This window comes from bacterium, assembly GCA_021372615.1.
Classification (GTDB): domain Bacteria; phylum Armatimonadota; class Zipacnadia; order Zipacnadales; family UBA11051; genus JAJFUB01.
This window is the reverse complement of sequence record JAJFUB010000026.1, coordinates 1-93,713: the sequence shown is the minus strand read 5'-3', so window position 1 is coordinate 93,713 and position 93,713 is coordinate 1. Positions and strand designations below refer to the sequence as shown.

Annotated in this window: 92 protein-coding genes and 2 pseudogenes; 47 read left to right on the top strand and 47 right to left on the bottom strand. The window is 67.0% G+C overall.

Annotation, left to right across the window (positions count from 1 at the left end; all coding sequences use genetic code 11):
- The 4 genes from LLH23_04415 to LLH23_04400 form a co-directional block, all read left to right on the top strand.
- Nucleotides 1–324: hypothetical protein (locus LLH23_04415; GenBank protein ID MCE5237717.1), on the top strand; the 324-nt coding region annotated here is incomplete at its 5' end.
- Nucleotides 325–517: 193 nt separating this feature from the next.
- Complete coding sequence (locus LLH23_04410; GenBank protein ID MCE5237716.1) at nt 518–1,546, top strand: dipeptidase; 1,029 nt, start codon at nt 518–520, stop codon at nt 1,544–1,546.
- A complete protein-coding gene (locus LLH23_04405; GenBank protein ID MCE5237715.1) occupies nt 1,543–2,721 on the top strand; it encodes a hypothetical protein in 1,179 nt (392 codons plus the stop codon). Before LLH23_04410 ends, LLH23_04405 begins: the two co-directional genes overlap by 4 nt.
- Before the next feature lie 71 nt (nt 2,722–2,792).
- Nucleotides 2,793–4,295 carry a hypothetical protein gene (locus LLH23_04400; protein ID MCE5237714.1) on the top strand — a complete coding sequence of 501 codons (1,503 nt, stop codon included), beginning with the start codon at nt 2,793–2,795 and terminating at the stop codon, nt 4,293–4,295.
- On the opposite strand, the gene LLH23_04395 is transcribed toward LLH23_04400, so the two are convergent.
- From LLH23_04395 to LLH23_04345, 11 genes and pseudogenes are all read right to left on the bottom strand, one after another.
- Complete coding sequence (locus LLH23_04395) at nt 4,292–5,776, bottom strand: sodium:solute symporter (protein MCE5237713.1); 1,485 nt, start codon at nt 5,774–5,776, stop codon at nt 4,292–4,294. The genes LLH23_04400 and LLH23_04395 overlap by 4 nt on opposite strands.
- A 55-nt stretch (nt 5,777–5,831) precedes the next feature.
- Nucleotides 5,832–7,715 carry a hypothetical protein gene (locus tag LLH23_04390; GenBank protein ID MCE5237712.1) on the bottom strand — a complete coding sequence of 628 codons (1,884 nt, stop codon included), beginning with the start codon at nt 7,713–7,715 and terminating at the stop codon, nt 5,832–5,834.
- A gap of 10 nt (nt 7,716–7,725) precedes the next feature.
- Complete coding sequence (locus LLH23_04385; GenBank protein MCE5237711.1) at nt 7,726–8,829, bottom strand: DegT/DnrJ/EryC1/StrS family aminotransferase; 1,104 nt, start codon at nt 8,827–8,829, stop codon at nt 7,726–7,728.
- A gap of 3 nt (nt 8,830–8,832) precedes the next feature.
- Nucleotides 8,833–9,852, bottom strand: coding sequence for a Gfo/Idh/MocA family oxidoreductase (locus tag LLH23_04380; protein ID MCE5237710.1), 1,020 nt, complete (start codon nt 9,850–9,852; stop codon nt 8,833–8,835).
- Between the two features lie 185 nt (nt 9,853–10,037).
- On the bottom strand, nt 10,038–11,198 hold the full coding sequence (locus LLH23_04375) for a replication protein (GenBank protein MCE5237709.1): 1,161 nt from the start codon (nt 11,196–11,198) through the stop codon (nt 10,038–10,040).
- 108 nt (nt 11,199–11,306) lie between these two features.
- Nucleotides 11,307–11,660, bottom strand: coding sequence for a hypothetical protein (locus tag LLH23_04370; protein ID MCE5237708.1), 354 nt, complete (start codon nt 11,658–11,660; stop codon nt 11,307–11,309).
- Nucleotides 11,661–11,701: 41 nt separating this feature from the next.
- A complete protein-coding gene (locus LLH23_04365; GenBank protein ID MCE5237707.1) occupies nt 11,702–11,917 on the bottom strand; it encodes a helix-turn-helix domain-containing protein in 216 nt (71 codons plus the stop codon).
- Nucleotides 11,918–12,206: 289 nt separating this feature from the next.
- Complete coding sequence (gene hcp / locus LLH23_04360; GenBank protein MCE5237706.1) at nt 12,207–13,874, bottom strand: hydroxylamine reductase; 1,668 nt, start codon at nt 13,872–13,874, stop codon at nt 12,207–12,209.
- A 64-nt stretch (nt 13,875–13,938) separates the two neighbouring features.
- Entirely contained in the window at nt 13,939–14,265 is a 327-nt protein-coding gene (locus tag LLH23_04355; protein ID MCE5237705.1) for a DsrE family protein, read from the bottom strand.
- Between the two features lie 30 nt (nt 14,266–14,295).
- A complete protein-coding gene (locus tag LLH23_04350) occupies nt 14,296–14,679 on the bottom strand; it encodes a 4Fe-4S binding protein (protein MCE5237704.1) in 384 nt (127 codons plus the stop codon).
- Between the two features lie 452 nt (nt 14,680–15,131).
- A pseudogene (locus tag LLH23_04345) lies at nt 15,132–15,278 on the bottom strand (TetR/AcrR family transcriptional regulator).
- Nucleotides 15,279–15,516: 238 nt separating this feature from the next.
- Between LLH23_04345 and LLH23_04340 the strand changes: the two are divergent.
- Both LLH23_04340 and LLH23_04335 read left to right on the top strand, forming a co-directional pair.
- On the top strand, nt 15,517–16,263 hold the full coding sequence (locus LLH23_04340; protein MCE5237703.1) for an NTP transferase domain-containing protein: 747 nt from the start codon (nt 15,517–15,519) through the stop codon (nt 16,261–16,263).
- Nucleotides 16,264–16,313: 50 nt separating this feature from the next.
- On the top strand, nt 16,314–16,910 hold the full coding sequence (locus LLH23_04335; protein ID MCE5237702.1) for a hypothetical protein: 597 nt from the start codon (nt 16,314–16,316) through the stop codon (nt 16,908–16,910).
- Nucleotides 16,911–16,991: 81 nt separating this feature from the next.
- Here the strand turns inward: LLH23_04335 and LLH23_04330 are convergent, their stop codons facing one another.
- From LLH23_04330 to LLH23_04285, 10 genes are all read right to left on the bottom strand, one after another.
- On the bottom strand, nt 16,992–17,690 hold the full coding sequence (locus LLH23_04330; GenBank protein ID MCE5237701.1) for a response regulator transcription factor: 699 nt from the start codon (nt 17,688–17,690) through the stop codon (nt 16,992–16,994).
- A gap of 103 nt (nt 17,691–17,793) precedes the next feature.
- Entirely contained in the window at nt 17,794–18,744 is a 951-nt protein-coding gene (locus tag LLH23_04325; protein MCE5237700.1) for a type II secretion system F family protein, read from the bottom strand.
- A gap of 18 nt (nt 18,745–18,762) precedes the next feature.
- Nucleotides 18,763–19,734 carry a type II secretion system F family protein gene (locus LLH23_04320; GenBank protein MCE5237699.1) on the bottom strand — a complete coding sequence of 324 codons (972 nt, stop codon included), beginning with the start codon at nt 19,732–19,734 and terminating at the stop codon, nt 18,763–18,765.
- Between the two features lie 54 nt (nt 19,735–19,788).
- Entirely contained in the window at nt 19,789–21,120 is a 1,332-nt protein-coding gene (locus LLH23_04315; GenBank protein MCE5237698.1) for a CpaF family protein, read from the bottom strand.
- 71 nt (nt 21,121–21,191) lie between these two features.
- Nucleotides 21,192–22,361 (bottom strand): AAA family ATPase, encoded by a 1,170-nt coding sequence (locus LLH23_04310; GenBank protein MCE5237697.1) that lies wholly within the window; start codon nt 22,359–22,361, stop codon nt 21,192–21,194.
- 82 nt (nt 22,362–22,443) lie between these two features.
- Nucleotides 22,444–24,363, bottom strand: coding sequence for a pilus assembly protein N-terminal domain-containing protein (locus tag LLH23_04305; protein ID MCE5237696.1), 1,920 nt, complete (start codon nt 24,361–24,363; stop codon nt 22,444–22,446).
- 135 nt (nt 24,364–24,498) lie between these two features.
- Entirely contained in the window at nt 24,499–25,458 is a 960-nt protein-coding gene (gene cpaB, locus LLH23_04300) for a Flp pilus assembly protein CpaB (GenBank protein MCE5237695.1), read from the bottom strand.
- Between the two features lie 120 nt (nt 25,459–25,578).
- Nucleotides 25,579–26,670: a pilus assembly protein TadG-related protein gene (locus tag LLH23_04295; protein ID MCE5237694.1), complete on the bottom strand. Its 1,092-nt coding sequence runs from the start codon at nt 26,668–26,670 to the stop codon at nt 25,579–25,581.
- Nucleotides 26,671–26,683: 13 nt separating this feature from the next.
- Complete coding sequence (locus tag LLH23_04290; GenBank protein ID MCE5237693.1) at nt 26,684–27,166, bottom strand: pilus assembly protein; 483 nt, start codon at nt 27,164–27,166, stop codon at nt 26,684–26,686.
- 287 nt (nt 27,167–27,453) lie between these two features.
- Entirely contained in the window at nt 27,454–27,987 is a 534-nt protein-coding gene (locus LLH23_04285; GenBank protein MCE5237692.1) for an A24 family peptidase, read from the bottom strand.
- 221 nt (nt 27,988–28,208) lie between these two features.
- On the opposite strand from LLH23_04285, the gene LLH23_04280 reads away from it, so the two are divergent.
- The 4 genes from LLH23_04280 (at nt 28,209) to LLH23_04265 (ending at nt 30,911) form a co-directional block, all read left to right on the top strand.
- The gene (locus tag LLH23_04280) at nt 28,209–29,555 is read left to right on the top strand and encodes an MFS transporter (protein ID MCE5237691.1); all 1,347 of its coding nucleotides are present in this window, start codon (nt 28,209–28,211) and stop codon (nt 29,553–29,555) included.
- A 42-nt stretch (nt 29,556–29,597) separates the two neighbouring features.
- Nucleotides 29,598–30,263 carry a diphthine--ammonia ligase gene (locus tag LLH23_04275; protein MCE5237690.1) on the top strand — a complete coding sequence of 222 codons (666 nt, stop codon included), beginning with the start codon at nt 29,598–29,600 and terminating at the stop codon, nt 30,261–30,263.
- Between the two features lie 61 nt (nt 30,264–30,324).
- A complete protein-coding gene (locus LLH23_04270) occupies nt 30,325–30,546 on the top strand; it encodes an AbrB/MazE/SpoVT family DNA-binding domain-containing protein (GenBank protein MCE5237689.1) in 222 nt (73 codons plus the stop codon).
- Nucleotides 30,534–30,911, top strand: a complete 378-nt coding sequence (locus tag LLH23_04265; GenBank protein ID MCE5237688.1) for a type II toxin-antitoxin system VapC family toxin — start codon at nt 30,534–30,536, stop codon at nt 30,909–30,911. Before LLH23_04270 ends, LLH23_04265 begins: the two co-directional genes overlap by 13 nt.
- A gap of 35 nt (nt 30,912–30,946) precedes the next feature.
- On the opposite strand, the gene LLH23_04260 is transcribed toward LLH23_04265, so the two are convergent.
- On the bottom strand, nt 30,947–31,945 hold the full coding sequence (locus tag LLH23_04260; protein ID MCE5237687.1) for a hypothetical protein: 999 nt from the start codon (nt 31,943–31,945) through the stop codon (nt 30,947–30,949).
- A 351-nt stretch (nt 31,946–32,296) separates the two neighbouring features.
- On the opposite strand from LLH23_04260, the gene LLH23_04255 reads away from it, so the two are divergent.
- Together LLH23_04255 and LLH23_04250 are read left to right on the top strand one after the other, a co-directional pair.
- A complete protein-coding gene (locus tag LLH23_04255) occupies nt 32,297–32,743 on the top strand; it encodes a HEPN domain-containing protein (GenBank protein MCE5237686.1) in 447 nt (148 codons plus the stop codon).
- Entirely contained in the window at nt 32,695–33,006 is a 312-nt protein-coding gene (locus LLH23_04250; protein MCE5237685.1) for a nucleotidyltransferase domain-containing protein, read from the top strand. Before LLH23_04255 ends, LLH23_04250 begins: the two co-directional genes overlap by 49 nt.
- Nucleotides 33,007–33,032: 26 nt before the next feature.
- Here LLH23_04250 and LLH23_04245 read toward each other — a convergent pair whose 3' ends face one another.
- Together LLH23_04245 and LLH23_04240 are read right to left on the bottom strand one after the other, a co-directional pair.
- Entirely contained in the window at nt 33,033–34,262 is a 1,230-nt protein-coding gene (locus tag LLH23_04245) for an ATP-binding protein (GenBank protein ID MCE5237684.1), read from the bottom strand.
- Between the two features lie 879 nt (nt 34,263–35,141).
- Complete coding sequence (locus LLH23_04240; protein ID MCE5237683.1) at nt 35,142–35,618, bottom strand: hypothetical protein; 477 nt, start codon at nt 35,616–35,618, stop codon at nt 35,142–35,144.
- Nucleotides 35,619–35,792: 174 nt separating this feature from the next.
- On the opposite strand from LLH23_04240, the gene LLH23_04235 reads away from it, so the two are divergent.
- The 4 genes from LLH23_04235 to LLH23_04220 all read left to right on the top strand — a co-directional run bounded on the left by LLH23_04235 (nt 35,793) and on the right by LLH23_04220 (nt 41,497).
- On the top strand, nt 35,793–37,505 hold the full coding sequence (locus tag LLH23_04235; protein MCE5237682.1) for a hypothetical protein: 1,713 nt from the start codon (nt 35,793–35,795) through the stop codon (nt 37,503–37,505).
- Between the two features lie 112 nt (nt 37,506–37,617).
- A complete protein-coding gene (locus LLH23_04230; GenBank protein MCE5237681.1) occupies nt 37,618–37,929 on the top strand; it encodes a type II toxin-antitoxin system prevent-host-death family antitoxin in 312 nt (103 codons plus the stop codon).
- Nucleotides 37,926–38,333, top strand: coding sequence for a PIN domain-containing protein (locus tag LLH23_04225; protein MCE5237680.1), 408 nt, complete (start codon nt 37,926–37,928; stop codon nt 38,331–38,333). The genes LLH23_04230 and LLH23_04225 overlap by 4 nt, the downstream gene beginning before the upstream one ends.
- A gap of 68 nt (nt 38,334–38,401) precedes the next feature.
- Nucleotides 38,402–41,497 (top strand): LamG domain-containing protein, encoded by a 3,096-nt coding sequence (locus LLH23_04220; GenBank protein ID MCE5237679.1) that lies wholly within the window; start codon nt 38,402–38,404, stop codon nt 41,495–41,497.
- Between the two features lie 4 nt (nt 41,498–41,501).
- On the opposite strand, the gene LLH23_04215 is transcribed toward LLH23_04220, so the two are convergent.
- Genes LLH23_04215 through LLH23_04195 form a run of 5 tightly spaced genes read right to left on the bottom strand, consistent with a single transcriptional unit; the run spans nt 41,502 to nt 47,600 of the window.
- A complete protein-coding gene (locus LLH23_04215; protein ID MCE5237678.1) occupies nt 41,502–41,900 on the bottom strand; it encodes a HEPN domain-containing protein in 399 nt (132 codons plus the stop codon).
- Nucleotides 41,881–42,240 carry a nucleotidyltransferase domain-containing protein gene (locus LLH23_04210; GenBank protein MCE5237677.1) on the bottom strand — a complete coding sequence of 120 codons (360 nt, stop codon included), beginning with the start codon at nt 42,238–42,240 and terminating at the stop codon, nt 41,881–41,883. Before LLH23_04210 ends, LLH23_04215 begins: the two co-directional genes overlap by 20 nt.
- Nucleotides 42,241–42,272: 32 nt before the next feature.
- Entirely contained in the window at nt 42,273–43,385 is a 1,113-nt protein-coding gene (locus LLH23_04205; GenBank protein MCE5237676.1) for a hypothetical protein, read from the bottom strand.
- Nucleotide 43,386: 1 nt separating this feature from the next.
- Nucleotides 43,387–45,567, bottom strand: coding sequence for a DUF6259 domain-containing protein (locus tag LLH23_04200; GenBank protein ID MCE5237675.1), 2,181 nt, complete (start codon nt 45,565–45,567; stop codon nt 43,387–43,389).
- 14 nt (nt 45,568–45,581) lie between these two features.
- Complete coding sequence (locus tag LLH23_04195) at nt 45,582–47,600, bottom strand: hypothetical protein (GenBank protein MCE5237674.1); 2,019 nt, start codon at nt 47,598–47,600, stop codon at nt 45,582–45,584.
- Nucleotides 47,601–47,795: 195 nt separating this feature from the next.
- Here LLH23_04195 and LLH23_04190 point away from each other — a divergent pair, with 195 nt between their 5' ends.
- The 4 genes and pseudogenes from LLH23_04190 to LLH23_04175 all read left to right on the top strand — a co-directional run bounded on the left by LLH23_04190 (nt 47,796) and on the right by LLH23_04175 (nt 49,045).
- The gene (locus LLH23_04190) at nt 47,796–47,999 is read left to right on the top strand and encodes a hypothetical protein (GenBank protein MCE5237673.1); all 204 of its coding nucleotides are present in this window, start codon (nt 47,796–47,798) and stop codon (nt 47,997–47,999) included.
- Nucleotides 48,000–48,004: 5 nt separating this feature from the next.
- Complete coding sequence (locus tag LLH23_04185) at nt 48,005–48,274, top strand: BrnA antitoxin family protein (GenBank protein ID MCE5237672.1); 270 nt, start codon at nt 48,005–48,007, stop codon at nt 48,272–48,274.
- A gap of 91 nt (nt 48,275–48,365) precedes the next feature.
- On the top strand, nt 48,366–48,584 hold the full coding sequence (locus tag LLH23_04180; GenBank protein ID MCE5237671.1) for a carboxylesterase family protein: 219 nt from the start codon (nt 48,366–48,368) through the stop codon (nt 48,582–48,584).
- Nucleotides 48,539–49,045 (top strand): annotated as a pseudogene (locus LLH23_04175) (carboxylesterase family protein). The gene LLH23_04180 and the pseudogene LLH23_04175 overlap by 46 nt, the downstream one beginning before the upstream one ends.
- 164 nt (nt 49,046–49,209) lie before the next feature.
- Here the strand turns inward: LLH23_04175 and tadA are convergent.
- The 6 genes from tadA to LLH23_04145 form a co-directional block, all read right to left on the bottom strand.
- Entirely contained in the window at nt 49,210–50,577 is a 1,368-nt protein-coding gene (gene tadA, locus LLH23_04170; GenBank protein ID MCE5237670.1) for a Flp pilus assembly complex ATPase component TadA, read from the bottom strand.
- Nucleotides 50,574–51,143 carry an RNA polymerase sigma factor gene (locus LLH23_04165; GenBank protein ID MCE5237669.1) on the bottom strand — a complete coding sequence of 190 codons (570 nt, stop codon included), beginning with the start codon at nt 51,141–51,143 and terminating at the stop codon, nt 50,574–50,576. The genes tadA and LLH23_04165 overlap by 4 nt, the downstream gene beginning before the upstream one ends.
- A gap of 159 nt (nt 51,144–51,302) precedes the next feature.
- Nucleotides 51,303–52,841 (bottom strand): hypothetical protein, encoded by a 1,539-nt coding sequence (locus LLH23_04160; GenBank protein MCE5237668.1) that lies wholly within the window; start codon nt 52,839–52,841, stop codon nt 51,303–51,305.
- Between the two features lie 86 nt (nt 52,842–52,927).
- Entirely contained in the window at nt 52,928–54,796 is a 1,869-nt protein-coding gene (locus LLH23_04155; GenBank protein ID MCE5237667.1) for a hypothetical protein, read from the bottom strand.
- A 45-nt stretch (nt 54,797–54,841) separates the two neighbouring features.
- Complete coding sequence (locus tag LLH23_04150) at nt 54,842–55,525, bottom strand: DUF1559 domain-containing protein (protein MCE5237666.1); 684 nt, start codon at nt 55,523–55,525, stop codon at nt 54,842–54,844.
- Between the two features lies 1 nt (nt 55,526).
- Complete coding sequence (locus tag LLH23_04145; protein ID MCE5237665.1) at nt 55,527–56,552, bottom strand: LacI family transcriptional regulator; 1,026 nt, start codon at nt 56,550–56,552, stop codon at nt 55,527–55,529.
- Between the two features lie 151 nt (nt 56,553–56,703).
- On the opposite strand from LLH23_04145, the gene LLH23_04140 reads away from it, so the two are divergent.
- From LLH23_04140 to LLH23_04110, 7 genes are all read left to right on the top strand, one after another.
- Nucleotides 56,704–57,690: an aldo/keto reductase gene (locus LLH23_04140; protein ID MCE5237664.1), complete on the top strand. Its 987-nt coding sequence runs from the start codon at nt 56,704–56,706 to the stop codon at nt 57,688–57,690.
- Nucleotides 57,690–58,529 (top strand): hypothetical protein, encoded by an 840-nt coding sequence (locus tag LLH23_04135; GenBank protein MCE5237663.1) that lies wholly within the window; start codon nt 57,690–57,692, stop codon nt 58,527–58,529. The genes LLH23_04140 and LLH23_04135 overlap by 1 nt, the downstream gene beginning before the upstream one ends.
- 127 nt (nt 58,530–58,656) lie before the next feature.
- Nucleotides 58,657–59,613, top strand: coding sequence for an aldo/keto reductase (locus tag LLH23_04130; protein MCE5237662.1), 957 nt, complete (start codon nt 58,657–58,659; stop codon nt 59,611–59,613).
- A 205-nt stretch (nt 59,614–59,818) separates the two neighbouring features.
- Nucleotides 59,819–60,754 (top strand): aldo/keto reductase, encoded by a 936-nt coding sequence (locus tag LLH23_04125; GenBank protein ID MCE5237661.1) that lies wholly within the window; start codon nt 59,819–59,821, stop codon nt 60,752–60,754.
- Nucleotides 60,755–60,846: 92 nt separating this feature from the next.
- Nucleotides 60,847–63,918, top strand: coding sequence for a carbohydrate-binding family 9-like protein (locus LLH23_04120; protein MCE5237660.1), 3,072 nt, complete (start codon nt 60,847–60,849; stop codon nt 63,916–63,918).
- Nucleotides 63,919–63,928: 10 nt separating this feature from the next.
- Nucleotides 63,929–65,788, top strand: coding sequence for a DNA helicase RecQ (gene recQ / locus LLH23_04115; protein ID MCE5237659.1), 1,860 nt, complete (start codon nt 63,929–63,931; stop codon nt 65,786–65,788).
- A complete protein-coding gene (locus LLH23_04110) occupies nt 65,785–66,819 on the top strand; it encodes a zinc-binding dehydrogenase (GenBank protein ID MCE5237658.1) in 1,035 nt (344 codons plus the stop codon). Before recQ ends, LLH23_04110 begins: the two co-directional genes overlap by 4 nt.
- Before the next feature lie 57 nt (nt 66,820–66,876).
- Here LLH23_04110 and LLH23_04105 read toward each other — a convergent pair whose 3' ends face one another.
- The gene (locus LLH23_04105; protein ID MCE5237657.1) at nt 66,877–67,431 is read right to left on the bottom strand and encodes a flavodoxin family protein; all 555 of its coding nucleotides are present in this window, start codon (nt 67,429–67,431) and stop codon (nt 66,877–66,879) included.
- Between the two features lie 516 nt (nt 67,432–67,947).
- On the opposite strand from LLH23_04105, the gene LLH23_04100 reads away from it, so the two are divergent.
- The 8 genes from LLH23_04100 (at nt 67,948) to LLH23_04065 (ending at nt 73,367) form a co-directional block, all read left to right on the top strand.
- Nucleotides 67,948–68,706, top strand: coding sequence for a ParA family protein (locus tag LLH23_04100; protein ID MCE5237656.1), 759 nt, complete (start codon nt 67,948–67,950; stop codon nt 68,704–68,706).
- The gene (locus LLH23_04095; GenBank protein MCE5237655.1) at nt 68,699–68,992 is read left to right on the top strand and encodes a hypothetical protein; all 294 of its coding nucleotides are present in this window, start codon (nt 68,699–68,701) and stop codon (nt 68,990–68,992) included. The genes LLH23_04100 and LLH23_04095 overlap by 8 nt, the downstream gene beginning before the upstream one ends.
- Nucleotides 68,992–69,663 carry a glycerophosphoryl diester phosphodiesterase membrane domain-containing protein gene (locus LLH23_04090; protein MCE5237654.1) on the top strand — a complete coding sequence of 224 codons (672 nt, stop codon included), beginning with the start codon at nt 68,992–68,994 and terminating at the stop codon, nt 69,661–69,663. The genes LLH23_04095 and LLH23_04090 overlap by 1 nt, the downstream gene beginning before the upstream one ends.
- Entirely contained in the window at nt 69,650–70,027 is a 378-nt protein-coding gene (locus tag LLH23_04085; GenBank protein MCE5237653.1) for a copper amine oxidase N-terminal domain-containing protein, read from the top strand. Before LLH23_04090 ends, LLH23_04085 begins: the two co-directional genes overlap by 14 nt.
- 202 nt (nt 70,028–70,229) lie before the next feature.
- On the top strand, nt 70,230–70,466 hold the full coding sequence (locus LLH23_04080) for a hypothetical protein (GenBank protein MCE5237652.1): 237 nt from the start codon (nt 70,230–70,232) through the stop codon (nt 70,464–70,466).
- A 42-nt stretch (nt 70,467–70,508) separates the two neighbouring features.
- Nucleotides 70,509–72,248, top strand: a complete 1,740-nt coding sequence (locus LLH23_04075) for a family 10 glycosylhydrolase (GenBank protein MCE5237651.1) — start codon at nt 70,509–70,511, stop codon at nt 72,246–72,248.
- 116 nt (nt 72,249–72,364) lie between these two features.
- Nucleotides 72,365–72,997 (top strand): nucleotidyltransferase domain-containing protein, encoded by a 633-nt coding sequence (locus LLH23_04070; GenBank protein ID MCE5237650.1) that lies wholly within the window; start codon nt 72,365–72,367, stop codon nt 72,995–72,997.
- On the top strand, nt 72,969–73,367 hold the full coding sequence (locus LLH23_04065; protein MCE5237649.1) for a hypothetical protein: 399 nt from the start codon (nt 72,969–72,971) through the stop codon (nt 73,365–73,367). The genes LLH23_04070 and LLH23_04065 overlap by 29 nt, the downstream gene beginning before the upstream one ends.
- Before the next feature lie 68 nt (nt 73,368–73,435).
- Here the strand turns inward: LLH23_04065 and LLH23_04060 are convergent, their stop codons facing one another.
- Together LLH23_04060 and LLH23_04055 are read right to left on the bottom strand one after the other, a co-directional pair.
- Nucleotides 73,436–74,593 (bottom strand): aminotransferase class V-fold PLP-dependent enzyme, encoded by a 1,158-nt coding sequence (locus LLH23_04060; GenBank protein ID MCE5237648.1) that lies wholly within the window; start codon nt 74,591–74,593, stop codon nt 73,436–73,438.
- Nucleotides 74,594–74,746: 153 nt separating this feature from the next.
- On the bottom strand, nt 74,747–75,997 hold the full coding sequence (locus tag LLH23_04055; protein ID MCE5237647.1) for a DUF4910 domain-containing protein: 1,251 nt from the start codon (nt 75,995–75,997) through the stop codon (nt 74,747–74,749).
- On the opposite strand from LLH23_04055, the gene LLH23_04050 reads away from it, so the two are divergent.
- The 3 genes from LLH23_04050 to LLH23_04040 all read left to right on the top strand — a co-directional run bounded on the left by LLH23_04050 (nt 75,996) and on the right by LLH23_04040 (nt 78,372).
- On the top strand, nt 75,996–76,700 hold the full coding sequence (locus LLH23_04050) for a cyclase family protein (GenBank protein MCE5237646.1): 705 nt from the start codon (nt 75,996–75,998) through the stop codon (nt 76,698–76,700). The genes LLH23_04055 and LLH23_04050 overlap by 2 nt on opposite strands.
- A gap of 57 nt (nt 76,701–76,757) precedes the next feature.
- On the top strand, nt 76,758–77,543 hold the full coding sequence (locus LLH23_04045) for a carbohydrate-binding family 9-like protein (protein MCE5237645.1): 786 nt from the start codon (nt 76,758–76,760) through the stop codon (nt 77,541–77,543).
- A gap of 178 nt (nt 77,544–77,721) precedes the next feature.
- Nucleotides 77,722–78,372 carry a DUF1559 domain-containing protein gene (locus LLH23_04040; protein ID MCE5237644.1) on the top strand — a complete coding sequence of 217 codons (651 nt, stop codon included), beginning with the start codon at nt 77,722–77,724 and terminating at the stop codon, nt 78,370–78,372.
- A gap of 88 nt (nt 78,373–78,460) precedes the next feature.
- Here LLH23_04040 and LLH23_04035 read toward each other — a convergent pair whose 3' ends face one another.
- Both LLH23_04035 and LLH23_04030 read right to left on the bottom strand, forming a co-directional pair.
- Nucleotides 78,461–79,804, bottom strand: coding sequence for a glutamine synthetase family protein (locus LLH23_04035; protein ID MCE5237643.1), 1,344 nt, complete (start codon nt 79,802–79,804; stop codon nt 78,461–78,463).
- 334 nt (nt 79,805–80,138) lie between these two features.
- Nucleotides 80,139–81,056, bottom strand: a complete 918-nt coding sequence (locus LLH23_04030; protein ID MCE5237642.1) for an NAD(P)-dependent oxidoreductase — start codon at nt 81,054–81,056, stop codon at nt 80,139–80,141.
- A 134-nt stretch (nt 81,057–81,190) separates the two neighbouring features.
- On the opposite strand from LLH23_04030, the gene LLH23_04025 reads away from it, so the two are divergent.
- Nucleotides 81,191–82,738, top strand: coding sequence for an amidohydrolase family protein (locus LLH23_04025; GenBank protein ID MCE5237641.1), 1,548 nt, complete (start codon nt 81,191–81,193; stop codon nt 82,736–82,738).
- On the opposite strand, the gene LLH23_04020 is transcribed toward LLH23_04025, so the two are convergent.
- Entirely contained in the window at nt 82,735–83,391 is a 657-nt protein-coding gene (locus LLH23_04020; GenBank protein ID MCE5237640.1) for a response regulator transcription factor, read from the bottom strand. The genes LLH23_04025 and LLH23_04020 overlap by 4 nt on opposite strands.
- A gap of 163 nt (nt 83,392–83,554) precedes the next feature.
- Here LLH23_04020 and LLH23_04015 point away from each other — a divergent pair, with 163 nt between their 5' ends.
- Nucleotides 83,555–84,373, top strand: a complete 819-nt coding sequence (locus tag LLH23_04015) for a TatD family hydrolase (protein ID MCE5237639.1) — start codon at nt 83,555–83,557, stop codon at nt 84,371–84,373.
- Complete coding sequence (locus tag LLH23_04010; GenBank protein MCE5237638.1) at nt 84,370–85,110, top strand: tRNA threonylcarbamoyladenosine dehydratase; 741 nt, start codon at nt 84,370–84,372, stop codon at nt 85,108–85,110. Before LLH23_04015 ends, LLH23_04010 begins: the two co-directional genes overlap by 4 nt.
- Here the strand turns inward: LLH23_04010 and LLH23_04005 are convergent.
- The 6 genes from LLH23_04005 to LLH23_03980 form a co-directional block, all read right to left on the bottom strand.
- Nucleotides 85,107–86,114, bottom strand: a complete 1,008-nt coding sequence (locus LLH23_04005) for a succinylglutamate desuccinylase/aspartoacylase family protein (GenBank protein ID MCE5237637.1) — start codon at nt 86,112–86,114, stop codon at nt 85,107–85,109. The genes LLH23_04010 and LLH23_04005 overlap by 4 nt on opposite strands.
- Before the next feature lie 24 nt (nt 86,115–86,138).
- A complete protein-coding gene (locus LLH23_04000; GenBank protein MCE5237636.1) occupies nt 86,139–87,140 on the bottom strand; it encodes a succinylglutamate desuccinylase/aspartoacylase family protein in 1,002 nt (333 codons plus the stop codon).
- 69 nt (nt 87,141–87,209) lie between these two features.
- Nucleotides 87,210–87,566 (bottom strand): type II toxin-antitoxin system PemK/MazF family toxin, encoded by a 357-nt coding sequence (locus tag LLH23_03995; GenBank protein ID MCE5237635.1) that lies wholly within the window; start codon nt 87,564–87,566, stop codon nt 87,210–87,212.
- Nucleotides 87,563–87,811, bottom strand: coding sequence for a hypothetical protein (locus tag LLH23_03990; GenBank protein ID MCE5237634.1), 249 nt, complete (start codon nt 87,809–87,811; stop codon nt 87,563–87,565). The genes LLH23_03995 and LLH23_03990 overlap by 4 nt, the downstream gene beginning before the upstream one ends.
- Before the next feature lie 93 nt (nt 87,812–87,904).
- A complete protein-coding gene (locus LLH23_03985; GenBank protein ID MCE5237633.1) occupies nt 87,905–88,585 on the bottom strand; it encodes an ABC transporter ATP-binding protein in 681 nt (226 codons plus the stop codon).
- 6 nt (nt 88,586–88,591) lie between these two features.
- Nucleotides 88,592–89,851, bottom strand: a complete 1,260-nt coding sequence (locus LLH23_03980) for an ABC transporter permease (GenBank protein ID MCE5237632.1) — start codon at nt 89,849–89,851, stop codon at nt 88,592–88,594.
- 308 nt (nt 89,852–90,159) lie between these two features.
- On the opposite strand from LLH23_03980, the gene LLH23_03975 reads away from it, so the two are divergent.
- The 6 genes from LLH23_03975 to LLH23_03950 form a co-directional block, all read left to right on the top strand.
- A complete protein-coding gene (locus tag LLH23_03975; protein MCE5237631.1) occupies nt 90,160–90,321 on the top strand; it encodes a Flp family type IVb pilin in 162 nt (53 codons plus the stop codon).
- 68 nt (nt 90,322–90,389) lie between these two features.
- A complete protein-coding gene (locus tag LLH23_03970) occupies nt 90,390–90,551 on the top strand; it encodes a Flp family type IVb pilin (protein ID MCE5237630.1) in 162 nt (53 codons plus the stop codon).
- Between the two features lie 68 nt (nt 90,552–90,619).
- The gene (locus tag LLH23_03965; GenBank protein ID MCE5237629.1) at nt 90,620–90,781 is read left to right on the top strand and encodes a Flp family type IVb pilin; all 162 of its coding nucleotides are present in this window, start codon (nt 90,620–90,622) and stop codon (nt 90,779–90,781) included.
- 189 nt (nt 90,782–90,970) lie between these two features.
- Nucleotides 90,971–91,132: a Flp family type IVb pilin gene (locus LLH23_03960; GenBank protein ID MCE5237628.1), complete on the top strand. Its 162-nt coding sequence runs from the start codon at nt 90,971–90,973 to the stop codon at nt 91,130–91,132.
- Between the two features lie 190 nt (nt 91,133–91,322).
- Nucleotides 91,323–91,484: a Flp family type IVb pilin gene (locus LLH23_03955; GenBank protein MCE5237627.1), complete on the top strand. Its 162-nt coding sequence runs from the start codon at nt 91,323–91,325 to the stop codon at nt 91,482–91,484.
- A 234-nt stretch (nt 91,485–91,718) separates the two neighbouring features.
- Nucleotides 91,719–93,713, top strand: a 1,995-nt coding sequence (locus LLH23_03950; protein ID MCE5237626.1) for a TIR domain-containing protein, incomplete at its 3' end; no start/stop codon positions are given.

The following is a 93,713-nucleotide window of genomic DNA, read 5'->3' as shown; positions in this document are numbered from 1 at the left end:
GACCTGTCCGTCAGCCACAACAAGCTGGGGGACGTGCGAGTGGCGCAGGGGGACCTGTCCGGGGCCCTAGAGGAGTATGAAGCCGACCTAGCGATTGCCCAGCGGCTGGCGGCGGCCGACCCGGGCAACGCCGCATGGCAGCGCGACCTAGCGGTGTCGTTCTACAAGCTGGCCGCCTTCCACAACGAGGCCAACCAGGAGGAGCAGGCCGTCGCCCGTTTTCTGGAGTGCCGCGAGATGCTGCGCGGGATGCGGGACCGAGGGATGCACCTCGACCCGCCGATGGTGGGGCTCTTGGAGCAACTGGAGGGGCTGGGCGGCTGAGGCTGGGGCGGAGACTGTGTCACTCGTGTTTCCCCGTCAGGTTTTGACATAACTATGATTCTCGGAACATGCGCCGGTCCCTCCCTTGAAGGCCTTCTGCCCCTCCTCCACGAACCCTCCCCCGTCCTATCCCGGCGGGCTGGAAGCCCGCACTGCGCTCCGTTCGCCATTACACCCTCTCCTGCGAGTTGCCATGACTGCCCACGAACTGCACCAACGCGCCATCATCATTGACGGACATAATGACTCTCTCGTGCTCAAGCGCGCCAATGGCGACCTGATGGACCTTGGGCCCTGGGCCGACGGGCGCGACGGGGGGCGCGCTTACCATGTGGACCTGCCGCGCCTGAAGCAGGCGCACCTGACGGCCTTCATGTGCTATGTCGGCTCCACCGACCTGACCGCCTCGCTCGAACTGTGGGACGCCGTCCACTGGCACGTCGAGACCTATCGCGATGACTTCATGCTGGCCCTGACTGCCGGCGACATCCGCCGGGCCAAGACCGAGGGCAAGGTGGCGTTCATCGGTCAGCTCGAGAGCTGCTCGGCGCTGCACCAGAGCCTGCGGGTGCTGGCGTTGCAGCACCGGCTGGGGCTGCGCGTGGCGAACCTGACCCACGGCGAGGGCCAGGCCCAGCACGAGCACGCCCTGCAGGGGGACAAGAGCCCCTTCGACTACACCGACGCCGCGGCCCGCGAAGCTGCCCGGCACGAGATGAAGGGTCTGACAGGCTTCGGGCGCGACCTGATCGCCGCCTGCAATGACCTGGGCATTATCGTGGACACCGCCCATGCCAATGACGCCACCTTCTACGAGGCCCTGGAGCTGTCGGCCAAGCCCTGCATCTTCTCCCATGGCTGTGTGTTCGCGGTGTGCCCGCACTGGCGCGGGCTGACCGACGACCAGATCAAGGCGCTGGCGGCTCGCGGCGGCGTCATGGGTGTAGCGTTCTACCGCAAGTTCATCCACCCCGAAGACCCGACTCTGGACCGGCTCATGGACCAGGTCGAGCATGTGGTCAACCTCGTCGGGCCGGACCACATCGGCTTCGGGGCGGACTATGACGGTCTGCCCGAGGGGTCTATCCCCATCCCGGCGCACGTGGGCGTGCTGGAGGAGTTCACCGAGGGGCTGATTGGTCGGGGCTTCGATGAAGAGACGATCCTGAAGATCCTGGGGGGCAACTTCCTGCGGGTGATAGCGGAGGTCTGCGGCCCGTGACCCATCGTGAGCGTATCCTCAAGGCCCTGCGCGCCGAGCCGGTAGACCGTCTGCCCTGGGTGCCGCGGCTGGACCTGTGGTACAACGCCCATCGCCACTGCGGCACGCTGCCGGCGCCGTGGCGCGATGCTTCCCTGCTGGACATCGTCGCCGATCTTGGCGTCGGCTTCCACGCCGTTACCCCCAACTTCATGGACACCGACGACCCGGACGAGGCCTGCGACCGCGCCCTCGGCCTGGACCATGTGAAGAACCAGCCCTACCTGCTGCGCTTCCGGCGGACGCAGCGGATTGTGCAGCGTGACGGCGACCGCACGCGCGTGATCTACCGCCACCCGCGCGGGGAGCTGTCGGCCGTGCTGCGCTACGATGAGGCGATGCGCCGGGCGGGGATCACGCTGCAGCATGTGCAGGAGCCGGTGGTCAAGTCGGTGGCTGACTACCCGGTGCTGGCGGCGATCTTCGAGGACCTCGTGGTCGAGGCGGACCAGTCGCGCTATCTGCAGCACCGCACGCACATCGGCGAGGCAGGGGTGGCCGTGGCCCTGGCGACGGTGGCGGCCTCGCCCGTGCACCACCTGCTCAAGGAAGTGGTGCCCTATGACCGGCTGTACTTCGACCTGTACGACCATCCGGACGTGATCGCCGACACGGCGCAAGCCATGGCGCCCTTCCAGGAGCAGGTCATCGCCGCCTGCGCGGTGAGCGACGCCGAAGTCGTGCTGTACGGCGCGAACTACGACCTCATGGTCACCCCTCCCCCCTTCTTCGAGCAGCACCTCGCGCCGTGGCTCAAGCGCGCGGCGGACAGGCTGCATGAGACGGGCAAGCTGCTGCTCACCCACACCGACGGGGAGAACCTGCAGCTCAATCGTTTCTACGTCGAGTGCGGCGTGGATGTGGCGGACTCGGTCTGCCCGGCGCCGATGACGAAGCTGACGCTGGCCGACTATCGGCGCGACTTCGGCACGCGGCCGGCGACCTGGGGCGGGCTATGCTCGGTGTGCGTGCTGCCCGAGAGCATGACGGACGCGCAGTTCGAGGCGCATGTGGATGACGCCATCGCCGCGGTCGGCGACGGCCGCGGGATCGTCTTCAGCCTCGCGGACACGACGCCGCCGGCGGCGTCGCTGGAGCGGATCAGGCGCATCGGGGACAAGCTGGCGGCGCGGTGATCGGCCGGCGGAACCTGCCGCGGGCGCAACTGTTATCTGTACTGGCGCACTGATCTCGGACGGGGGCAGCCATGCGTCGGTACTCGGCCACGGTCGCAACCGACCTGAAGCGCAACCTGCCGTGGGCTGTGGCCTCCGGCGCGGCGTGCGCGCTCCTCTTCTACCCCTTCGACTGTTGGCTCCTGGGGCCGTTGGCGCTAGTGCCGCTGCTGCTGGCGGTGCGGCGCACGGCCGCGGTACGCTCTGCGGCATACCTGGCGCTGGCCTGTGGCTGGGTCTTTGCGCTCATGTCATTGCGGTGGCTCTGGGCCATCTTCGGCACGGGGACGATCGCGGTCGCGGTGCTGATCGCCCTGCCCTGGGCCCTGTTCGGCGCGGCCTATCGTGCTCTCGCCCCCCGCCTCTGTCCGCTGGCCCTGGTGGCGCTGACTCCGGTGCTCTTCGTCGCCATGGAGTGGCTGCGCTGCCAGGGCTGGTACCTCCGCTTCTCATGGCTGCAGATCGGGAGCTGTTATGTCGCCTCGCAGGGCAGCCAGTCCACTTACCCGCTGGTGGGCATCTACGGCATGACCTTCCTGTCGGTCCTGGTCAGCGCGGCGGTAGCGGGGGCCGTCGTGCGGCCCCGACGCGACGCGCGGCTGCGGGGTCTGCTGGGCGCCGCGGGCCTGGTCGCCGCCATTGTGCTGCTGTTCCGTCTGGCCTGGGTCACGGGTCTGCAGCGGCATGTGGAGACCTACGACCGGGCGGTGAAGGTGCTACTGGTGCAGAGCGAGACGGAGGACCTCGAATGGCTCCTGACGACCACGCGGCAGTATGCGCCGACGCGGCCGCAGCTTGTGGTCTGGCCGGAGTTGGCGCTGGCCGACTACGTCGAGGACGACCCGGCGGCCCTGGGGCGGCTCGCGGGTCTCACGCGCACAATGCACACGACGCTCACCTTCGGCTGCAAGTCGCACGTGCCGGCGGGGGTGCGGTGCGACTGGCTGCGGCGGCGGGCGATGTGTCAGACCGATGGCGACATCTACTACAACAGCGCGCTGATCATGTCGCCGGAGGGGCATCTCATCGGGCGCTACCACAAGCGCCACCCGATCCAGTTCTTCGCCGATGGCGTGCCGGGCCCCGGCTACCCGGTCTTCGACACTCCGACCGGCCCGGTGGGCATCGGCATCTGCTATGACCTGGACTTCGCCGACACGGCGCTGAGCCTCACCCGCCACGGGGCGCAGTTGCTGGTGGTGCCGACGTTCGATGCGCGCGACTGGGGGCGAGTCCAGCAGATGCAGCATGCCCGGCTCGCGCAGGCCCGAGCGGCGGAGGTGAGTCGCTGTGTGGTGCGCCCGACGTCCTCGGGCGTCTCGCAGATCATCGCGCCGGGGGGCGAGCAGGTTACCTTCGTGCCAACGAGCGAGGCCAGCCAGATCACGGGGGTAGTGGCGTTGCGCTCGTTCGTCACGCCATACGTGCGTGGGGTGTGGCTATTGCCGTACGTGTGCGTGGGGATCAGCCTGCTGATGCTGGCCTGGGGGGCATGGCGGGCAGGCAGGCAGTCTGGCTCTGCGGCGAGCGGCTAGCCGCCCGGCTCCTCCCCCACCTCGTCGTCCTCCTCCGCCTCCGGCTGCCCCGTCGCCAGGCTGAACAGGTAGCCCAGGACAAACGTGGCGACACAGCCGATGGCGGCGTACCACAGGAAGGAGACCTTCGTCTCGAAGACAACGAAGGCGAGCAGCAGCGAGCCGAAGAAGGCGCCGAGCAGGGCCCCGCGCGAGGTGGTCCGCTTGGTCAGCATCCCCAGCAGGAACACCCCCAGCAGCGGACCGCCGAGCATCCCCATGATCTTGTTGGTGGCCTCGATCAACGTGCCCAGCAGCGGCATCAGGAAGGCCACCGCCGTGGCGAGGACGCCATAGACCAGGGTGAGCCACTTGGAGAGCTGGAGCAGGCGCTCCGGCTCGGGGTTGCGCTGCATGTTCCGCTGGTAGAAGTCCACGATGCTGGCGGTACTCAGGGCATTGATGCCCGAGGAGACGGTGGACATCGTGGCCGCGAAGATGGCGGCTACCAGCAGCCCCGGTAGTCCGTGCGGCAACTCGTTGACCACGAAGTACGGCAGGATGCGGTCCTTCTGCGCCAGGTCCGGCAGCCGGTCGGGATAGGTCTGATAGAAGGCGTACAGAATGGCGCCCATCAGGTAGAAGACGATAACCACCGGCAGGGTGATGATGAGCTTGAACCACAGCGACTTGCCGGCCTCGGCGCGGCTCTTGGCGGTCAGGTAGCGCTGCACGGAGATCTGATCGGTGCCCATCTGCACCAGGTTGTTGAACAGCCCGCCGATCAGCGCCCCCCAGAACGTCACCCGGACCGTCAGGCTCCAGTCGAAGTTCAGCCAGTTGAGCTTGCCAGCCGAGGCGGCGATGTCCCATGTCCCCGACAGGCCGCCGGGGATGCGGCTCATCGCGAACCAGCCGATGGCCACCTGCCCGCCGAAGAGCACGAAGAACTGCATGACATCGGTCCAGATGACGGCCTTCATGCCTCCGAGGGTGGTGTAGACCGTCGTCAGGATACCGATGACCGCAATCGAGAACCACAGGGGCAGGCCGGTCACGCTGGCCAGGGCCAGGGCGGGAGCGTAGATCGCCAGGGCCAGGTAGAAGACGACACGGATGATGAACATGGCCGAGGACCACGTGCGCACCTGCAAGTCGAAGCGGCGCTCGAGATACTCGTAGGCACTATAGAAGTTCGCTCGGTAGAAGCGCGGCAGGAAGACCAGGATGATGAGGGGCGTGGCGACGAAGAACGACAGCACGGTGACCGCGTAGGTCATGTCATAGTTGAAGACTTCGGTGGGGGCCCCCAGGTAGCTGATGCCCGAGAACAGGGCCGCGATGACCGAGATGGCCACCACGAACCAGTTCATGCTCTGCCCGGCCAGGAAGTAGTCCTTGACGGTCCGTTGCTCGCGGACGAACCACACGCCCAGCAAGACCGAAGCGGCCATGTACACGATCAGGACGACATAGTCAATCGGCGCCAGCGTGGCGGTCATGAAGGCTCCCTTGTTGTCCAGGCCGGTCCCGGCGTGTCAGGGCCGGGAAGGTGGCTCAGTCAGTGAAGCGCAGCGAGAACAGGTCCGCGTCCTTGAGGTTCACCCGCAGCCGCACCGTCTTGCCCGCCAGGCTGCTGACATCGCTGCCCTGCGCCCAACTCACCGTGTGGGCCAGTTCATTGCCGAACAGGATCTCGCTGTCACCCAGGCCGAAGCCCGGATAGGCTTCCCCGGCGTCGTCGCACAGTGCGAACTTCAGGCTGCCCGCGGCCGAGGTGGCGTAGTTGATCTCCAGCCGCTTGCCGGTGAACGTGAACGGCCGGGTCAGCATCTGCCCGCCGATCATGTCGGCATAGACGGAGGCGAAGCCATCGGTGCGGATGGTGTTGAGCATCAGCCGGGCCGACTGGTGTCGGTAGTGGTCGGTCGAGTAGATGCCGATCTCGCGCTCACTGAGGGGCACAAGCCCCCAGGCGATGTAGTTGTTGCGGTCGGTCCAGTTCTCCCAGTCGAGACTCGGGTAGATGAATGCCTCGCGCCAGCGCTCGAAGTGGATCATGTCCCGGCTGCTCATCAGCAGGGCGTCGTCCACGCCCGGCCCGGGGTGGCTCGCGACCTTCTTCCGGCTCTCCATGAGGCGGTTCGGGAAACCCAGGTGGAGGTGCGGGGCGCGGAAGTACGGCGTGATGGCGTTGGTATACAGGTGCTCCTTGGGCGCTTCGCCGTAGTCAAGCCACTGCGGCTCGGTCCAGGTGATGAAGTCCGGCGAGGTGGAGGTCATGATGTCTCGCACGCCGTCGCGGAAGCCCCGGTGGTACTCGACATAGAGCTTGCGCTCCGTGTCCCAGAAGGCCAGGTTCTGCGAGTCGAAGGCGCCCTTGGTGATGACAGGCTCCTCGCGCAGCTTCCGCCAACGATAGCCGTCCGCCGAGACGAAGGCGACCAGCGAGGCGTTCGGGCCGGCGCTGGCCAGGGCCTTGAAGCGCTGGTCGGCCGGGGCCTGCGGGTTGGTGTCCAGGAAGGGGGCAAAGTTGTGGGTCCCGGCGCCCATCCACACGATGCTGTTGTCCTTGTTGCCCGCCCACTCGTACAGGCCCAGCTTCGGCCGGGTGAAGTTCAGCCCGTCCTCGCTCTCGGCCACGCACGTCACCTCGTGGGTCCCCTCCTGCCCCGAGCCGCGGAAGTAGATGCGGATCTTGCCATCCACGGGCACAACCGCGAAGTAAGCGGAGGTCGGCCCCTCCCAGGGCTGGTCCAGTTGCAGCGCCACCCCGCGACGCTCCGGGTGATGCAGGCGCCGCACCGCGCTGCCCGACAGACTGTCCACCATGTACCCATCCACGAACAGTTCACGCCGCGACTCCAAGTTGACGACCTCCTTCTTGCCGATCGGCGCCGGGGGGATGCCGGTGCTCCCGGGCGCGGCGCCGCCGCTCACCGCCAGCGTCACGTCATCGGCATCAACCGCGCCCACATCGCCGATGTAGGCGTATAGCAGGACGCTGACGGTGGTCGCGTCAGCCGGTGCGGTGGTCTGCGCTTGCACCTGCACCCAGCCCTGTGTCGGCCCGGTGGCCCGTTGGTACAGATGGTGAACCCGAAAGCCTACGTCATCATAGAAGTTGAGGTACAGGCCGGGGGAACACTTGTCGGTGGTGCGGCACCAGGCAGAGGCCGTATAGACCCCCCCGGGCCGACAGGGCAGTCGGGTGCTCTCTACCGAGATGCCGGTCTTGGCGTCCGGATCGGCGAGACGCACATAGCGCTGCCCGGCGTGCCCGCCGTCGTCGCGAAGCGTGACGAGGGCCGGTGTGGAGATGGTCCAGCCTGTCGGCTGGCCGCCGGCAACGGTCTCGAAGTCAGGGTTAGGCAGCAGGTCCGCGCCGGCGCACCAGCCAGCCAGCAACAGCCCCATAGCGAGCGCAACAGCCCTGCGCATGGTCGCCCTCTCAGCCCTGGGCAACGGCCTGCTTCACCGCTGCGGCCACTGCCTCGATCTCCTCGTCAGTCATGTACGGGAACATCGGCAGCGTCAGGACCTCACGGCAGGCCCGCTCGGCCTCGGGGAAGGCGCCGGCCTGCAGCCCCAGGTAGCGGTAGGCTTCCTGCAGGTGGATCGGCACGGGATAGTGCAAGCCCGTGTCAATGCCTGCCTCCTTGAGTTGCACTGCCACGGCGTCGCGGTTGGGGCAGCGCACGACGTACAGGTGGTAGACGGGCTCGGCGTAGTCGGCCACGGCCGGCGTCTGTACGCTGTCGCGCAGGAGGCTCGCGTACCGCTTCGCCGCCAGGCGGCGCGAGGAGTTCCAGCCGTCCAGATGCGGCAGCTTCACCCCCAGAACGGCCGCCTGCAGTGTGTCCAGCCGGCGGTTGTACGCCAGGAACACATGCTCGTACTTCACACGCTGGCCGTAGTTCCGCAGCATCCGGACCCGCTCGGCCAGCTCGGCGTCATTGGTTGTGAGCGCCCCGCCATCGCCGAAGCAGCCGAGGTTCTTGGCCGGGTAGAAGCTGAAGGCCGCGGCATGACCGAGGCTGCCGCAGCGCTTCCCCTTGTAGCGCGCGCCGTGCGCCTGGCACGAGTCCTCGAGTACCTTCAGGCCGTGCTTGCGGGCCACGGCCATGATCGGGTCCATGTCGGCCGGCTGCCCGTACAGATGCACGGGCACGATGGCCTTCGTCCGCGGCGTAATGGCTGCCTCGAGTTGCGCCGTGTCGAGGGTGTACGTTGCCGGGTCAATGTCCACAAAGACCGGCGTCGCCCCCGTGAAGGCGATGCCGGAAGCGCTGGCAATGAACGAGTTGGGGGCGGTGATGACCTCGTCCCCCTCCCCAATCCCCCAGCCGCGCAGGGCCAGTTCCAGCGCCGAGCTGCCGTTGTCCAGACCGATGCAGTGCTCCGCCTCGCAGTACTCCGCGAAGGCCTGCTCGAACTGCGTGACTTCATCGCCGAGAATGTAGGCATTCCGGCGGATGACCTCCTCCATGGCCTGCCGGAGCTGCGGCAGCAGGGGGTCGTGCATGCGCGATAGATCCATGAAGGGGACTCGCATCGGCTATACCTCCGCCTCGATGTTGACCGGCGCGCCATCTTGCCTGGCCGAGGCCTCCGCCGCTTCAAGGATGGCGCAGATGCGGTAGCCGTCCCGCACGTCCGAGAGCGGCTGCTGCCTGGTCTGGATGGACTTGAGGAACTCCATGCACTGCTCCTTGAGTGGCTCCTTGGGCGGGATGAAGGGGATGACGCTCTCCCCGGCATGGGTGACAAGCTGGAACTCACCGAAGGTGGAGTAGGAGGGCACTTCCAGCAGCGCCCGCTGGACGATCCGCACCGTCTCCCCCACATTCATGTCATCGAACCGCACCAGCGCATTGGTGCCGATGACGTCCACCTCGCGCCGCTTCTGCGGGTCCACCCAGCTCACATGGATGTTGACCAGCTCGCCGCCGGGGAAGGTGAGCGTGATGAAGGCGACATCGCCGGGGGAGTTCTGCAGGTAGTAGCCCATCGTCGCCGAGACGCGCGCCGGCATCCCGTTGAACAGGTGCAGCGCGATGGAGACGTCATGGGGCGCCAGGTCCCAGATGACCGACACGTCCTTGCGGACCGGGCCCAGGTTGGTGCGGACACAGTGCAGATACCGGGTCGTCCCGAGTGTCCCCTCGTACATCAGCTCCCGCACGCGGTTGATCCCTGGATGGAAGCGGAAGATGTGGCCGACCATGAAGATCTGCCCGTCGGCCAGGGGGTACTGGGCCAGCTCCAGTGCCGCTGCCGCGGAGTTCGCGAGGGGCTTCTCGATCAGTACGTGCTTGCCTGCTTGCAGGCAAGCCATCCCGATCTCGTGGTGGGTCGAGGCCGGTGTGGCCACGACGACGCCGTCAATCTCCCCCTCGGCCAGAAGCTCCCGGTAGTCCTCGTACAGCTTCAGGTCGGCGAAGCGCTGCTGCAGCGTCGCCCGGGCGTCCGCGCGCGGGTCGGCCACGGCCACCATCTGCGCTGCGTCCAACTCTCGGAAGTTGCGGACGTAGTTGGGGCCCCAGTGGCCCGCCCCGATGACACCAATGCGTATCATGGTCTGCTCCCTATCCAGTCTGTGGGGCAGCGCGGCCGCTTCCCCTTGGCCCGTACAGCCGCCGACCAGGCATTTCCCCGCGGGTGTGCGCCTGCCCTGCTTGCCGGAGGCAAGGACCCATTTGCGCCAGGAAGCCCCAGGAGCGCGTCTTGGTGTCCCGAGCGGCCCCGGGGCTCAGCCCCGATTCAGCCTATCTCGTGCAGGACGAGCCGGGTGGGCGACCCCGTGACTTCCGCCAGCGCCCCCTCGATCTCCGCCTGCCGGGCGACCAGGCGGTTCCGCAGATGTCCAGGGACCAGCAGCACCGCCAACCCGTTTTCTATATTCTTCAAGTAGCTCATCGCCATGGCCAGCGACCACTGGTCGCGCTCGCGCAGTCGCGCCTGCGCGTCCTGCCATATTCTGTCCACATTTTGTTCGATTCCCAGCGTCTGCAGCTTCGCGTCACGCTGGCGGCGCAACTCCTCGGCACTCCGCTCGCGCTCCCGTTCGCTGACCTCCTCGGCCAGCAGCCGGCGCTGCGCCTGGCGTTCGTCGTCCTGGGCGCCCAGAGGCGCCATTTCCTCCCGGGCTGGCAGCCGATACCGACCGCGGACGGCCGCCACCAGCCAGGCCGCGACGCTCTCATGGGGTGTCCAGCCCTGCTGCAGGCGCTCGGACACATGCTCCATAAGCTGCTCGATCTCCAGATGGTCATGCTCGCGCAGCAGCTTGCTGGCCGTATGGTGGTGGACGCCCAGGTCCTTGAGTTGCTCATACAGGTCGCGACGGCCGTAAGCCGGATCCCGATAGGGAGGAACAACAACAGGGGGCTGTCCCGGCGCAGGCGCAGGAGGGCCGCCCATCGGCTGGCCGGACCCCTGTTGTTGTCTGACTGATTCTTGTAGAACTGAGTCTTGTGGGGTACCCGTGGTAACCGGGGGTAGTGTAGCGGGGTACCTACCGTGGTTACCCGCGGTAACTACCCCCTCGCGGAACCGTAGGGTGTAGACATTGATCTGGTTCTCGCCGCGGTCGTCCAGGCGCCGGTGCACGTTGATGATGCCCTTGCCCAGCAGGCCCTTGATGCCGCCGATGACCCCCTTGCGGCTCATGCCGGTGCCGTGGTCCAGGATTCGGCCGTCGCGGGCAGTGATGCCCTCGGTGAGCTGTTTGAGGGAGATGGCGTCGGCGTGCTTGCCGAAGCCGAAGGTGCGCCGGACGATGTAGAGCAGAACGCGGAGTTCGGCTTCGGAGAGGCGGGGGGCGAGGACGTCGAACACGTCGTCAGGGACGAAGGTGCCGTTGGGGGTGGAGAAGCCCTCGTAGAAGAAGTTCCGGTCGTCGGATCGTGTGCTGCCGGCCAACTGCCGATCTCCCGGAGGGGCGGTATGGGGCCCCCTGAGTGCGTGACAGCCCGCGGATGCGCCATCTCGCGAACCCTTGTCGCAATAATGAGACAAGGGATACTGGCCCTAAAAAAAACCCATGTTCAGGCGGTACCTGGTGGGCTCATTGCCCTGATCTTCGCTGCGCTGGCGCTCGGCGATGATGACGCGCCGCCGCCGCAGGCTCGCCAACGCCCGGCAGAGCGTGGCCTTGCTCATCCCCACTCCCGGCGCCAGGGGATAGCCCTCGGCGTCGGTGACGCCCTCCATCATCTGCCGTAGGGAGATCTCCGCTTCCGGCCGCCGCGAACCGAAGGTGCAGCGGATGAGGAAGAGCAGCACCCGCAGCTCCGCCAGGCCCAACAGGGGCAGCAGTTCATCGAAGAGCTGATCTGGCACCGGGGTCGAAGTGCCCGCCGTAAAGCCACGAAACGGCTCCAAGCAGATCTCTCCTTGCGCGGACGGCCCTCTCCCCTACTCGCCTAGCCGATCCCCGCCGCCGGCACGGCTGCGGCCTCGCTGCTGTCTACATGGCTGTGGCTGGCCATCCAGGCAATGACTTCATCGCGGTCGTAGCGGACCACGCTGCCGATCTTGATGTACGGCAAGCCCCAGAGGCGGCGGAAGTTGTAGACGGTCTGGTGATTGACCCCCAGGAAGTCCTTCAGCTCATCGAGGTTCATGTATTTGCGGTCCATGGGGCCCTCGTCGCAGGAGAATCGTCAGCGGCGCCGAACACGGATTCTATATGGGTCTGCATGAGACGCAAGGGTGCCAGCCGGGAGGGCGCCACTCCGCAAACCGGGTCCACCCCTGTCTAGGTGCTGGCAGCTAAGTCTATACAAGCATAGACTCAAACGACATCCCACGTCAAGGGGTAGAATCCCCTCCCCGCAGCTCCCCGTAACACGGCCCTCGCACACTGCAAACGAAGGCGCCCCTGTCTTGCCGACAAGGGCGCCTTGTGGACCGCTGGCCGTCCCTCCCCTACCCCAGGATCGCCTTGAGATCCTCCTCGGGCGTGCTGATCGGCTTGAGGCCGAAGGTGTCCACGAGGACGTTGAGCACCGGCGGGGTCACGAAGGCCGGCAGGCTGGGGCCGAGCCGTATGTTCTGGATGCCCAGATGGAGCAGTGTCAGCAGGATGCAGACCGCCTTCTGCTCGTACCACGACAGGATGAGCGATAGCGGCAGGTCGTTGACGCCCACCCCAAAGGCCTCGGCCAGCGCCACTGCGATCTTGATGGCCGAGTAGGCGTCATTGCACTGGCCGATGTCCAGCAGCCGCGGCACACCGCCAATGTCGCCGAAGTCGAGCTTGTTGAAGCGGTACTTGCCGCAGGCCAGGGTCAGGATGACGCAGTCATCGGGCACCGCCTGCGCGAACTCGGTGTAGTAGTTCCGGCCCGGCTTGGCGCCGTCACAGCCACCGATGAGGAAGAAGTGGCGGATGGCGCCGCTCTTGACCGCGTCAATGACCACGGGGGCCACGCCCAGGACAGCGTTGTGGCCGAAGCCCACCACGATCGTCTTCTCCTCAGCATCCTCGGTGAAGCCCGGGGCGGCCAGGGCCGCCGCGATCACCGGCGCAAAGTCCTTGCTGCCGTCCGCTGGCGCGGAGATGTGCGTCACGCCGGGCCAGGCCACCAGCCCGGTGGTGAAGATGCGGCCCGCGTAGCCGTCCTTGGGCTTCTGGATGCAGTTGGTCGTCATCAGGATCGCGCCGGGGAACTCGTCGAATTCCCTGCGCTGGTCCTGCCACGCCCCGCCGTAGTTGCCCGCCAGGTGGGCGTACTTCTTCAGACCGGGGTAGCCGTGGGCGGGCAGCATCTCGCCGTGGGTATAGATGTTGATCCCCTTCCCCTCAGTCTGCTGCAGGAGCATCTCGAGGTCCTTCAGGTCATGCCCGGACACGAGGATCGCCTTGCCCCTGATCGGGGTGACGCGGACCGGCGTGGGCTCGGGGTTGCCGTAGGCGCCGGTGTTGGCGGCATCCAGCAGCTCCATGACGCGCAGGTTGACCTCACCGCACTTGAGCGCGGCGCCGACCAGGGCGTCCACATCCGTCGGCCCGTCTGCCAGGAAGCTCAGGGCTTCGTGGAAGTACGCATAGACGGCGTCGTCCTCCTGGCCGAGGAGCTGGGCGTGGTCCGCGTAGGCCGCGGTGCCCTTCAGGCCGAAGGTGAGCAGGAACTGCAAGCCGGTAATGTCCGGCCCGTTCTGGGCGCGGTAGGTCTCGATGCCCACGCCTTCGCCCTGCCGGACGAGGCCGGCGAGATCGGTCGCCGGCTGCCACGCCGCGGCCGCGGCGAGCACCTCGGACTGCTCGGGCTGCTGGCCCGCCTTCTGGCAGGCATCCTCGTAGAGGCGCATGGCCTGGTCGCGTATGTCCGCAGCCTTCTGGAGCAGCTCCTGCAGGCGCTGCGGGTCGAAGTTCACATTTGTGACCGTGCTGAACAGCGCCTCGGTCACGAACACGTCTACGGCATGGTTCTTGGCGCCGAGCTGCCGCGCCCGGTGGGCGAATGCCGAGATGCACTTGGCGGCGTACACCAGCAGGTCCTGGAGCGCCGCGGTCTCGGGATCCTTGCCGCAGACCCCCGACAGCGTGCACCCCGTGCCCTTGGCTGTTTGCTCACACTGATAGCAGAACATGGTCCTAACCCCTTTCGTGGGAGGTGTCTTGAGGCGGCGGCCAGCGCCCCGCCAGGTGTCCCAGCTAGATAGCCACGACATCGGCCTCGCCGGCGGCTTCGTAGAAGTCGGCGAAGTGGCCGATCGTGACCCCATCAATCATCTTGTCGGTCATGTCGCGGGCCTCCTGGGAGCACTCGCAGACCGTCACCTTCACGCCCTGCTCGCGGATCGCCCGCTCAATCTTCGCGGCACTCTCGGTGCCGCGGAGCAGGAAGTAGACCCCGTCTTCGCAGAAGTGCAGGGCCGTGACGTGGCGGCCATGGATGCCGGCGGCGACGGTGTTGAGCAGACACCCACCGACCAGCTCCTGTGTCGCCGTGCCCTTGATGATGTACGCAACTTGCCTCATGGTCATACCCCTTCCTGTTGGCTGCGGCGGTTAGCCGTGGATGAGCGGCGGCAGGCAGCGGACGCAGACCCACTGGCTCCGGCCCTGGTAGCGGCAGGGGAAGAGCACGGCCGAACGCTCGTCGCTGCCGCAGCGAAAGCACTGCTCGTTGATGATCTGCTCGGCACGGGCGGCCATCTGCTCGTGGGCGGCCTGCGGGTCGAACGCCTCGGCCTCGCGCTCCTCGATCTGCAGGGCGCCGGTGGGGCATACGCCCAGGCAGAAGCCGGCACCGTCGCATAGTTGTTCCTTGAGGACCCTCGCCTTGCCGTCCGCCAGCTCGATGGCGCCCTCGGCGCACGGTGTGACGCAGGCGCCGCAGCCGTTGCACTTCTCCTCGTCAATCTTCACGATCTTCCGTGTGATCCTGGCCATCCCAGACTCCCTTCTCCTCTCCCCTACCGGGTGAGGAAGATGCGTTGTACCGCGCCGCAGACCTCGGCCTGGACATCCTCCGCCGGCAGGTCAACGAGCTTCCGCTGCATGAAGAAGACCGTGCGCATCAGGAGCCCGATCATCATGGCGGCGCCCAGGTGGGGATCAAGGCGGCGCAACCGCCCTGCCGCGATCCCCTGCTCAATGACCCGCACGAAGACGTCCTTGGGCAGTGGCTGGTCCGGCGGCAGCTCCCCGACACTCTCGTGATGGCGCGCCATGACGTACTCGTACGCTTCCGGCCGCATCTCGGCGAAGCCCAGGAACCCGCGGACCAGGCCGCAGAGCTGCGCGGCGGGGTCGCTGGCGTCACTCACGGCCGCGTCGAGGTGCTCGTACAACATGCGGGCACACTCGGCGAAGAGCGACTGGGCGAGGGGACCCTTGCCGGGGAAGTGGCGGTACAGCGCGCCCTCGGTGACACCGGCCGCATCGGCGATGTCGCGCACGGAGGTGCCGCGAATCCCCTTCTCCGCGAAGAGACGGAGGGCGGCGGTAGTCAGTTCATCTCGCTTACTGTGGTGTCGGGTGTGTTCCATAGCTGACTCTGGGCACGTGTGAGTAAACGTTTACTTACATAACCATTATATACTTCTGCGGGACCGTGTCAAGACCCCTTGTGCCCGACTGAGGCGATTTCTTTCTGTTGACGACAGGTCCCGGAAAGGGGCACACTTCCCGTGGTAGCTCCGGGCCCTCGACACGGTGCCTGCGGTGGAAACCCGGCCGGGGGCCAGAGCGTTCTTGAGAGCAGCGATTGACCAACGGGAGGATGACATGAAGGGCGTGATACTGGTCGGCGGGCTGGGGACGCGATTGGCCCCGATGACACGGGTGACCAACAAGCACCTGCTTCCCGTGGGCCGCTTCCCGATGGTGTACTACCCGCTGCACGCCCTGTGCGAGGCCGGCATCGCAGAGGTCATCCTGATAACCGGCGGCAACAGCCCGGGAGCTTTCCTGGAGCTGCTGCATGATGGCAGCGAGTTTGGGCTCAAGACGCTATACTATGCCTACCAGTTTGCGCCCCGCGGGATTGCCGATGCCTTACGTCTGGCGCAGGCGTTCGTGGACGACGACGACTGCCTGGTCATGTTGGGCGACAACGTCGTAGACTCGAGCCTGCGACCCTTTGTGGACAACTTCCGGCAGCAGGGCGGCGGCGCGCGCATCCTGCTGACCGAGGTACCTGACCCCGAACGCTTCGGTGTCCCGGCTTTCGACGAACAGGGGAACATCAGTCGGCTGGTGGAGAAGCCCGCCGACCCGCCCTCGCAGTATGCAGTGATGGGTGTGTACACGTACGACCGACGCCTGTGGGAGATACTGCCCACGCTGCAGCTGTCCGAGCGCGGGCAGTACGAGATCACAGATGTGAACAACATCTACCTGCAGGAGGGACGCCTGCGGTACGATGTCTTCGCGGGCAACTGGTCGGACGCCGGCACGCCCGAGAGCCTGCACCGCGCCAGCCAGATCGCCTGGGCCAGCGAGTTCCTGCCCCACCCGGGGCAGAGCGAGTAGGGGCCGTCAGGACAGGCGTCAACACACACCGGAAGATGAGGAGCGTCGCCTTGAGGAAGCTGCAGGTCCCGCTGACAATCGCTGCACTGCTGCTGGTGGTCCTGGGGATGAACACTGTCGCCGACATGCGCCAGCAGCAGGCCAAAGCGCGCGCCAAGGAGGTCGAAAAGGTCCGGCAGCAGGCCGAGATGGCTGCCGCGGCAGCCAAGGGCGACGCCTCCGGGCACTCCGGCCAGGGCGCTCAGAACGAGGCCTTCAAGCTGCCGCCCAGCAGCGGGCCCGCGAAGGCGCCGGTCAAGGTGGAGATCTTCGTCAACAACGCCAACTCGTGCCACCAGGCCAGCATAGCCCTCAAGGAGATCCAGAGCGTCTACGGCAATCTGGTGCGGGTCGAGTGGCTCTCCATGACTGACCCGAAGGTGACCGACCGGTCCGACCGCTTGAACATCGGGTGCGAGGCGGGCCTGGTGATCAACGGGAAGGTGGAGAACGAGGTCATCAAGAACGGCGGGAAGGCACTGGTATCGTTCCGCGGGCCCGTCGGCGACAAGTACAAGCTGAGCGATGTATACCGGGCCGTCAACCAGGCGCTGCAGGAGAAGGGCAAGAAGCCGCCGGTGGCGGCGGTGGCCAAGAGCCAGCTCTAGCGGCCCAGAGCCGTCAAGGGGAAACACTCACGACAGGCCCGGCGGGCCTGTCGTGGCGTTCTACCATGCGCGCCGCCGGCGCTAGACGGCGCAGAGCTTGTAGCCAAAGGCGCGGACGGTCCGGACTCGTTCTGGCCGGCGCGGATCGCGCTCGATCTTGCTCCGCAGGTTCGCCACATGCACCTCGACCAGGTGCGTGTCGTACTGGTCATACCCCCACACCGCGCGCAGCAGCTCCTCGCGGCTGAAGACCTTGCCGGGCCGCTCGGCCAGCGTGCGCAGCAGCGTGAACTCCGTCTTCGTCAGGCTCAGGGGTGTGCCGTCCACAATCACTTCGGCGGCCTCGGAGTTGATCTCCAGTCCGCCCACCTTGAGCTTGCCCTCAGTCTCCGGCAGCCCGACGCCGGGTCCGCTGCGGCGCAGCACGGCCTTCACCCGCGCGACCAGCTCATCGAGGCTGCACGGCTTGGTGATGTAGTCGTCAGCGCCCAGTTCGAGGCCGACGATGCGGTTGACCTCTTCCCCCATGGCCGTCAGCATGATGATGGGCACGCGGGACTTGCGCCGAATCTGCTGGCAGATGGTCATGCCGTCAATGTCCGGCAGGCGCAGGTCGAGGAGGATCAAGTCCGGGCTGGCCTCCTCGATCAGCTTGAACGCCTCCTTGCCGTTGGCGGCGCTGATGGCCTTGAAGCTGTGATGCCCCAGCTTCTCGCAGACTACGTCGCGCACCGCAGGCTCGTCATCAACCACCAACACGAGGGGCTGCTGCATACTCATGCGTCGGCACCCCTTTCTTCGGGACTCGAACTAACAGCGTGGTCCGTGGTGCACACATGGCCATCTCGCCAGCCATGGTCAGTTTCCGGGTAGACAACCGATACTACTTTCCCATCGCGCCGAAGACATCCTTCATGCTCAGGATGCCAGGCCCCATGATGATCACGAAAAGGGCTGGGAAAATGCAGAAGATGAGCGGGAACAGAAGCTTGGTGCCGAGCACGGCGGCCTGCTCCCGGATCTTCATCGAGCGCTTGCTGCGGAGGGCATCGGAATGGGCGCGCAAGGCCTTGGCGATGCTCACGCCCAGCTCCTCCGCCTGGTAGAGGGCGGCCACCAGCGCCGTCAGCTCCTCCACCTGCGCGCGGTCAGCCATGTCCTGCCACGCCTCACGGCGCCGCTTCCCCAGCCGGATCTCGAGCAGAGCGCGCTCGAACTCGTCCACCAGCGGGCCTTCCTTGCGCAAGACGACCTCTGCCAGCGCGCCGTCGAGGCCCATGCCCGCTTCGGCGCTGACGACCAGCAAGTCCAGGGTGTCGGGCAGAGCCTTGCGGATCGCCGTCTGGCGGGTCTTGATGCGGCTCCCGAGCAGGTAGTCCGGCATCATGCTGGCCATGAACAGGAGCAGTAGTGGGATGAGCATGCGCATCATCGGCTGGGCATCGGCCAGGACGCGCGTGTAGAAGAAGACACCTATCCCGACCCCGAAGAGCATCCCGGCGCTCCGCAGCAACAAGAAGAGCGGCTCGCTCATCCCGGGGGGGTTGCCGGCGGCATTGAGGTTCTTACGGACCGTCTCGATCATGCCCTGGGGCGCCACGCTCAGCAGAACCCGATTCGCACTCTTCACGACCGGCTTGAGCACCCGGTCATAGAAGGGCATCTGCAACTGGCGCGACACGACCGACTGCGACATCTCGGACACGGGCCGGGCGGACTGCAGCTCCTCGATGCGCTGGGTGATGCGCTGCTGACGGGTGCTGGTCGTCAGCCCGAAGATGAGCGCCGCAATGCAGACGAAGAGCATGATGACAACGACGATGGCGGTAACCATGGTTTGTCGTCACATTCCCTACAGGTCTATCTCGAGCATCTTCTTGATGATCAGAACGCCGGTGAGCATCATCCCACCAGCCACACCCAAAAGCATCAGCCCCAGGGTGCTATGGAACAGCGGCGAGATGTAGCCGGGGCTGACGACGTTGATGAGGAAGGCCATCCCGAACGGCATCCCGCCCAGAATGCCGGCCGAGAGACGACCCTCCGCCGTCGCCGCGGCAATCTCGCCCGCGAGACGCACGCGCTCGCGGATCATCGAGGAGATGTTGTCCATGATCTCGGCCAGGTTACCACCGATCGAGAGTTGGGTCTGGACGGCGGAGATGACCAGCTCCAGATCGTAGTTGGCCGTGCGCTCCACAATGTGCTGCAAGGCGTTCTCAAGCGTTTGCCCCAGGCGGACCTCGTCAATGGCGCGCTCGAATTCCTCCGTGATCGGTGGCGCCATCTGCGTCACCACGACCTGCAGACCACGCAGGAACGAGTGTCCCGAACGCAGCGACGAAGCGAGCAGGTCCAGCGCATCAGGGAGCTGGTTGCTGATACGGCGCTGGCGCTGGCCCTGCTTGGACTTCATGTGCATGTGCGGCGCGAAGGCCCCCAGGCCGGCCAGGCCGACGCCGAAGGCCCAGTGATTCCCCAACTGCCAGCCCACGACGAAGCCGGTCACGGCGCAGATGGCCGTGATGATGAGGAACTCGGAGGGGCGCAGCAGCAGACCGCCGCGCAACAGTTCGGCCTGCAGCCTCCGCCCTATCTCGCTGCGCTGCAGGATGCCGGTGAGCAGGGGGGCCGGGTCGGGCACCTTCGCCTTCTTGCGCCGTGTGGAGGACCCGGTCGCCATCTGGGGCCGGCCCTCCTTGAGTTCCTGCAACCGGCGCGTACGGGCGTTGCTGGCCGACAGCATGGCGGTGAACAGCACCATCATGCCGCCCGAGACCCCCGCGAAGGCCAGCACAACCATGATGATGGTGGTTACGTTCACGGCCAACACTCCTTGCGGTACCGTGTGGCGATCCGTGCCGCCCGCCGTCCGCGCCTAACGGTTCGGCTCGAAGATCTCGGCCCCCAACTGCAGCCCCTCGGCCTCCAGCTTCTCCATGAAGAGCGGCCGGATGCCGCGCGGTGTGTGCTCACCGATGATGCGGCCTTCCTTGTCAAAGCCGTGCCGCTTGAAGACGAAGATGTCCTGGAGGACGATCTCCTCCATCTCCATGCGCTGCACTTCGGTGACATGCGTGACGCGGCGGGAGCCGTCGCGCAGGCGCTCCTGGTGAACGATCAGGTCCAGGGCCGAGGACACCTGCTCACGGATGGCGTGCGTGGGCAGTGCCATGCCTGCCATGAGCACCATGGTTTCCAGGCGGGATAGGGTATCACGCGGGCTGTTGGAGTGGACGGTGCTAAGCGACCCGTCATGCCCGGTGTTCATCGCCTGCAGCATGTCCAGGGCCTCGGCGCCGCGGCACTCACCGACCACGATCCGTTCCGGGCGCATGCGCAGGGCGTTACGGACCAAGTGCCGGATCGTGATCTCCCCCTTGCCTTCCAGATTGGGCGGCCGACTCTCCAGCGTAATGACATGCTCCTGCTGGAGCCGCAACTCGGCCGCGTCCTCGATCGTCACGATGCGTTCGTCGTGGGGGATGAAGCCGGACAGGACGTTGAGCGTCGTCGTCTTGCCCGAGCCGGTGCCCCCAGAGACCATGATGTTCAGGCGCGCGGTAACGCAGGCTTCCAGGAACCGGGCCATGGACTCGGACATCGTGCCGAAGTTCACCAGGTCGCGGGGCTTGAGGGGCTCCACGGAGAACTTGCGGATCGTGACGCACGGTCCGTTGATCGAGATAGGAGGGATGATGGCGTTAACACGGGAGCCGTCGGGGAGGCGTGCGTCCACCATCGGCATGGACTCATCGAGGCGGCGGCCGAGGGGGGCAATGATCTTCTCGATGATGCGCATGACGTGCGCGTCATCCACGAAGCGCTTGCCCACCCGATGGAGCTTGCCGCTGCGCTCCACGTAGATGCTCTCCGGACCGTTGATCATGACCTCGGAGATGGAGGGGTCGTCCAGGAGGGTCTGGATGGGGCCGTAGCCCATGACCTCATTGAGTACCTCGGCCTGGACCTGCTCCTTGGCTCGGGCGGACAGCGAGAGGTTGCGCTCCTCCCCCACCAGTTGCGTCAGGAAGCGGATCTGCTCGACCAGGTCCTCCTGGCCCATCGTCTGCAGCAGGCGGAAGTCCGTCTCCGTCAGCAGCCGCTGATGGACCAGCAGCTTCAGGTCGTCGAGGATCTCCGCCTCAGTCGCAGAGATGCCCAGGGCGGCGGCCGTTTCGCGAATGACATCGAGTGGCGGTTTGGGCAAGGTAAACACCTACAGCTTGTCGGCAGGATGTACGTCCCCGGATGCCACAGCCGGTGGTACCGGCCCTACGGCTAGACGGCCACACCCTCCAGCAAGCGCGCCATCAGCTTCTGCAGCGCTTGTGTCACCGGCGCGTTCGGGCTGGTGAGCACAAAGGGTTTGCCCTCGTTGTACGATCCCATCGCCGTCTGCGGATCGTCGGGCAGTTGCGACACGACCTGGAAACCTGTCGCCTCCTCAAGGTCCCGCACCGTGAACTGGTTCCCGCGCGACACCCGGTTGGCCAGCAGATGGATCCGCTCCTTGGGAATGTGCGTGGCCATGATGGCCTCCAGCAGCGCCGTCGTGTCGCGTAGAGTCGCCAGGTCGATGGTGTTGCTGACGATCACGATCTCGTTGCAGCGCGACATGATATAGGTGCTGGCGGTCCAGAGCACGGGCGGCATGTCGAAGAATACAAAGCGGTACTTCAGGCGCAACAGGCCGCACAACTCGGCCAGGTGCGGCACATCAATCGAGGTAAGGACCTGTGACTGGCCCTTGCCCACCCCCGCGAGCACCCGCAGGCCCGTCTCGTGCTTGGCCAGATGGGTCTCCACCAGGTCCGGGTCCAGCGCGCCGTAGTTGACCAGGTCGCCGATGTTGTTCTCCGGCCGCAGGTCCAGGGCCAGGGCCACATCGCCGAACTGGCCGTAGAAATCCACCAACACCACCTGACCGGGGAAACGCCTGGCAAAGAGTACGGCCAGGTTCGCAGCGATAGTAGTCTTGCCGACCCCGCCCTTGGCGGAGGTGATGGCCACGGTCACCGGCAGCCGCGCCGGATCGGTCACGATGGCGTACTCGTCTGACTGCTTGACCTTGCGCAGTTGGGCCAACTGCGTGACAAGCTGCCCCAGGCTCGCCGCCGGGGTGTCGCGCTTGATAACCGCGCGCGCCCCCGCCCGCATGCCCTTCTCGGTGGCAGTATGCAGGTCGCCGTCGCATAGGACCACGCAGACCGAGTCCGGGGCGGCAGCCGTAGCCAGCCGACAGGCCTCGTATCCGTCCAGGCCCGGCATGCTCTCGTCGATGAACAGCAGATCGGGGCGGAGCTGTGCAGCTAGCTGCGCGACCTCGAGGCCATCGCGCGCATAGCCTACCACCTCGACCTGCTCCTGGCCGCTGACCTGGTTGATCAGCTCACTGCGCAGGCCTTCCGCCGTCCCCGGGTTCACCTCAGAGATGACTACCTTGATCATCGTTCACAGGCCTGGCTCCGCCCCAGAGCGGAGCGCGGGCGGATCGAGACTCACTCCCTGAACCGAACGGCCGGAGCAGACGCTATTGCGCAGGCTGCGCCGGGGCCGGCGTGCGTTGTGCCGGGGCGATCAATCCGCCTTGCGGCGTGGCCGAGGCCGGGATGGCCACCGGCCCGGTCACAATCTGCGGCGTGACGAGAATGACCAGCTCGCTGTCGCCAGTCTGGAACTCCTTATGCCGGAACAGCTCTCCCAGTATGGGCAGATCGCCCAGAATCGGGATCTTGGTCACGATCTTGGACTCCTCCCGCTGGATCAGCCCGCCCACGACGAGCGTGCCGCCATTCTCGACCGTGACCGTCGTGCTGGCCTTGCGCTGACGCATGGCCGGGAGGGAGAACCCACTGATCGTGACGGCATTCGAGTAGTCCAGCGAGCTAACTTCCGGCGCCACCTTCAGACTGATCTTCTCGCTGCCCTCCAGAATGGTTGGCTGCACCTGCATGAGCACGCCGTAAGGCTTCCACTCGACGGAGATGGCCCCTCCTGCTCCCGAGGTGCCGCCCGTCTGAGAGATCGGAACGGGGATCTCCCCGCCCACGGTGATCATGGCCGACCCCCCATCGTCCACCAGCAGGTTCGGCTCCGACAGCACACGGGCGGCGTTCTTTTCGCGAAGCATGTCCAGTTGGGCCCCGATCGGCACGACATTGCCCGCATCGCCGGTCCCGTTCATGAAGGCGCCCAGGGCCTGCACCACCCACGGCTGATCCACGAACTTGACGGCGTCCTCCTCAACCGACAGCTGGCCCCAGGTGACGCCCAGGCGCTTCAGGTCGCCCTTGTTGATGTCCACCACGCGCACCTGGATCAGGACCTGGCGCTTCTCCTGCAGAGCCACACGCAGTAGGTCAAGAGTCTTGTACCCAACCGGGTACGCCTTCACAATGTCCCGCATGCGCGTTAGCTCAGCTTCATTGCCGACCAGGCCCTCAATGGCAATGGTCTCCGCATCGAGCGACCGGACGGTGACCTTGTTGCCCACGACGCTCTGCAGGCTGGCCACGGCACGGTTGATGTCCGGCTTGCCCACGCGCACGAGGTTGACGATGGTGGCCTGGTCCTTGAAGGCCTCGAGTATCTTGTTAAGGTCCTCTAGCTGCTCGGCGGAGGCGACTGTTCCCTCCACCGCCACCGTCCGCCCAGCCACCTGCCAGACCCGGAAGTCCTTGCCCAGGGCCTGGGTGATGCGCGCCACAGGAGGCTCGGCGGCACCTTCCTGGTATTCGAGCAGATCCACGACCTTGACACGCGGGTCGGAGATGGCCAGCAGCAGCTTGTGCGCCTGCGCCAGCTTCTCCCGGTCGCCCAGACCGCCACGCACGATCAGCGTGGTGTTGTTCCAGACGGTGTACTCGACCGTGTCACCGAGGATCTTGGCCAGCCCGGCCGCCACTGCCGCCGCGGCGCCGGCGGCATCGTCACCCTCCGTGCGAACCAGGTCCACGATCTGCACGTTTTCGCGGCCGGACGCGGAGATGATGTCGTGGGCACGCTGCGCGGCAGCGCCGGACAACACACCCTCGATGACCACCGTCCGCTCCCCGGCCGTCGCATAGCTCAGCCGGTTACCCAGGACCGCCCTGAGGTCCAGGACGAGCGCCTCGGCTGGGCTGCAGCCCGCCACGGTGACGGCGATCTGGTGCATGCCCAGTCGGTCCCACACGTACACGATGGTGTCCCCGGCCTTCTTGCCGTAGATGGACAAGTCATCGAGTGAGCCGACCACGACCTCGACCAGGTCGGGCTCCACCACCTGCACGCGCTTCATGCGCTGGAAGTGCAGCAGCGCGCTGCGACCGGTGGGAACGGTTAGGGCCCGGGTGCTGGTCGGCGACAGGCCGCCGGCCTGAACCACGGCCGTCGCCAGCAGCCAGAGCATCGCCCCCAGGACGACGGCGGACCATACTAAGCGACGATTGTGTGAGGTGCATTGTAGCATCGTGCGGGCTCCCCTCTGCCGTTCGGCCGGCAGGGCGTAGTGCGATGAATGGTGTAGTGACCGAGCCACGTGACGATCCGACTGACTGGACGGCATGTCAAAGAAACGCAACGCCATCGCGCCACCGAATGGTTACTACGGGACAACGATCTCGCGAGCGCTCCCCCGCACCACTTCCACGTACGGCTGCTTGGGCAGCTTCGGGCCGGCTTGTGGAGCCTGCCCGGCTCCCGCAGTGCGCACGGGCGCTGGCGCTGGCGCCGGAGCGGTAGCTGCCGGGGGCTGGGGCGAAGCGGCGGAGGCCGACGGTGCCCCCTGGGTTGTGGTCGGCGTTGCGCCGGGCTTCGGGACCTGCCCTACCATCGACCAACTGTTGGCCGGCGCCAGCGGGAGGACCGAGCGGTCGCCCTTGCCGCGCAGCGTCAAGCGGAGGTCGCCGGCCTGGTCAGCGGTGAGGATCAGTTGGGCCTGGGCGGGTGTGAGTGCGAGCGTGACCGGCGTCTCGGTCTTCCGCGGCGGCGGCGCTTCCTTCGTGGTCTCGCCGGTCTCCTCGGTCGTTGTGGCGGGCGGGGCGGACGTGATCGTCTGGCCGATGGCCAGCACCACCACATCCTGCACCAGCGTCCGCACCACGGCCTGGTTGTCCTGCCGGAAGGCCGTCAGCACATCGACGTGGTCGAGAGGCTTGATGAAGTCACCGACGGTGCCAACCACATCCAGGGACACCGCCATACCCCGCAAGCCCGGGTTAAGAGCCCAGGCCATGCCCAGCCTGACGTCCCGTTCCCGGATCTGCTCGACGCGTACCGGCTGCCCCCCGGGCAGCTCCATCACCGCGACGCGTCCCTGCAGAGTCTGGGCATCGGTGACGATGTTCGGCGTGAGCTGCTCCTTGGGCTGTTCCCCCAATTGGAACATCGCCGCCTGCAGCTCAGTCCCCGCCTTGATGGTGGCGATCGGCACCGGAATCTGGACCGTCTCCGGTGCCTTGGCCTTGGGCTTGTTCTGCTGACCGATGAACATCCAGGCGAAGAGAGCTGCCAATAGCCCAGCGATCAGGGCAATAGCCAAAGCGGCCTGCCTCGTGAGTCGCATCTCCGGTCACGCTCCTTGCTGCGAAGTATGGTGCAATGGTGGAGGGGGATTCCCAGGCAGAAGAGGCGCCAAAGGGTAGACCCGGCCAAGGTCTACCGGCGGCCGTCTTCAGCCGGCTGGTTATCCCGCCAACCGGTAGCTGAACAGTCCTACGTCATCCGAGAGGGGCTCAATGCCCGCCCCGGGCAGCGTGTACCTGATGAAGCGCCCGTCAATGTGCTTCGGGTTGCCGCTGGAGTCCGCAAAATCCAGCCAGAACGCGCCGAACTTCTCAATCTGGAATGTCGCACCGGACCCCGTGCCTGATACGTAGGTCACCAACGGCACGATGACGATACGTGGGTTATTGGCGCTGCAGTTGTCCCAGGTCTCCCCGGCCCAGCCAGCCTGGGCGCGCGTGATGCGCGACTCCAGGCCATTCACCCACTGCCCTACCGATAACCCCGGGTAGCCAGTGACATAGTCGCCTATGTCGCAGAACAGAGCTTCGGTGTCGGCATCCGACAGCGGTATGCCGGATAGGACGTCAACCCACGAGGCCTCTACCTCGGAGGGGAGCGCCAGCCAGCCGAAGTTGCCAGGGATCTCGGCGTAGCACGGCCCATCGGCCATCAGCAGGTTCTGATACTCCCCATACTTGTACTCGGTGGGGTGAGAGACCCAGAGCGGCGCGATGGGGCAACCGCCCACCGGGGCGCGGACAGCCGTCGCCCGACGGGTGATCTGCTTCTCCGTGAGTCCGACGGCCCGGCCAAAGGTGTAGGGCACGGTGACATGGGTCGTGACCCGGATCGCCTTGGCGGCCCAGCCAAGCCACCCATAGTCCGGAACATAGGTGTACGGCGCGAAGTACCGGATGTCAGAGAGCGCGCTGTCCGCCACATACGTACAGGTGATGGCAAAGCCCTGGTTGGACTGGTTATTGGCGGCCACGCACTGCTGGGCCGCCACGATGGCGTCGGCCGGCACGCGCAAGAGCGAACCGCCGGCGAAGGCAGCGGCATCCGCGACATCCTGAGCGCGCTGGGCTGCCATCATCACCCGCCCGACATCCACCGATAGAGCCGCCACGCCCAGGAGGGCCGTCAGCCCCACGGCGACCATGGCGGCGACATAGCCCCGCGCGCGGCGTGCCCCGGAGAACAGCCGCTTCCCACGACCGCGATGGCGGTGGGGTGCGCTCAGGGCGGCGCCTCTGTCTGGCCGATCCATCAGTCCATGGTTCCTACTCACGGCGCATCACCATCTCCGCGTGCAGCGTCATGCTGGTTGCGCCGGGCCTGCCAATCAGGCGGGCGAACAGCGAACCTGTCGCAAACGGATGCACGTAGTTGGTGCGCACGCGGATCTGAGCCCCGACCGGCGCGTCGTTCTGCGAGCCGTCAGCCAGGTCGCCGAGGGTGGTCCAACCGCTCCATACACCGGCGCTATACGTGCGGTACATGATGTCGTAGGTCAGATGGGCCGTGGTCAGCGTCGAGGCTGTAGTGAGAATGCGATTACCGACCTCCGACTGCAGCCGCCCGACCGCCGCCGTCCTGGCACCCTCGCGCGCCGCCTGCTGGATGCTGAGTTGGTCCTTGAAAAGGAACCCGAACTCGATGATCCCGAAAAGCAACGCCAGCAGCAAAGGCAGCACCAACGCAAACTCCACGCTGGCCGTACCTTGGCGATCTGTCTTGCGTCCCGGTATCATCTTGGCATCCATGGTTGGAACCCTCTGGCTTGCACCGACACCTTCCGCTCAGACCGAGCATGGCACCCCGGACAAGGTCTACTAACCCGGGGCTATTATGCCCCGCCCGGTTCTCCCCAGGTTCCAGAAACGCTCAAGAGTTCCGTTGGCCTCCCGCGGGCCGCTTGAGCGGGCCGGCACGCACTGTAGCTCAGCCCAACCCACGCACAGGCCTCACGCGTGGGACCAGCCCGGCCCTGCTCCTGGTCCAACCCAACCGACCCAACAACCGGCTTCTTGAGACTACGCAGACTCCCTCTCTATTGGGGCCGGCCCTGTTGCCACCAGATGGTGAACAGGCAGCCCGCCAGAATGGCGACGGCATACGGCAGTCGAAGCTTCGAGCTCGTCTGGGCAATGTCCATGGGCATCTTCAGACAGATCTTGAAGTAGACCGCCTGCCAGACGCGCTGGAGACTGTGTCGCAGCACCCCGCGCCACAGGGCGACGAGGATACCGAACACCCCGCCAACGATCAGCGAGATGAGGATCGCCCACAGCAGGAACTGCGGCCCCTGCAGCGCTCCCACGGCTGCGAAGAGCTTGCAGTCACCCGCACCGAGGATACGGCCGACCAGTGCACTGAGGAAGAAGAGAGCCAGCCCGAGGGCCAGACCGGCCAGGCTAAGTCCCAGACCGGGTAGACCCTTGGCGATGGTATTGAGGACCAGACCGAGGAGGGCAGCAGGGAGGGTGACGGCATTGTAGATCTTGCCGTCGCGCACATCGGTGAAGACCGAGATCACCAGAACAGCGCAGGTAGCAACAAGTACCGCGACTTGTCCGGGAGCCATGATCACCGCCAGCTTCGCTTGGTGCTGTAGTGTAGAACTGTAGATGGCGAAGACTACCCGACAAAAGTATAGACTGCTTCTCGTGCCGGTTGCAAGAGCAAAATGCCAGAACTCCGGGCGGAGGCCCCGCCGCCGGGGCCCGCAGGTATCACGGGCAGAGGCGCCGAACCACTGCGCGGGCGCTCTCCCGCACCCCGTCTGACCCGTCGAGGAGGCCGTGCATGGAGCCGTCCGTCGCCCCGCTATCTGACGATGCCGACCAGCTTCCTCTCCGTCCCCTGCGCCACCACCTGGCCCTCACCGTCTACTGGCTGAGCAACTCCTTGGTGTGGGGAGCGCTGCTGCACACCGGGCTACAGAGCCGCCTCGGTGACTGGTTCGGCGAGCAGCACATCGGCCTGTACTTCGGGATCCTGGGTGCCGCCGGCGGCGTGATCGGGACCGTCACGCAGATGGTCGTCGGGGCCTTTAGCGACCGCTCGCTGCATCCCTGGGGGCGGCGCCGCCCCTTCCTGGTGGTCGGTGTGCTGTGGGGCACCGGGGCTCTGGTGCTGCTGGGCGGGTCCCACTCCTTCTGGCCGCTCGCCGGCGCGCTGATGCTGGTCCAGATCGGCACCAACGCAGCCCTGGGGCCGTTCTCGGCGCTGCTGCCCGACACTGTCAACCCCCGGGAGCACGGCAAGTCCGCCGGCCTGCTGGGCGTAGCGCGCCTGCTGGGCGATGTCGGCGGTCTCATCCTCGCCGGCTTGCTGCTCGGGGCGGAGAGCCTGTCTGGAGACCAGCGGGCGGTCCTCCATGACCAGCGCTTCCCGCTGATGTGTAACTCGATGGCGGGCTTCATGCTGCTGACGATGGTGGTCAACTGCATCATTGTCCGCGAGAAGCCGCTGCGGCACCGCCCGGCCGCGACCCCCTGGCAGACCATCGCTCGCTCCTTTGATGTGGACGTGCGGGGCTACCCGGACTTCTTCTGGCTGTCGCTCTCCCGCGCTGTCACGAACATTGGCTTCTACATGTTCCTGCAGGTCACAATCCTGTACCTGGAGTTCAGCCTGGGCCAGACCAACCCCGAGGGCGCCAACATGCACTTGATGCTCCCGGCCATCGCGGCGGCCGGGGTCGGCAGTGTCATCTCCGGCACCATGTCGGATCGCTGGGGCCGCAAGCCGCTGATCTTCTCGTCCCAGTTCATCATGGCAGGCGCCTGCGCTGTCTTTGTGATCGCGCCCAACATGACATGGGCGTATGCCGCCGCTGTACCGGCCGGACTGGCCTATGGCATCTTCACCGCCGTCGAGTGGGCCCTGGCCTGCAATCTCCTGCCCCGCGGCGAGGCCGCCCGCTATCTGGGCGTGTGGAACGCCTCGGCGGTCGTGCCCCAGGTACTCGCCTTCGCCACGGCCCCGCCCCTGGGCAGCGCCATCTCGCGGCTGGCGCCGGGTCTGGGCTGGCGGGTGGACTTCGCCCTGACCGTCGTGCTGTGTCTGGCGGGCGCGTGGTTCCTCCGCTTCGTGCACGAGCGGCGGCACGCCGCCGCCGAGGCGTGCCCCGTCGCTGCCGGCCACTGAGGCCCTCTCCCCCACCCATCCCCGCAGATCGAGGTCAATGGCATGTACGCAGCATCCTGGAGTGGCGGCAAGGACGGTTGCCTGGCCACCTACCGCGCCCTCCAGCAGGGCCTTCCGGTCCGCGTCCTGCTGAACACCATCGCCGACACCTACCAGCGCGTCCGCTTCCACGGCACGCCGAAGGACTTCGTCCGCGCCCAGGCCGAGGCCATGGGCCTGCAGCTCCTGCAGTGGCCGACCCCGGACGACACCTATGAGGAGTCGTACCAGGCCGCTCTGCGCGAGCTGAAGGGCCGTGGCGTCGAGGGCATGGTCTTCGGCGACATCTTCCCCGAGGCCAACCGCGATTGGGGCATCCGCATGTGCCGGGCAGCCGGGCTGGACTGGGTACACCCTATATATGGGATGGACACCCAGCAGGTCATGGCCGAGTTCCTGGGTGCGGGCTTCGAGGCCGTCATCGTCTCCGGCCGTCCCGACGTCTTCAGCGGTGCGCAGATGGGGATGCACCTCGGGCCGGAGTTCCTGGCATGGGCGGCCGCGCAGCCGGCCCTCGACGTGTGCGGCGAGAACGGCGAGTACCATACAGCAGTGGTAGACGGTCCGCTCTTCCGCCAACGGATCGAGATCACTGAGAGCGAACCGGTGCAAGTGAACGGCCACTGGTTCCTGGATGTGCGCGGGTGGCAGTTGAGGGGGAAGAGTTGACGGGAGTACCATGGTAAGGTAGACTATGATCGATCACATGCGCGTATAAGGCGGTAAGATCATGCCTGCCGTGACCATCTCACCGAAGTACCAGATCGTCATCCCCAGAGAAGTGCGGGAGCAGCTGCGCCTCAAGCCGGGGCAGAGAGTGAAGCTGCTTGTGCTCGACGGCGTCGCCACTCTGGTTCCGGTGGTCCCGATTGAGGAGTTGCGGGGCATCGGCAAGGGACATACGTACGAGGGCTACCGCGAAGAGGAGGATGAGCAGCGATGGCCGTCGTGATCGATTCCTCAGGCTGGCTGGAGTACTTCCTCGAAGGACCGCTGGCGTCCGCGTACGCCAAGCATGTGAAGGCGCCGGACGTGCTGGTGCCGACGGTTGTGCTCTATGAAGTGTACAAGATCCTGAAGACCAGGCTCGAGCGTGCCCATACCGCAAGAGCCATGGCACAGATGACCGAACGACAAACCGTACCACTCGAGGACAATCTGGCCCTGACTGCGGCGGAGATCAGCCTCGCACACAACCTCCCGATGGCTGACGCCATCATCTATGCCACCGCCCAGCAGCATGAGGCTAGGCTCATCACCAGCGACGCCCACTTCGCGGAGCTACCCGGCGTTGAGTACATCGCAGACAAAGCGTGACCCGGGAGACGCGCCCGCCGATGGCGCGTTTGGCCTCACCGCTTCAGCGTCGTCTGCTCGCGCGCGATGACCCGCTCGTCGTGCCCCAGCAGCTCAGCCACGAAAGTGTACTCGTCCGGGGACACCAGCTCCCCCTCGGGCCGCCGGCTCAGCTTGGTCGTCTCCCACCGCCCCGTGGGCAACACCTCCACCATCCCCTGCCATAGCATCCCCACCCGCTCAGGGAAGCGCTGCTTGTAGACAATGCTGAGGCGCAGGCGAGCGCCGAAGGGCGCCTGGCCGGCGACGACCAGCTCCGGCCAGTCGTCCAGCCACCGCGTGGGCCGCGTGATGCTCAGTTTGGTGTCAGCTTCCGTCTCCACCCGCAGGTCCTGCATCCGCCCCAGCGTTGCCTGGCGCCGCCCGATGACGCGACCATGCTCGCTGAGGGCCTCGACTACGAAGGTGTAGCCGTCCGGGAAGACCACGCCCTCGGCGGGGCGGCCCTTCACCTTCGGTGTCGTCCAGTCGCCGGTGGGCAGGGCTGTCAGCTCCCCCTGCCACAACACCCCGGTCGCCTCGGGGAAGGTCTGGCGGTACATGATCGTCACGCGCAGGTGCGCGTTGGGCGGGGCCTGCCCGGCCACAGTCATGTCCGGCCAGGCGTCGAACCACCGGGCCGGGCGGGTGATGTTAGGGTTGACCCGCTGACCGCGGTGTGGCCCGCCCTGCGGCCCGAGGTCCTCATCCCTGACGGTGACCCACGCCTCGGCCTCGACATTGCCATACTCCCGCACGCACGGCGCGCCCAGCTCGGGCTGGAGCCGGACCGACACGCGCCCACCCTTGCCGACCCACCCAGTCATGCCCAGCGTCCGCTCGCCGGGGGTGAGCTTCACGTACGGTCCACCGTTGAGTGACACCCAGATGACCTGGCCGGACTGGTTGTCGCAGACGCAGGCGCTGCCGAGGGCGGGCACCAGCATTCCCCCTAGCAAGGCCAACGACAACAACTGAACGAGGCTGCGACTGAGGTTGCGGCCGGGTCTCATCATGATCGTTGGTGTTCCTCTCAGACGGAACTCATTCCAGCGCATGGCGGGTCAACGTGGACGCAGTCTCGGCTTCTGCGTCGGCGCGTCGGCGGGTCTGTGCCAGCAGAATGATATGTGTCCGAATATGTGTAGACATCCTGCGGCCGCAGGAGGCTCTGGGCCCCACGCGACGCTCCGGACCACCCGCCTGGCCATAGAATGCCGCCGCCGCGGCGCGGCGTCAAGTGCGACGCCCATTTCGCGAAGCTGTCGGGGGTGAAGTACGCGGCGGCGGAGGGGGAGTGAGGGGAAGCGCAGGGGCGATGGGACTGATGACCCCGGATATCGACGTTTGTGCTACAATGACACCAAATGGCACCCGAAGAGCACCTCGATGGCGAGCAGGTTGCCCGGCAGGTCCGCTACTGGCGTGACCTGGCCCAGTACGACCTCGAGACAGCCAAGATCATGCTGGTCAATGACCGGTACCTCTACGTCGGCTTCATGTGCCACCAGGTCATCGAGAAGGCGCTCAAGGGCCTCATCGTCTGCGCCACGCGAAGCATGCCGCCCTACACACATGCTCTCGTGAGGTTGGCGAAATCGGGCGGTTCGTACGACGAGCTGCCAACCGAGGATCAGGCGCTATTGGATGTACTGGAACCGCTGAACATTGAGGCGCGCTTCCCGGCGCAGAAGGACGCCCTGTTGCGGTCCCTCTCCGCCGAGCGCTGCCGCACGCTGATCGAGAACACGGAACGGTTACTGACATGGATAAGCGACAGGTGCGACGCCGGGTCGCGCAGTACGCCCGAGTAGTCGCTGCGGAATTCCCGGACAGTCAGATCGTCCTGTTCGGCTCGCACGCCACCGGCGAGGCGGGCGCGGACAGTGACATTGACGTGGCCGTGATCTTGCCCGAGATCACGGGGGACTTCCTGACACTGGCCGCACGGTTGTGTCACCTGCGCAACGACATTGACCCGATGATCGAGCCGCACCTGTTGTCCCGCGCGAACGATGACAGTGGGTTCGTCCGCGAGGTCCTGCGCACCGGCGAGGTCATCTACCGGGCGGCGTAGGGGCTCCCGTCTTCCCTGCCCCACCCTCACAACGTCCCCACCGGAATCGCCCGCGCCCTCTTCGTCAGCGGCAGGGCCTGCTGTGCCAGGCAGACGACGCCTCCCTCCCCCACGTCCAGCCCCAACCTCCCCAGCGCCGCGAAGATGCCCACATCATCAACTCGGGGAGAGGCCGTCTTCTTGATCTCGAGCGGATACGCCTTCCCGCCCTGCGTGATGAGCAAGTCAATCTCCCGGCGATCGTGGTCATGGTAGTAGTAGAACGGTGGCTCCTTGCCGTTGTGCCAGTAGCTCTTCAGCAACTCCCCAATGACCCACGTCTCGAGAAGGGCGCCCGACATGGCCCCCGCCTCCAGCACCTCCGGGCTGGGCCACTGCGTCAGGTACGCGCAGAGTCCGGTATCGAGGAAGTAGAGCTTCGGCGCCTTGACCAGACGTTTGCTCAGGTTGGTGTAGTACGGCTGCAGTAGGTAGACGATCCCTGAGGCCTGGAGAATCGAGAGCCAGCTCTTCGCGGTGTTGACGGCAATATCCGTGTCGCGTGCCAACTGCGACAGGTTCAGGAGTTGGCCGGTCCGCGCGGCCGCCATTCTCAGGAAGCGCAAGAAGGCGCTCTCATCCCCCACGCGCGCCAGATCGCGCACGTCGCGCTGCAAGTATGTCTGCACGTACGAGCTGTAGAACAGGTCCCGGTCCACGTCCGGGTGGAGCGCGATGGCGGGCAGCGACCCCCTGAAGATGAGTCGATAGAGCGCCGGTAGGTCCAGCCTCCCGCCGCTGGCCTCGCGCGACTTGATCTGCTGCCCAGTAGGCAGGAACGGCGGCACGGCGGCGCCCTGTCCCAACATTTCCCTGCGCGACACGCCCAGCAGTTGCAAAATCGCCACGCGCCCGGCCAACGATTCTGACACGCCCTTCATCAGGTGGAACTGTTGCGACCCCGTCAGCCAGAATAATCCCGGCTGGCGCACCCGGTCCACTTCCATCTTGATGTACGGCAGCAGTTGCGGAGCGTACTGAATCTCATCAAACAGCAGGGGCGGCCGAAAGCGCTGGAAGAAGAGTGCCGGATCCCGCCGCGCGAGGTCAACGAGGGTCGGATCATCAAGCGACACGTAGGTACGGTCCGGTCTGCTGACGTGCCGCAGCAGGGTCGTCTTGCCGACCTGCCGCGCGCCCGTGAGCAGCAGGACGGGGAACTGCCGGGAGGCGGTCCGGGTGAAGGCTTCGAGGGTGCGGGCGAGGTAGCGTGGCATGTACATGGTACCGGGTATGTTGCAGGATGACTGCAATATACCCGACGGGGCGGGCTGCTGTCAAACGCCAACGACCTCCGCAGCCCTATCTACGGGACGGTACGGCGGAGGGCGAAGGGGTAGGCGGGTAGCCGGTAGCCCAATTGCGTATGGTGTCCGCGGATTGACCAGCGATGGCTGCGGGTTCGTCCGCGAGGTGCTGCGCACCGGCGGGGCCATCTACCGGGCGGCGTAGGTGACGGCCAAGTCCGTCGGGACTGCGGGCGGCACCCGCGGATGGCCGTTGCTTCACGAACTGTCAGGCCCTGGTCTCGCCGGCCCAACTTGACGCTGTGCAAGCTGTCTGAGCAGGTCAGTCTGAGTCTCAAGGAGTGTCAAGGCACGATCTGTCGACATGAGCGCCTCGGCTGCTGCCTGGCTGAACGCGCTGAACCAACTCCAGATGAGCACCCCGGTCACACCACCCGCAACAGCCCCGATCCCAAAGTCATCGTTGCCATTCGCCGCAACCGCCATGCCTGCCACCATAGAGACTACGCCGCCGACAATCCCTATCACGGTCACCACGCTTCCCCAGGCTCCCAGACGGTGAGCCGACCTCTCCAACGGACTGCGCAGGTCGATAGATGGAAGGGAAGGTCCTTCGGGAGCAGACTGAGCAACCTGACCGTGCGGCGGGAGCTGCGACGCGAGTTGCGCAATGGGGTCAGCCGTGCCAGTGGGGCCAGGAGGATTCGCCCTGCGCAACCTCCGCGGATCAACACGTCTAGCCATGGTGAGGTCCCCCTACTGACGGTCGCCAGCAACAGCGATACAGTCAACGTCTGTTGGTTAGCTGCCGATAACAGTTCGGCGACGCGGCGACCCTATCCTGCCGACTCACTCGCGGGAAGCGGCGATGATCGCTCGGACTTCAACACCCGTGAGCCGAGCCTTGTCCTCCCCGTTTGTTCTAGCCTGACCGACCAGGGCGCTGGCCACCGCCTTGATCGCTGGAACACACTTCGGCATGTTCTCATTCACCCAAGCCATGGCCCTCATGTTGAGCCGGCCAGCCGCATCATCGCTGTGCAGCAGGTGAGCGAGAGCAGCCATAGCGTCCTGAATGCACTGCCAGTCATGGTGGCATTCCTCGCCTTGGGCAAGATGATTGAACCTGACCTCAGCCCACACGCCCGCGTGTAGGGACACAAGCCGCTTGTAGTAGCGGGTGGCTTCACCATCCCCATCGCAGTCCGTGGACCTCGTCTCACCAGACCCATGCTCACACTCGACCCACTCCACATGACGGCCGATCTCCTCGTCGGTTACAGCGTGGCCTGCTTCATGGCAGCAGCATATCTCGGACTCGGACATAGGCAATGACCTCCACAATCGTTGGTGGTGACTGTGCCATGGTCGTATCGTGCCGTCAAGCGGGTCAGAATTCCCCAACTCCCTCACGACGAAGGTCTCTCCCCCGTCCCCGGCGAATTCCCTCGCTTCTCCCATCGCGAGACAGCTTTCCTGTGCCAAAGAGGAGCGATTGTGATGCTCAAAGCTCTGCCCGATCTGAAGCAAGCCTCCCCCAAAGTCCCCACCATTGGCGTCTTCGCCACCGGCGATCCGCGCGTGGATGAGGAGTCGCGGCAGCGTTGCCGCAACATCGTCGAGATGGTCGCCAAGACCCTCGCCGCCAAGGTCAAGGCGCCCGGCGGCGAAGTCAATGTCGTCTGGTCCCCCGTGCTCGTAGACGGCGAGCCGCAGGCTGACATCGTCGCCGGTCAGTTCAAGGCCGCCGGCGTGGATGCCCTGGTCTGCGCTCCGGATACGTGGGCCTTCCCGCAGCTCAGCGTGATCTCCCTGCTGTCGCAGTTCCCCCGGGACATCCCCATCAACATCACCTGCGGCAACAGCGGGCCCAAGCCCGGCGTCGTGTTTGCCCATGCCGTGACCGGGGCCATCGCCCAGTATGGCAAGCTGGCCCACCTCAATGTCGGCACGTGGCCCGACACCGGCCAGAAGCCCAAGATGACCGAGGGCACCGCCCAGGCGCTGGTGGACTGGGCCTATGGCGCGCTGACCTACACCGCCCTCAGGGGCCGCCGCGTCGTGGTCTTCGGCCATGACAGCATGGGCATGGAGACGGCGCTGGCGCACATCATCCCGACCCGCAACACCTTCGGCCTGGAGATCACGCGCCTCGACATGAAGCTGCTGGCCGACATGCTGGCGAAGAAGTCGTATGACGAGAAGGAACTCAAGGCGCTACGGGCGTGGATCAAGCGCATGGTGGGCGACCGGGTCGAGATCCGCGACGAGGCCGACGAGGCGCGCTTCCAGCAGTCCCTGGCGATGTACCTGATCGTCCGCGACCTGATGGCTGACCTGAATGCGGTCGGCGGCGGGTTCATGAGCCAGCTCGAGTGGGGCTCCGACCGGCGCGGCCTGCCCCTCCCCGTGGCCGATGTCATGGAGTCTTTGTTCAACTCCACCTTCGACCACAACGGCAAGAAGGCTCCGGCGCCCTTCGCCACCGAGGCGGACGTGCAGGGCCTGCTGACGATGCTGTTCTTCTCCTACCTCACCGCCGGCGCGCCGCCGCTGTTCATGGACTTCCGCAAGGTGTGGGAGCCGTGGGAGATCAACGCCCTGGCCGAGAAGCTGGGCCTGGGCAACGTCGAGCCCGACGCCCTGTGGCGACGCAAGGGGCTCGTGGATGGCGACAACTCCGGCAGTGCGGCCTTCAACTGGGCCGGAACGCCCGGCATGAGCGTCAAGGACATCATGGCCAACGTGTCCTTCCCGCTGGCTGACGAGTTCTACTTCCCCGGCCTGGGCAACTCGGCAGCCTTCTACAGCCCCGGCGGCATCGAGGGCATCGCCGGACGCATGGCCTACAGCGCCCTGACCAACACCTTCAGCATGGTGTGGGACGAGGCGTGCACGGTGGACCTGCCCGATGAGCTGGCGCAGGCTGTGGCAGCCACGAGCACCCCGACCTGGCCACACACCTGGGTGGTGCCCAAGTATGCGACCATGGGCGAGTACAAGCAGTTCGCCCCGGCCAACCACTTCCACATGATCTGGGGTCTCGCCCCCGCGCGGCTGCAGGTCTGGATGGACCTGGCGAACGTGCTGAGCGTCGCCCCGTGGCAGGCGCGCCCGGCGTACCTGGAGGGCGTGGACCGGCCCACGCCGCTGTTCTACCACATGAACGGTGGGGAAAACGCGACGAAGATCAGGACGGCAGGGAACAGGTAACGGGGAACAGGGAACAGGAACGAGCATGGGGCGCGGTCAGTCGTTGGCCGCGCCCCTATTTCTTGACAGGGGACGAGTAGTTGGTCATAATGACCATCAGGAGCTGGTCATAATGACTACTACGTCTGAGGCGGAAACGGCTGAGTACAGTACGGGGAAAGCGAAGGCACACTTCTGTGAACTCGTCCGCCGAACCGAACTCACAGGCGAGGAGATCGTTCTGACGAGACGTGGACGGCCCGTAGCCAAGATCGTGCCGATACAGACAGAGCCAAGAGAGGCAGCGCGGGAGGACTGGGTTCTGCGGGTGGCAGGAATGCTCGACGACGCCCCTGAGGTGCTTGAAGCCATTGATGGGGTCTACCGTTCCCGACAGAACGACACCTTCCGGCCGCTGCACTTCGCGTGGGATGAAGAGGCATGAGAGTACTGCTGGACACCGACGCGATGACTCATCTCATCCGAGCAGACAGGCCACAGCTTTCGTCCCGTGTGATGACAGTGGCGCTGCACGACAGGTTCACCTCCGCAATCAGCCTCGGTGAACTCCTGTACGGATTTGAGCGATCCGCGCGGCACGAGCACCTGCGCGCCATCCTGGACGAGATCGTTCTCCCCGAACTGACGGTCCTGCCCTTCGACGAGGCGGCAGCGTACCAGTATGCTGTGCTGCGTGTCTCTCTGGAGCGCCAGGGACAGACGCTGCATGAGGCCGACTTGCGCATCGCCGCCATCGCCCTCGCCCACAACCTGGCCCTCATCACCGGCAACACCCGCCACTTCCGCCGCATCCCCGGCCTGCGGGTGTATGACTGGCTCAACGCCTGACCCCTCGCAGGCCGCCGCGCCCCCGCCGCCGAACCTCTCCCCCACATCACGACCTCACGGAGGCTCCCATGCGCACCGGCGCGGTCCTGTGCTGCCTCTGTCTCGCCACCGCCCTCGCCTGGCCGCTCGATCAGGGCGATGTGCTCTTCTACGCGCCCTTCGACGGTACGGTCACCCCTGCCTTGGCCGTCGGGGACAAGACCCCGCGCACCGCAGGCCAACCCACGTTCCAGTCCGGCAAGCACGGGCAGGCTGTCGTCTGCCAGGACAAGCAGTTTGGCCTCTCGTACGCCGCACCGGGCAACCTGAACCCACAGCATGGGTCGCTCTCGCTCTGGGTCGCGCCGGTGGCCTGGCGCCATGGCGACGGCCGCAACCACAACTTCATGGTCCTGCGTGGCGAGCCGAGCTACTTGCTGTACACCTACATCTCCCTCCCGACATACTTCCTGCAACTGGAGGGCGGCAACCCGCGCGTGGGCACGGAGGTGGACTGGCAGCCGGGAGAGTGGCACCACCTCGTGGCGACCTGGCAAGACCGCGACTTCCGCCTCTATGTGGATGGCAAGCTGCGCAGCGTGGACAGCGAGACGATGTCGCTGCCACGTCAGACCGGCGACCTGTTCGACGTGGGCTCCCACAACTTCGGCTGTGAAGACGCGACGGCCTTCGATGAGCTGATCCTCTTCCGGCGGGCCCTGGCCGCCGAGGAGATCGCGGCGCTCCATGAGTGGACGCTATCGCCGGAGGGGCAAGCCTCGCAGGCGCCGGTGCCGTCGGTCGCCGATGTGCCCCTCCTGCAGGCCAGCCTGCGCCATTTCCCGATGGCCGGGCGGGTGGAAGTCACGGTGCGCCCCACCGGTGTCGGCCTCGCGGACGGGCAGGCGTTGCCGGTGCAGGCCAGTCTGCTGGATGCAGCGGGCAAGTCGCAGGCCAGCCAGCAGGCGAATGCCTTCCTGGGCAGACCCAGCCTGCTCACCTTCGACGTCGGCAAGCTGGGAGGGGCGACATATCGCGTAGCCGTATCCGCGGGGACGGCCAGGCCGCTGGAGTTGGCCTTTGAGCGCCGCGCACAGCCGGAATGGCTCGGCAACACGATCGGCCTGGATGGCAGCGTGCCCGCCCCGTGGACGCCGGTGGAGGTCGCACAACGGGGCAAGGAGACACGGGTCCGGACATGGGGGCGCGAGATGCTGTTCGCCGGCGGCCTGTGTGATCAGGTCACGACCCAGGGGCAGGCGTTGCTGAGCGCACCCATCGGTCTGCATCTGCAGGAGAAGGGCGCCCCGGCATCTTGCGAGATGGGGCCCGCCGCCGTCACCTCCCGCACGCCTGAAGCCATCGTCCTGTCATCCACGGGCACACTCGCGCCGCTGCAGCTACGGATCCAGACCACCTGTGAGTTCGACGGCTTCACGTGGTTCGAGATCGAGCTGACCCCGCCGGCCACAGGCGCGGCCGTGGACAGCCTCGCCCTCGAGATGCCCTTCGCGAGGGACCAGGCGACGCTGTTGTACTCGGGCACGTACTACCCGTCGCTGGACAACGGCACCGGCGGGATCACCCCGGCCGGCTTCACGGGTGGCTGGCGGCCCTGGTTCTGGGTGGGCAACGAGCGCGGCGGGCTGGAGTGGTGCGCCGAGGACCACCGCGGCTGGGTGCTATCCAAGCCGAAGGAGGCTCTGAGCGTCGTCCCCACGGCTTCCTCCCCCCCGGCCCCCTCCCTGCAGGGCGGGGGAGCCGTGATGGTACGGCTGAACATCGTTGACAAGCCCACGAAGCTGACCCAGCCCCTCAAGCTGGCCTTCGGCCTGCAGGCCACGCCGGTCAAGCCCCAGCGCGCGGACCGACGGCGTTGGCGGGCCATCGGTCAGCAGCCCGGCACCGGCCTGGAGAAGACCTACATGCTCCCCGCCGACCGGCACGTGCGCGGGGTCACGCTGTGGAATGAGGGCTGGACCGACACGTGGATGATCCCCAAGCCGCGCCCCACGGCGAAGGACACCATCGCCAAACGAGAGCAGGAGGGCATCCGGCCCTGCATGTACCTGGCGACCCACACCGTGGACCCGCGCGAGGAGTGGGTGCGGTACTACTGGGACTACTGGCGCACCACGCCCGGTGAGACGTTCGACCCCGCGTGGCTGGCAGACAAGAGCTACTACGTCGAGGCCGGGATCTGCCAGGCCTCCGGCTACCAGGACTACTTCATCTGGCTGCTGGACCGGGCCATCCAGAGCACCGACCTCAAGGGCCTGTACTTCGACAACTCGGTATCACGCGAGTGTGACAACGCGCTGCATGGCTGTGGCGCCGCCGTCCCGGTGGCCCGGCAGGAGCAGGCCGCGCAGCAGGACCCGTCCGGCCCGCGCTATCCCATCCTCGCAGCCCGGCAGTTCTACAAGCGCGTCTACCGCCTCATGCGCGCCCACGCCCCTGACTCGCTCATCGCCATCCACATGAGCGGCTGGCCGCTGATGCCCCTGCAGGCCTTCGCCGACATCATCTGCGACGGCGAGAACTTCACCGGCTACATGCAGGTCGTGAAGAAGGAAAAGGGGTGGGACAACTACTGGCACACGCTGCCGCTGGATGTGATGCGCGCGCAGTACCGGAACCACTGGGGCCCCGAGACGGCCTTCCTGCCCGAGTTCGGCCGGGCGCTGGGCAAGGAGTGGAACGAGAACACCGCCCACACCAGGGAGTCGGTGGAGCACTTGATCGGCCTGTACTTCATCCACGACTCCGGCCTGTGGCCCTGCTGGTCCACGCTGGAGCCGTACGGCCGGTTCTTCCAGGCCCAGGACCGCTTCGGGTGGGATGAACAGGTGGCCTTCGTGCCCTACTGGGATCTGCAGGGCCTCGCCTCGATCAGCACGACGGCCGACCTGAGCCACGCGCAACCGCCCGAGGAGGCCGCCCGCGCCGGCAATCCCCCGCTGGTCATGTCGCTCTTCCGCCGGCCCGGCAAGGTCATGTTCGTGCCCTACAACAACACCGACCAGGACCTGCCGGTCACGATCAGTTGGGAGGCGGCGAAGCTGGGAGTAGGGCCGGCGACGGAGTTGGAGGACATCTTCCGGGGGACAAAGGCCAAGGTGACGGGCCAGCAGGTGACCGTCACGGTGCCCAAGCGGAACTTCGGGATGTGGACGGCGCCGTAGAGGGCTACTTCCGACGTAGCCGCTCCTGGACCCACGTGACGACCTCACGAGCGATGCGCACCGCCGCTTCCCAGTCCTCCCGGGACACCGGGGGTACCGAGGTTGGGTAACGTGTCGCAACGGCATAGGCCGTGAGGTCCGCGGCTTCGTGGAAGCTGTCGGGTAGATCCATTTTCTCGTGCAGCAGCGCGAGCAGCGCCCGAATGTCATGGATGTACGGCGGCTCCTCATCCAGGCTCAGCATGAGCGCCTTCAGAGCCTTCTCCACGGCTTGTTGGGCATGGAACGAGGGCTGCTCGTACATGGCGCCTGCGGGCGGCGCAATCTCGGAGTACAGTAGGTCGGACTGCGCTGAGTGCAGCCACTGGGCGAGTACATCCGGATCAGGTGACGTGGGTGCCATAGATCGCTCTCCCCTCACGCACGACGTTGCGGTAGATGAGACCCTTGGTGTCGCGGTAGCGCACCAGGTCGTCCTCACTCGCGACCAGAACGTCCACCGGCGCCTGCAGATCGCCCAGACTCCTGTAGATGAACCTAGCGGTCCCGAGCCGGTCCACCCCTTCGGGCATCACCACCATGACGTCAATGTCGCTGTGCGGTCCCACCGCCCCGCGCGCCGCGGAGCCGAACAGGATGATGCGCAGCGGGTGTACCGCCTCGACGATGCGCCGCACCAACTCATCGATCACGCTCTGGTCCACCGTCGTCATGCCCATGTCACCATTATAGAAGACGCCCACGCGCCCCACAAGCGCTACCCGGACATGTCAGGTCACCCCAGGTACCGCCGCTTCTCCTCGAGGTAGAACTGCAGGCTGTCATACGAGATATCCGGCGGGAAGGTGTGGTCGAGGAAGGGGATGTAGCCCCCGCTCGCCAGCAGCGGCGGCAGCTTGGCGGCCAGCTCCTGCGTGATGGCCTCTCGCCCCCGCGCGATCTGCAGCTTGTCTATACCCCCGCCCAGGAAGAGATTCTTCCCGTACTCCCGCCGCAGGCGCAGCGGGTCCATGCCCGAGGCCTGTTCCAGTGGCCAGTGGCCCGTAACGCCCGCTTCCAGCCACAGGGGGAGGAGCGGGGAGGAGTCCCCGTCCGAATCCACCCACACATACTTGATCCCGGCCCGGTTCAGCCGCCCGATCACGCGCTTGTAACCCGGCAGCAGGAACTTGCGGAACAGCCCCGGTGAGATCAGCGGTCCGCCCTTGCCGGCCAGGTCCTCAAAGAAGTTGAAGCAGTCGAACTGCACCTCGGAAAGCGCCCGCTCCATCGTCGCGAGGAAGAAGTCGGTCAGGAACTCGACCATCTCCTCGATCAGCGCCGGATCGTCGTAGAACAGGTATGTCAGCGGCAGCGTGCCCACCCACGAACGCAACTGCGAGTAGAAGCCGAAGGCGCCGTTGGTCTGCAGGAAGAGTGGGTAGTCGCGCACGGCCCACTGCGCCTTCAGCTCCTCCCAGTTGGCCGGGTAGCGTTCCGGCGTCGTGGGGTCGTAGCGGCGCTTGAGGTCGCGGAACGAGGCGCGGTCGGTGACGGGGAAGCCAATGTACTCATCCATGCACCAGCGGGTGCCGCGGACCGTCCCCTCCTTGAGCGCCTTCGTCACGATCCCCGTGCCCCCGCGCGCTATAAGGTAACGGTCTGTCTCCTCGAGCACCTGGTACTCGAAGCCCGGCATCATGCTCGTGACGACCGGAGCGAAGCCGCGGGCCAGCAGCCCCAGGCCGGGCGCACCATCGAACCAGTTGCGGACATAGTCGGGGTTGTCGGGCATCCCCTCCCCGATCCAGCGCTCGAAGGCTTGCCCCCATGCGCCCAGCTCGTAGTTGGGGACCCAGTCCACCGGCTCGAAGGCGTTGATCCGCAGGAAGACTTCGCGATGGGTCATGTCAGCTTTCCTCAACCGGTGATGGGCTGGACAGCAGCGCGCAACTCAGCGGCGGCAAGCGGACGGTGGTCGTGCCGTCACGCAGTGCCACCTCCCGCGTCCTGTCCTCCGCTGCGCAGATCGCCAGCTCCGCCCGCGCGCCCAGGCGCGCGTCACACACCGTGATCTCCTGCGCCTCGGTCGTCCAGTTCGCCAGCGCTACGCCGTGCCGTCCATCGGGGGCCTGCCAGGCACAGTGCGCTACCGCCGGCACGGCGTGATGCTTGCCGTTGTGGTCCCACTTGCAGGTCGCCGTCACCACCTCCGCCGGGCGCTGCATGCGGCCGTAGACGAGGAAGTCCCGCCCGGCTCCGCGCCGCAGGGCTGTCGCGACGCGCATCATCTCCAGGGCATTGGCGTTGTTGCCGACCTTCGGCTCCCAGTCCGCCCAGTTCACCGTCTCGCGGTTCAGTAACGTCCCGTCGCCGGTCATGACCGCGCCGACGATCTCACCCCACACGCACTCCCACGCCGTCCGCGCCGCGATGGCCACCGGCTCGGGGCCCCAGCTCATCATGCCGTGCATCAACGTGCATTCGTGGAAGATATAGTGGTAGACAGGCACGAAGGCGGCGTCACCGCTGGTAGGGACGCTGATGCGCACATCGCTCTGCTGGAACAGCGGCAGGCAGAACTCGTTGGTCGGCCACTCGGTCGAGTGGATGACCTCCGCCTCCCCGGCTTCAGCAGCGGCGGCGTGGAAGTCGCCAATCATGTCTGCCATGGCCCGCGCCATCCACTTGCCGGGCAGGCGGGGGTGGCCGTGCGCGTCGGAGAAGCACGGGAAGGTTGAGGCGTTGCAGTTCTGATCGAAGAACTGGATGCTCTCCACGCCCCAGCCGATCAGCCGCCGCACGAAGTCCCGCGCGATCTGTCGCGTCTGCCCCTGGGCCATGCAGGTGATGACACTGGGCCGCCAGGATTGGTCCCAGTTCTCATGCCACCACTCGCCACTGGGCTGGAGGCACAGGCCCTGTTCGCCGTGATGCTCGCGGAAGTACTCCGCGCCGTCATAGCCGTTGAACAGGTGCCTCATCACCCAGCGCGTGCCATTGCAGAACGAGCCGACATGCCAGCCCCGGTCGCGCGCCAGCTGGCAGAAGTTGGTCAACGACTCGTCGCCCCCGACCGGCGGGAAGCAATCGGGATACACCCACGGGCCGCCGCGCTCCCACGACATCAGCACCGCCACCAGCGGCGACTGCACACCCGCCGCGACTTGCTCCAGCAGCGGGATGCACTTCTCGTAGGGCAGGAACTCCTCGACGGGCGGCGCCGGCCCGGCATCCACGTAGCCCTGCAGCCGGATGGTGATATGTGGCGGGGATTCCAGCAGCCAGCCCGGAAGGTCGTCGCGGTCGGTCAGCGGCGTGGCCCAGTGCTGCTGCAGCGTCCACTCCCGATACAGGTCCGCCGCGTCGTACCAGTCGCCCTGGAAGCTGCCGACAAGCACGCTGTACTCCAGCGTCCTCTCCCCCACCTCCGGCCAATCACCCACGTGCGCAAAGCCCAGCCGCAGGCCCTCGGGCCGCTGCAGTGCGCGCAGCAGCTTCACGTTCCCGGCGGTGTCGTCGCAGGCCATGTAGAGCCCGACGCGCGCCGTGTACCAGGCGAGGAACTGTGCGAAGGAGCGTCCGGGGTAGTGCTGCGAGTTGCCGTTCTCAGGCCAGAACTGCCAGCGACGTGGCTCGTCGGGTGGGCGATGCTGACCGCCGGTCAGCACCCCCTGCACCTCCGGCAGGAGCACGGTCGCCTCCGGCTCGTCCGGCACGACCACGAAGGGGAACTGCAGATCGGTAATGAGCAGCCCCGCGCCGTTGCGGACGGTGGCGGTCCAGCGGCTGCAGCGGTCTTCAGGGGCGGCCTGGATGGTCAGGACCACATCGAGATCAAGCCCACCGACGCGGGTGAAGGCCAGTGTCAACGAGTGGTCGCCCGGCGTGGCCGCCGGCTCGGCCTGCCGCGAGTCCAGCGTCACATAGGCCCCGTCGGCGAGATACTGCAGCACGAACGCGGGCTGGTCGTCGTGAACGGCAATCAGGTTGTACTCGGGATCAGCCAGCGGCGAGAACCGCACCAGCCGGCCCGTGTCCAGATCGAGAGTGAGCGCATCCAGCTTCGTCCTCAGTGTAGCCGTGTGCACTGTCTACCTCCGTGCTACTTCCCCTCTATCATGATGAATGTCACTGAGTGCGGCGGGACGTCGTACGTCAGGCCGTCCGGCTTCGTCGGCGGATCGGCCAGGCTCGCGAACGCGGCGTCATCTTCCACCAGCGGCTTGCCGTCCGGGTTGCCGTCGGAGAGCACGTACGCCTCCGAACCCGCGGCGGTGAAGTGGGACCAGCCAATCTTGCACGGGACCGTCTTGTCCCACGAGCCGTTCGCGATGATCACGTACATCGTCTTGCGGTCCTCGCTCAGCGTCACCAGCACAGGCGTGAGCGGGCCCGAGGGAGCGGTGCCCGGCCTGAAGGTCGGGTCGTCGCCCTCGGCCGGCGTGTAGTATGGCGCTGTCCCGACCGTGTTCAGCACTTGCTCGCCCACGTGGCGGTTGAAGTAGTAGTACAGCCAGTACAGCATCGAGCGCTTCTCAGGCGCCTGCTGGAAGAGGATGGCGAAGCCCTGGGCGTTGAGGCGGTTGAGCATCTGCCAGGCACTGGCCCCGCGCAGCATCCCCTCACGGGCCGTGTAGATGAGCCGCACCCCGCGGTGCAGCACACCGAAGATGTTGCCGTTGCGGTCCACGTAGTCGGCGCGCTCGCCGTTGGGCCCCGCGCTGTGAGAGCCCCATTCCGTGTCCAGTTGCACGACCTCGCGGCCGGGGTTGTACTCGCGGATCAGCGCATTGACCCGCAACATGCGCTCCAGTACGCGGAAGTTGTCGGTCAGCGCGATGGCTTCGAACTTGCGGCGATGCACTTGCCCGGCCGCGTAGTAGTGCCCGACTACAAAGTCATAGCTGCCCGCCGCCTGCTTGAGCAGGTAGCTGCCCCAGCTCTGGCTCTCGGTGATCGCGATCCCCACCTGCGCGCCGGGCTGCGCCTGCTTGATGGCGGCCGAGACCTCCCTGACGTGCTGCACGTAGTCATCGGGGGTGGCGAAGGCACTGTCGGCGCGGCGAATGTAGGGCTCGTTGCTGACCTCCCAGTACAGGAAGCGGTAGCCCTTGTCGGTGCATTGCCGGGCCGCCCGCGCCCACACCTCCGGCGGCAGCTTCGTGTTCGCGCTCTGCGTCTCCAGCTCCAGTACCGTCTTCTCCTGTGGGATGCCGACCTTGCCGATCAACGCCACGATACGGTCAATGGCCGCCTCCACTCCGAAGGGCTCGTCCCCGACCGCATAGAACCGCGTCATGGGCAGCTTCAGAGCCTCGATCGCGTCCTGGACCTCGGGGTTCAGCGTGTACTCCCCTGGCTTGTTGTACGGCTCGCCCGTCCAGCCGACGACACGATGGAACGAGATGCCGCCCACGTCCCTGGTCGCCGGACGCAGGGGCTGGCTCGCGTCCACAGTGAACTCCAGTCGGTCGCCGGGCTGCAGGCGATGCTGCAGGGGCTCGAACTGTAGCGACCGTTCATCCACCATGCGCCCGGGCTTCGTGGTCGGCTCCTGGGTCAGCACGACATCGTCAAGCCAGAGCGTCTTCTCGAGCGCCTGGTCGCGTGTGGGGATGAAGCTCAGCAGAATGAGCTTGCTGCGGTCGGCGAAGTAGTCCCAACCCTCGTAGACGGTGAAGCGGAACTGCCGCCACTCGGCGCCGACGTTGATCGTGAAGCCGCCGGGCGACGGCGCGTCCACGAACGGGTTGATCGTCTCGTAGGCGGTGAAGAGGAACTCCGACGCGCCCGGCTTGTCGGTGCGCGCCCAGAAGCTGACTTGCAGCATCCGGCCGGCTTCGGCGTGCAGGGCCTTGTCGGGCGCCGACACAATGTAGCCGGCGGTGTTGGCGGGATGGAAGAGCCGGAAGCAGGCCTGGCCGCCGTGTGGGTTGGTGGTGTCCCGTGTGTAGTTGGCCGGGTTTTTGTAGACCTGGGCCCCCCACATCGCCCATCCCGGCGGCGGGCTCTCGGTCGAGGCCAACTCGAAGTCGCCGTTGAAGCAGAGGTTGTCCGCGGCGTAGGCGAGGCCCACCGACAGGAGGGTGGCCACCAGCGCGAGCACAGGTCGCGTGTTCATGGCCCGCATTTCCCCAGCAGCCCTCCTTGACCTGCGACGGCCCTACGGCACCGCCGATGTTGATGCTTGACAGACAGGACAGAACCGTATATCGTTTGTCTATACACTTCCGGCGCATGGGGGCAGACCCGGATGGTCTTCACCGAGGTCGAGTGTTCGGCGGCTGTGGCCGACAAGTAGTGGCACAAGCATCGCGTGGATCTGACAGAAGTGGATGAGGTCCTCGGCAACAGGCCATACGTTCGGCGCGGCCGGGACGCGCTGTACTACGTGCTGGGGCAGACCGAGGCCGGACGCTACCTGCTCATCGTGCTGCGCGACTTGGGCGCCGGGCGCGCACGGGTCGTAACAGCGCGCGAGATGACGCCGCCGGAACGGCGAGCGTATCAGAGGCGGTGAAGACAATGGCGAAACGACGCGTGCCACCACTGCGCACCGACACGGAGGCGGCCGAGTTCTGGGACAAGCATAGCCTTACCGACTTCATTGACGACACCGAACCGGCCAACGACGTGGCCTTCGCCGCACGCCCACTCAAGCAGGTCTGTCTGCGCCTGTCAGAACGCCAGATCGAGCAAGTCAAGCAGATCGCCGCGACCAAGGGCATTGGCTACCAGACCATGCTGCGGATGTGGATCGCCGAACGCACGAGACTGGAAGCGGCAAGCCAGTAGTGAGGCCCCGGGCCCGCCCACCGGGCGTGCGCGGGAATGATCCGGTGCCGGGCAACGTCAACCTTGGCAGAGCACTGCCAGGGAGTACGACATGCCACGGCCTAGTGCCTATCTGCTGCCCTTGCTGGCCCTGTCCGTCGCCCGCATCGCACCGCTGCAGGACCCGATCCGCCTGACCTCGGGCCCGGTCACCGGCAGCGTGGCAGACGACGTTCGTGTCTACAAGAGCATCCCCTACGCCCGGCCGTCAGTCGGGCCGCTGCGCTGGCGCGAGCCACAGCTCACCAAGGCGAGAATTGCCTGGTCCTGAACGTCTGGGCCCCGCCGCAGGAGACGGAGGCGAAGCTGCCGGTCATGGTCTGAAGCCATGGTGGCGGCCTCGTGCAGGGCTCGGGCAGCAAGCCGTTCTACGGCGGCGCCGCCCTGGAGCGGCGGGGTGTCGTGGTGGTGACGTTCAACTACCGGCTGGGAGCGTTCGAGTTCTTCACGCATCCTGGCCTGGGCCGGCGAGACGCCGGCACTGAGCGATCTTCAATCGGCCAGGCGTCCATCGGCGACGGAGCACCTCCCGGTGACGGGGCGTCTTTGGGCGACGGTGCCCCTCCCGGCGGGGCATGCCTCGGCAACTGGGGCCTGCTCGACCAGATGGGGGTGTACCGGACGGTCTTCGCCCGCACCGGCAAGCCGGAAGCGGCCGGCCTGACGCCCCGGGCCCCCTACGACGCGAGCCGGGACAACGTGCTGGTCTTCGACAAGCAGATCGGCCCGTAGGACCATCTGCGGGCCGAGCAGTGCGACCTGTGGGATAGAGCGATGGTGCGGCAAGCCGGGAAGTAGCACAGCGCACAGGCGTGAATGCTCCCGCTGAGTGGTCGAAAATCGGCCACTCAGTGGTCGATTCTCAGCCACGGGCCGATGCGCCGGCCCCATGTCGTTCAGTACTCCGGCAGGTACATCAGCATCCGCATTGCCTCGGCGACGGGTACGTCGCCGCCCAGGATCTTCCCCAACGCCACCTGCTTGAGCGACTTGACCTTCGTCGCCGCGAGACGCTCGACTTCCTCCAGCGAGGCCCGCTTGACGGCCATCGCCGTTAGGACATCTTGATCCATCGTGAAGACCTCGTAGATGGCCAGCCGCCCGCGGAAGCCCGAGCCATGGCACTCCGGACAGCCCTTGCTTCGCCACAGCTTCCCGGGCAGCTCCGTCAGTCCCGCCTCGCGTAGCCACGCCTCCTCGTTCGCCGCTTGCGCCAGTCCCGGCGCCGAACTCTCCGCCCGCGGGTCGTACTCCTCCTTGCACACCGGGCAGAGCTTGCGCAGCAACCGCTGAGCGGTCGCGCCCAGCAGCGTGGAGGTGATGATGAAGCGCGGCAGGCCGATGTCCAGCAACCGACTGACGGCCTTGATGGCGTCATCGGTGTGCAACGTCGTGAGCACCAGGTGTCCGGTCATGGCTGCCTGGCAACACAGTTCCGCCGTCTCCTGATCCCGGATCTCACCGCACATGATGACATCGGGGTCCTGGCGCATGATCGCCCGCATCGCGGCCCGGAAGTCCATGCCGGCGGCCCGGTTGACGGGGATCTGCGTAACGCCCTCGATCAGGTACTCGATCGGGTCCTCGATGGTCATGCAGTGCACTGCCGGGCGGTTCAACTCGTGCAGGATGGCATACAGGGTCGTAGTCTTGCCGCTGCCGGTCGGGCCCGTGACGACGATGAGGCCGCTGGGGCGATGCAGCAGATCGTCCAGTTGCGCGCGCTGCTCCCCGACGAGGTACACTTCGTCGAGGCTGAGACGGATGCACGAGGAGTCCAGCAGACGAATGACCAGGCTTTCGCCGGTCGCGGTGGGCACCACCGAGACGCGCAGGTCGAGCTTCTTGCCCTGCACCTCCGTCATGATGCGGCCATCCTGCGGCGCGTTGCTGACTGTCAGCTTCATGTCGGCCATGATCTTGAGGCGGTCCACGAGCGGCCGGTGTACGTACTCGGGCAGCAGGATCGCTTCGTGCATCACCCCGTCAATGCGCATGAAGACCTTGCACTTTTCGCCGATGTGGCGGATGTGGATGTCGCTGGCGCGCCGCTCGAAGGCCTTCTCCACGACCGTCGCAGCGATCCGCATGACGGGCTCTTCGCTGGCAGAATCCAGTCGGGCCAGCACCTTCCGCGCCCCTTCGCATTCCTGCGCGCACTCGGCGCACGTCGCCAGGTGTTCCTCTACTTCGGCGACCTGTGCCCCCTCCAGCTCGGCCTTCAGGTACGCCGTCAGCAACTCGCGACACGTATCGCATTTCATCGTTCCTCACCCAATCTCACGCGGAGCGTCGCCACCGCCGTCGCCATGCGCGACTTGACCGTCCCCTCCGGCACCCCCAGCGTCTCCCCTATCTCCCGGTAGCGCATGTCCAGGAAGTGGCTCATCACGAACACCAGCCGCTGCTTCTCCGGCAACGTGTTGACCGCCCGGCGGAGTCGGTGCTGCTCGAGGCGCTGCATCACGATGTGCTCCGGTGTCGGCGACTCGTCCGCCAACTCCTCGATCACCCGCCGGGCATTGGGCCCGAACTGCTCCTCCAGCGTCGCCGCGTGCGTCCGGCGGATCACCCGCGTGCTGCGGTTGTGCCAGTAGTTGCGGGCAATCGTGAACAGAAAGGTGCGCAGGTTCGCCGTCGGCTCATACGTTCGGCGCGCCAGCCACAACCGCAGCAGCACTTCCTGCGCGCCGTCCTCGGCCTCTTCGTGGTTCCAGAACAGATGGTACAGGAGGCGGGTCAGCCAGTCCTTGTGGCGCTGGGCCAGGAGGCCGAAGGCTTCCTGGTCACCCTCACATAGCCTCGCCATCAGGTCCTGGTCACTGCACATGACATCCATCGCGCGAAGCCAGAATGGCCGATGTCAGGGGGTTGAACACCGACGGGGAGCAAAGGGTTCAGAAAAGCTCAGGCGGCGGGTGGCGCGTCGTGTGCGCCAGGCCCCGCCGCCAGCCGTGGGGCCCGGCGCACACGGCGCGCCACCCACGGCCTAGTACCTCACATCCAGCTTGACCTCCCGCAGCTCCACCACACCCAGCAGCGCCGGGTGGCGGTCAGCGAGGGCCACCTCCAGCACATTGACGCCCTGCTGCAGCCACGACTCATCGAGGGTCAGCGTGAACTGCGAGTACGGCTCGAGGGGGACGGAGTGCACCCGCGCGTCCCGACCGCTCGCCGAGTAGAGACGCTCGATCCGCTTCGCAGGCACCGGGCGATCATTGATGCTGAAGGCGAAGCGGTCACGCAGGCTGACGCCCACGACCTTCAGTTCGAGCGTCATCTGCCGCGCCGCCGCGAAGTCCTCATAGCACGTGACGTCCAGCGCCATGCGAGGCGGGTCCGCCAGCCGCTCGACCTGCGCGACCTCCGGCACGTAGTGCCGGTACGGCTTCGGCTCCATGCAGAACAGGAAGCGCTTGTCGGCCCGGCGGAGCTTCTCCGGGTCGCCCAGCTCATGCAGCACCGTGCGCGTTTGCTGCTGGTCGCCATGCCAGGCATACGGTCCAAACTCCGGCGCCGGGAAGGGCCGGCGCTCGGGCGGGACAGCCTGCGTGAAGCTCAGCTCATCGAGACAGGGGAAGTTGAAGAGGTTGAGGCCGTCCGCTCCGGCGTACCAGGCATTGGCGGCCGCCCCACGGTACTCCTCGCGCGACAGGTACTGCCCGGTCTGCGGGCTGCAGTTGATGTAGGCCTGTACCGGGGTGCGGGTGAGAAGCTGCTTCCACTGCGCGATGGGCAGTTGGAAGTCCACGTTGTAGCAGCCCGGCGAGATGCCATCCACGAGCCCCTCGGCCTCCCACGCCGCCACATCCATCCCGGTCTCCAGCGCCAGCTCCGGCGAGCGCGGGACGTTGACCCGCAGGTGGTAGCGGTCCGCGTGGGCCTCGTCCAGGTCCGCCCGAATCTGCCGGATGAGGCCCGTCATGATCGGCGCGCACCTCTCCCCCTCCCCCTCGGGGAAGAAGAAGGGCGACCGCATGCCGTCCAGCTCGATCCCCGCGAGGCCCGGGTACAACCCGATGACCTCGCGCACCAGCCGGCGCAGGTACTCCCGCACCGCCGGCTGCCGGTAGTCCAGGCAGCTCGCGTAGTAGCCGTACGGCTCCCCCAGCCGCCACCGGGGGTGGTTCATCCAGAACCGCCCGGCGACCATGCCCGTGGGGTCCGAACTCATGTGGGCGTCATTCATGCGGAGGCTGGCGACCACCGGCAGCCCCATCTCGCCGAGCGTGTCGAGCACCCCGGTGATGTAGCCGCCGCACTCGCCATCGAGCCGGCGCAGGTTGTCGGCCACCCGCGCCTGCTTGACCTTGTCCGTGACGCCAAAGCCGCTGCCGAGGCGTTCGGCAACCTGGCTGTTGTAGTAAGTGACATAACCGCCGAAGGCCACACAGTAGGCGACCATGTCCACCTGCGTGCCCTCGAGCCGCCGCAGATAGGCGCGCAGATCGTCAGCAGTCACGTCGTCCCAGGAGTACAGGAAGTTGCTGCCGTCGTCGTTGAAGATGAGACGGGGAGCGGCGACCATGTCCAGTCTCCTCCTGGCCAGATGGCAGGAGCATTCGTGACATGGGTCGGACCGGCCTCTTGGCGGAGCGGGGAAAGGTGCCCACTCTATTGCGGCAGTCTCAGCCTCAGCAGATGTGTGTCAGCGAACCCATAGAGGTAGCCACCGGCGAAGGTGATGAACTCGCCCAGATCGGGGTAGCTCGCGAGGGCCTGGCACTGGCCTGTCGCCGGGTCGAAGCGCAGCAGGACGCCCTTGGCGGTCAGGTAGATCCTCCCGTCAGGCCCGGCGGTCAGTCTGCCCCCGCCGCCGGCTCCGGTCTCCACGGTCGCGGTGAGTTGCCGCGTACGCAGATCGAGGGTGCCAACTCGGCCCGTGGTGCGACCGCTCAGGTAGAGCTTGCCATCGAGGGCCAGCAGGCTGCTGAGGCCCACTTCATCCGGCCATGGCGTCACCTCGTGGCTGATCCTGCGCGCCTGCACGTCGTACCAGACCACGCGCGCCGGCGTCTGCTGCACGGCGGTCTGGGTGCCTGAGCCACCCATCATGTCGGTGCCGAGGAGCACTGTGTTGGGCTCCTCCGCCGGTAGCAGCGCCCACGGGCTCTGGTCGCCAACGGGCTTCTCGATGAGTTCGAAGCTCGGCTCCTCCGGCTTCACGAGCACCAGGCCGCCGCCGATGTAGCCGTAGCTGGGCAGGCCCCCGACCAGGACGCGACCGTCGGGGAGACCGAGCATCCCCCCGGCACGCTGAACATGACGCGGCATCCGGCCCAGGACACGGGGGTTGCTGTCGGGTTCGGCCCCGAACTGCCAGGGCCGGGCGGGGTCCCAGACACTATAGGTGCAGCGGCTATAGGCAGTCATGTGGAGCTTGCCCTGCCGCCACAGCCACGAGTAGACCTGCCCCCCGTGCCCGACCGGATCGCCGTATTCGGTGATCTTCCGTGTAGCCGGATCAAGGGCAAAGAGAGTGATGGGCGTGCGCGTGGTGCCGTAGACGCGGCCGTCCGGTCCGCCGAAGACCGCGAAGAGTGATGTCCCCGCACCGTCGTAACTGAACTTCACCTCAGTGCGTTGCCCCTGGTCATCCACGAGGAAGTACACGCGGTCGGGGCCCGACCGGTCCTCGGTCACGACGTACCGCCCGTCCTTGAGGCGCAGGGGCGCCGGGCGGATCTTCCGCTCCGTCGACGTCACCTCCAGCCCTTTGACCTGATAGCGTCCCTCACCCGCGCCGGTCATGTAGACCTCGCCGTCGCCGGCCAGGACCGGCTTCCCCCACCCCGGCCCCCCGCGCGCCTCGTCGGGCAGAATCTGCGTCTTGTGTCCGCTCGGGATGTGGTAGGCCCACACCGACGGCTTCTTGGGCCCACAGCCGCAGTAGACGTAGTCGCCCTGCACCGCGATGGTGCGGACGTACATCTCGTCGGGGTCCATCCGCCCCAGGTCCTCGACCTCCCCGCTCTGCGGGTCAATGCGGGCCAGCTTCGCGGTGGGGTATGTGCCACCGTAGAGCTTACCGTCCGGTCCCTCGTACAGTTCCCAGACCACGGTCTCCCCGGCGGGTGGACGCGCCAGGTCGCGGTAGGCCCCCGTCGTCGGATCCACCTCGAAGACATGCCCGGAGCCCAGGGTGGCATAGACCTTCCCGCTCGAGTGCGCGCACAGGCTCCAGACCTGCGCGCTCACGCCCTGGAAGACCACCTGCTTGCCCTGGCCGGTCAGCGGGTTGAGCAGCAGGACGAAACACTGCGTATCCTTGAAGCCCAGGCAGAGAACCTCTTCCCCGGCAGCGTTGTGGGCGAGCACTTGCGAGTAGAGCCCGCAGCGGCGGACGGGAATGCCCAGGTCCTCCCAGTCGCCCCGCTTCTCGACCACCGGGGCCTCGGGCTCCTGCGCTCCCGCCGCCCCTATGGCCAGCAGCGAGATCAGGGCCAGCGCCACCAGCAACAGACACACGTAACCGTCAGGCATGAGCAGGTCCATCCTGGAGGAAGACTTCATGGGCCACTGAGGCGGCTACGGCACCGACGGCGACCACATGGGGTCGCTGGCCGAATACGCCTTGATGGAGGAGCCCTGTATCCACTTGGCGTGGCAATCGGCGAAAACAGCGTTGCAGCCGTTGTTGTGCCGATCCGCCCACCGGCCGCGGCTGGACTGGCTACCGGTGTCCCACGGCGGCCACTGCAGCAGGTAGAAGCCTCGCCCGGTGGTGTCCCGCGCCTCGCTGTCGCCGATCAGGACCGTCTCCGAGGGCCGCGTGTAGATGCTCAGGGTCAAGTCCCAGTTCGGCGGGTAGCTCAGGTTGTAGGAGATGCAGCCATAGCACGAGCGCGAGGGGTAGCCGCCAAACCAGCCCTGGTCGGTGCCTGTGCCCTGGCTGGGGCAGTGGAACACCTGGAGGTTCTTGACGTACGGGTAGATCAGTTGCGGCCATAGCTGCGACGAGGGGCCGGGAGACCAGGTGCCATTCACATAGTAGTAACCCGCCTGAGCCGTCGTTGCCAGAGGCAACATGACCTCGTCATAGTCCCCGGCATACTGTTGGATCGCCAGGCCGATCTGGCGCATGTTGCTCAGACAACTGGCCTGGCGCGCCTTCTCGCGGGCCTTGGCGAACACCGGGAAGAGGATCGCCGCCAGGATGGCAATGATGGCGATCACCACCAGCAACTCGATGAGCGTGAATCCCCTGCGCATCTCACTGTCTCCTCTTGCGCGGTCTGTCGGCCGGCGAGGCCGTGCTGCTTCGCACAACGAGTGCCGTCTCCAGACGCCGCGCGTACGGCTCGATCGCGGCATCTGTGTCCAGCGACGTCAGAACAGCATCGAGCACCGACGTCACGCACTCCACCAGGGGGGTACGGACGGTCGTCAGCGAAGGGACCGAGAAGGCACTGGCCGGGATGTCGTTGTAGCCGCTGACCGAGATGTCTTCCGGGACGCTCTTGCCGCACTCGTGCAGACCATGCAGCACGCCCAGTGCCACGACGTCGTTCGGACATACGAGCATGGTTGCCTGCGGCGCTTGCGCCACCGCCCGGACCGCCAGGAGATGCCCCTGCCACGGGTCCTCAGCCGGAGACGGGTCCACCGATACCACCTGCAGGTCCTGCCCCCTGGCCGCCGCAGCCTCCGCCGCGAAGCGCCGCTTCCGGCCACCCGTACCAATGGCGAGGTAGGCCAACCGGCGATGGCCCAGACCGGCCACATGCTCGATCAGTGCGTTGATGCCCTCGCGGTCGTCCCAGTATCCGCAGAAGCAGCCGGGAGGGGGACCCGTCTCGACGGGGCCGATGGCTACGACGACCTGTCTGGGCGTGGCACGGGCTTCGACAAAGCGGCTCGCGACATCCACCGGATAGCGCAAACGCACCAGGACATCCGCCCGCCTGCTGAGGAGCAGGCTCTGCAGCTCCTGATCGTCCTCGTCGGGCACCAGCAACAGGTGGTAACCGTGTGCGCGGATCAGGGCCTGCACCGCCGAGAGCATGCGGGCATAGTGTGGATCGTGGAGCTGAGTGGTGGTGAGAGCGACAGTGTGAGTGGTGCCCTCGACGAGGGCGCGAGCGGCGGCGGAGGGCCGGTAGCCTAGCTCCTCAGCGGCGGTGAGCACACGCTGACGCGTGGCCTCCGACACGAGGGCGCTGGCTTTGCCGTTGAGCACGCGCGAAACCGTTGCAGGAGAGACGCGCGCGGCCTGGGCGACATGGCGGATGGTGCTCATCTGCGGTCCAGAAAGGCTTTACCGGCAAACGGTTTCATCCATCTGCCCCGCACTATAGCCGCCGCTCGGCTGGCTGTCAAGAGCCGTGTTCTCCCGGCAGGTCTCCCTCGCTGGTCGCCGAACTGTACCTACCACGGAAAGGGGCTTGCACATGGAATACCGCACCCTCGGCCGCACCGGACTTGAGGTCAGCCTGCTCGCGATGGGCGGGCTGTTCGTCTCGAAAGCAGGCGGCGACGACCGGCCGCGCGCCTATGACGCCATCCACCGCGCCCTGGAACTTGGGGTCAACTACGTCGACACCGCACCCAGCTACCTGGACAGCGAGGAGGTGCTCGGCGAGGGCCTGGAGGGCGTCACCCAACCGTACATCATCTCCACCAAGCTCGGCGGCAAGCCCCAGCCCTTCAACGCCAAGGACCTCGACCAGCTCAAGTTCTCGTTTGCTGAGAGCCTACGCTTGCTGAAGCGCGACCGGGTGGACATCCTGATGGTCCATGAGCCCGACCGCCCCGGCCAGCACGACTGGTGGACCGACTGGGAGAGCTTCACCGGGCCGGTGACAGAGTACCTGGCCGAGCTGAAGCGCGAGGGGCTCGTCCAGTGGACCGGCCTCGGCGGCACGACCCCGTACATCCTGGCCGCCATCTGCGCCACCGGGCAGTACGATGTCGTCCTGACCGCCTTCAACTACAGCCTACTATGGCGCGAGGCCGCTATCGCCGTCATCCCGGAGGCCGTCAAGCAGAACATGGGCGTGGTGTGCGGCTCGCCGCTGCAGCAGGGATGGCTGGCCAAGCGCTTCGACGAGCAGGTCAACAACAAGCCGCCCGCGTGGCTCTCTCCCCCGCGCCGCGCGCAGTTCCAGGCGCTCTACGCGCTCCTGGACGACCTGCAGATGCCGATCACCGATCTCGCCATCCGCTGGGTCATCTCCAACCCGGATGTAGACACGACACTGATGGGCGCGCGGTCAGTGGCCGAGGTCGAGATGAACGTCGCGGCGGTCGAGGCTGGCCCGCTCCCGGCGGACATCATGGCCCGCCTCGAGGAGATCGGCGCGATGGTCCCCTTCCGGCCCTTCAACGAGCCGTTCGGGTGCGGGTTCTACGGGTATCGGGGGCCGGGGGTGGGGTGATGGCCGAGAAGGCCGTGGACTGGTTCCACGCCCCGCCCGGCTGGTCCCCCGACCAGCCGAACCCCTTTTCCCCCGACGGGGCGTACGGCGCCGGGTGGAGCTGCTTCCGCCTCACCGACGACGATGACGACTGGCTGCGCAATGGCTGCGAGCCCTCGGGCCTGTATGTCGTCCGCCTCGGGCGCCGGTGTGAGCACATCACGCGGCGACTGGGGGACTTCCTACGCTATGAGTGTGCCCACGGCCGCCGCGTGATCGTCGCCGGCACGGCCGAGATCAGCCCCGAGGCGCTGGTGGCGCGGGCCCTGGCTGAGACGCCCGAGCCCGACTTGCTGCGCGACGATGACCCGCCGTGGATGGTGCACTCGACGACGCCGGAGGCGTGGGCGGCCATCGAGGCCTGCGGTGAGTTGCGCGCCTTCGCCATCCTGCGCGGCGGCACGGCACAGCGGGCCATCGGCGAGGCCCTCCTCAACGACCCACCCGACTACGCCGAGCATATCGCGCTGGGGGAGATCGAGAAGATCGGCCCGGAGTTCGTCGTCGCCTGCCGCCAGGCCGGGAGGATGCTACCCGATCCCGATACGGAGTATGAGCCCGGCGTACGCCTGTACTTCGACGCGCACCGGATCATCCGTGATGGGCTGGCTGTGCGTGATGGCCTGCACACCCTCAAGGTCCGCGACCGCCTGCCGTTGAACCCCTATCTTGCCGCCGCGATCGGCCCGGCCGACGTGCCGCCGCTGCCGGACGGGGAGCGCTGGACCACCACACGCTTCCGCGACTGCGCGAATGAGGCGTTTGTGCAGCGGCTGGGCGAACGACATGGGAGGGGATGACGAGGATGAAGGCAAGGATGTCGAGGATATGCAGAAGCCGCTGCTGTCATCCTCGCTATCCTTGCCTTCATCCTCTGCATCCTCTCAAGCTCAGCTTCGGTCACCGCCAACCAACAGGATAACCACCATGCAGACTCGCACCCTCGGCCGCACCGGCCTGCAAGTCTCCGCCGTCTCCCTCGGTGCGTGGGAGATCGGCGGGGCTGTGACGCTCAAGTTCGATGGCCTCGGCAAGATCCCCCACGGCTGGGGCGCGACCGATGATGCCGCCTCGCTCGACCTGATCGCGCGTTGCCGCGACGCTGGGGTCAACTTCATTGACACCGCGCCGATCTACGGCAACGGGCACAGCGAGGAGGTCATCGGGCGGGCGCTGCAAGGCTGCCGCGACGAGTGGATCGTCTGCACCAAGGGCGGCCACGGCGCCACCAAGGGCCACGCGTGGAACGACTTCAGCCGAGAGAAGCTGCTGTGGCAGATGGACCGGAGCCTCAAGCGGCTGAAGACGGATCACGTGGATGTCTATCTGCTGCACGGGCCGAAGCCCGAGGACATCGAACGCGGGGATTGCCTCGAGGCGATGGAGACCATGCGCCAGCAGGGCAAGACGCGCTTCGTGGGCGTGTCCATCGGGCCGAACGAGATGGGCGTGGACCTGATGCGGCGCGGCGTGGTGGACGTGCTGCAGCAGTCCATCAGCATCATCGCTCCGCAGGCGGCGGAGGCCCTCCTCCCCACCTCGGTCGAATGCAACGTCGGCATCGTTGCCCGGGGCGTGTTCGGGCAGGGCTTCCTGCCGGGCACCATCGCGGCCGACACGGCGTTCGGCAGAGATGACCGTCGCAGCTGGCAAAGCGCCGAGGCCAAGACCGCCCTGACGGCGAAAGCTGAGGCGTTGCGGGCACTGACCGGGCCGCACCGCTCACTGGCGCAGCTTTGCGTGCAGTATGTGCTGTCGCTACCGGGCGTCTCGACGGTCATCGCCGGGACGAGCCAGTGGTCACACATGCAAGAGAACATCGCGGCGCTGGACTGCCCGCCGCTGACGGATGACGAGCGGGCGCTGATCGCGCGAGTGCAATAGGGAAACGGCAACAGCTCCTCACCCCTCCCCCTCTCCCGCGCCAATACGACCGGCGCCGGAGAGGGGTGCTCCATACGGCCACTTCATGGCGTAGCAGTCACTGAGCGCCATGCGATGTACCCTTCTTCGGCACGCAGCCTCACGCGCGCGGGAGAGGGGCAGGGGTGAGGACGTCGTTCGAGCTGAACGATCTCGAGGAGATGCCATGCTCTACCGACGCCTTGGCCGCACTGACTTGCAGGTGTCCGAACTGGCCTTTGGGGCCGCGCGAGGCTACGAACAAGCGGACTTCGCCGACCTCGTCCATGCCATCATTGACGCGGGGATCAACCTCGTGGATACCGCCACGGGCTACGGCGACTCGGAGGTGGCGCTGGGGAAGGCCCTGCAGGGGCATGATGAGGTGCTGCTGGAGACCAAGTACTGCCCCTACGACAGCTACCGGCCCGAGGCCACGTACGTGGGTACGCCGGAGGCGCTCGTGGCCTCGGCCGAGGAGAGCCTGCGGCGGCTGCGCCGTGACCACCTGGATGTGCTGCTGGGCCATGGCATGCGCACGCTGGACACCTTCGACCGCTTCATGGGCGACGGCTGCTATGACGCCATGGTCAGGCTGCGCGATCAGGGCAAGGTGCGCTTCATCGGCATCAGCGAGCTATCCGAGGCAGACGGCACGCACCAGGTGCTGCAGCGGGCTGTCCCCACCGGCGCTTTCGACGTCGTGATGCTCACGCTCAACTTCCTGCTGCAGACCGCCGCCGAGAGCGTCCTGCCGCTGTGTCGGAAGCATGGCGTGGGCACGGTCGTGATGATGCCCCTGAACCAGGCCTCCAAGGACTCCGGCCTCGTGAGCGTACCGGCCGCGCTGGAGTGCATCCGCCGCCACGTGGCCGCGGGCAACCTGCCCGCCGAGTCGCCCTACACCGACCCCGGCATTCTCGACTTCCTGCAGCCCTACTCGGTCCCCGAAGCGGGTTTGCGCTATGTGCTGAGCCACGACGTGAGTACCTGCGCGGTGGGCATGAGATCGCTGGAGCGTCTGCAGCAGAACCTGGGTGTGGTGGACCCGCCCTATCTCGACGCCGACCGCAAGGCCCGGCTGCAGGTGCTGTTTGGCCGCATCGCCCACCAGGTGCGGTAGCCTCCGCACCGCTCGGCTCCGGCAGCGGTAGGTGTGCGCCCCCTCCGCCGCGAATGTAACCTCCCCTGACCTCAACCCTCCAGGAGGTTGCCATGCGCCATCTGCTGCCTGTGCTGCTGCTCCTGCTTGTGTTCTCCTGCACTGCCTATGCCGAGCCCGTCACCATCGGCGGGGTGACATACGGCAACGTGGACCCCGGCGAGGCGTTCACGGCCGCCCCGCAGCCGGCGCAGGGCTGGCAGCCGCCAGCGGCGTCGGCGGCTGAGAAGGCCGCCGGCCTGCTCGCCTTCGTCGCTCCCGACCCCGGCGACTACCGCCCCTACCGTCTCCCCAAGCCTGAAGAGCACATCACCCGCCTGACCGCCGCCCTCACCCCCGGCGCAGCCGAGGCTGTGTGCTTCGCCGTGCGCACGCTGACGCCACTGCAGGGACTGACTGTGACCGCGGACACGGGCGGCGCACCCGTAACGGCGGACGTGCGGCAGATGCACTGCTGGCCCCAGCGCACCGGCTGGCGCTCGCGCCAGTGGTACATGACACCCGAACTGCTGCTCCCCTGCGCGGGCGGCAAGAAGACCGTGCCGGCCCAGCGGGGCGTGCTGCAGGAAGTCGCCTTCGATGTGCCCGCGGACACCACGCAGGGCTTCTGGATCACGCTGCGCGCCCCGGCCGAGGCGAAGGCCGGCACCTATCAGGCCTCCGTGACCGTCACCAGTGCAGGCAAGGCGGCCCTGCGGCTGCCGCTGCAGATTGCGGTACTGCCCTTCACTCTCCAGCGCCCGGCCGATCGTTCCTGGCTGATCTACTGCGACGCCTTCCTGTGGGGCAAGATGAGCGATGCGCAGGTGCTGTCGGTGCTCAAGGACTATGCCGCCCACGGCATGAATGGCCTCATCTCGATGCCCTTCGGCAGCCCGGACCTGTCGCAGCTCAAGCAGGGGAAGGTCACTTTCGACGCCAGCCCCTACCGCAAGGTCTCCGAACTGTGCCGCCAGGCGGGCATGAACGGGCCCCATGTCATCGGCTCGGCGGGCCCCGGGGCCGTAGCACAGGCCCTGGGCCTGAAGGTTGACCTGAACAAGGGCGACTGGCCGGCGGAAGTGAAGACCGGTGTGCAAGCCGTCGCCCGGGCTGCCGTCGAGGCCACCAGGGGCCTGCCGCGCTGGTACTACTATGGCGTGGACGAGCCCACGGGCGAGAACACCTATGCCATTCAGGACTATCAGGCCTGGCACGATGGCGGCGCCCCGACCTACGCCACCTTCTATGTCCCGAGCTTCCTGGAGAAGGCCTCGGCCTATCTGACGGCCCCCTGCTTCGTCGTGGGCCTCATCAGCAGCCAGCACAACGCCGGCGTGGCCCGCGAGGCCTGCGAGAAGACCGGCGCGGAGTTCTGGTGGTATGGCACCGGCTCGTACGTGAACCCCTTCCCGCAAGAGGGCTTCATGTTCCACAACCGCTACGGCGCCGGGCTGCTGTTCTGGAAGACAGGCGCCCGCTCAGAAGCAACGTGGACCTTCTGCCGGCCCCACGAGGACGTCTTCAACGACTTCGACGGCAGCCGCGCGAACTCCGCCGAGCCCAAGGAGCAGTGCACGGCCTACCCGCACCTGCTCAAGCCCGATGACTACTCGACCTGGCAGGGGGCCATCCCCACTATCGCCTGGGAGTCGCTGCGCGAGGGCGTGGACGACTACTGCTATCTCTACACGCTGACACAGCTCATCAAGCAGGCGGCCGCCAGCACGTCGCCCGCGGCTCGCGAGGCCGCTGCGGCCGCCCAGGGCGAGCTGGAAGCCCTCGTCAACACCGTCCCGTGGGCGAACCCCATGGGCGGCGTGGCCTTCGAGGCCTCCCGCCTGCAGCAGGTCCGCCGCCTCGTGGCCGACCGCATCATTGGCCTGCAGAACGTCCTGGCCGGCCGCGCGGCCGCGCCGGATAAGGCGACAGCCCAGCAGTTCACGCTATCGGTCACGACCTCCGCGGCCCCGGCCCGGCCGCCACTGCCGACGCTGGGCCTGCCCGCGGCCCCCGCGGCTCCGACGGTAGATGGCCGTCTCGACCCAGCCGAATGGAGGGCCGCCGCCACTGTTGGCAACTTCTACGACATCCGCGACGGTGCGCCCTCGCGCCTCGCCACGCGCGCCTATGCCATGGCCGACGGCAAGGCTCTCTATGTCGCCCTGGATTGCCCCGAGCCCGCGATGGGCAAGGTTGCGGCTAAGGAGACGCAGCACGACGGGACGGTGTGGATGGAGGACGGCACTGAGATCTTTGTCGGCACCGCCTCGCGGGAGACGTACGCCCATGTGATCGTCACGACTGCCAATGTCGTTCTGGACGAGCGCAACCAGGACGCGCAGGCGTGGAACCCGAAGCTCACCACGGCGGTGCAGAAGCGCGCTGACGGCTGGTCGGTCGAGATCGCGCTGCCCTGGGCGGAACTGGCCCAGGCCGGCGTCGCCCGCGCCCCGCTGATGACCCTCAACCTGTGCCGCAGCCGCTACACCGAGAATGACCCGCAGGCGCACACGGCCTGGTCGCCCACGTACGGGGGCTTCCACGTGCCTGAGCGCTTCGGCCTGGCGCTGCTTCCGACGGCCCCTGTGGCCCTGCAGCAGCTATCCCTGCCGACGCGTTGGGGCCGCGAGGCGCTGCGGGCCACGGTTGCGAATGTCGGGCGCGAGCCGGTGGTGGCGGAGGTCTCGCTCGGCGGCGATCAGACCCGCGCTGCTCTCGGCCGAGGGCAGCAGTTCGTCGCCCCCTTCCCGGTGCAGTTGTACCATCCCGGGAAGCGGTCCCTGCACCTGTCGTGGGGTATTGCCGGCAGCCAACCCGCCGAGGTCACGCTGCCCGTGACGGTGCCGGAGCCGGTCGAAGTGCCGGCTTGCGGGGGGCTGCTGAGCCCGGGCGGCGCCCTGAGCCTGCCCGTGCGCCTGAACCTGTCGGCCTACGACCAGGAGCGCCATACGCTGCGCCTGCGGCTCGGCCGCGCCGGGTCGGGCGCGATCTGGCAGCGCGAGCTGCCCGCGGCCCCGGGGCAGAGCCTGCGCTTGCCGGTGCGCCTGGCCGGCATGGCGCGGCTGCAGGTGGCGCTGGCCAACCAGCGGGGGCGCGAAGTCTGGCAGAGCCCGGAGTACGCACTCATGGTCTTGCCCGAGTAGAGCCTTGCCGATGCCCCTCTCCCCTCTCGACGTCCTTCGTTCGGTGTTCGGGCACCAGGACTTCCGCGGACTGCAGCAGCAGGTGATCGCCCACCTGATGGCCGGTCAGGACGCCCTGCTGCTCATGCCCACCGGCCAGGGCAAGTCACTGTGCTACCAGATTCCGGCGCTGTTGCGGCCGGGCCTCGGAGTGGTCGTGTCGCCCCTGATTGCGCTGATGCAAGACCAGGTGACGCGGCTGCAGGGCCTGGGCGTGCGCGCAGCGGTGCTCAATTCGTCGCTCACCATGGCCGAGGCCTGGGAGGTCAAGCGGCGCATGATGGCCCGCGAACTCGACTTGCTCTACGTGGCACCCGAGCGGCTCACGCAGGAGGGCTTCCTGCGGGCGCTCGACCAGTTGGAGCTGGCGCTGTTCGCCATTGATGAGGCCCACTGCGTCTCCCAGTGGGGTCACAACTTCCGCCCCGAATACCTGCAGCTCCATCTGCTGCGCGAGCGCTACCCCGGTGTCCCCCGGCTGGCCCTGACGGCCACCGCGGATCTGCACACGCGCGCCGAGATCATGAAGCGCCTGGGCCTGCCACCCGACGCGCTCTTTGCCGGCGGCTTCGACCGCCCCAACATCCGCTATGTCGTCACCCCCAAGACCAACTGGAAGCGCCAGATACTCTCTTTCCTGCGCAGCCAACCGCCCGGCGCCTCCGGGATCATCTACCGCCTGACCCGCAAGTCCGTAGACGCCACCGCCGACTATCTGCGCGATGCGGGCATCAACGCCATTCCCTATCACGCCGGGATGGAGGATGAGGAGCGGCGGCGCCATCAGCAGCGCTTCCTGGACGAGCCGGGCGCGGTCGTGGTCGCCACCATCGCCTTCGGCATGGGCATAGACAAGCCCGATGTGCGCTTTGTGGCCCATCTGGACATGCCCAAGACGCTCGAGGACTACCACCAGCAGACCGGCCGCGCCGGGCGCGACGGCCTCCCGGCGACCGCCTGGCTGGCCTATGGCCCCGGCGATGCCGTGATGCTGCGCCGGCTCATCGAGGGCGACGGGGCCGCGCCGGAGTTCCAGCAGATTGAGCTGGGCAAGCTCCGTGACATGACCCGCTTCTGCGAAGCCACCGAATGCCGCCGCCGGCTGCTGCTGCGGTACTTTGGGGAAGACCAGCGCGAGCCGTGCGGCAACTGCGATGTGTGCCTGCGGCGCACCGAGGACTGGCCCGCGACCCAGATCGCGGTCAAGGCCTTGCTGTGCATCCTGGAGGCCGGGCAGCGCTTCGGTGTCAGCCACCTGACCGACGTGCTGACCGGATCGCGCCAGAAGCGTGTTGTCGCATGCGGCCATGCGCGCTTGCGCACCTTCGGCGCCGGGGCGGAGCTGTCGCGGACCCAGTGGCGCTCCGTGTTCACACAACTGACCGCCCAGGACCTCGTGGAGATGGCGGGCGACGGCTACCCCACGCTGCGACTCACCGCGACCGGCGAGCAGGTGCTGTGCGGCGAGCGAGAGGTCGTGCTGCAGCGGGAAGTGGAGGTGCCCGACCCGACGCCAGCGCGACGCGAACGAACGCGCACTCGCGCTCCCCGCCCCGCCGACCCCGACAGGCCTCCTGCCGACCCCACTGCGCGTCCCGACGCCGCCCTGTTTGAGGCCCTCCGGGCCGAGCGCAAGCGGCTTGCGGACGACCAGGGCGTGCCGGCCTTCGTCATCTTCCCCGATACGGCGCTGCGCGACATGGCCCTGCGCTGCCCGCGTACGCCCGAGGCGTTCCTGCAGGTCAAGGGCGTCGGCGAGGCCAAGTGTGAGCGCTATGCGGCGACGTTCCTTGAGGTGATCCGCATCTACGTCGAGGAGGAGCAGGCGTGAAGGAGCGAGGAACCATGTTGGCTGCGGTCGTGGAAGAGCCGGGGCGCCTGGCCGTCCGCGCAGTGCCCATGCCGGTGATTGACGAGGCCGAGTGTCTCGTCGAGACCCTGGCCTGCGGCCTGTGCAACAGCACGGACCGCAAGCTGCTGGACGGGCACTTCCGCTACAAGGGCCCCGAGGCCTATCCGGGCATCCTGGGCCATGAGGCCGTGGGCCGGGTCATCGAGTGCGGGTCGGCGGTGGAGAGTTTCCAGGTGGGCGACCTGGTCCTGCGTCCCGGCGCCAGCTACGCGGCCGGCGAGGGCCCCACCTCGATGTACGGTGGCCTGGCGCAGTACGGCAAGGTCAAGGACCCGCGCCATGGTGGCAGCCGGATGCACCAGCTTGTGCCGCCCGACATGGACCCCGTGGACGCCACCATGCTCGTGACCCTCAAAGAGACGCTCTCCTGGCTGCAGCGCTGGCGGGTGGAGCCCGGTGAGAGCATCGTCGTCCTCGGGAGCGGTCCGGTGGGGCTGTCCTTCGCCTGGTTCGCGCGGCTTCTGGGCTGCCACCCGGTGCTGGTCCTTGGGCGGCGCGACGAGCCCCTCCAGCGGGCCCTGGACATGGGCGTGGACGGGGTCATCAACACGACGCGCGACGATCCGCGACAGGTCGTCAACCAGTGGACGGACGGGCGGGGAGCCGACCGCGTGATCGAGGCCATTGGCGATGAAGCCGCGCTGCCGTTGGGGCTCTCGCTGTTGAGCCCGCAGGGCCGCCTGGGGGTGTACGGCATTGCCGCCACACGCGCCCCCGGCGACATGGAGCGGCGCGCGGTGGATATCGCCCTCGCACGCAACGAGTGGGCCCTCGAGTTCCTCAACCCGCAAGAGTGGGCGCCCCATGAGCAGATGCTGTGGCTGGTCAAGCAGGGGATCGTGCGCCTGGGGGATTGGTACACGCATGTGGTGCCGCTGGAGCAGACACAGCGCGGCTTTGACCTGTTGGCCAACAGGGAGGCCTTCAAGGTCGTGGTGCGGCTGTCCTAGTTGTCTCCGTCGCAGGGGCGGGCTGTCGGCGCCCGCCCCTCTCCCCCACCTCGCTGCCTATTCGTTCCACTCCTGCTCGACGAGCGCTCGCCCCGCGGCCTTCAAGGTGTCCACCTTGTAGAGCTTGCTCCGCCGTGTCACCAGGATCAGGTCCGCAACGCGCATTCCCACATGTCCACTGATCCGCTCAAGCACCTCGGCACAGGTTCCCGTGCCCCGCCCAGAACCCCCGGCGGCACAGATGCCCAGGAACTCCTTGCCGCGCAGTTGCCCCCCTTGGGGCCCGCTGTTGCAGCGCCGTAGTCGGTCCAGCAGTACCCGCGCGATCTCGCTCGGCTCGCCAAAGTACACGGGCGTGGCCAACACCCATGCGTCCGCCGCCAGGATCTGCTCCCGCAGCGCCGCGAAATCATCATCCAGCACGCAGGGGCCCTCCGTGCGGCACTTCCCCCACCCCCGGTCACACGCGCCGCACACGTACAGGTTCAGGTCGCACAGGTGCACCCACTCCACCTGCGCCCCCGCCTCCTGTGCACCTGATAGCACGGCTTCGGCGCATACGGCAGTCAGACCGTCCTTGTTCGGGCTGGCGTTTACAGCCAATACCTTCATGACGATCACTCCCGTGCCAGGTTGTCCCCCGTTACCTTACTGTTACACGCCCGATACGCCCCGACCTCCTTCCGGTGCGCGGTCGTGGGTCCGTCCGGGCGCGCCTTGCCTGCATGCCGTCGTGCCAGGGTGCCACTATGCCCCTGCACCTGCGTACCGTCATGCACGTATGCAGGGGCAGGCCTGTGCCGTGTTGCCGTCATGCCGTCATGCCTGGCTGCGCCTCTGCACGTATGCAGGCAGACAGGCCTGCACGGGCGTTCGGCCCCCAGGTCGCCGCCGGCGCGGTCCCTGGGCTGCGCGAGAATCGCTTCTCGCGCCGTTTCGACCCGCACATGGACCCGACCCCCATCTCCACCGGTCCGGCACTCCATCTGCACAGGCCTGCTTGACTGCTTGCCGGCCGCCGTGCGTGCCCGTGTGCGCGCATGCAGGCGCTCCGGGACACTTGCTTGACATCGTACGCGCTTCCGTGCTTGAATGATTGCCGTAGTAACGGCAAGACTGGAGGCAACTATGAAGATCATTGCCGTTGCCAATCAGAAAGGCGGCGTCGGTAAGACGGCCTCGGTGGCTAGCCTCGCCGCCGCCCTGGCGGGCGCGCGCCAGCGCGTGCTGGTGGTGGATGGTGACCCGCAGGGGAACCTGTCCCTGGTCATGGGGGTGCCGGCCACCGACGACTGCCTAACCACCTATGACCTGCTGCTGAACCCTGACGTGGCTCTGGCCGACTGTGCCCTGGCAGTGCCCTGGGGCAAGGCCGCGGTCGTGCCGACTGATGTTCGTCTCGCGGCGGCGGAGGTCGAGCTGGCCTCTGCGCCGGACCGTTTGCTGCGTCTGCGGGGCAAGCTGCACCGGCGGTTGCCCTTCGACTACGTGCTGGTGGATACGCCGCCGAGCCTGGGGTTTCTCACCCTCAATGCGCTGGCGGCTGCCGATGACGTATTGATCCCCGTGCAGTGCTCGTATCTGGCCATGCAGGGCCTGCGCCAACTGCTCGAGACGATTGATGCAGTCCGCACCCACGGCAATCCCGACTTACGCGTGCTCGGGGTGCTACTCACGATGTATGACCCGCGCACGTTGCACACCCAGCAGGTCGAGCAGCGTCTGCTCGACCATTTCGGTGATCTCGTGTTCGCGACCCGTATCCGCCGCAGCGTCGTCTTCGACTATGCCACCGTCGCCGGCGAGCCCGTGCCGATCCACCGGCCCGACAGCCCCGGCGCGCAGGCATACATCCAGCTTGCCAGGGAGGTCATGGCCCGTGCGTAAGATGCCTGAGATACCCCGCGACGTGTTCTTCGGTGACACGGCCGAGACCGCATCCGAGGCCGGCGCCCCACTGCCGCGCGCCGTGCGACCGATGGAGGAGAACAAGGTCCAGGTCACGGTGTACCTGTCTGAGGCCATGGCCAAGCGCCTCGAGATCGTGCGGTTCCACCTGCTCAACGAGCACGACATCAAGGTCTCCAAGTCGGCGCTCGCCGAGTATGCCATCGCCCAGCTCGGCGACGACCTGGAGCCGCTGGTGCGCTACTTCGGGGTGGGGGAGAGGTAGTGACCGTGCGCGTCCGGGCCTGGTTGGGCGAGGCATGGGAGCTGGTCGGCGCCGACCTGCCGCTCTTCAGCCTGGCCGCCTTCCTCACCATCACACTCTCGCTGTTCAGCCTGTTCATCCTGGCTCTGCCCCTGCTTGCCGGCCTGTGCATCATGTTCCTGGAGAAGCTGCACGGGCGCCCGCCGGAGCTGGGGCACCTATGGGAAGGCATCACTCAGCACTTCCCGGCGAGCATTGCGGTCTACTTCGTCGCCATGCTCGCGAGCGTGCCGTTTGATGTGGCGCACTACGCCATGCGGGCGCTGCCCCCGCCCTGGCCCGCGGTCGGGTTGTTGATTCTCTTTCTCAGTCTCTGGCTGATTGGTGCTCCCCTCTTCTTCGCCTTGCCGCTCATCGCGGACCGCGACCTGAGCGCCCGCGAGGCCCTCCGCTTGTCGTGGGTGAGTGCCCGGGCACAGCCATGGGTCGTACTCTTGGCGGTAGCCGTCTGTGCCGGCGCGCTCCTCCTGGGGGTATTCGCCTGCGGGTTCGGCCTCATCATCACTCTCCCACTCGTGGCGGCGGTGTTGGTCGTGGCCTGCCGCGATGTCGTCGGGAACCGTGAGGTGCCGCAGATGACTTCACTCAAGGGTGAGGATACCTGCGAGGTGACAGACGATGCAGAGAGCTAGTCATTTGGTGGCGTTCGGCGTCCTGCTGGCGCTAATCCTGGCAACGGCAGGGGTCGCGGATGAGTTGGTCAAGGTCTACGTCGGCAACCGATACGTGCCCATGAAGCCGGACGCGCGGGTACGCAATGGGGTGACCTATGCCCCCCTGCGCGCCGCGGCGGAGGCCGTCGGCGCGACGGTCAAATGGGACGCTGCCGACCGCATGGCGACCATCTGTACCGCGGACCGTTGCGCCCCCATCCGGCAGAACCAGGGCATCATGGTCGGCGGCTCGATGATGATCCCGGTGCGGCTGATGAGCGAGGCGCTGGGGCGGGCGGTCACGTGGGATCCGGCAGCGAGAGCGGTGCGGATCAGAGGCTGAGTGACCGCCGACGGCAGTGACGTACGCGCGCTCTGCTGGCGCCGGTGGGGCGCCGTGTCTGGGCGGTGTAGGTCGACGATGGGCAGAGCGGCAATCCCCGCGCCCGCCGCAATAGTATAGTAAGGTAGGGGAGAGGGGCGCGGTTGACCTGCGCAGCCGTCACCGGTAGGATGGGTTGGGCCGTGTGCCCGGGGAGAGGGCTGTGGATCAACTGCGCCTGGACTTTTCCGCCGAGGAGTTGGAACGCCGCCGCCGGCGGAGGCGTCGTAGCGCCTCCGCCAAGGCTGTTCCCCCCAAGCCGGCCGACGGAGAGCAGCTCGTGACGGCGCCGGTGCTGCAGCAGTGCGGGTTCTGCGGCCACCGCCAGACCGTGGCGGAGGAGACGGCACTGTGCGATCGGTGCGGGGGCATCATCATCCGTGACGAGACCGCGGAGTAGCCGCGCACGGAGCGAGTGTGTCCCGTGCTGAGGGGAGACAACATGCCGGACGGTGTGGTCATCTCCGATCTTTCGCGCGCCCGTCCCTCGTCCGCCCTCAGTCGCGATCCGGCTCCCGATCAGTGGGGAATCTACGACTACGAGACTGCCGACCTCGCTGGCCGGGCGGTGTACTGCCGGCCCCACTTCAACCCCCCGCCGCTTGCCGTGCCCCTAGGCGTCCGCGGCTGGCACCGCCTCTTCCTGGGTATCCACTACGGCCACGGGCATAACAGCCATGCCGCCAAGCTCGGCCTGACGATCCCCGAGCAGTTCCTGTGGGTAAAGCTCTCCGGCCAGCGCAGCTATGAACTCATCGAGCCGGAGCTGTATGGCCGCAAGGATGAGCCGCATCCCGAAAAGGTCTTCGGGATGAACGACGTGGCCGAGGTGCTGTGGTGCTGCGCCGACCTGAGCGACCGGGAACTACACGTGGCGCCACGGCGCACGGCGCGGTTTCCCCACGAGGCCGCCGGCCTGGCCTGGGTGCGGCTGGAGCCCATGGCCCCCGCAGAGGTGGCGATGTACCGCGCCCGGCTGGGGCAGCCAGACACGCGACGGCTCATCTACATCGGCGACTCCGACCTGCACGACGGCTACCCGCTGAGCGCCGATGAAGTCCACTATCATCTTCAGCCTCTGCAGGACAGCGACTTCTTCCTGGTGCTCTGGTCCACCGCACTGGGCGATGTCTGCTACTTCCCCAGCCGTCAGTACCCCCGGGCGCATGTGTTGACCGGCGGCGTGTCGCCCTATGGGTTCGTGTCGCCGGCAGCGGCTGCGGGCGACACGCTACAGAACCTGGCCGACACTGTCCACGAGATGGGCCTCCGCGTGCACGGGCTCATGCGGCCGGTGGCTTCGCGCCTAGCGCCGCTGCACTGGCCCAGGGCGGAGGGCGACCTGTTCCATCGCTGCCCGGAGGTGCGGCAGGTGGGCCGCCGGGGCGCACCGGTGGGGCACTACTCCTTCGCCCATCCGCTGGTGCGGGAGACTTTCACTGGTGTGCTGCGCGAACAGGTGGAGCACTGGCCGCTGGATGGCGTGCACGTCCTGTTCAATCGCGGCTGGCCCTTCGTGAGCTTCGAGCCGGCGGTGGTGGCGGACTTCACGGCGGAATACGGCGAGGACCCGCACGGGCTCGACCCGATGGACCCGCGCTGGTGGCGGCACCAGGCCCGCTATGTCAGCCGGTTCGTTCAGGACGTGCGGGAGATGCTCGACGAGGTGGGGCAGAGGCGGGGGCAGCGTCTGGAGTTCTCGGTCACGGTGATGGCGGGCGTGGAGCAGTCCCTGGCGCTGGGGCTCGATGTGAGCCAGTGGCTGGCCCGACGGTGGGTAGACCGTGCGATCGTGCATCCCTGCTGGCTGCCCAACCGCTGGCTGGACACGGAGGTCCGAGCTGATCTGAGCGTGACGCCGCAGCGTATCGCGGAGGTGAAGGCGCTGGCGGGTGAGACGTGCCGCGTCTATCCGGACGTGTACCCGCGCTACATGCCAGCGACGGACTACCCCCGCCGGGCGGAGGAGTACTATGCCGCCGGCGCCGACGGGCTGTGCTTCTGGGACACGTACTGTCGCGTGCCGCGCAAGAGCGAGTGGCACACGATCCGCCAGCTCGGGCACGTAGCTGACCTGCCGCAACTGGCTGAGGAGGCAAGGGGGCACTTCCGCGTCTACCCGTTGACGAGCACGGCGGGGATGAGCCTGGCCCCGGAGCACACACCGGCGACGAATGGGTGAGGTGGGCGAGGCGAGAGTGGAGTTGACATCGTGGCGCGGGAGTTCTATCTTATATATCAAGTGATATTACTTTGTATATCATGTGATCTGTAGTTCTGGGAGGCGTCTGCGTCCTCATGTGGCTGCAATGCCCGCTGGATGACATCCTGGCGACACGCACGAAGGTGCGCATCCTGCGCCTGCTGGCGACGGAGGGCCTCGCGCTGTCTGGCCGGGAGATTGCGCGTCGTCTGGGCATGGTTCAGAGCCAGGTCAGCGTTGTCATCCGGCAACTGGTGGCGGCGGGGGTGGTCGAGGCTCAGCACGCGGCCCCCGCCATGCTGTATAGCTTCACGACGCGGGGGGAGCCTGTTGCGATGGCAGTGCGCGAGTTGTTCCGCCAGGAGCAGCGGCGTACTGACGCGCTGGTTGGGGCCCTGCAGGAAGGCGTGCCGGGCCTGCTCGCCGTCGCCCTGTTCGGCAGCGCGGCGCGCGGCACCCACCGCTCGGATAGCGACGTGGACTTGCTGTTGGTTGTCGAACGGGATGATGCGGAGGCGCACGAACGGATCGAGCAGCTCCTCGGAGCGCTGGAGCGGGATCACATCGTGCCGCTGTCGTGGCTGGTGGCTGATGTGGCCCAGTTGCGCGCCTGGGAAGCTGCCGACCATCCACTGTGGCGCAACATCCAACAGGATGGGATCCGCCTGGCCGGGGAGTCCCCAGGGTGGATAGTCAGACATGGCACCATGGCAGACACGGTGGGATAGTGCCGTCAAGTTCTGGGAGGTCGCCCAGGCTGCGGCTGACGGCGATCACGCACTGCAAGCGGCGGCAAACGCGATTCTGGCGGTCATCGGGGCTAACGATGCCGTGTGCCTGCGCCTGAAGTTGCGGCAGCCAACTGGCGATGACCACGAGGCGGTCGCTCCGCGCTTCCTACAGGAGTGTTGCGCTGGCACGGCATACGAGCGGGAGGCACCTGCGCGCTGTCGGCAGTTGCGGGAGGTACTGCGGCACAAGAACAATGTCTCCTACAACGGCCGCCCGGTTAGCCAGGAAGTGCTCAAGGGGATCATGCGCAGGAGCGAGAGCTTCCTGGGTTGGGCCGCGTCGGTTCTGCGGGAGTCGTTCCCTTGACCTCGACACGAAGGCGCCGGCCTCCGCAGAGGCCGGCGCTCGTCGCGTTGCCGATCAGACTGACCGCCCTACAGCACCTCTGTCGCGGCCGACTTGACGCGCTTGATGAGGGCCTTTGTCTCGGCGGCCTTGCGGTCCGGGTGGGTGCCGATGAGGACCGCACGGTTCAGGATCTCCAGCGACCTCTGGCACATGTCCTTGGTGTAGTCCATCCGGCACTCGGCGTTCTCACGCAGGTTGTACGGGTTGAGCGCCGGGTGGTGGGCGCCTTGATGGGCGAAGATCGGGTCCCACTCGGTGTAGATGTGGCGCCCGGTCTTGGCCGTGACGAAGCCTCCGACGAGCCCGGCGAAGCGCTCGGCCTGCTCGGGGCTGGGTAGCATGTACCCCACGTGTGTGCCGCACTCCCACTCCAGGCTGTTGGCCTTGATGGGCTTGAGGCCCGTGTCGGCGGTCGCCTCCAGGATCGTCTGCTTCTGCTTGCGCATGGCCTTGATCATGCCCGGCAGGCGGTCCAGTTGGGCGTTCATCATGGCGCCCTCGAGTTCCGAGGCGCGCGAGCCGTTCGAGGTGAAGGGTACGAAGTCGGTGCGGCCGTCCCAGTAGAAGCTGCAGCAGTCAATCATGCAGGCGCCCTTGCGGGCCACGGCATCGTCGTCGGTCACGAAGGCCCCGCCCTCGCCGGCCGTCATGTTCTTGTAGTAGTTGAAGCTGAAGGCGCCGGCGTGGCCGACGGAGCCCACGCTCTTGCCCTTGTAGCCGCCCCCGACGCACTGGCAGCAGTCCTCGACGACCAGCAGCTTGTGCTTCTTGGCGACCTTCATGATGGCATCGAGGTCGCACACGAGGCCCCACATGTGCACGGGGATGACGGCCCGCGTCCGCGGGCCCACGAGGGCGGCGAGGGCCTTCGGGTCGAGCGTGACGGACTCGTCAATGTCACAGACGATGGGGATGGCGCCCACCGCCAGGACGGAGACGGCCGAGGCCATGTAGGTGCAGGCCGGCACGACGACCTCATCGCCGGGGCCAAGGCCCAGGCCAACGAGCGCCGCCGTGATGGCGGTGGTGCCGCTGGAGGTCATCCGGCAGTTCCTCACCCCAACGGCCTTGGCCCACCGCGCCTCGAAGCGCGTGCATTCCCCGCCGATGTGGTAGCGGAACAGCTCACCGGACAGTAGCGTCCTGGTGAGGGCATCGGCTTCCTTTTGGCCTACACGGTACATGTGGTGTCCTCCAGTCGTGACGAGGGCGGGGCGTCGTGCAGCGATGCGGACGCGGCCGCCCGTGTGATGGCACACGAAACGGCGGGGTCCCCGTCCGCCTCCGCTGTCGCTTCGACGGACACCCCGCCCTGATTCCAGGCTATGGCCGTCGCTCTACAATGCCGGACGGTTCCCTATTACCCCATGCCCCAGCGCCCGGTCAAGCCATTCCTTCAGCTCCCAGAAGTCCACCCCCGCCTGCGCCGCCAGTTCCGAGATGCTGTAGTCGCCCTCAATGTTGTTGATGACCCACTCCAGGGCCCGGTTGAGCTTGAGGTTCACGCGCCAGTCCACCCACAGTCCGTGGCCCGACAGGAACAGCGGCCCGCGGAAGTTGCGCACCGGCACATAGTCGGCCTCCAGGTGACGGATCAGGTCCAGGACGGCTTCGCGCGCGTGGACGAGGTTGCCGGGCACAATGACGCTCGGGTTGTCGTCGCTGGTGTGGTACTCGGGGTAGGGCCAGCGGGAGAGGCTGATCATCGGGACGCGCACACCGGGGCCGTCGAAGACCATCTCGTCGTTGCCGATGATGGTGCGGAACTTGCCCTCCTGCAGCCCCGGCTGGTGCCGGGCGAGTACGTACGAGGCCATGTGGTCAATCCGCGCCTCGTGCTCGTACGAGTGCTGCAACACGAGTGGGCCGGAGGTGGCCAGCATCTCCAGGAAGATCCCGGCGGCCATGTCGGGGATCAGGTCCTCATGCTGGGACAGGTATGCCACCGAGCCGATGGTCTCGGGCAGGTAGAGGAAGCGGTAGGAGTAGTACGGGTCGCGCAGGCGCCGGGCGACATCCACGCTGACGGCTACGCCGGCCAGGTCGTCATTGACCATCGCCGGGTGGCAGAAGTGGGAGACGATGACCACGCAGCGGTCGGTCTGGCCGGGGATGAAGTGCTCGCCGATCTTCAGCGCCCCCGGCTCATCCACGATGTCAATCTTCACCCGGTACTGCTCGGCGGTGAAGCGGTCCAGCCAGTCACGGGGGAGGCAGAAGCCCCAGTCGCGCTCGTAGTACTTGAACTCGAAGGGGATCGCGCCGGGGCGGTCGTCCTTCCAGCGCAAATGCCGCATCAGCTCCTCGCGGGAGACCACCTCATCGAGGGGGAGGGAGCCGTAGACGATGTGCAGCGGGTGGTCAGCCACGTCCACCAACCGCCGGCCGTCGGCCTCGATCCAGGCCTCCTTGACCCCCCACTTGTTGGGGATGCGCCACGTCCAGCATGGCGTGCCGGAGGGCACCTCGTGGATGGTCAGGGGCAGGAACTCCCCGAGGCGGGTTAGGGCCGCGTCGTACTCGTCGCTGACGATGTGACGGGCGGCGAACCACAGGTCGTTGATGATCCGCAGCATCAGATCGGGCATGGGCAGCTCCGGGGGGTGTTTGCAGGAGTTTCGCCAATCCTGGCCCAATTACTTCCCTACCATGGTCATCCACGACATCTCGATCATTCTGGGCGAGCAAAACATCACCTACCCGGGCGACCGCTCGTTCGTGCGCGAGTCAACCGGGCCGATCCCCGGGATCAAGGTGACGGAGGAGTCCAACCTCAGCCTCAGCGCCCACTCAGGCACACACCTGGACGCCCCGGCCCATTTCATCGCAGGCGGTAAGCACCTGGATGACTACACACCGGCGGATTTCGTCATGCCGGCCCAGGTAGTGGAGATTCTGAACCCCGAGGCCGTGACCGCCGAGGACCTGCAAGACGTCGAGACCAGCCCTGGTGAGGCCATCCTCTTCCGCACGGGCAACTCCCACAGCGGCCGCGTCGTCAGCGGCGAGTTCAGCGACCGTTATGTCTACGTGGCCGCCGATGCCGCGCACTGGTGTGTGGACCGGCAACTCCGGCTCGTGGGGCTGGACTACATCAGCGTGGACCGGTACGACGACGGTGAGACGCCGGCCCATCGTCTGCTGCTGGGAGCCGGGGTGCTGGCGCTTGAGACCATCGACCTGGCAGAGGTGCGCCCGGGCCGCTACACACTGGTCTGCCTGCCGCTGCGCATCAAGGGCGCGGAGGGCTCGCCGGTGCGGGCGGTGCTGGTGGAGGGGGATCTGAGCTGACATGACCGACGCGGCCGCGGGGCCGCTGCCACAATACCGCCGCTTTGGAGGTCCGGCATGAAACCCTTGCTGCTGGTTCTCACTCTCGGCTCATGCGCGCTGGCCGTGGCCCAGGCACCCCCGCCCTGGGGCGAGCCCTTTTCGCTCGGGAAGAGCGCGGCGTACCAGTGCGTGCGGGCGGACAAGCCGATTGTCATTGACGGCAGCCTCGATGACCCCGCCTGGGCACGGGCGCAGGAGATCGAGCACTTCGTCGTCCCGCCGAGGATGAACTGGATCGAGTTCAGGATGATCACTGCCCGGCGGGCCCGCTCGCAGAGTCATGCGCGCCTGATGTGGGACGACAAGTACCTGTACCTGGGCGCAGAACTTGAGGATCGCGACATCTACTGCGCCACCCCGGCCGGCCATGACAACCCCTTTGGCCCCGATGACATCATTGAGCTGTTCGTCAAGCCCAGCGATGAGCAGCCGTGGTACTGGGAGTTCCACGTGGTGCCCAGCAGCTGCACCCGCGACTACTTCTATGCTCGCCGCGGCTCCGGCGGCGACAAGCGCTGGATGAAGTACGAGTCGGGCATGGAGGCCAAGGTTACGGTGGTCGGGACGTTCGACGACTGGTCGGACCGGGACAACAAGTGGATCGCGGAGATGCGCCTGCCGTGGTCGGCCTTCGACAGGTGGGGCGGCAAGCCGCAGGTGGGGGACACCTGGCGCTTCCTGGTCTCGCGGTATGACTACTCGGTGCACCTGGAGGACGGCAGCGAGCTCTCCGCCGCGGCGCCGTTACCGTGGCAGAACTACCATCTGTTTGAGTACTACCCCTATATGGTGTTCAGGTAGGCGCCCCGCGTCGGGCCGGGGCCATGGTGACGCCGGGGCCGGGACAGACAAGCACTCGCCTGTCCCGGTTCCTCTTGTTCGGGCCAGCACCAGACCCCTGCCATGAGCAGGAGAACATGGGAAGGGCGGCGGAAGATATGGGGAAGAACTACATATGTGAAGGAGAGTGGTGCTGATGATGAGACGAGGCTTCACCTTGATTGAATTGCTTGTGGTCATTGCCATCATCGCCATCCTGGCGGCGATCCTGTTCCCCGTTTTCGCCAAGGCGCGCGAGAAGGCGCGTCAGACGTCATGTCTGAGCAACATGAAGCAGCTTGGCCTGGCCATGATGCAGTATGCCCAGGACTATGATGAGCGGCTGCCCGTCCGTGGCGCCAACTGCACCGCCGCCTCCCGGTGGGGCGGCCTGCCGATCCAGCATGTGCTGCCCTACGTCAAGAACACGCAAGTCTACCAGTGCCCGAGCATGAGCCCGCGGACCTACTGCGGCAATGTCGCCGCCTCCATGGCAGCGCAAGTCCCCGGGAGCTCGTACAATGTCAGTTGCGGCCTCACCGGTGGCGCAGCTCTGGGCACCATCATCGTCCCCGCAGAGATGGCGATGCTCGGCGAGTCGGCCGGCTCCAGCTTCTGGCGGCCTGTGACCGACTACGCCGGCTGCGACTGCGGGGTGCTGTACACCCACAATGATGGCATCAATGTCGCGTACTGCGACGGCCACACCAAGTGGACCAAGTCGCAGCGGATCCATGCGCCCAAGGCGATCGTGTACGGCGGCACCTATCTGCCCTGGAAGAACGCCACCGCCTACCCGCCGGGCTGGTAGTCCCCGCCCCGAACCCGGAAGAGCAAGTGGGACAGGCATCGCTGCCTGTCCCACTTCATGCTCTGCGCGTCCTGTTGCCGCCGCCGAGCTACAGCACCGGCAGATAGCGCTTGATCTCGTAGTCCGTCACCTGCATGCGGTACTGATCCCACTCCACCTTCTTGTTCTCGATCAGCTTGCTGTGCATCTCTTCGCCGAGGGCCTTCTTGAGCACCTTGCTCCCCTCGGCGATCTCGATGGCCGACAGCAGGTCGGGGGGCAGGGTCCCGATCTTGCGCCGCTTGCGCTCCTGCTCGAGCATCTTGTACACGTTGCTCTCGGTCGGCTCGGGGCAGGTGTAGCCCTGCTCGATGCCCTCCAGGCCGGCGGCCAGCATGGCGGCGAAGGCCAGGTACGGATTGCACGCCGGATCGGGAGCACGGTACTCGATGCGCGTGGCCTTCTCCTTGCCGGGTGCGTACTGAGGCACGCGGATCAGGTCCGAGCGGTTGCGCAGCGCCCACGACAGGTAGACCGGGGCCTCGTAGCCGGGCACCAGGCGCTTGTAGGAGTTGATCCACTGGTTCGTGACCAGCGTGATCTCCGCCCCGTGCTTGAGCAGACCGGCGATATAGGCGTAGCACTCCTTGGATAGGAACCGTGGGTCGTTGGCGTCGAAGAAGGCGTTGGTGTCCCCGCGGAACAGCGACTGGTGGGTGTGCATGCCGCTGCCGTTCTCCCCGAAGATTGGCTTGGGCATGAAGGTCGCGTACAGGCCGTGGCGCAGGGCGACCTCCTTGACCGTGATGCGGTAGGTCATGCAGGCGTCGGCCATGCTCAGCCCGTCGGTGTAGCGCAGGTCAATCTCGTGCTGGCTGGGGGCCACCTCGTGGTGGCTGTACTCCACGCCCACACCCATGGCTTCCAGGGCCACGATGGTGTCGCGGCGCAGGTCCATGGCTGAGTCATTGGCCGTCATGTCGAAGTAGCCGCCGGTGTCGAGGGCTTCGGGGGTCCGGGCGTTGGGGAAGTAGAAGTACTCGAGTTCCGGCCCGACATAGAAGGTGAAGCCGTGGCTGGCAGCCCGCTCCAGTTGGCGCTTGAGCACATAGCGCGGGTCGCTATGGAAGGGCTCGCCGTTCGGCTGGTAAATGTCGCAGTACATGCGGCCGACCCCGCCGTTCGCGTCGGTGCTGCGCCAGGGGAGCACGACGAAGGTCGCCGGGTCCGGCATGGCGATCATGTCGCTCTCGTCAATGCGGACGAAGCCGTCAATCGAGGAGCCGTCAAAGCCACGCCCCTCGATCATCGAGGCCTCCAACTCCTCCATCGTGATCGAAAAGCTCTTCAGATACCCCAGGATGTCGGTGAACCACAGCTTGATGAAGCGCACGTTGTTGGCCTTGGCCTGCTCCAGCACGAACTGGCGGGCCTCGGGGCTACCGGGTTCCATGGATGTCCTCCTCAGAAGGCGCCGGGCGTCGCGCCGGCAGTGATGATGGCCGGGCGTTTCCCGGCCACGTCGCCAGCATAGGGGCCAGTTGTTTCGGGGATGTTTCGCTGCTGGAAATGTCAGGAGAAAAGGCGACGGGCCGGCCAGAGGCCGGCCCGTCTCAGGGGAGAGGCGCCCAAATCGGGCAGTGACTGCGGGAAGCGCTTCCAGGCAAGCGTGCGGTTCGTGGTGCGGTTGACTTGGGCCAGGGGCCCTTCGCCGCGTGCCCGCCCGGGACCTTCTCTAGGGCAAACAAATCCGGTAGCGCCGGGTTCCCTCGTGCCCCGCCGGGCAGTCAGTCGTCTGCCCCCCAACCCAGCAGGTTCACCAGGCCCTGCGTGCCCTGCTCGCCCAGCCCCGCGCGCACGGCTGCGTTGAACAGCTCGGCGGTCAGGCGCGTGCCGGCATAGTCCGCCGGCAGGGCGGCCATGCTGCCGGAGGCGATGTTGAGGTCCTTGGCCTGCAGGCGGATCATGAAGCCCGGGGCGAAGTCGCCAGCGATCATCTTGGGGGCCAGGTTCGATACCATCCAGCTCCCCGCCGCCCCGCTGGAGACCACCTTGTGGACCGTCTCCAGGTCCAAGCCCATCTGCCGCGCGAACAGCATCCCCTCGCTGCAGGCCAGGATGTTGAGGGCGCAGATCACCTGGTTGACGGCCTTGACCCGTTGGCCGTTGCCCTGTGGTCCGCAGTAAACGATGTTCTGCCCCATCGCCTCGAAGTAGGGGCGGACCTGCTCGCACACCGCCTCGTTGCCGCCGACCATGATGGCCAGCGTGCCTGCGACGGCCCCGCCCTGGCCGCCGGACACGGGGGCGTCGAGATAATCGCAGCCCAGGGCGTTGATGCGCCGGGCAAAGTCCACGGTCGCTTCGGGCGAGATGGTGCTATGGTCCACGACCGTCTTGCGAGCCGTTCCCCCTCCCTGCAGGGAGGGGGCAGGGGGTGGGACGCCGTTGGCCAGTCCCTCCGCCAGCCCCTCCGCACCAAACAGCACCGCCTCCACGTCGGGCGTATCCGCCACGCAGACGAAGATCAGGTCACACGCGCGGGCGAGGTGGGGGAGAGAGTCGGCCACTGTCGCCCCCGCCGCCATCGCCGGGGCGGTCTTCTCGCGGGTGCGGTTCCACACCATCACCGGATGGCCCGCCTTGAGCAGGTTCTGGGCCATGGCCGAGCCCATGATGCCCATGCCGACAAAGCCGAGTTGCATGACGGATCACTCCTTGGGAAGCTACCTGTCAATTGGGCGGCGCAGGGCCGGATACCTTGTGTGGGGAAGGTAGGAGATTGTCCCCTTACGGGGTACACTCGCCCTCACTGCGGGGCGTGAGCGGGGAGGCAAAGATGCTTCTCGACTGCAACACCCTCTTCGGCTACTGGCAGAAGGACACCCAGGACCGGTCCCTGGACCGGCTCCTGCACATCCTGCACACCAACGGCGTGGACCGGGCGCTGACGTGTTCGGGGCGTGGGGTGTGGGACAGCTTCCCCGAGGGCAACGAGGAGACGCTGCGGGTCTGCGCCGCGTACCCCGAGCTGCTCCCGGTGGCGACCATCCGCCCCGGCGACTGGTTCGCCTGCCGCGAGGAGATCGCGTCACTGCGCGAGCGCGGCTTCCGCATGGTGCGCCTCTTCCCCCGCACGCAGCTTTGGTCGGTGACGTCGCTGAGCTTCCGGCGGCTGGTGGACGACCTGGCAGGCTGCGGCTTGCCCCTGTTCTTCGACAACGGGTTTGACGCGGGCTCGGTCATTCCGCCGCTGGTGGACCTCTTCCAGGGCACGGGGGTGCCGCTCATCTTCAGCGCCGTCTCGTACGGGCTGAGCGAGTTCCTGGCGGCGTGCGAGTTGCACCCGCAGACCTATACGGATACCTGGCAGCTCTTCCTGCTCAACGAGATCGAGATCATCCGCAACGAGGTCGGTCTCGAGCATGTCCTGTTCGGGACGCGCGCGCCGTTCGACATGCCTGGGCCATGCCTGGAGATGGTGCGTCATGCGCGGCTGACGGAGGAGGAGCGGGCGCAGGTGCTGGCGGGGAATGTGCTCTCGCTCATCGGGGAGGCGCCCGGCGGCAGCGACAGCGGGCCGGCTGGTAGCCGGCCCCTCCCAACGGCAGCGGCGACCTCGACTCCCGCTTCCCGATTCCCGATTCCCGCCTCCCGGCCTCTCATAGACGTCCATGCCCACTACGGCCCCTGGGTCGGCCTGCCCAACCCGTACACCCCCATCGAGGACCTGCTGGACACTTGTCGCCGCTTCCGCATCGAACACTGCTGCCTGTCGTCTACGTGCGCCATCGGCTATGACGTGCACGAGGGCAACGAGCGGGTGCGCGAGGTCATCGAGGGGCACCCGGAGCTGCACGGGTACGTCGTGATCCACCCGGGCTACGCAGAGCAGTCGCTGGCGCAAGTGCGGGAGCTGCTCGCCTTGCCCAACTTCGTCGGGGCAAAGTTGCACCCGAAGCACTGTGGCTACCAGGCCGACTGTCCCGAGGCGCGGCCGCTGCTAGCGGCCCTGGTGGAGCTCGGCAAGCCCCTGCTGGTGCACACCTGGTTTGATGAGATGTGTCTGGCCATGGGCCGGGCCGCGGACCTCTTCCCGGACCTGGCGCTCATCATGGGCCACATGGGTGGGGACACCTGGGAGACGGCGCTGACGGTGGCGGCGGATCGGCCGAACCTGTACCTGGAGCTGTGCTCGGGCCTGTCGCCATGGGGGAAGCTGGAGCAGTCGGTCAGCGTCGTCGGCGCCGAGCGGATCCTGTTCGGCACGGACCTGACACTGCTGGACCCGGGCTACACGCTGGGGCTGGTGACGGGGGCAGAGATAGGGGAGAGGCAGAAGCGGCTGATCCTGCACGACAACGCGCAGCGGCTGTTTGGGTTCTAGCCGTCGAACCGGTACCCCACGCCGTGTACGGTCGCGATCAGGTCGGCCACTTCCGGCAGCTTGGTCCGCAGGCGTCGCACGTGCACATCCACGGTGCGGCTGCCGCCGTAGTAGTCGGGCCCCCAGACGAGGTCGAGGACCTGGTCGCGTGTGAGGACTTGCCCCCGCCGCCGCAGGAGCAGGCAGAGCAGTTCATATTCCTTATAGGTCAGCGTGACCGGCGCCCCCTCCATCGTCACCCGGTAGTTCGCCAGGTCCACGACCAGGGCTCCGGCCCGCAACACCCCCTCGGCGGTGAGCTGCTCGCGACGCCAGCGCCACAGGCTGACCCGCGCCTCGACCTCGGCGGTGTCCAGAGGCAACAGGATGAAGTCGTCGTACTCGGGGGAGATCAGTGTCTGGCCCAACAGGCGGCGGTCGAGCAGGAGGCAATAGGTGGCATCGAGCTGCGGGGGCAGGCGGTGCAGTCGCCCGGCGGCGCCCGGTGGCAGTTCGCAGGCGAAGATGACCTCCGGCCGCTGGGTGGCCTTCAGTTCGGCTGCCGTCGCTTCGTCCGCGGCCACGGCTACCACGCAGCCGGCCTGCTCCAACGCCGCCCGCACGGCGGCCGTCTGCTGCCCATACAGTAGCGCTCGGCACGGCGGACGTAACATGCCCGGAAAGATACCCTCCAAGTCCGACGGCGTCAAATCCTGATTGTGGGCAGGGCGGCGTGCCATGGCCCGAGCATAGGGGGCGAATGTGTCGGGCATGTTTCACGGGCGGCAGGCGGCAGGGATTGGCGCGACGAACGACGCTGACCGACGGCAGGCAGCCATGACACACCTGATTGACGCCCACAACCATCTGCAGGAAGAGGTCCTTGCGCCACACGTGGCGGAGGTTCTGCAGCGCGCTCGCGCGGCGGGGGTGGGCTGCCAGGTTGTCAACGCCACCCACGAGGGCGACTGGGAGGATGTGCTCGCCCTGGCCCGGACCCATGCCGGCCTCGTGCCCTGCTTCGGTCTACACCCGTGGTTTGTGAGCGAGCGTGTGGCGGGGTGGCTGGAGCGGCTCCGGGCACTCCTGCTGACCGTGCCCGCGGCCGTCGGTGAGATCGGCCTGGACCGCTGGGTCCAGGAGCCGGACCTGCCTGCGCAGGAGGAGGTCTTCGTGGCCCAGTTGCGGCTGGCGCGCGAGCTGGACCGGCCGGTGATGGTCCACTGTCTGCAGGCCTGGGGGTGGCTGCTGGAGGTGCTGGAGCGCGAGGGCCCGTCCCCGCCGCTGCTCATCCACGCCTATGGCGGGGCGGCGGAGATGATCCCGCCGCTGGCCGCGAGGGGCGCGTTCTTTTCCTTCGGCGGCGGGGTGCTCGACGAGCGGAAGCTGCGGGCGCGGGCAGCACTGCCGGCCGTGCCGCTGGACCGGCTCCTCGTCGAGACCGACGCCCCCGCCCTGCTGCCGCCGGAGCCTTACCGGCCGCATGTGCTGGTCGCGGAAGGGGGAGAGGTGTGCAACGAGCCGGCGAACCTGCCAGCCATCCTCGAGGGGATCGCGCCACTGCGCGGGGTGCCGGCTGACGAGCTGCGCGAGATCACCTGGGGCAATGCCAGGCGGCTGTTGGGGCCACTGCTGCCGACGGGGTCGGTGACATGAGCGAACGCTTCCGCCGCATGGAGATGATGATCGGGGCGGAGGGCCTGGCGCGGTTGCACGCCGCCCGCGTGACCGTCATCGGTCTGGGCGCCGTGGGCAGCTACGCCACGGAGGGTCTGGCGCGCGCCGGGATCGGGCACCTGCGCCTGGTGGACCACGACTTCGTCCGCGAGAGCAACATCAACCGGCAGCTCTATGCCCTGACCTCCACCCTGGGTCGGCCCAAGATCGAGGTCGCCGCGGAGCGCGTGCGGGACATCAACCCCGACTGCCAGGTGGACACGGTGCGGACCTTCGTGCACGTCGAGACGATGGACGAAGTGTTCGCGGGCGAGCCGAATGTCATCGTCGACGCCATTGACGCCTACACGCCCAAGCTCGAGCTGATCTGCGCCGCGATAGAGCGCGGGGTGCCGCTCATCTCCTCGATGGGGGCGGCTCTGCGAGCGGACACCACGCGGATCAGGGTGGGGCCGCTGGGGCAGACGACCGGGTGTCCGCTGGCGCGGCAGTTGCGCCAGGGCCTGCGCCGGCGCGGGGTCGAGCCATCGGTGCGCTGTGTCTACAGCGACGAGCCGGTGGACACGCGGCGGGTGTTCCCGCCCGAGGAGCTGGCGGCAGGGGAGCTGGAGCGCGGCCGCCGTCGCCGCGCGCTGGGGAGCCTGCCGACGGTGACGGGCATCTTCGGCCTGACGCTGGCCAATGAGGCGATCCGCTTGCTCGCTGGCCTCCCCTAGACCGTCATCACCGCCGCCAGTATGTCCCCCCCATCCGCATACGGGTGCATCGCGGGCAGCCGCACGTCGGAGTGCTCGCGGTGGCAGCCATACTGCCACAGGTAGCCCGACACGGGTGCGACAAGATCCACGGTCGTCAGGTCGTCATCGCAGATCAGGTGTCCGAGCTTCTGGCCCGCCTCGACACGGTCTGAGGTCTCCAGCCCGCTTTCGACAAAGAGGCCGCTGCGGGGGGCGCGGAGGGTGTAAGTCCGGGCTTCCCGGTCGGCCGCGCTGAACATCACCAACGGTCCCCCAATCCGTTCCATCTCCCCGTCCATCAGGTGCAGCAGCTTCGCGATGTTGGTGGCGGCGCGCAGGCCCTGCCGCACCTCCTTCTCACGGATGACCCACTGCGGGGCCAGCTCGATGCACAGCGCGCCGCGTCCGTCGTTGTTGAAGGGGACGCCGATGGGGGCGGGGGCGCCGTCGGGAAGCTGCGGCCGCTCCTGCTTCATGGTGAACCGGATCTGAGCCGCGTCGGCCATGGCCATCGCGTTGGCGCACTCGGCTCGCACCAGCGTGCAGGTGGCGGTGAAGCGCGACCAGCTATGCAGGTCAAGGACGTGATCGCACCGGCTGATGACGGCCTGGTGGATGGCGTGGCTTAGCCGCTCCGTGTCATTGCCCTCGGGGTCGCCGGGCCACGTGCGGTTCATGTTCTCGCCGAGGTCCTCGCCGTACGGTTGCTCCCCCTCCAGGGTGGTGTGGGAGCGGCGGTGCTGCACGGCGGGGAGGTTGGTGAAGGGGATCAGGTAGACCTCGCCGCGCAGGAGGTCGCGCTCACACACCTCGCGCAAGGCACGCACCACTTCACAGCCCTGCACCTCGTTGCCGTGCTGGGCGGCGGTGACGGCCAGGACCTCGCCGGGCTGGCCGGACTGCAGATGCCAGTACGGCACGCGGACCTCCGCGCCGTCGCGGCGCGAAGCGGTGATAGTGCCCAGCTCGCAGGTGGGTGCCATCGGCCTCGTCTCCCCTTCATGTGGTCATGGCTGCATGATCCCGGCCAGCACGTCACCCACCTCCGCATAGGGATGCATCGCCGGCAGTTGCACATCCGAATGCGAGCGGAAGCAGCCGTAGCTGTACAGGTAGCCCGCCGCCGGCGCGATGATCTCTACCGTCTCCAGGTCGTCGGCGCGGATCAGGTGGCCGAGGCGCTGGCCGGCCTCGACGTGGTCCGAGGTGTGCAGCCCGGCCTCGACAAACAGCCCGTCGCAGGGGGCCACAACCTGGGTCACGCTGTCGCGCCAGGTGTTCTGATGGAAGCGGACGACCGGGCCAGCGAGGCGCTCCGGCTCGCCGTCAAAGAGTCCGCACAGCCGCGCGAGGTTGGTGGCGCAGCGGACGCCCTCGCGCACCTGGGGTTCGCGCACGACCCACTGCCCGGTCAACTCGACACTGATCGCCCCCTGCCCGCGGCTGCTGAAGAGGTTCTCCAGCATCCCGGCATGCGGGGTGCGGGGGTTGCCGAGCAGCTCGAGAAAGCGGAAGCCGCTGGCCAGCCCCATCTCGATGGACCTCGGCACGTCGTCACGGGCCAGCGCGGCCGTGGCGGTGAAGCGGGACCAGGAGTGGAGGTCCAGGCAGCAGGTGCAGCGGTCCACCACCGCGGTATGCAGGGCGTAGGCTACCCGCTCAGTCTCGTTGCCCTGCGGATCGCCCGGCCACAGCAGGTTCATGTTGTTGGCCTTGTTCTCGGCGACGGGCTGCTCGGGCTGCAGGTGCAGGTGTGAGCGGCGCGCGCGCACTGCCGGCGGACAGGCGAAGGGCACCAAGTAGACCTGTCCGCGCCGCAGCTCGGTCAGGCAGAGGTCGCGGAAGCGTCGCACGACCTCGCAGCCCTGGACCTCGATCCCGTGCTGGGCGGCAAGCACCAGGAAGCTCTCCCCCGGCTGGCCCGAGTCCAGATGCCAGTAGGGGATATGCTCCTCTGTGCCGTCAGCCATGGGGGCGTGAGCATGGAGCAGTTCGCAGGAGACAGACATGGGGGCAGCCTCACAGGAGAATGCGAGGCATTTCGGGGAGTGGGGGAGAGGAACCTGCCCGGGGGGGTCTCAGGATAGGTCAAGTGCCAGTCGCAGCGCCTCGTCAACGTGCTCCATGGTGTGCGTACTGGCCGTGCCCAGCGTGTCGAGGATTCGTGCGTGCGCAATCGTGCGGATCTGCTGCAGGAGTACCTTGCTGACCTGGCGGAGACCACCCTCAGGTGGCTCGATCAGCACCTCGGTCATGTAGACGCGATCGGTCTTCCGGCTCGTGATCGCGGCGACGGTCAGCACGGGCAAGGTGCGGTTGAGGCGATCGTTGCTGATGACGAGAGCGGGACGAGTTCCCCCCTGTTCCGACTCCTCAACCGGTTCGAGACGTACCACGACGATGTCGCCGCGACAGAAGCCCATGGTCTCGGTCATACCCCCCGGTGCAGCTCCTCTTCGAGGGGACGGAAGTCCGCCTCAATCTGCATGATCTCGTCGTACATCTCTCGGGCGCATGCGGCCATGTCCCTTTCCAGTCGGTCCTGCTGGAGCTGGCGCAGCGCTTGTCGCACCGCCTGGTCCACGAACTCTGTGCGCTCTCCGGCCGGCACCAGTCCCTCGAGTAGCCGTCGCGTCTCCTCGCGGAAGCCAATGGTCATGCGTCCCGTCGTCGTGGCCATGCATATCATCCTTGCAGCATTCCGTGCTGTACCGATTGTACAGCATATGTAGCTGCCGCGCAAGCCGAGTAGGGGTGTGACCTGCGGTCCGCGTCAGGCCTCATCCACCAGCGTGCCGTTCTCCAGCCGCAGCACTCGGTCGGTCACGCCGATGACGTCGGCGTCGTGACTGGCGATGATGACCGTGCGCCCCTGGTCGGTGAAACCGGTCAGGATCTCCATGATGCGGGCGGCGTTGTCGGCGTCGAGTTCGCCGGTCGGTTCGTCCGCCAAGATCAGGGATGGTTCGTTGACTATGGCACGAGCCACGGCGGCACGCTGTTGCTCGCCGCCGGACAACTCGCCCGGGAGATGATCGGCGCGGTGGGCGATGTTGGCCTGTTCCAGTGCCGCCAGTACGCGCCGCTCCTTCTCCGCTTCGGCCAGGGCCACCGGGATGAGTGGCAGCATCACATTCTCATAGACGGTGAGAGCCGCGATGAGGTGCGCGGCTTGGAACACGAACCCGACGGTGTTGCGGCGGTAGAGCGTCAGCCCGTCATCGGTCAGGCAGTCCAGGGGTAGGTCATTGACGATGACACTGCCGGAGGTCGGGCGGTCGAGCCCGCCCAGGATGTTCAGCAAGGTGGACTTCCCCGAGCCCGAGGGCCCCGACAAGCCAATCACAGCGCCGGCGGGCGCCTGGAAGGAGACCTCACTCAGCGCCATCACTTCGCGCGTGCCGGCGACGTAGAGCTTGCTGAGCAGGTTGGCCTGGACGTAATCGTTGGTCATGGGTGTCTAGAGCCTGCGCAACGCCTCGGCCGGGTCAAGCCGCCCGGAGCGGTGTGAAGCCGCCAGCCCCGCAATGGAGCCGATGACGATGGCGGCGGCGAAGCCGATCAGGAAGATCAGCGGCGAGGGTACGGTGTCCACGGGCAGAGCCAGCGGTGGCTCCGTGGTGGAGCAGGGCGGAAAGGAGCTGAGCGCCGACGGCAGCTTCGGCTGGGCCAGGTAGCCGTACAAGTAGGACAGCCCCCAGCCCACCAGGCAACCGGCGACGCCGCCGATCGCCCCGCCGAACAACTCCTCGGCCACAAAGAGACGAGCGACGTCCAGACGGCGCCAGCCGATGGCCCGCATCAGCCCGACCTCCGACAGCCGCTCGGCCACCGAAGACAGCGCATTCCGGACGATCAGCAACAGCGCGAAGAACAGCACCAAGGCGGAGACCATGAGCATGGAGCGGCGTGTCAACGTTGCGACGGCGGCCGTGGCCGCGTCCACGTTCTCGCTGGTCGTGATGCTCGTGTCCTCCCCGATCCACTGCTGGATGACCTGACTGACCAGGTCAATGCTGCGTTGATCGCGGAGGGCGACGAAGATCGTGTCCACCACCGGCCCCTTACCGTACATGGCCTGGGCCGTCTTCAGGGGGATGAAGGCCTCCGCCTCGGCGATGCGCGCCGAGCCGGATAGGTCCACAATGCCGACGATCTTGAAGACATCCCGGGGGCCCAGATGGATGGTGTCACCCACGGTCTTGCCGATGGCCTTGGCGTACTGGGCCGTCAGCATGACGTGGCGGTCGTCGTAGCGGACCAGATACCGCCCCTTGGTGATGGCACAGCAGCTCTTCTCGTTGTCCTTGCTTTCCTGGCCTGGCTTCTTCTCGCTGATGCGCACCGGCCCGATGGTCTTCATGGTGGGGTCTATGCCGGCCACCACGGTGGGGTGCCCCTGCCAGAACGCCCACAGGAGCAGCACTCCCGAGGCCGCTTCGACCTGTGGCATGGCCCGAGTCTTGGCGACGACGTCGGCGGGGATCTCGGCGAGGTCCTTGGGGAGCTTGACCGGCGCGAAGGGGCAGGGCTTGACTCGTCGCTGCACCACCATGTCGGCGCCGGCCGCCCCCAGCGAGTCGTCAATCGCCTGGCCGACTGAACTCGAGATGGCCAGCACGGCCACCAGCAGCCCGATCGCCAGGGTGATGCCGAACACCGCCAGCGTCGTGCGCGTACGGCGACGAGTGAAACCTCTCCAGGCATACGCAAGCAGCAAGAGTCCGCTCCTGAAACGGTCGGTCCGGTGCCGACATGTTGAACAACCCGGGCCCTGCCAGCGGTTCCCAGACAGGGACCGCAGAGGCGTGCACGTGGGCTCTGGAGGCCCGCTGAGGGGCGGTCAAGACGCCGCCATATGTGTGAGGAAGGTACGCGCCTCCTTGAGATTTCTTTGCGGGACACCATGGTGTTGCTTGAATCGTGCTGGCTATACTCCGAACAGTCGACAGAGGCGCAAGCCGGGATTGGACGCGTAGGCGTCCCCCGCAGCGACCACACCATTCTCATCTCAGGGGAGAGAGTGTCATGTTCAAGCAGTTGTGGAAGGACGAAGAGGGTCTCACCACCGTAGAGTACGCGCTGTTGCTCGCCCTAGTGGCCATCGCCGCCATCGCCGCGTGGACCACGCTCGGACAGCGCACCAGCACCACCGTCTCGTCCGCGACGTCGCACCTGCCCACCAGCTAGGGGCGCAGGGTACACCTACAGTTCACACCGCGACGCGAGCCTAGGCGCTCATCAACGGGAGGCAGTCAATGTTCAAGCAGCTCTGGAAGGACGAAGAGGGTCTCACCACCGTAGAGTACGCGCTGTTGCTGGCCCTGGTGGCCATCGCCGCCATCGCCGCCTGGACGACGCTCGGGCAGCGCACCAGCACCACCGTCTCGTCTGCGACGTCTCACCTGCCCACCAGCTAGGGGCGTGGGGCACATCTGCAGTACACATCGCGACACGAGCCTCAGCGCTCGCCAAAGGGAGGCAGTCCATGTTCAAGCAGCTCTGGAAAGATGAAGAGGGTCTGACGACCGTAGAGTACGCTCTGTTGCTCGCGCTGGTGGCCATCGCCGCCATCGCCGCCTGGACGACGCTCGGGCAGCGGACCAGCACCACCGTCTCGTCCGCGACGTCGCACCTGCCCACCAGCTAGTTCGGACCTGCCGGCGGTGGCGAGAGACTCATGTTCCCGGGGGCTCTCGCCACACGCAGCCGTAGGCCGGCCTGGACATCCTGCGGCGACGTAGCCAAAGATGCAGCCGTGCGACGAACCAACAGTTGCCGGGCAGCAGGGGTACATCCCAAGTACACTGGCGGCACAGCCCCAGTAGGAGGAAGCGCGATGTTGTGGAAGCTCTGGAAGGACGAAGAGGGGTTGACGACCGTGGAGTATGCCCTGCTGCTCGCCCTGGTGGCCATCGCGGCCATCACCGCATGGACCACTCTGGGGAGCCGGGTGAGCACGACGGTCTCCAGCGCCACTACCCACCTGCCCACCAGCTAACGCCGGGCAGGACGACCATCCCGCTCGGGGCGCGCGCACCCCGGCCTCGAGGGGAATAGGCGGCGAAGACTGACCACAGTCCGGACGATGCCCTGAATCGCACTGCCAACGCCACGGACAGCCAGTCGAGGTAGCAGGGGCGCACCAAACCACATACCGGCGCTGCGACGCCGGTGAGGAGGAGAGGCAGATGTTCAAGCAGCTCTGGAAGGACCAGGAAGGTCTGACCACCGTCGAGTACGCCCTGTTGCTCGCACTGGTAGCCATTGCCGCCATCACTGCGTGGACAACGCTGGGGCAGCGGGTCAGCACCACCGTCTCGAGTGCCACCACCAGCTTGCCCACCAGCTAAGCGAACTCGAGATATCCTGCCATCGGCAGGATAGACACCACAACCAGGCCAGGGGAGGGCGATGGGCTTAACCCAGGCACCCATCGGCCCTCCCCACCCCAAAGCGCGCAGAGACCTCGGTCTCCGCGCGTTTCGGGTTCTGCCTGACCCCCTCCCTCTCGTCCCCCGGCAGGTCTCCGCCAACCTCGCACGGAATACTACCCCCGGTGCAGCTCCACTCAGCCGGGGGACCGCATGGGTACCACCGACCCGCCGCTGTTCATCAGCTACAAGTCCGAGGACCGTGCACTCGCCGAGGACCTCTACCGCCACCTGACCGCCGCCGGCTTCGACGTCTGGTTTGATGTCGAGGCACTCGACCGCGTCGCGCTCTGGCACGACCTGATCGAGCAGGCCTGCGAGCACGCCCGCATCATCCTGCCAGTCCTCACTCCGCGCTGGCCGTCACAGTGGACCGAGTGCGAGACCTACGGCGCCGAGTACGTCGTCCCGCTCGTCTTTGAGGGCGAGGGTCGGGCCGATCAGCTCGTGCCCGCGCCGATCCGCGAGTGGCAGGCCCTGGACCTGCGCGGGGCTACGGACGAGACCTGGCAGCAGCTCTTCGGTCGCCTGCGCGCCGCGCTCGATCAGATCCCGCCCCAGCAACGCCCGCGCCTCCACGATCTCCCCTTCGCTGCCAACCGCTACTTCGTCGGCCGGGAGGCCCTGCTGGCGGAGCTGCATGAGAAGCTCTGCCAGGCCCCCGCGACGGTGCTGACCCACAGTCCGGCGTTCGTCGTCGAGGGCCAGGGCGGAATCGGGAAGACGACCCTGGCCCGGGAGTACGCGGAGCGGTTCTGGCGGCTGTACCGCGACCTCCTGTGGGTCTCGGCCGCCAACACCGAACTGCTGCCCCTGGAGTTCGCCCGCGTGGCCGAGAAGCTGGGCGTGGCGGTGGGGGACGACGTGGACGCCAATGCCCGCCGCGCACTGGACGAGCTGACGCGCGGGCCGCGGCGCCTGCTTATCATGGACAACGCGCATGACGAGGAGAGCATCCAGGACTGGCTGCCCAAGACCGGCAAGTGCCGCACGATCATCACCTCCCGCTTCACCGCCTGGTCGGCAGAGGTGCAGACGATGCATGTGCACGTGCTGGAGTCGGGCCCGGCGCAGGACCTGCTGATCCGTCGCAGCGGCGTGGCAGACAGTGAGGCCAACCGCGCGATGGCGGATGAACTGGCGAAGGAGTTGGGCTACCTGCCGCTGGCGCTGGAACAGGCCGCGGCCTACATCCACCAGCAGCACGGGACTCTTGAGCATTACCTTGAGCAATACGCGCAGCACCGGCAGCGCCTTCTGGCCCGGCGTCAGCCCGGCGCCACACGCTACCCGGACTCCGTGGCCACCACGTGGCAGATGTCGATCGAGAAGCTCGGCCCGGAGGCCGTGTCCATCCTGCGCGTCCTGGCCTTCGTGGCCCCGGACCCGCTGCCCCGCCGGGTCCTGCGGCTGGCGGGGGATATCCTGGGCGACCTGGACGAACTCGCGGTGGACGAGGCCCTGATGGAGTTGCACCGCTACTCGCTGATCGAGTTGCAGGCCGAGGACGGCCCGCTGACCATCCACCGCCTCCTGCAGGCCGTGCAGGAGGATGGGCTGGAGGTGGGGGAGAGGCAGGGGTGGGTCGAGAAGGCGCTGCGGGTCGTGGAGCGCGCCTTCCCGGAGGCCGACTACAGCAACTGGCAGGTGTGTGAGGCGCTGCTGCCCCATGCTCTGGCGTGCTCGGCACATGCGGAGAAGCACGAGGTCCTGACGCGCGAGGCGGGTCTGCTGCCGGGGCTGATCGCCGTCTTCTTCCAGGAGCGCGGCCAGTTGTCGGCGGCGCGAGAGCCGGGGGAACAGGCGGTACGCACGTATGAGCGCCTCGCCGCCACCGACCCGGGCAACGCCGCATGGCAGCGCGACCTGTCCGTCAGCCACGACCGGATCGGGGACGTGCGCGTGGCGCAGGGGGACCTGTCCGGGGCCCTGGAGGCCTACCAGCACAGCCTCGACATCCGAGAGCGGCTGGCGGCGGCCGACGCGGGCAACGCCGCATGGCAGCGGGACCTGTCCGTCAGCCACAACAAGCTGGGGGACGTGCGAGTGGCGCAGGGGGACCTGTCCGGGGCCCTAGAGGAGTATGAAGCCGACCTAGCGATTGCCCAGCGGCTGGCGGCGGCCGACCCGGGCAACGCCGCATGGCAG

Bases quoted from the DNA above. Each gene is read 5' to 3' on its own strand.
- LLH23_04330 (MCE5237701.1), bottom strand. From the start codon at position 17,690: ATGAGTATGCAGCAGCCCCTCGTGTTGGTGGTTGATGACGAGCCTGCG.
- LLH23_04015 (MCE5237639.1), top strand. From the start codon at position 83,555: ATGACACACCTGATTGACGCCCACAACCATCTGCAGGAAGAGGTCCTT.
- recQ (MCE5237659.1), top strand. From the start codon at position 63,929: ATGCCCCTCTCCCCTCTCGACGTCCTTCGTTCGGTGTTCGGGCACCAG.
- LLH23_04285 (MCE5237692.1), bottom strand. From the start codon at position 27,987: ATGGCTCCCGGACAAGTCGCGGTACTTGTTGCTACCTGCGCTGTTCTG.
- LLH23_04310 (MCE5237697.1), bottom strand. From the start codon at position 22,361: ATGATCAAGGTAGTCATCTCTGAGGTGAACCCGGGGACGGCGGAAGGC.
- LLH23_04035 (MCE5237643.1), bottom strand. From the start codon at position 79,804: ATGGAACCCGGTAGCCCCGAGGCCCGCCAGTTCGTGCTGGAGCAGGCC.
- LLH23_04185 (MCE5237672.1), top strand. From the start codon at position 48,005: ATGGCGAAACGACGCGTGCCACCACTGCGCACCGACACGGAGGCGGCC.
- LLH23_04155 (MCE5237667.1), bottom strand. From the start codon at position 54,796: ATGCCTGACGGTTACGTGTGTCTGTTGCTGGTGGCGCTGGCCCTGATC.
- LLH23_04160 (MCE5237668.1), bottom strand. From the start codon at position 52,841: ATGGTCGCCGCTCCCCGTCTCATCTTCAACGACGACGGCAGCAACTTC.
- LLH23_04410 (MCE5237716.1), top strand. From the start codon at position 518: ATGACTGCCCACGAACTGCACCAACGCGCCATCATCATTGACGGACAT.
- LLH23_04350 (MCE5237704.1), bottom strand. From the start codon at position 14,679: ATGGCCAGGATCACACGGAAGATCGTGAAGATTGACGAGGAGAAGTGC.
- LLH23_04380 (MCE5237710.1), bottom strand. From the start codon at position 9,852: ATGATACGCATTGGTGTCATCGGGGCGGGCCACTGGGGCCCCAACTAC.
- LLH23_03955 (MCE5237627.1), top strand. From the start codon at position 91,323: ATGTTCAAGCAGCTCTGGAAGGACCAGGAAGGTCTGACCACCGTCGAG.
- LLH23_04180 (MCE5237671.1), top strand. From the start codon at position 48,366: ATGCCACGGCCTAGTGCCTATCTGCTGCCCTTGCTGGCCCTGTCCGTC.
- LLH23_04125 (MCE5237661.1), top strand. From the start codon at position 59,819: ATGCTCTACCGACGCCTTGGCCGCACTGACTTGCAGGTGTCCGAACTG.
- hcp (MCE5237706.1), bottom strand. From the start codon at position 13,874: ATGTTCTGCTATCAGTGTGAGCAAACAGCCAAGGGCACGGGGTGCACG.
- LLH23_04060 (MCE5237648.1), bottom strand. From the start codon at position 74,593: ATGTACCGTGTAGGCCAAAAGGAAGCCGATGCCCTCACCAGGACGCTA.
- LLH23_03965 (MCE5237629.1), top strand. From the start codon at position 90,620: ATGTTCAAGCAGCTCTGGAAAGATGAAGAGGGTCTGACGACCGTAGAG.
- LLH23_04195 (MCE5237674.1), bottom strand. From the start codon at position 47,600: ATGAACACGCGACCTGTGCTCGCGCTGGTGGCCACCCTCCTGTCGGTG.
- LLH23_04140 (MCE5237664.1), top strand. From the start codon at position 56,704: ATGGAATACCGCACCCTCGGCCGCACCGGACTTGAGGTCAGCCTGCTC.
- LLH23_04105 (MCE5237657.1), bottom strand. From the start codon at position 67,431: ATGAAGGTATTGGCTGTAAACGCCAGCCCGAACAAGGACGGTCTGACT.
- LLH23_04055 (MCE5237647.1), bottom strand. From the start codon at position 75,997: ATGCCCGATCTGATGCTGCGGATCATCAACGACCTGTGGTTCGCCGCC.
- LLH23_04025 (MCE5237641.1), top strand. From the start codon at position 81,191: ATGCTTCTCGACTGCAACACCCTCTTCGGCTACTGGCAGAAGGACACC.
- LLH23_04150 (MCE5237666.1), bottom strand. From the start codon at position 55,525: ATGCGCAGGGGATTCACGCTCATCGAGTTGCTGGTGGTGATCGCCATC.
- LLH23_04275 (MCE5237690.1), top strand. From the start codon at position 29,598: ATGTACGCAGCATCCTGGAGTGGCGGCAAGGACGGTTGCCTGGCCACC.
- LLH23_04390 (MCE5237712.1), bottom strand. From the start codon at position 7,715: ATGCGCAGGGCTGTTGCGCTCGCTATGGGGCTGTTGCTGGCTGGCTGG.
- LLH23_04340 (MCE5237703.1), top strand. From the start codon at position 15,517: ATGAAGGGCGTGATACTGGTCGGCGGGCTGGGGACGCGATTGGCCCCG.
- LLH23_04030 (MCE5237642.1), bottom strand. From the start codon at position 81,056: ATGCAACTCGGCTTTGTCGGCATGGGCATCATGGGCTCGGCCATGGCC.
- LLH23_03985 (MCE5237633.1), bottom strand. From the start codon at position 88,585: ATGACCAACGATTACGTCCAGGCCAACCTGCTCAGCAAGCTCTACGTC.
- LLH23_04085 (MCE5237653.1), top strand. From the start codon at position 69,650: ATGCAGAGAGCTAGTCATTTGGTGGCGTTCGGCGTCCTGCTGGCGCTA.
- LLH23_04205 (MCE5237676.1), bottom strand. From the start codon at position 43,385: ATGACCCATCGCGAAGTCTTCCTGCGGATCAACGCCTTCGAGCCGGTG.
- LLH23_04325 (MCE5237700.1), bottom strand. From the start codon at position 18,744: ATGGTTACCGCCATCGTCGTTGTCATCATGCTCTTCGTCTGCATTGCG.
- LLH23_04250 (MCE5237685.1), top strand. From the start codon at position 32,695: ATGGATAAGCGACAGGTGCGACGCCGGGTCGCGCAGTACGCCCGAGTA.
- LLH23_04400 (MCE5237714.1), top strand. From the start codon at position 2,793: ATGCGTCGGTACTCGGCCACGGTCGCAACCGACCTGAAGCGCAACCTG.
- LLH23_04355 (MCE5237705.1), bottom strand. From the start codon at position 14,265: ATGAGGCAAGTTGCGTACATCATCAAGGGCACGGCGACACAGGAGCTG.
- LLH23_03970 (MCE5237630.1), top strand. From the start codon at position 90,390: ATGTTCAAGCAGCTCTGGAAGGACGAAGAGGGTCTCACCACCGTAGAG.
- LLH23_04365 (MCE5237707.1), bottom strand. From the start codon at position 11,917: ATGGACCGCAAATACATGAACCTCGATGAGCTGAAGGACTTCCTGGGG.
- LLH23_04260 (MCE5237687.1), bottom strand. From the start codon at position 31,945: ATGATGAGACCCGGCCGCAACCTCAGTCGCAGCCTCGTTCAGTTGTTG.
- LLH23_04120 (MCE5237660.1), top strand. From the start codon at position 60,847: ATGCGCCATCTGCTGCCTGTGCTGCTGCTCCTGCTTGTGTTCTCCTGC.
- LLH23_04130 (MCE5237662.1), top strand. From the start codon at position 58,657: ATGCAGACTCGCACCCTCGGCCGCACCGGCCTGCAAGTCTCCGCCGTC.
- LLH23_04385 (MCE5237711.1), bottom strand. From the start codon at position 8,829: ATGCGAGTCCCCTTCATGGATCTATCGCGCATGCACGACCCCCTGCTG.
- LLH23_04395 (MCE5237713.1), bottom strand. From the start codon at position 5,776: ATGACCGCCACGCTGGCGCCGATTGACTATGTCGTCCTGATCGTGTAC.
- LLH23_04010 (MCE5237638.1), top strand. From the start codon at position 84,370: ATGAGCGAACGCTTCCGCCGCATGGAGATGATGATCGGGGCGGAGGGC.
- LLH23_04065 (MCE5237649.1), top strand. From the start codon at position 72,969: ATGGCACCATGGCAGACACGGTGGGATAGTGCCGTCAAGTTCTGGGAG.
- LLH23_04135 (MCE5237663.1), top strand. From the start codon at position 57,690: ATGGCCGAGAAGGCCGTGGACTGGTTCCACGCCCCGCCCGGCTGGTCC.
- LLH23_04000 (MCE5237636.1), bottom strand. From the start codon at position 87,140: ATGTCTGTCTCCTGCGAACTGCTCCATGCTCACGCCCCCATGGCTGAC.
- LLH23_04290 (MCE5237693.1), bottom strand. From the start codon at position 27,166: ATGGATGCCAAGATGATACCGGGACGCAAGACAGATCGCCAAGGTACG.
- LLH23_03975 (MCE5237631.1), top strand. From the start codon at position 90,160: ATGTTCAAGCAGTTGTGGAAGGACGAAGAGGGTCTCACCACCGTAGAG.
- LLH23_03990 (MCE5237634.1), bottom strand. From the start codon at position 87,811: ATGGCCACGACGACGGGACGCATGACCATTGGCTTCCGCGAGGAGACG.
- LLH23_04295 (MCE5237694.1), bottom strand. From the start codon at position 26,670: ATGGATCGGCCAGACAGAGGCGCCGCCCTGAGCGCACCCCACCGCCAT.
- LLH23_04145 (MCE5237665.1), bottom strand. From the start codon at position 56,552: ATGAGCACCATCCGCCATGTCGCCCAGGCCGCGCGCGTCTCTCCTGCA.
- LLH23_03995 (MCE5237635.1), bottom strand. From the start codon at position 87,566: ATGACCGAGACCATGGGCTTCTGTCGCGGCGACATCGTCGTGGTACGT.
- LLH23_04050 (MCE5237646.1), top strand. From the start codon at position 75,996: ATGGGCAGCTCCGGGGGGTGTTTGCAGGAGTTTCGCCAATCCTGGCCC.
- LLH23_04040 (MCE5237644.1), top strand. From the start codon at position 77,722: ATGAGACGAGGCTTCACCTTGATTGAATTGCTTGTGGTCATTGCCATC.
- LLH23_03960 (MCE5237628.1), top strand. From the start codon at position 90,971: ATGTTGTGGAAGCTCTGGAAGGACGAAGAGGGGTTGACGACCGTGGAG.
- LLH23_04070 (MCE5237650.1), top strand. From the start codon at position 72,365: ATGTGGCTGCAATGCCCGCTGGATGACATCCTGGCGACACGCACGAAG.
- LLH23_04005 (MCE5237637.1), bottom strand. From the start codon at position 86,114: ATGGCACCCACCTGCGAGCTGGGCACTATCACCGCTTCGCGCCGCGAC.
- tadA (MCE5237670.1), bottom strand. From the start codon at position 50,577: ATGAAATGCGATACGTGTCGCGAGTTGCTGACGGCGTACCTGAAGGCC.
- LLH23_04215 (MCE5237678.1), bottom strand. From the start codon at position 41,900: ATGGCACCCACGTCACCTGATCCGGATGTACTCGCCCAGTGGCTGCAC.
- LLH23_04240 (MCE5237683.1), bottom strand. From the start codon at position 35,618: ATGTCCGAGTCCGAGATATGCTGCTGCCATGAAGCAGGCCACGCTGTA.
- LLH23_04255 (MCE5237686.1), top strand. From the start codon at position 32,297: ATGGCACCCGAAGAGCACCTCGATGGCGAGCAGGTTGCCCGGCAGGTC.
- LLH23_04075 (MCE5237651.1), top strand. From the start codon at position 70,509: ATGCCGGACGGTGTGGTCATCTCCGATCTTTCGCGCGCCCGTCCCTCG.
- LLH23_04230 (MCE5237681.1), top strand. From the start codon at position 37,618: ATGACTACTACGTCTGAGGCGGAAACGGCTGAGTACAGTACGGGGAAA.
- LLH23_04305 (MCE5237696.1), bottom strand. From the start codon at position 24,363: ATGCTACAATGCACCTCACACAATCGTCGCTTAGTATGGTCCGCCGTC.
- LLH23_04100 (MCE5237656.1), top strand. From the start codon at position 67,948: ATGAAGATCATTGCCGTTGCCAATCAGAAAGGCGGCGTCGGTAAGACG.
- LLH23_04020 (MCE5237640.1), bottom strand. From the start codon at position 83,391: ATGTTACGTCCGCCGTGCCGAGCGCTACTGTATGGGCAGCAGACGGCC.
- LLH23_04165 (MCE5237669.1), bottom strand. From the start codon at position 51,143: ATGTGCAGTGACCAGGACCTGATGGCGAGGCTATGTGAGGGTGACCAG.
- LLH23_04265 (MCE5237688.1), top strand. From the start codon at position 30,534: ATGGCCGTCGTGATCGATTCCTCAGGCTGGCTGGAGTACTTCCTCGAA.
- LLH23_04235 (MCE5237682.1), top strand. From the start codon at position 35,793: ATGCTCAAAGCTCTGCCCGATCTGAAGCAAGCCTCCCCCAAAGTCCCC.
- cpaB (MCE5237695.1), bottom strand. From the start codon at position 25,458: ATGCGACTCACGAGGCAGGCCGCTTTGGCTATTGCCCTGATCGCTGGG.
- LLH23_04045 (MCE5237645.1), top strand. From the start codon at position 76,758: ATGAAACCCTTGCTGCTGGTTCTCACTCTCGGCTCATGCGCGCTGGCC.
- LLH23_04220 (MCE5237679.1), top strand. From the start codon at position 38,402: ATGCGCACCGGCGCGGTCCTGTGCTGCCTCTGTCTCGCCACCGCCCTC.
- LLH23_04225 (MCE5237680.1), top strand. From the start codon at position 37,926: ATGAGAGTACTGCTGGACACCGACGCGATGACTCATCTCATCCGAGCA.
- LLH23_04270 (MCE5237689.1), top strand. From the start codon at position 30,325: ATGCCTGCCGTGACCATCTCACCGAAGTACCAGATCGTCATCCCCAGA.
- LLH23_04245 (MCE5237684.1), bottom strand. From the start codon at position 34,262: ATGCCACGCTACCTCGCCCGCACCCTCGAAGCCTTCACCCGGACCGCC.
- LLH23_04280 (MCE5237691.1), top strand. From the start codon at position 28,209: ATGGAGCCGTCCGTCGCCCCGCTATCTGACGATGCCGACCAGCTTCCT.